Source organism: Pseudomonas sp. GW821-FHT02C04 (genome assembly GCF_059421845.1).
The window spans coordinates 325,044-440,386 of the sequence record NZ_JBWKVT010000005.1; the positions used below are offsets into that span (position 1 = coordinate 325,044).

General features: G+C 60.6%; 98 protein-coding genes (1 of these 98 only partly in view). 52 read left to right on the forward strand and 46 right to left on the reverse strand.

Going from position 1 to position 115,343, the window contains the following annotated elements; translation table 11 throughout:
- Positions 1-407 precede the first annotated feature (407 nt).
- The 6 genes from tig to AC07VV_RS20195 all read left to right on the forward strand — a co-directional run bounded on the left by tig (position 408) and on the right by AC07VV_RS20195 (position 8,927).
- The gene (gene tig, locus AC07VV_RS20170) at positions 408-1,718 is read left to right on the forward strand and encodes a trigger factor (RefSeq protein WP_495037267.1); all 1,311 of its coding nucleotides are present in this window, start codon (positions 408-410) and stop codon (positions 1,716-1,718) included.
- A gap of 92 nt (positions 1,719-1,810) precedes the next feature.
- Positions 1,811-2,446, forward strand: a complete 636-nt coding sequence (gene clpP, locus AC07VV_RS20175; protein WP_007951559.1) for an ATP-dependent Clp endopeptidase proteolytic subunit ClpP — start codon at positions 1,811-1,813, stop codon at positions 2,444-2,446.
- Between the two features lie 112 nt (positions 2,447-2,558).
- A complete protein-coding gene (gene clpX, locus AC07VV_RS20180) occupies positions 2,559-3,842 on the forward strand; it encodes an ATP-dependent Clp protease ATP-binding subunit ClpX (protein WP_007951558.1) in 1,284 nt (427 codons plus the stop codon).
- A 162-nt stretch (positions 3,843-4,004) separates the two neighbouring features.
- Positions 4,005-6,401: an endopeptidase La gene (lon, locus tag AC07VV_RS20185; RefSeq protein WP_249487053.1), complete on the forward strand. Its 2,397-nt coding sequence runs from the start codon at positions 4,005-4,007 to the stop codon at positions 6,399-6,401.
- A 148-nt stretch (positions 6,402-6,549) separates the two neighbouring features.
- On the forward strand, positions 6,550-6,822 hold the full coding sequence (locus AC07VV_RS20190) for an HU family DNA-binding protein (RefSeq protein WP_096822334.1): 273 nt from the start codon (positions 6,550-6,552) through the stop codon (positions 6,820-6,822).
- A 233-nt stretch (positions 6,823-7,055) separates the two neighbouring features.
- Complete coding sequence (locus tag AC07VV_RS20195) at positions 7,056-8,927, forward strand: SurA N-terminal domain-containing protein (protein WP_495037268.1); 1,872 nt, start codon at positions 7,056-7,058, stop codon at positions 8,925-8,927.
- 59 nt (positions 8,928-8,986) lie between these two features.
- Here the strand turns inward: AC07VV_RS20195 and AC07VV_RS20200 are convergent, their stop codons facing one another.
- Entirely contained in the window at positions 8,987-10,192 is a 1,206-nt protein-coding gene (locus AC07VV_RS20200) for an MFS transporter (protein ID WP_495037269.1), read from the reverse strand.
- A 120-nt stretch (positions 10,193-10,312) separates the two neighbouring features.
- Between AC07VV_RS20200 and AC07VV_RS20205 the strand changes: the two genes are divergently transcribed.
- Positions 10,313-11,212, forward strand: a complete 900-nt coding sequence (locus AC07VV_RS20205) for a LysR family transcriptional regulator (protein WP_495037270.1) — start codon at positions 10,313-10,315, stop codon at positions 11,210-11,212.
- 92 nt (positions 11,213-11,304) lie between these two features.
- On the forward strand, positions 11,305-12,177 hold the full coding sequence (locus AC07VV_RS20210) for a DUF2242 domain-containing protein (protein ID WP_495037271.1): 873 nt from the start codon (positions 11,305-11,307) through the stop codon (positions 12,175-12,177).
- A gap of 327 nt (positions 12,178-12,504) precedes the next feature.
- Here the strand turns inward: AC07VV_RS20210 and AC07VV_RS20215 are convergent, their stop codons facing one another.
- Positions 12,505-13,545 carry an AraC family transcriptional regulator gene (locus AC07VV_RS20215; protein WP_495037272.1) on the reverse strand — a complete coding sequence of 347 codons (1,041 nt, stop codon included), beginning with the start codon at positions 13,543-13,545 and terminating at the stop codon, positions 12,505-12,507.
- Positions 13,546-13,548: 3 nt separating this feature from the next.
- Positions 13,549-14,679 (reverse strand): nitrilase-related carbon-nitrogen hydrolase, encoded by a 1,131-nt coding sequence (locus AC07VV_RS20220; RefSeq protein ID WP_495037273.1) that lies wholly within the window; start codon positions 14,677-14,679, stop codon positions 13,549-13,551.
- Between the two features lie 205 nt (positions 14,680-14,884).
- Between AC07VV_RS20220 and AC07VV_RS20225 the strand changes: the two genes are divergently transcribed.
- The gene (locus tag AC07VV_RS20225) at positions 14,885-16,921 is read left to right on the forward strand and encodes a 2,4-dienoyl-CoA reductase FMN-binding domain-containing protein (RefSeq protein ID WP_495037274.1); all 2,037 of its coding nucleotides are present in this window, start codon (positions 14,885-14,887) and stop codon (positions 16,919-16,921) included.
- Between the two features lie 41 nt (positions 16,922-16,962).
- Complete coding sequence (locus AC07VV_RS20230) at positions 16,963-17,871, forward strand: 1-aminocyclopropane-1-carboxylate deaminase/D-cysteine desulfhydrase (RefSeq protein ID WP_495037275.1); 909 nt, start codon at positions 16,963-16,965, stop codon at positions 17,869-17,871.
- Here AC07VV_RS20230 and AC07VV_RS20235 read toward each other — a convergent pair.
- The 3 genes from AC07VV_RS20235 to AC07VV_RS20245 form a co-directional block, all read right to left on the reverse strand.
- Complete coding sequence (locus AC07VV_RS20235) at positions 17,868-18,422, reverse strand: cytochrome b (protein WP_096822327.1); 555 nt, start codon at positions 18,420-18,422, stop codon at positions 17,868-17,870. The two genes, AC07VV_RS20230 and AC07VV_RS20235, sit on opposite strands and share 4 nt — an antisense overlap.
- Positions 18,423-18,612: 190 nt before the next feature.
- On the reverse strand, positions 18,613-19,440 hold the full coding sequence (phnX, locus tag AC07VV_RS20240; RefSeq protein WP_495037276.1) for a phosphonoacetaldehyde hydrolase: 828 nt from the start codon (positions 19,438-19,440) through the stop codon (positions 18,613-18,615).
- A 57-nt stretch (positions 19,441-19,497) separates the two neighbouring features.
- Positions 19,498-20,607: a 2-aminoethylphosphonate--pyruvate transaminase gene (locus AC07VV_RS20245; protein WP_495037277.1), complete on the reverse strand. Its 1,110-nt coding sequence runs from the start codon at positions 20,605-20,607 to the stop codon at positions 19,498-19,500.
- Between the two features lie 113 nt (positions 20,608-20,720).
- Between AC07VV_RS20245 and AC07VV_RS20250 the strand changes: the two genes are divergently transcribed.
- Positions 20,721-21,581 (forward strand): LysR substrate-binding domain-containing protein, encoded by an 861-nt coding sequence (locus AC07VV_RS20250; RefSeq protein ID WP_495037278.1) that lies wholly within the window; start codon positions 20,721-20,723, stop codon positions 21,579-21,581.
- Between the two features lie 84 nt (positions 21,582-21,665).
- On the opposite strand, the gene AC07VV_RS20255 is transcribed toward AC07VV_RS20250, so the two are convergent.
- Positions 21,666-22,538, reverse strand: coding sequence for a LysR family transcriptional regulator (locus AC07VV_RS20255; RefSeq protein WP_495037279.1), 873 nt, complete (start codon positions 22,536-22,538; stop codon positions 21,666-21,668).
- Positions 22,539-22,827: 289 nt separating this feature from the next.
- On the opposite strand from AC07VV_RS20255, the gene AC07VV_RS20260 reads away from it, so the two are divergent.
- Together AC07VV_RS20260 and AC07VV_RS20265 are read left to right on the forward strand one after the other, a co-directional pair.
- Positions 22,828-24,153, forward strand: coding sequence for an MFS transporter (locus tag AC07VV_RS20260; RefSeq protein WP_495037280.1), 1,326 nt, complete (start codon positions 22,828-22,830; stop codon positions 24,151-24,153).
- Positions 24,154-24,219: 66 nt separating this feature from the next.
- Complete coding sequence (locus tag AC07VV_RS20265; RefSeq protein WP_495037336.1) at positions 24,220-25,617, forward strand: FAD-dependent oxidoreductase; 1,398 nt, start codon at positions 24,220-24,222, stop codon at positions 25,615-25,617.
- A 3-nt stretch (positions 25,618-25,620) separates the two neighbouring features.
- Here the strand turns inward: AC07VV_RS20265 and AC07VV_RS20270 are convergent, their stop codons facing one another.
- A complete protein-coding gene (locus AC07VV_RS20270) occupies positions 25,621-27,027 on the reverse strand; it encodes a type VI secretion system Vgr family protein (RefSeq protein ID WP_495037281.1) in 1,407 nt (468 codons plus the stop codon).
- Positions 27,028-27,246: 219 nt separating this feature from the next.
- Between AC07VV_RS20270 and AC07VV_RS20275 the strand changes: the two genes are divergently transcribed.
- Positions 27,247-27,951 carry a YebC/PmpR family DNA-binding transcriptional regulator gene (locus AC07VV_RS20275; protein ID WP_007951538.1) on the forward strand — a complete coding sequence of 235 codons (705 nt, stop codon included), beginning with the start codon at positions 27,247-27,249 and terminating at the stop codon, positions 27,949-27,951.
- A gap of 56 nt (positions 27,952-28,007) precedes the next feature.
- Here AC07VV_RS20275 and AC07VV_RS20280 read toward each other — a convergent pair whose 3' ends face one another.
- Together AC07VV_RS20280 and zapE are read right to left on the reverse strand one after the other, a co-directional pair.
- A complete protein-coding gene (locus AC07VV_RS20280; RefSeq protein ID WP_495037282.1) occupies positions 28,008-29,321 on the reverse strand; it encodes a protein kinase in 1,314 nt (437 codons plus the stop codon).
- Between the two features lie 63 nt (positions 29,322-29,384).
- Positions 29,385-30,515, reverse strand: coding sequence for a cell division protein ZapE (gene zapE / locus AC07VV_RS20285; protein WP_495037283.1), 1,131 nt, complete (start codon positions 30,513-30,515; stop codon positions 29,385-29,387).
- Positions 30,516-30,812: 297 nt separating this feature from the next.
- Between zapE and AC07VV_RS20290 the strand changes: the two genes are divergently transcribed.
- The 7 genes from AC07VV_RS20290 (at position 30,813) to AC07VV_RS20320 (ending at position 37,243) form a co-directional block, all read left to right on the forward strand.
- Positions 30,813-31,322 carry a Csu type fimbrial protein gene (locus AC07VV_RS20290; protein ID WP_493065207.1) on the forward strand — a complete coding sequence of 170 codons (510 nt, stop codon included), beginning with the start codon at positions 30,813-30,815 and terminating at the stop codon, positions 31,320-31,322.
- 86 nt (positions 31,323-31,408) lie between these two features.
- Positions 31,409-31,942, forward strand: coding sequence for a Csu type fimbrial protein (locus AC07VV_RS20295; RefSeq protein ID WP_102621734.1), 534 nt, complete (start codon positions 31,409-31,411; stop codon positions 31,940-31,942).
- Between the two features lie 19 nt (positions 31,943-31,961).
- On the forward strand, positions 31,962-32,498 hold the full coding sequence (locus AC07VV_RS20300) for a Csu type fimbrial protein (RefSeq protein WP_495037284.1): 537 nt from the start codon (positions 31,962-31,964) through the stop codon (positions 32,496-32,498).
- Between the two features lie 4 nt (positions 32,499-32,502).
- Positions 32,503-33,003, forward strand: coding sequence for a Csu type fimbrial protein (locus AC07VV_RS20305; protein WP_495037285.1), 501 nt, complete (start codon positions 32,503-32,505; stop codon positions 33,001-33,003).
- Positions 33,004-33,026: 23 nt separating this feature from the next.
- Positions 33,027-33,809, forward strand: a complete 783-nt coding sequence (locus tag AC07VV_RS20310) for a fimbrial biogenesis chaperone (protein ID WP_495037286.1) — start codon at positions 33,027-33,029, stop codon at positions 33,807-33,809.
- 108 nt (positions 33,810-33,917) lie between these two features.
- Positions 33,918-36,275 (forward strand): fimbria/pilus outer membrane usher protein, encoded by a 2,358-nt coding sequence (locus AC07VV_RS20315; RefSeq protein ID WP_495037287.1) that lies wholly within the window; start codon positions 33,918-33,920, stop codon positions 36,273-36,275.
- Complete coding sequence (locus AC07VV_RS20320) at positions 36,272-37,243, forward strand: Csu type fimbrial protein (protein WP_495037288.1); 972 nt, start codon at positions 36,272-36,274, stop codon at positions 37,241-37,243. Before AC07VV_RS20315 ends, AC07VV_RS20320 begins: the two co-directional genes overlap by 4 nt.
- Before the next feature lie 5 nt (positions 37,244-37,248).
- On the opposite strand, the gene AC07VV_RS20325 is transcribed toward AC07VV_RS20320, so the two are convergent.
- The gene (locus AC07VV_RS20325) at positions 37,249-38,001 is read right to left on the reverse strand and encodes an anti-sigma factor family protein (protein ID WP_495037289.1); all 753 of its coding nucleotides are present in this window, start codon (positions 37,999-38,001) and stop codon (positions 37,249-37,251) included.
- Positions 37,998-38,504, reverse strand: coding sequence for an RNA polymerase sigma factor (locus AC07VV_RS20330; RefSeq protein ID WP_495037290.1), 507 nt, complete (start codon positions 38,502-38,504; stop codon positions 37,998-38,000). The genes AC07VV_RS20325 and AC07VV_RS20330 overlap by 4 nt, the downstream gene beginning before the upstream one ends.
- A gap of 257 nt (positions 38,505-38,761) precedes the next feature.
- On the opposite strand from AC07VV_RS20330, the gene AC07VV_RS20335 reads away from it, so the two are divergent.
- The 5 genes from AC07VV_RS20335 (at position 38,762) to AC07VV_RS20355 (ending at position 44,239) form a co-directional block, all read left to right on the forward strand.
- The gene (locus AC07VV_RS20335; RefSeq protein ID WP_495037291.1) at positions 38,762-40,339 is read left to right on the forward strand and encodes an amino acid adenylation domain-containing protein; all 1,578 of its coding nucleotides are present in this window, start codon (positions 38,762-38,764) and stop codon (positions 40,337-40,339) included.
- Positions 40,336-41,670 carry a hypothetical protein gene (locus AC07VV_RS20340; RefSeq protein ID WP_495037292.1) on the forward strand — a complete coding sequence of 445 codons (1,335 nt, stop codon included), beginning with the start codon at positions 40,336-40,338 and terminating at the stop codon, positions 41,668-41,670. The genes AC07VV_RS20335 and AC07VV_RS20340 overlap by 4 nt, the downstream gene beginning before the upstream one ends.
- Before the next feature lie 46 nt (positions 41,671-41,716).
- On the forward strand, positions 41,717-42,481 hold the full coding sequence (locus tag AC07VV_RS20345; protein ID WP_495037293.1) for an enoyl-CoA hydratase-related protein: 765 nt from the start codon (positions 41,717-41,719) through the stop codon (positions 42,479-42,481).
- 121 nt (positions 42,482-42,602) lie between these two features.
- Positions 42,603-43,697 carry a catalase family peroxidase gene (locus AC07VV_RS20350; RefSeq protein WP_495037294.1) on the forward strand — a complete coding sequence of 365 codons (1,095 nt, stop codon included), beginning with the start codon at positions 42,603-42,605 and terminating at the stop codon, positions 43,695-43,697.
- On the forward strand, positions 43,694-44,239 hold the full coding sequence (locus AC07VV_RS20355) for a cytochrome b (RefSeq protein WP_495037295.1): 546 nt from the start codon (positions 43,694-43,696) through the stop codon (positions 44,237-44,239). The genes AC07VV_RS20350 and AC07VV_RS20355 overlap by 4 nt, the downstream gene beginning before the upstream one ends.
- Before the next feature lie 9 nt (positions 44,240-44,248).
- Here the strand turns inward: AC07VV_RS20355 and AC07VV_RS20360 are convergent, their stop codons facing one another.
- From AC07VV_RS20360 to AC07VV_RS20370, 3 genes are all read right to left on the reverse strand, one after another.
- On the reverse strand, positions 44,249-45,457 hold the full coding sequence (locus tag AC07VV_RS20360; RefSeq protein WP_495037296.1) for an MFS transporter: 1,209 nt from the start codon (positions 45,455-45,457) through the stop codon (positions 44,249-44,251).
- Between the two features lie 149 nt (positions 45,458-45,606).
- The gene (locus tag AC07VV_RS20365; RefSeq protein WP_495037297.1) at positions 45,607-46,758 is read right to left on the reverse strand and encodes a M14 family metallopeptidase; all 1,152 of its coding nucleotides are present in this window, start codon (positions 46,756-46,758) and stop codon (positions 45,607-45,609) included.
- A gap of 467 nt (positions 46,759-47,225) precedes the next feature.
- On the reverse strand, positions 47,226-47,564 hold the full coding sequence (locus AC07VV_RS20370) for a DUF6124 family protein (RefSeq protein ID WP_495037298.1): 339 nt from the start codon (positions 47,562-47,564) through the stop codon (positions 47,226-47,228).
- A 129-nt stretch (positions 47,565-47,693) separates the two neighbouring features.
- Here AC07VV_RS20370 and AC07VV_RS20375 point away from each other — a divergent pair, with 129 nt between their 5' ends.
- Positions 47,694-48,350: a LexA family protein gene (locus tag AC07VV_RS20375; protein WP_495037299.1), complete on the forward strand. Its 657-nt coding sequence runs from the start codon at positions 47,694-47,696 to the stop codon at positions 48,348-48,350.
- A gap of 39 nt (positions 48,351-48,389) precedes the next feature.
- Here AC07VV_RS20375 and AC07VV_RS20380 read toward each other — a convergent pair whose 3' ends face one another.
- From AC07VV_RS20380 to AC07VV_RS20395, 4 genes are read right to left on the reverse strand one after another with little or no spacing between them, the layout of a single operon-like run.
- Positions 48,390-50,339 carry an acetyl/propionyl/methylcrotonyl-CoA carboxylase subunit alpha gene (locus AC07VV_RS20380; RefSeq protein ID WP_495037300.1) on the reverse strand — a complete coding sequence of 650 codons (1,950 nt, stop codon included), beginning with the start codon at positions 50,337-50,339 and terminating at the stop codon, positions 48,390-48,392.
- A complete protein-coding gene (locus tag AC07VV_RS20385) occupies positions 50,339-51,154 on the reverse strand; it encodes a gamma-carboxygeranoyl-CoA hydratase (protein WP_495037301.1) in 816 nt (271 codons plus the stop codon). Before AC07VV_RS20385 ends, AC07VV_RS20380 begins: the two co-directional genes overlap by 1 nt.
- 13 nt (positions 51,155-51,167) lie before the next feature.
- Complete coding sequence (locus AC07VV_RS20390) at positions 51,168-52,775, reverse strand: carboxyl transferase domain-containing protein (RefSeq protein ID WP_007951515.1); 1,608 nt, start codon at positions 52,773-52,775, stop codon at positions 51,168-51,170.
- A 12-nt stretch (positions 52,776-52,787) separates the two neighbouring features.
- A complete protein-coding gene (locus AC07VV_RS20395) occupies positions 52,788-53,951 on the reverse strand; it encodes an isovaleryl-CoA dehydrogenase (protein WP_495037302.1) in 1,164 nt (387 codons plus the stop codon).
- A gap of 201 nt (positions 53,952-54,152) precedes the next feature.
- Between AC07VV_RS20395 and AC07VV_RS20400 the strand changes: the two genes are divergently transcribed.
- Complete coding sequence (locus AC07VV_RS20400; protein ID WP_495037303.1) at positions 54,153-55,850, forward strand: AMP-binding protein; 1,698 nt, start codon at positions 54,153-54,155, stop codon at positions 55,848-55,850.
- Positions 55,851-55,922: 72 nt separating this feature from the next.
- Here AC07VV_RS20400 and AC07VV_RS20405 read toward each other — a convergent pair whose 3' ends face one another.
- The 5 genes from AC07VV_RS20405 to AC07VV_RS20425 all read right to left on the reverse strand — a co-directional run bounded on the left by AC07VV_RS20405 (position 55,923) and on the right by AC07VV_RS20425 (position 60,140).
- Positions 55,923-56,282, reverse strand: a complete 360-nt coding sequence (locus tag AC07VV_RS20405) for a DUF6124 family protein (protein WP_085712433.1) — start codon at positions 56,280-56,282, stop codon at positions 55,923-55,925.
- Between the two features lie 88 nt (positions 56,283-56,370).
- Positions 56,371-56,736, reverse strand: coding sequence for a DUF6124 family protein (locus AC07VV_RS20410; RefSeq protein WP_179694406.1), 366 nt, complete (start codon positions 56,734-56,736; stop codon positions 56,371-56,373).
- A gap of 1,073 nt (positions 56,737-57,809) precedes the next feature.
- Entirely contained in the window at positions 57,810-58,709 is a 900-nt protein-coding gene (locus tag AC07VV_RS20415; protein ID WP_495037304.1) for a hydroxymethylglutaryl-CoA lyase, read from the reverse strand.
- 29 nt (positions 58,710-58,738) lie between these two features.
- Complete coding sequence (locus AC07VV_RS20420; protein ID WP_007951507.1) at positions 58,739-59,140, reverse strand: MerR family transcriptional regulator; 402 nt, start codon at positions 59,138-59,140, stop codon at positions 58,739-58,741.
- A 55-nt stretch (positions 59,141-59,195) separates the two neighbouring features.
- The gene (locus AC07VV_RS20425; protein WP_011334997.1) at positions 59,196-60,140 is read right to left on the reverse strand and encodes a LysR family transcriptional regulator; all 945 of its coding nucleotides are present in this window, start codon (positions 60,138-60,140) and stop codon (positions 59,196-59,198) included.
- Positions 60,141-60,306: 166 nt separating this feature from the next.
- On the opposite strand from AC07VV_RS20425, the gene AC07VV_RS20430 reads away from it, so the two are divergent.
- Positions 60,307-61,536 carry an acyl-CoA dehydrogenase gene (locus AC07VV_RS20430; RefSeq protein WP_102621748.1) on the forward strand — a complete coding sequence of 410 codons (1,230 nt, stop codon included), beginning with the start codon at positions 60,307-60,309 and terminating at the stop codon, positions 61,534-61,536.
- Positions 61,537-61,696: 160 nt separating this feature from the next.
- Here AC07VV_RS20430 and AC07VV_RS20435 read toward each other — a convergent pair whose 3' ends face one another.
- Together AC07VV_RS20435 and xthA are read right to left on the reverse strand one after the other, a co-directional pair.
- On the reverse strand, positions 61,697-63,031 hold the full coding sequence (locus AC07VV_RS20435) for a substrate-binding domain-containing protein (protein WP_495037337.1): 1,335 nt from the start codon (positions 63,029-63,031) through the stop codon (positions 61,697-61,699).
- A gap of 115 nt (positions 63,032-63,146) precedes the next feature.
- Positions 63,147-63,959 carry an exodeoxyribonuclease III gene (gene xthA / locus AC07VV_RS20440; RefSeq protein ID WP_249486990.1) on the reverse strand — a complete coding sequence of 271 codons (813 nt, stop codon included), beginning with the start codon at positions 63,957-63,959 and terminating at the stop codon, positions 63,147-63,149.
- Positions 63,960-64,133: 174 nt separating this feature from the next.
- On the opposite strand from xthA, the gene AC07VV_RS20445 reads away from it, so the two are divergent.
- From AC07VV_RS20445 to AC07VV_RS20480, 8 genes are all read left to right on the forward strand, one after another.
- Positions 64,134-64,784, forward strand: coding sequence for a GNAT family N-acetyltransferase (locus AC07VV_RS20445; RefSeq protein ID WP_085732178.1), 651 nt, complete (start codon positions 64,134-64,136; stop codon positions 64,782-64,784).
- A gap of 66 nt (positions 64,785-64,850) precedes the next feature.
- Positions 64,851-66,578, forward strand: a complete 1,728-nt coding sequence (locus tag AC07VV_RS20450) for an autotransporter assembly complex protein TamA (protein ID WP_495037305.1) — start codon at positions 64,851-64,853, stop codon at positions 66,576-66,578.
- Complete coding sequence (locus AC07VV_RS20455) at positions 66,575-70,249, forward strand: translocation/assembly module TamB domain-containing protein (RefSeq protein WP_495037306.1); 3,675 nt, start codon at positions 66,575-66,577, stop codon at positions 70,247-70,249. The genes AC07VV_RS20450 and AC07VV_RS20455 overlap by 4 nt, the downstream gene beginning before the upstream one ends.
- 118 nt (positions 70,250-70,367) lie before the next feature.
- The gene (locus AC07VV_RS20460) at positions 70,368-71,690 is read left to right on the forward strand and encodes a hypothetical protein (RefSeq protein ID WP_495037307.1); all 1,323 of its coding nucleotides are present in this window, start codon (positions 70,368-70,370) and stop codon (positions 71,688-71,690) included.
- A 155-nt stretch (positions 71,691-71,845) separates the two neighbouring features.
- The gene (locus AC07VV_RS20465; RefSeq protein ID WP_096822290.1) at positions 71,846-72,328 is read left to right on the forward strand and encodes a MarR family winged helix-turn-helix transcriptional regulator; all 483 of its coding nucleotides are present in this window, start codon (positions 71,846-71,848) and stop codon (positions 72,326-72,328) included.
- Complete coding sequence (locus tag AC07VV_RS20470) at positions 72,318-73,787, forward strand: efflux transporter outer membrane subunit (RefSeq protein ID WP_495037308.1); 1,470 nt, start codon at positions 72,318-72,320, stop codon at positions 73,785-73,787. Before AC07VV_RS20465 ends, AC07VV_RS20470 begins: the two co-directional genes overlap by 11 nt.
- A gap of 15 nt (positions 73,788-73,802) precedes the next feature.
- Complete coding sequence (locus AC07VV_RS20475) at positions 73,803-75,005, forward strand: HlyD family secretion protein (protein WP_493155840.1); 1,203 nt, start codon at positions 73,803-73,805, stop codon at positions 75,003-75,005.
- A gap of 81 nt (positions 75,006-75,086) precedes the next feature.
- Positions 75,087-76,616 carry a DHA2 family efflux MFS transporter permease subunit gene (locus AC07VV_RS20480; protein ID WP_495037309.1) on the forward strand — a complete coding sequence of 510 codons (1,530 nt, stop codon included), beginning with the start codon at positions 75,087-75,089 and terminating at the stop codon, positions 76,614-76,616.
- 120 nt (positions 76,617-76,736) lie between these two features.
- On the opposite strand, the gene lpxH is transcribed toward AC07VV_RS20480, so the two are convergent.
- Together lpxH and AC07VV_RS20490 are read right to left on the reverse strand one after the other, a co-directional pair.
- A complete protein-coding gene (lpxH, locus tag AC07VV_RS20485; protein WP_495037310.1) occupies positions 76,737-77,492 on the reverse strand; it encodes a UDP-2,3-diacylglucosamine diphosphatase in 756 nt (251 codons plus the stop codon).
- Positions 77,489-77,995, reverse strand: coding sequence for a peptidylprolyl isomerase (locus AC07VV_RS20490; RefSeq protein WP_096822285.1), 507 nt, complete (start codon positions 77,993-77,995; stop codon positions 77,489-77,491). The genes lpxH and AC07VV_RS20490 overlap by 4 nt, the downstream gene beginning before the upstream one ends.
- 252 nt (positions 77,996-78,247) lie before the next feature.
- Here AC07VV_RS20490 and AC07VV_RS20495 point away from each other — a divergent pair, with 252 nt between their 5' ends.
- From AC07VV_RS20495 to AC07VV_RS20505, 3 genes are all read left to right on the forward strand, one after another.
- Positions 78,248-79,948: a glutamine--tRNA ligase/YqeY domain fusion protein gene (locus AC07VV_RS20495; RefSeq protein WP_096822284.1), complete on the forward strand. Its 1,701-nt coding sequence runs from the start codon at positions 78,248-78,250 to the stop codon at positions 79,946-79,948.
- 20 nt (positions 79,949-79,968) lie between these two features.
- A complete protein-coding gene (cysS, locus tag AC07VV_RS20500) occupies positions 79,969-81,351 on the forward strand; it encodes a cysteine--tRNA ligase (protein WP_114884053.1) in 1,383 nt (460 codons plus the stop codon).
- 172 nt (positions 81,352-81,523) lie between these two features.
- Positions 81,524-82,732: an MFS transporter gene (locus AC07VV_RS20505; RefSeq protein WP_495037311.1), complete on the forward strand. Its 1,209-nt coding sequence runs from the start codon at positions 81,524-81,526 to the stop codon at positions 82,730-82,732.
- A 67-nt stretch (positions 82,733-82,799) separates the two neighbouring features.
- Here AC07VV_RS20505 and AC07VV_RS20510 read toward each other — a convergent pair whose 3' ends face one another.
- Together AC07VV_RS20510 and AC07VV_RS20515 are read right to left on the reverse strand one after the other, a co-directional pair.
- Entirely contained in the window at positions 82,800-83,672 is an 873-nt protein-coding gene (locus tag AC07VV_RS20510; RefSeq protein WP_495037312.1) for an undecaprenyl-diphosphate phosphatase, read from the reverse strand.
- Positions 83,673-83,915: 243 nt separating this feature from the next.
- The gene (locus AC07VV_RS20515) at positions 83,916-85,763 is read right to left on the reverse strand and encodes a sigma-54-dependent Fis family transcriptional regulator (RefSeq protein ID WP_495037313.1); all 1,848 of its coding nucleotides are present in this window, start codon (positions 85,761-85,763) and stop codon (positions 83,916-83,918) included.
- 249 nt (positions 85,764-86,012) lie between these two features.
- Between AC07VV_RS20515 and AC07VV_RS20520 the strand changes: the two genes are divergently transcribed.
- Genes AC07VV_RS20520 through AC07VV_RS20545 form a run of 6 tightly spaced genes read left to right on the forward strand, consistent with a single transcriptional unit; the run spans position 86,013 to position 91,962 of the window.
- Entirely contained in the window at positions 86,013-87,107 is a 1,095-nt protein-coding gene (locus AC07VV_RS20520; RefSeq protein ID WP_007951489.1) for an ABC transporter ATP-binding protein, read from the forward strand.
- On the forward strand, positions 87,107-88,216 hold the full coding sequence (locus AC07VV_RS20525) for an ABC transporter ATP-binding protein (RefSeq protein WP_102622487.1): 1,110 nt from the start codon (positions 87,107-87,109) through the stop codon (positions 88,214-88,216). Before AC07VV_RS20520 ends, AC07VV_RS20525 begins: the two co-directional genes overlap by 1 nt.
- Positions 88,213-89,079 (forward strand): carbohydrate ABC transporter permease, encoded by an 867-nt coding sequence (locus AC07VV_RS20530; protein WP_007981247.1) that lies wholly within the window; start codon positions 88,213-88,215, stop codon positions 89,077-89,079. The genes AC07VV_RS20525 and AC07VV_RS20530 overlap by 4 nt, the downstream gene beginning before the upstream one ends.
- 9 nt (positions 89,080-89,088) lie before the next feature.
- Positions 89,089-89,889 (forward strand): carbohydrate ABC transporter permease, encoded by an 801-nt coding sequence (locus AC07VV_RS20535; RefSeq protein WP_249486970.1) that lies wholly within the window; start codon positions 89,089-89,091, stop codon positions 89,887-89,889.
- 10 nt (positions 89,890-89,899) lie between these two features.
- Positions 89,900-90,172 (forward strand): DUF2160 domain-containing protein, encoded by a 273-nt coding sequence (locus tag AC07VV_RS20540; protein ID WP_039767461.1) that lies wholly within the window; start codon positions 89,900-89,902, stop codon positions 90,170-90,172.
- 47 nt (positions 90,173-90,219) lie between these two features.
- On the forward strand, positions 90,220-91,962 hold the full coding sequence (locus AC07VV_RS20545) for an ABC transporter substrate-binding protein (protein WP_192558413.1): 1,743 nt from the start codon (positions 90,220-90,222) through the stop codon (positions 91,960-91,962).
- Between the two features lie 43 nt (positions 91,963-92,005).
- On the opposite strand, the gene AC07VV_RS20550 is transcribed toward AC07VV_RS20545, so the two are convergent.
- From AC07VV_RS20550 to AC07VV_RS20560, 3 genes are all read right to left on the reverse strand, one after another.
- The gene (locus AC07VV_RS20550) at positions 92,006-92,884 is read right to left on the reverse strand and encodes an alpha/beta fold hydrolase (RefSeq protein ID WP_495037314.1); all 879 of its coding nucleotides are present in this window, start codon (positions 92,882-92,884) and stop codon (positions 92,006-92,008) included.
- A 456-nt stretch (positions 92,885-93,340) separates the two neighbouring features.
- Entirely contained in the window at positions 93,341-94,747 is a 1,407-nt protein-coding gene (locus AC07VV_RS20555; protein ID WP_495037315.1) for a heavy metal sensor histidine kinase, read from the reverse strand.
- Positions 94,744-95,418 (reverse strand): heavy metal response regulator transcription factor, encoded by a 675-nt coding sequence (locus AC07VV_RS20560; protein WP_096822275.1) that lies wholly within the window; start codon positions 95,416-95,418, stop codon positions 94,744-94,746. Before AC07VV_RS20560 ends, AC07VV_RS20555 begins: the two co-directional genes overlap by 4 nt.
- Positions 95,419-95,827: 409 nt before the next feature.
- Here AC07VV_RS20560 and AC07VV_RS20565 point away from each other — a divergent pair, with 409 nt between their 5' ends.
- The 5 genes from AC07VV_RS20565 (at position 95,828) to AC07VV_RS20585 (ending at position 102,233) form a co-directional block, all read left to right on the forward strand.
- Complete coding sequence (locus AC07VV_RS20565) at positions 95,828-97,075, forward strand: TolC family protein (RefSeq protein ID WP_495037316.1); 1,248 nt, start codon at positions 95,828-95,830, stop codon at positions 97,073-97,075.
- Between the two features lie 49 nt (positions 97,076-97,124).
- Positions 97,125-98,318: an efflux RND transporter periplasmic adaptor subunit gene (locus AC07VV_RS20570; protein ID WP_495037317.1), complete on the forward strand. Its 1,194-nt coding sequence runs from the start codon at positions 97,125-97,127 to the stop codon at positions 98,316-98,318.
- Positions 98,319-98,333: 15 nt separating this feature from the next.
- Entirely contained in the window at positions 98,334-101,486 is a 3,153-nt protein-coding gene (locus AC07VV_RS20575) for an efflux RND transporter permease subunit (RefSeq protein WP_495037318.1), read from the forward strand.
- 134 nt (positions 101,487-101,620) lie between these two features.
- Positions 101,621-101,821, forward strand: coding sequence for a co-regulatory protein PtrA N-terminal domain-containing protein (locus AC07VV_RS20580; RefSeq protein WP_495037319.1), 201 nt, complete (start codon positions 101,621-101,623; stop codon positions 101,819-101,821).
- A 79-nt stretch (positions 101,822-101,900) separates the two neighbouring features.
- Entirely contained in the window at positions 101,901-102,233 is a 333-nt protein-coding gene (locus AC07VV_RS20585) for a DUF2790 domain-containing protein (RefSeq protein ID WP_495037320.1), read from the forward strand.
- Between the two features lie 149 nt (positions 102,234-102,382).
- Here AC07VV_RS20585 and AC07VV_RS20590 read toward each other — a convergent pair whose 3' ends face one another.
- From AC07VV_RS20590 to AC07VV_RS20600, 3 genes are all read right to left on the reverse strand, one after another.
- Positions 102,383-103,708, reverse strand: a complete 1,326-nt coding sequence (locus AC07VV_RS20590) for an OprD family porin (protein ID WP_495037321.1) — start codon at positions 103,706-103,708, stop codon at positions 102,383-102,385.
- A 160-nt stretch (positions 103,709-103,868) separates the two neighbouring features.
- A complete protein-coding gene (locus AC07VV_RS20595) occupies positions 103,869-104,183 on the reverse strand; it encodes a helix-turn-helix domain-containing protein (protein ID WP_007951468.1) in 315 nt (104 codons plus the stop codon).
- On the reverse strand, positions 104,180-104,524 hold the full coding sequence (locus AC07VV_RS20600) for a toxin (RefSeq protein WP_096822369.1): 345 nt from the start codon (positions 104,522-104,524) through the stop codon (positions 104,180-104,182). The genes AC07VV_RS20595 and AC07VV_RS20600 overlap by 4 nt, the downstream gene beginning before the upstream one ends.
- A 369-nt stretch (positions 104,525-104,893) precedes the next feature.
- Here AC07VV_RS20600 and AC07VV_RS20605 point away from each other — a divergent pair, with 369 nt between their 5' ends.
- The gene (locus AC07VV_RS20605; protein ID WP_495037338.1) at positions 104,894-105,358 is read left to right on the forward strand and encodes a GNAT family N-acetyltransferase; all 465 of its coding nucleotides are present in this window, start codon (positions 104,894-104,896) and stop codon (positions 105,356-105,358) included.
- 79 nt (positions 105,359-105,437) lie between these two features.
- On the opposite strand, the gene AC07VV_RS20610 is transcribed toward AC07VV_RS20605, so the two are convergent.
- From AC07VV_RS20610 to nuoG, 10 genes are all read right to left on the reverse strand, one after another.
- Positions 105,438-105,815 carry a type II toxin-antitoxin system VapC family toxin gene (locus AC07VV_RS20610; protein WP_495037322.1) on the reverse strand — a complete coding sequence of 126 codons (378 nt, stop codon included), beginning with the start codon at positions 105,813-105,815 and terminating at the stop codon, positions 105,438-105,440.
- Positions 105,812-106,243 (reverse strand): type II toxin-antitoxin system Phd/YefM family antitoxin, encoded by a 432-nt coding sequence (locus AC07VV_RS20615; protein WP_495037323.1) that lies wholly within the window; start codon positions 106,241-106,243, stop codon positions 105,812-105,814. Before AC07VV_RS20615 ends, AC07VV_RS20610 begins: the two co-directional genes overlap by 4 nt.
- A 205-nt stretch (positions 106,244-106,448) precedes the next feature.
- Positions 106,449-107,912, reverse strand: coding sequence for an NADH-quinone oxidoreductase subunit NuoN (gene nuoN / locus AC07VV_RS20620; RefSeq protein ID WP_249486945.1), 1,464 nt, complete (start codon positions 107,910-107,912; stop codon positions 106,449-106,451).
- A 7-nt stretch (positions 107,913-107,919) separates the two neighbouring features.
- Complete coding sequence (gene nuoM / locus AC07VV_RS20625; protein WP_249486943.1) at positions 107,920-109,452, reverse strand: NADH-quinone oxidoreductase subunit M; 1,533 nt, start codon at positions 109,450-109,452, stop codon at positions 107,920-107,922.
- 39 nt (positions 109,453-109,491) lie between these two features.
- Positions 109,492-111,345 (reverse strand): NADH-quinone oxidoreductase subunit L, encoded by a 1,854-nt coding sequence (nuoL, locus tag AC07VV_RS20630; RefSeq protein ID WP_495037324.1) that lies wholly within the window; start codon positions 111,343-111,345, stop codon positions 109,492-109,494.
- Positions 111,342-111,650, reverse strand: a complete 309-nt coding sequence (nuoK, locus tag AC07VV_RS20635; protein WP_003180046.1) for an NADH-quinone oxidoreductase subunit NuoK — start codon at positions 111,648-111,650, stop codon at positions 111,342-111,344. Before nuoK ends, nuoL begins: the two co-directional genes overlap by 4 nt.
- 3 nt (positions 111,651-111,653) lie before the next feature.
- Positions 111,654-112,154: an NADH-quinone oxidoreductase subunit J gene (gene nuoJ / locus AC07VV_RS20640; RefSeq protein WP_322844037.1), complete on the reverse strand. Its 501-nt coding sequence runs from the start codon at positions 112,152-112,154 to the stop codon at positions 111,654-111,656.
- Positions 112,155-112,163: 9 nt separating this feature from the next.
- Complete coding sequence (nuoI, locus tag AC07VV_RS20645) at positions 112,164-112,712, reverse strand: NADH-quinone oxidoreductase subunit NuoI (RefSeq protein WP_085712394.1); 549 nt, start codon at positions 112,710-112,712, stop codon at positions 112,164-112,166.
- Positions 112,713-112,723: 11 nt separating this feature from the next.
- Positions 112,724-113,731: an NADH-quinone oxidoreductase subunit NuoH gene (gene nuoH, locus AC07VV_RS20650; RefSeq protein ID WP_007951460.1), complete on the reverse strand. Its 1,008-nt coding sequence runs from the start codon at positions 113,729-113,731 to the stop codon at positions 112,724-112,726.
- Positions 113,728-115,343: the 3' portion of an NADH-quinone oxidoreductase subunit NuoG gene (nuoG, locus tag AC07VV_RS20655; RefSeq protein WP_495037325.1), read on the reverse strand. It continues 1,099 nt past the right edge of the window; only the last 1,616 of its 2,715 coding nucleotides appear in the window; its start codon lies off the right edge, out of view; the stop codon is at positions 113,728-113,730. Before nuoG ends, nuoH begins: the two co-directional genes overlap by 4 nt.

The following is a 115,343-nucleotide window of genomic DNA, read 5'->3' on the forward strand; positions in this document are numbered from 1 at the left end:
CACCCCATATTTCGAAAGGCGCCAGATTTAACAGTCTGGCGCCTTTTTTGTTTTAGGAATTCGAGTTTCTGGCGACTGCCGGTTTCGGGTCGCAGGGCAGGGGGCTTCGTCGTATTAATGTTGCTCGATGATGCTGCGCTGCCCGCCGACCTTGCTTGCGAGGTTGGCTGTCAGGGAGATGATTCAACCGCCTCTATATATAGAAGAGGTTGGCGCAGAGCCCTGGCTTGATTGGCTGTATTTGCTAACAGGGCGAGGCGCAACCGTTTGTCCCCGCCTTCAAATTGCCTGCTGTTTTTTTACCCGTTTTCAGTAGGGTGACTTCTTGAGTTTGACCCACTAGAATGCATGCCCTTGATTCTTGGGTCGGAAACGGCCGGCTAACGTCTGTGCAACGAGGAATATCCATGCAAGTTTCTGTTGAAAATACTACTGCTCTTGAGCGCCGCATGAGCATCACCGTGCCGGCTGAGCGCATCGAGACTCAGGTCAACAAGCGTCTGCAGCAGACTGCCCAAAAGGCCAAGATTGCTGGCTTCCGTCCAGGCAAAGTGCCAATGAGCGAAATCAAGCGCCGTTTCGGTGCTGATGCGCGCCAGGAAGCGATCGGCGACGTGATCCAGTCCTCCTTCTATGAAGCTGTGGTTGAGCAGAAGCTGAACCCGGCCGGTTCGCCGTCGATCGAGCCTAAGTCGCTCGAAGCTGGCAAGGACCTGGAATACGTAGCCGTATTCGAAGTGTTCCCAGAGTTCACCGTTGCCGGCTTCGAAGGCATCGCCGTTGAGCGTCTGAGCGCTGACGTGGCTGACGCCGATCTGGACAAGATGCTGGACATCCTGCGCAAGCAGAATACCCGTTTCGAAGTGGCCGATCGCGCTGCCCAGAACGAAGACCAACTGAACATCGATTTCGTTGGCAAGGTTGACGGCGAAGTGTTCGCTGGCGGTTCCGCCAAGGGCACTCAGCTGGTGCTGGGCTCCGGCCGCATGATCCCAGGCTTCGAAGAAGGCCTGGTCGGCGCTAAAGCCGGCGAAGAGCGCGTTCTGAACCTGACCTTCCCAGAGGACTATCAGAACCTGGACCTGGCTGGCAAAACCGCCGAGTTCACCGTGACCGTCAACACCGTTTCCGAGCCAAAACTGCCAGAGCTGAACGAAGAGTTCTTCGCCCAGTTCGGTATCAAGGAAAGCGGCATCGACGGCTTCCGCACCGAAGTTCGCAAGAACATGGAGCGTGAGCTGCGTCAGGCGATCAAATCCAAGGTCAAGAATCAGGTAATGGACGGTCTGCTGGCCACCAACCCGATCGAAGTGCCAAAGGCTCTGCTGTCCAACGAAGTTGATCGTCTGCGCGTGCAGGCTGTTCAGCAGTTCGGCGGCAACATCAAGCCTGACCAACTGCCGGCCGAGCTGTTCGAAGAACAAGCCAAACGCCGCGTTGTCCTGGGTCTGATCGTGGCTGAAGTGGTCAAGCAATTCGACCTGAAGCCAGACGAAGCCCGCGTTCGTGAAATGATTCAGGAAATGGCTTCGGCTTACCAAGAGCCTGAGCAGGTTGTGTCCTGGTACTACAAGAACGAGCAGCAACTGAACGAAGTCCGTTCGGTTGTGCTGGAAGAACAAGTTGTGGATACTGTTCTGCAGAAAGCCAGTGTGACCGACAAATCGGTCTCTTACGAAGAAGCAGTCAAGCCGGTAGAAGCTCCAAAAGCCGACTGATTGTTTTTGCGTTAGAAGCACACACCATAAGCCAGCTTTCGAGCTGGCTTATGCGTATTCAAGACATAACTATTTGGGAGTGACTGCAGAGCATGTTCCGAAATTCGTATATTCAGCAGAACTCTGATATCCAGGCCGCCGGCGGCCTGGTCCCGATGGTTGTCGAGCAGTCCGCTCGTGGCGAGCGCGCCTATGACATCTACTCGCGTCTTCTGAAGGAGCGAGTGATCTTTCTGGTAGGTCCGGTAGAGGACTACATGGCCAACCTGATCTGTGCGCAATTGCTGTTCCTTGAAGCGGAAAACCCGGACAAGGACATCCATCTTTATATCAACTCCCCGGGCGGTTCGGTGACAGCGGGCATGTCGATCTACGACACCATGCAGTTCATCAAGCCAAACGTGTCGACCACCTGCATCGGTCAGGCGTGCAGCATGGGCGCATTCCTGCTGACCGCAGGTGCTCCAGGCAAGCGCTTCTGCCTGCCGAACTCGCGTGTGATGATTCACCAGCCACTGGGCGGTTTCCAGGGCCAGGCGTCGGATATCGAAATCCACGCCAAGGAAATCCTCTTCATCCGCGAGCGCCTCAACACGCTGATGGCCAAGCACAGCGGTCGCACTCTGGAAGAAATCGAGCGCGATACCAACCGCGACAACTTCATGAGTGCAGAAGCTGCGAAGGAATATGGCTTGATCGACGAAGTGATCAACCAGCGTCCAGCTTAAAATAAGCAGCTCGAAATAGGCCTGGTCGGCTGGTCCGATCAGCGGCGGGCTTGAAAAAGCCCGCAATAGCCTTCATCTTGTGTTGCAAGCCTATCGGATTTGGATCGAACGAATGACTGACACCCGCAACGGCGAGGACAACGGCAAGCTGCTCTATTGCTCCTTCTGTGGCAAAAGCCAGCATGAAGTGCGCAAATTGATTGCCGGCCCCTCGGTCTTTATCTGCGACGAGTGCGTCGACCTGTGCAATGACATCATCCGTGAGGAGGTGCAGGAAGCACAGGCCGAAAGCAGCGCGCATAAATTGCCTTCGCCTAAAGAAATCAGCGGCATCCTTGACCAGTACGTAATCGGTCAGGAGCGTGCAAAGAAGGTTCTGGCGGTAGCGGTGTACAACCACTACAAGCGTCTGAATCAACGTGACAAAAAGGCTGACGACGTCGAACTCGGCAAGAGCAACATCCTGCTGATCGGCCCGACAGGCTCCGGTAAAACCCTGCTGGCCGAAACTTTGGCCCGCTTGCTGAACGTTCCGTTCACCATCGCCGACGCAACCACCCTCACCGAGGCGGGTTATGTGGGTGAAGACGTCGAGAACATCATTCAGAAGCTGCTGCAGAAGTGTGATTACGACGTGGAAAAGGCCCAGATGGGCATTGTCTACATCGATGAAATCGACAAGATTTCGCGCAAGTCCGACAACCCGTCGATCACCCGGGACGTTTCCGGTGAAGGCGTGCAGCAGGCCTTGCTCAAGTTGATCGAAGGCACGGTCGCTTCCGTTCCGCCGCAAGGTGGTCGCAAGCATCCGCAGCAGGAATTCCTGCAGGTCGACACCCGTAACATCCTGTTCATCTGCGGTGGTGCGTTCTCCGGTCTGGAGAAAGTGATTCAAAACCGTTCCACCAAAGGTGGCATCGGTTTCAACGCAGAAGTGCGCAGCAAGGAAGAAGGCAAGAAAGTCGGTGAATCCCTGCGTGAAGTCGAGCCTGACGATCTGGTCAAGTTCGGTCTGATCCCGGAATTCGTCGGTCGTCTGCCGGTCCTCGCGACGCTGGACGAGCTGGATGAGGCTGCTTTGATGCAGATTCTCACCGAGCCGAAAAATGCCCTGACCAAACAGTACGCCAAGCTGTTCGAGATGGAAGGCGTGGATCTGGAATTCCGTTCCGACGCACTGAAATCGGTCGCCAAACGTGCCCTGGAACGTAAAACCGGTGCCCGTGGCCTGCGTTCGATTCTCGAAGGTGTGCTGCTCGACACGATGTATGAAATCCCCTCGCAGTCCGAGGTGAGCAAAGTCGTGATCGATGAAAGCGTGATCGAAGGCAAGTCCAAGCCACTGTATATCTACGAAAACAGTGAGCCGGCTGCCAAGGCAGCGCCGGACGCCTAAGCGTCCAGTCTGCTGGAATAAAGAAGGGGCCTTCGGGCCTCTTTTTTTTTAAGAAATTTTAACGTCCTCATAGCGCTTGTTTTTTTTGGAAGCAGCCCCCATCTTGGTTTCAAGCTTAATTCCATCTGATTACGGCCATATGGCCGCCGTAGAGGCGAAATCATGAAGACCACCATCGAATTGCCTCTCCTGCCATTGCGTGATGTCGTTGTGTATCCGCACATGGTTATCCCGCTGTTCGTGGGGCGCGAGAAATCCATCGAAGCCCTCGAGGCCGCGATGACGGGCGACAAGCAGATCCTGCTGCTGGCCCAAAGAAACCCGGCTGACGACGATCCCGGAGAAGACGCTCTGTATCGCGTTGGTACCATTGCCACCGTTCTGCAGCTGCTCAAGCTGCCTGACGGCACCGTCAAGGTTCTGGTTGAGGGCGAGCAGCGTGGCGCTGTCGAGCGTTTCAGCGAAGTCGACGGCCACTGCCGTGCCGAAGTGTCGTTGATCGATGAAGTCGACGCTGCCGAGCGCGAGTCCGAAGTCTTCGTGCGCACGCTGCTGTCGCAGTTCGAACAATATGTTCAGTTGGGCAAGAAAGTCCCGGCTGAAGTCCTGTCGTCGCTCAACAGCATTGATGAGCCTGGCCGTCTGGTAGACACCATGGCCGCGCACATGGCGCTGAAAATCGAGCAGAAGCAGGAAATCCTCGAAATCATCGACTTGCCGGCCCGCGTCGAGCACGTCCTGGCGTTGCTGGACGCTGAAATCGATCTGCTGCAGGTCGAAAAACGCATCCGTGGTCGCGTCAAGAAGCAAATGGAGCGCAGTCAGCGCGAGTACTACCTGAATGAGCAGATGAAGGCCATTCAGAAAGAGCTCGGCGACAGCGACGAAGGCCACAACGAAATCGAAGACCTGAAAAAGCGAATCGATGCCGCTGGCCTGCCGAAAGACGCCCTGGCCAAAGCCACTGCCGAGCTGAACAAACTCAAGCAGATGTCGCCGATGTCGGCTGAAGCCACCGTCGTGCGTTCCTACATCGACTGGCTGGTGCAGGTGCCTTGGAAGGCTCAGAGCAAGGTGCGTCTGGACCTGGCCCGTGCCGAAGACATTCTCGACGCCGATCACTACGGCCTCGAAGAGGTCAAGGAACGCATCCTTGAATACCTCGCCGTGCAGAAGCGCGTGAAGAAGATTCGTGGCCCGGTGTTGTGCCTGGTCGGTCCTCCGGGCGTGGGTAAAACCTCGCTGGCGGAGTCGATTGCCCACGCCACCAACCGTAAATTCGTGCGCATGGCCCTCGGCGGCGTGCGTGACGAAGCGGAGATCCGTGGTCACCGTCGGACTTACATCGGTTCGATGCCAGGAAGATTGATTCAAAAGATGACAAAGGTGGGCGTCCGCAACCCGCTGTTCCTGCTCGATGAAATCGACAAAATGGGCAGCGACATGCGTGGCGATCCGGCGTCGGCGTTGCTGGAAGTGCTCGATCCGGAGCAGAACCACAACTTCAACGATCACTATCTGGAAGTCGATTACGACCTGTCGGATGTGATGTTCCTGTGCACCTCGAACTCGATGAACATTCCGCCGGCGCTGCTCGACCGGATGGAAGTGATCCGTCTGCCGGGCTACACCGAAGACGAAAAGATCAACATCGCCGTCAAATACCTGTCGCCAAAGCAGATTGCCGCCAACGGCCTGAAGAAAGGCGAGCTGGAATTCGACGAAGAAGCGATCCGCGACATCATCCGTTACTACACCCGTGAAGCCGGTGTGCGTGGCCTCGAGCGGCAGATTGCCAAGGTCTGCCGCAAGGCGGTCAAAGAGCATGCACTGGAAAAACGCTTCTCGGTGAAAGTGACAGCTGATCTGCTGGAACACTTCCTCGGTGTCCGCAAATTCCGCTACGGTCTGGCCGAGCAACAGGATCAGATCGGTCAGGTGACCGGCCTGGCGTGGACTCAGGTCGGCGGTGAATTGCTCACCATCGAAGCGGCTGTAGTGCCGGGCAAAGGGCAACTGATCAAGACCGGTTCGCTGGGTGACGTAATGGTCGAATCGATCACTGCGGCCCTGACCGTGGTGCGCAGCCGTGCCAAGAGCCTGGGCATTCCCCTGGACTTCCACGAGAAGCGCGACACCCACATCCACATGCCGGAAGGTGCTACGCCGAAAGACGGCCCAAGCGCCGGTGTAGGCATGTGTACTGCGCTGGTGTCGGCTTTGACGGGTATTCCTGTGCGTGCCGATGTCGCCATGACCGGCGAGATCACCCTGCGTGGTCAAGTCCTCGCCATTGGCGGTCTGAAGGAAAAACTGCTGGCCGCTCACCGTGGCGGAATCAAGACAGTGATTATTCCGGAAGAGAACGTGCGCGATCTGAAGGAGATTCCTGACAATATCAAGCAGGATCTGCAGATCAAACCGGTTAAATGGATTGACGAGGTCCTGCAAATTGCGCTGCAATACGCGCCGGAGCCCTTGCCGGATGTGGCTCCGGAGATAGTTGCCAAGGACGAAAAACGTGAGTCTGACTCTAAGGAAAGAATTAGCACGCATTAATACGCTTTTGCCTGGGGGGCTTCCTTGACAGCTTTTTAGAGCCCTTGTTATAAAGCGGCTCTTAAGTGTCTGTAGGCCATTCAGCACTCGTTTTTGCTTTCACCAAAAAACTTAGAATCATACTCAAATAGATATAAGGGGACTTAGAGTGAACAAGTCGGAACTGATTGATGCTATCGCTGCATCCGCTGATATCCCGAAAGCTGCTGCTGGCCGTGCGCTGGACGCTGTAATCGAATCCGTCACTGGCGCTCTCAAGGCTGGCGACTCCGTAGTTCTGGTTGGTTTCGGTACTTTCTCCGTAACTGATCGTCCAGCTCGCGTTGGTCGTAACCCACAGACCGGTAAGACTCTGGAAATCGCTGCTGCCAAAAAGCCAGGTTTCAAAGCCGGTAAAGCCCTGAAAGAAGCCGTCAACTAAGTTTGATTCAGGTTTTTACCCATCCGGGTCGGGGTCATGCCTGACCTGGCAGCGGAGCGGTAGAGCAGGCGGTTTGGAATAATTGCCTGCTACACCGGGATCGAGGGTTCGAGCCCTGTCCGCTCCGCCAGTTACGAGAAGGCGCATCCTCGGATGCGCCTTTCTTCTATCCGGATTCTACCCACGCTCCACGGTTGCCTAATTTTTGAAGTTCAACCGTTTCTGGGGGACGCATGCTGCAGAATATCAGGGACAATTCACAAGGCTGGATTGCCAAGACCATTATCGGGGTCATCGTTGCACTGATGGCTCTGACCGGTTTCGACGCCATTTTCAAGGCCACGACTCATACCAACGAGGCGGCCAAGGTCAATGGTGAAGAAATCAGCCAGAACGAGCTGAGCCAGGCCGTTGATATGCAACGCCGTCAGGTGATGCAACAGCTGGGCAAGGACTTCGATGCTTCCTTGCTCGACGAAAAAATGCTGCGCGAATCGGCCCTCAAGGGTCTGATCGATCGCAAGCTGCTGCTGCAAGGCGCAGAAAAATCGAAGTTCGCTTTCTCCGAAGCGGCGCTGGACCAAGTGATCCTGCAAACACCTGAATTCCAGGTTGACGGCAAGTTCAGTTCCGACCGTTTCGACCAAGTGATCCGTCAACTGGGCTACAGCCGCATGCAATTCCGCCAGATGCTGGCTCAGGAAATGCTGATCGGCCAACTGCGCGCCGGTGTGGCGGGCAGCGGTTTCGTGACTGACGCTCAAGTGCTGGCCTTCGCCCGTCTGGAAAAACAGACCCGTGACTTCGCCTCGCTGAGCATCAAGGCTGACCCGGCCGCCGTGAAGCTGACCGACGATGAGGTCAAGGCTTACTACGACGAGCACGCCAAGGAATTCATGACCCCGGATCAGGTGGTTATCGATTACCTCGAGCTGAAGAAGGCTTCGTTCTTCGATCAGGTCGCCGTCAAGGACGAAGACCTGCAGGCGGCGTATCAGAAAGAGATTGCCAACCTGTCGGAACAGCGTCGTGCGGCGCACATTCTGATCGAAGTGAACGACAAGACCACCGAGGCCCAGGCCAAGGCGAAGATCGAAGACGTTCAGGCCCGTCTGGCCAAGGGCGAGAAGTTCGAAGCGCTGGCCAAGGAGTTCTCGCAGGATCCGGGTTCGGCCAACAATGGCGGCGACCTGGGTTATGCCGGTCCTGGCGTCTACGACCCAGCCTTCGAGAAGGCCCTGTACTCGTTGAACAAGGATCAAGTGTCCGAGCCGGTTCGCACCGACTTCGGTTTCCACCTGATCAAGCTGCTGGGCGTCGAAGCACCGGAAGTTCCGACCTTCGCCAGCCTGAAAGACAAGCTGACCCGCGAGCTGAAAACCCAGCAGGTCGAGCAGCGTTTCGTCGAGGCGACCAAGCAACTGGAAGACTCTTCTTTCGAATCGTCTGACCTGGCTCAGCCGGCGCAGGATCTGAAACTGACCGTGCACACCTCCAAGCCGTTCGGCCGTGAAGGTGGCGAAGGTGTTGCAGCCAACCGCGCCGTGGTGACTGCCGCGTTCAGCACCGAAGTGCTGGAAGAGGGTGCCAACAGCACCGCCATCGAGCTGGATCCGGAAACCGTGATCGTGCTGCGCGCCAAGGAGCACCTGAAGCCTGCGCAACTGCCGCTGGAAGCCGTGGCCACCGCCATTCGCACTCAGTTGGCCAAAGAGCACGCCAGCGCTGCTGCCAAGACCAAGGCCGAGCAACTGATCGCCAGCCTGCGTGATGGCAAGACTCCGCTGGACAAAGCCATCGACGGTCAGAACTGGAAAGCCACCCAGGCGGCCACCCGCGCCCAGGAAGGTGTTGATCCAGCCGTGCTGCAAGCTCTGTTCCGCATGCCGAAACCGGCAGGCAAGGACAAGCCGACTTTCAGCAGCGTGACACTGCCTGATGGCAGCCTGACCATCGTGCGCCTGAACGCTGTGAACGAAGCCGCTGCGCCGACCGACGAAGAGAAAGCGCAATACCGTCGCTTCCTCGCCTCGCGTGAAGGCCAGCAGGACTTCGCGGCGTACCGCAAGCAGCTGGAAAGCGAAGCGGACATCAAGCGTTTCTGATGTTTGACTGAGCGATAAAAACGAGCCCCGGATGAAAGTCCGGGGCTTTTTTTTGCCCGCTATTCAGTGCGTGGAAAGCCGTGGTGCCGGGCGTTCACGGTCGCCCAGAAGGTCATAATCAACAAGCCCGCCACGATCCAGGGAAAGGCACTGACGCCCGGATTCGCCAACAACAGGCCACCCGCCAGCCCGCCACCGGCAATGCCGACATTCCATAAGGTCACCAGCATCGATTGCGCAGTGTCGGCAGCGTCCTTCGCGGTTTTCGCCGAGGCCGTCTGTAACAGTGACGGCATTGCCCCGAAAGCGAGGCCCCACACGGCAGTGGCGGCGTAGACCACGCCCGGCGACTCGCGCCACAGGGCCAGGGTGATTGCTGAAAGCATGAACAATGCAGTGCTGATCAACACCAGCTGACGCAACCAGCGATCGATCAGACTGCCGACGATCCACAGGCTCACGACGGAGGCAAGACCGAACACCAGCAATACCCGATCGATCTCGCCGCCCAGTCCGGACGGCTCCAGAAACGGTGCGATGTAGGTGTACAGAAGGTTGTGAGCGACCACGTAGGACAGCGTCACGAACAGCACCGATCGCACGCCAGGCAAGGTAAACACCTGACGCAGTGGCAGGCGTTTTCCGGCGCGTTCACCGGCAAAGTCCGGCACCTGCCAGCGTACCCAGATCACCAGCAGCAAGGTCATTGCGGTCATGATTGCGAAGCTAAGCCGCCAGCCGACCACCGTGCCCAGCAGCGTGCCGGCCGGTATGCCGAGCGACAACGCGAGAGGGGCGCCGAGCATGGCCACGGTAATGGCGCGGCCCTGCAGATGCGGTGCGACCATGCGGCTCGCATACCCCGCCAGCAACGCCCAGAGCAGCCCGGCAAACACGCCGGCAATAAAACGTGCAATCAAGGTCAGCCAGTACAACTCTGACAACGCGGTGATGCTGTTGGCGATGGCAAAGCCGCCAATCGCCGATAACAGCAGCGGTCGGCGACGCCAGCCTCGGGTGGCGATGGTGAGCGGAATGGCCGCCAGCATCGATCCTACGGCGTACAGCGTGACCAATTGCCCGATCAGTGCTTGAGAGACGTCCAGACCTGCGCTCATCTGCGGTAACAAACCGGCGGGCATGGCTTCGGTCAGTACGGTAATGAACCCGGCGGTGGCCAGTGCGAGCAAGGCACCCAAGGGTAATCGTTCTGCGGGTTCTTCTGCATTGGCAAGCGTTGCAGAAGTGAGTTGCGCATCGTTCATGAGCCTGCATCCATTTTGCCGAGAGAGATGAAGACCACAGGGTAGGGCGCTGCGCATTCGGGAAAAACAGGTTAGGGTTCCGAACATCTCGGACAAGAATGTCGTGAATCGGGGGGGGGAATGGACAGCCTGGGCAGTATTTCGATGTTCGTGCAGGTGGCGGAAACCCGCAGCTTTACCGAGGCGGGCCGCTTGCAGGGCGTGTCATCGTCGGCGGTGGGCAAGAGCATCGCGCGTCTGGAAGCACGGCTAGGGGTGAGGTTGTTCCATCGCACGACCCGCAGCATCACGCTGACCAGCGAAGGAGCGCTGTTTCTCGACCGTTGTCGCAAGATTCTCGCCGAGGTCGAAGCGGCTGAGTTCGAGTTGTGCGACGCCGCTGCGGCGCCTCATGGCAAGCTGAGGGTCAGCTTGCCCCAGGTTCATGAACTGGTGATGCCGGTCATGAACGAATTCATGGCGCTGTACCCGCAGATCGAGTTGGATCTGGATCTGACCGATCGCATGGTCGACGTGGTTGAAGAAGGTTTCGATGCCGTCATCCGCACGGGCAAACCTCGGGACTCCCGACTCATGGCCCGGCCGCTGGGGGAGTTTCACATGGTGCTGGTGGCGAGCCCCGCGTATCTGCGCGAGCGAGGTGTGCCGCTGATCCCTGCCGATCTGACGGAGCACGCCTGTTTGCGCCATACGTTTCACGCCACGGGCAAACTGGAGCCCTGGCCGCTTAAGCGCGAGGAGGGGGTTCCCGAGCCGACCTTGCCGACCCGGCTGGTCAGCACGTCGATAGAAGCCGTGAGCCATGCAGCACTGGCCGGCATGGGCATCGCTTGCCTGCCAGACTTCATGACCCATGAGGCGCAAAGGCAGGGGTGCCTGCAACGGGTGCTGGATGAACATCTGGAGCATGTCGGGCAATTCTGGGTGCTGTGGCCATCAAGTCGCCATGCAACCGCCAAATTGCGGGTGTTCGTCGATCATTTGTCGACGCGACTTTTTCCTGTCGCCGATGGTCAGTAGAGTTGTAACTGTTTTAAGACACTAATCCGTACGCCGCGGGGCAGCGATATGTTGCACAATACGCCCCGGACCGTTTTCCCTCAGGATGTTTAATGTTGAATTCTATTCCCGTGCGTTTCATCGGGTTGGCGTTGTTGCTGACCGCCGCTGCCGGCTGCTCCAAGGACAAGCCTATCTACGAGCATGAGAACTTCGACGACTCCGGCACCTTTTCGCGCAATTACCCGGTCACCGACACCGCCAGTTGCGAAGCGGCTCGCCGGGCGTTGCTCAGCCAGGGCTACATCATCACCAGCAGCGACCCGAAACTGGTCAGCGGACACAAGAGTTTCCAGCAGACCGGTGAAACCCACCTGGAGATCAGCTTCAACGTCGTGTGTGCCGATGACGGTAGCGCTGGCCACCACGCCACGGTATTCGCCAACGCCTTGCAGGACCGCTACGCGCTGAAGAAGACCAACAACTCGGCCAGCCTTGGGGTTGGCGTGTTGGGCTCGGTGTCGATGCCGATCGGCTCCTCTGACGACTCGATGGTCAAGGTGGCCAGCGAAACCGTGTCCTCGCAGAAGTTCTACGAGCGCTTCTTCACCCTGGTGGAGCTGTTCCTGCCGGCGGATGCGAAGAAGGCTGCGCACATCACCGAGAAGCCGAAAGCCGATCTGGGCGTGCCGGAACCCAAGGCCGCGCCGGCCCCATTGGCGCCGACGCCAGCGGCTGAACCTGCGCCGACCCCGGCTCCAGCTCCAGCCGCTGCACCTGCTGCAACCCCGGCCCCCGCAGAGCCGGCTCCGGTCAGTTCAGAGCCGGTCGTTCCACCGGCTGAAGCAGCACCGATCACCCCGGCACCAGGTTCGGAGCTGGTTCCAGCAGCAGCGCCGGGAACGGAAGTCATCACGCCACCGGCCAATCCGACGGATCTGCCGCCTCCGTCCGAGCCGATCCCGGCAATGCCAACCGGGCATTGACCGGTTGCGGGAGCGACGCAACGTCGCTCCCGCTTCGATTTCTGTGTGAACTGAAATGTCGCTTCACACATTCTGAAAATATCCCCGCGATAAATCCCCGACCGCCTGCTACGTTTATTTCATGAAGGCCGCGTTTCATTTTTCCTTCATACGGGCACTTTATGCTCGAGGCACTGGTCATTTGCTCCAGGCCATTTCAGCAAAGCAGGTAGGGGGATTGCACGATGGATGACTATCAAGAAGAACTGCTCGAATTCCAGGCCTACGAACTGGATTCACCGGAGCCTGCGGAAGACGCCACCGAGCTCTGAGGCTTCTGCTGCAACCTCAGCCGGTCTTGCGGTGACTGCGGCGGAACTCGCCCGGTGTCTGGCCATTCCAGCGCTTAAAGGCACGCTGGAAAGCTTCGGCCGAGGCAAAACCCAGCAGGTAGGCGATTTCACCGAACGCCAGTTCAGTGTCGCGGATGTAGGTCATCGCCAGATCACGGCGAGTGTCGTTGAGGATTGCGCGAAACTGTGTGCCTTCTTCGGCCAGTTTTCGCCGCAACGTCCAGGTCGGCAGCTTCAGGCGCGCCGCCACTTCTTCAAGGTCGGGTTCGCGACCACCATTGAGCAACGGCCCGAGCAATTGCGTGATGCGTTCACGCAGGCTGCGGGTTCGCGTCAATTGTTCCAGCTCCCGTTCACACAGTTGCAGCAGATGCTTCCAGGTGCTGGGGCAATGCTCCGGGTTGCGTGCTGCCAGGCTGGTGAGGCTCAGGCGCAGTTGATTGTGTTCGGCGCCAAACTGGATCGGGCAGTCGCCGAGTACGGCGTAGGCGTCGCGATAATCCGGGGTGTCGAATTCGATCTCGATCCGTTCGGCGCGCAGCGGTTCGGGGCTGACGCTGGACAACTGATGCAGCCAGCCAGCGATGATCGAATCCACCACAAAGCGGTTGTAGGCGTTGTACGGGCTGATTGAATAGAAGCGCAGCCAGGCTCCGCTGGCGTCCTCGTGGAAACTCGACTGGCCGCGATAATTGGAACCGTACAAGGGTTCGAAGCGAGTCAGGCAGCGGGCGGCTTCGCGCACGGTCGGCGCTTGGGCGGCGGTGACGCCGGCCAATCCCGCCTGGCTCAGACGACTGAGCTGGCCCATGCGCAAACCGAGTGCCGGATCGCCGGTCAATTGAATTGCGCCGTGACCCAGGCGCATGTAGCGCGGGATCGACAGGCGTGCCCCGGCCTCGGCCAGACGCGCATTGTCGAGTCCATATTGTTCGAGCAACGGCTGCGGATCGGCGTCATGGCTGCGCACGGCATCGGCGAGGCTATGGACGAAGCCTACTGACAGATCCCCGAGGCGCATCGGCAGCGGCTTCATGGTTTACAACCAGAGGTTCAGCAAGCGCGCGCCACGGGCTTCACCGTCGGCGAACTGCTGGCCGTTGCTGCTGAGGAAGCTCTGCCCGGAGCTCGGCTTGTCCCAGAACTGCCCGCGCAGGAACACGCTCATGCCGGCAATCGCCCGGCTGCCCGGTGGTTGTGCCGTCAGGGTCAAGCGGTGCCAGGCCTGGCCTTCGCTGACCTCTCCCGGTTTGAGGCTGACCGAATCTGGCACGTTCAAACCTCTGTAGCCCTGCCAAGGCAGATCCCACACGCCATGACCGATGACGAACGCGGGCACCGCAATCAGTTGCGCGCCTTGCTCGTCGAGTCTGCGATAGTTGTCCGGATACCAGCTGTCGTTGCCGATCAGCACGCCGAGGCGCCCGGCCGGGGTTTCGATCACATTGATCCGGGAGACATCGTTGGATGGCGTCGTGTCATCCTGATCGAAGATCGGGCGCATCTGCCGCTGTGGCTGACCGAGCGGGGCGCCGTCACGACCGAACACCACGCTGGTGTTGTACAGCGCGCCACTGCCGACCTTGAGCCGACCGTCGATGATGTTCGGTTCCGGCAGCACGATTGAGCCGGCGACCAGGGTGATGTGGAATTCCCTGGCCAGACCGCCGAACAGCAACTGATAGTCCTTGGCCATGTCTCGGGATTTCATCCGCAAGTGGGCGTCATCCAGACGGCTGCTGCCCTTGGCGGTGAGCCAGGCGCGGGCGAATTGCAACGGGTTGCTGGCGGCCAGCCAGTTCATCGCTTCGGCGAGGGTGGGGGCCTGGTACAGCTCGTCTTTCTCGCCGCTGATCATCAGCCACGTGCCGACATGCTCGGGCAACACCACGATGGTTTTTTCATTGAGCAAACCCTGATCCTGCGCCTGCTGCAAATAAGCGGCGAGCTTGCGGTGCAGGCGTTCGGAGCTTTGGTAGTCGGTGGGGAACAGTTCCGGCTGAATCCCCAGCAGGTTGCCACGGTCGGCTCGGGTGCCTTGATCGACCGCCAGTTTGATCCGCAGGTCCGACAGGTAATGACCGGCCGGGCGGTCAGCCGCCCACATGGCGTAAAAGGTGAGCGCGGCGACCAGCGCCATGGAAAAGGTCAGGTACAGAAGTTTGCGCATGAAATCCAACAACAGCCGGGTACAGGGTGTGCGACTAGGGTAGGGCCCATGCCTGCGCTTGCCAAGGGGCACTGCGCATTTGGATCAATAACTTGTCAGTTACGGTCATTGAGTGACAGCGATGCGACTCTTAGTCTGTCGAACATGACTGACGGGGGACGCAGAGCTCCCGCATTTTCCGTGATCGCTCGCTGTGGAGTTACCGATGACCGCCACTTACCCGCACCTGCTGGCCCCGCTGGACCTGGGATTCACCACGTTGCGCAACCGCACCCTGATGGGTTCGATGCACACCGGTCTTGAAGAGAAGCCAGGTGGCTTCGAGCGGATGGCGGCGTACTTCGCCGAACGCGCCCGTGGCGGCGTTGGCCTGATGGTGACCGGCGGTATCGGTCCGAACGACGAGGGCGGCGTGTATTCCGGCGCGGCCAAGCTGACCACCGAAGAAGAAGCGCTCAAGCACCGCATCGTGACGCGTGCCGTGCACGAAGCGGGCGGCAAGATTTGCATGCAGATCCTCCACGCCGGCCGTTATGCCTACAGCCCGAAACAGGTCGCACCGAGTGCAATCCAGGCACCGATCAACCCGTTCAAGCCCAAAGAACTGGACGAGGAAGGCATCGAGAAACAGATCAGCGATTTCGTCACCTGCTCGGTACTGGCCCAGACCGCCGAATACGACGGCGTGGAAATCATGGGTTCCGAAGGCTACTTCATCAACCAGTTCCTCGCGGCCCACACCAACCACCGTACCGACCGCTGGGGCGGCAGCTACGAAAACCGCATGCGCCTGCCGGTGGAAATCGTTCGCCGGGTGCGTGAAGCGGTGGGTCCAAACTTCATCATCATCTTCCGCCTGTCGATGCTCGACCTGGTGGAAGGCGGCAGCACCTGGGAAGAAATCGTCACCCTGGCCAAAGCCATCGAGCAGGCCGGCGCGACCATCATCAACACCGGCATCGGCTGGCACGAAGCGCGGATCCCGACCATCGCCACCAAAGTGCCGCGTGCGGCGTTCAGCAAGGTCACGGCCAAGCTGCGTGGCTCGGTTAATATTCCGCTGATCACCACCAACCGCATCAACACCCCGGAAGTCGCCGAGCAGATCCTCGCCGAAGGCGATGCTGACATGGTGTCGATGGCGCGGCCGTTCCTCGCCGACCCGGATTTCGTCAACAAGGCCGCTGAAGGCCGCGCCGACGAAATCAACACCTGCATCGGCTGCAACCAGGCCTGCCTCGATCATACCTTCGGCGGCAAGCTCACCAGTTGCCTGGTCAACCCGCGTGCCTGCCACGAGACCGAGCTCAACTACCTGCCGGTCAAGCAGATCAAGAAGATCGCCGTGGTCGGTGCCGGCCCTGCCGGTCTGTCCGCCGCCACTGTTGCCGCTGAGCGCGGACATCAGGTGACGCTGTTCGATTCGGCCAGCGAAATCGGTGGCCAGTTCAACGTCGCCAAACGTGTGCCGGGCAAGGAAGAGTTCTACGAAACCCTGCGCTACTTCAAACGCAAATTGCAGACCACCAACGTCGAGGTGTGCTTGAACACCCGTGTCGACGTGGCGAAACTGGTAGAAGGCGGTTACGACGAAGTCATCCTGGCGACCGGTATTGCACCGCGTCTGCCGGCGATTCCGGGTGTCGAGAATGCCAAAGTGCTGAGCTATCTGGATGTGCTGCTCGAGCGCAAACCGGTCGGCAAGCGGGTGGCGGTGATCGGCGCGGGCGGTATCGGTTTCGACGTCTCGGAATTCCTCGTCCATGAAGGTGTGGCCACCAGTCAGGATCGCGCTGCATTCTGGAAAGAGTGGGGCATCGACACAAACCTTGAAGCCCGTGGTGGCGTGGCCGGGATCAAGGCTGCGCCGCATGCGCCGGCCCGTGACGTGTTCCTGCTGCAACGCAAGAAGTCCAAGGTCGGCGACGGTCTGGGCAAGACCACCGGCTGGATTCACCGCACCGGTCTGAAGAACAAGCAGGTGCAGATGCTCAACAGCGTCGAGTACCTGAAGATCGACGACGAAGGCCTGCACATCCGCATCGGCGAAACCGGCGAACCGCAAGTGCTGCCGGTGGACAACATCGTCATCTGCGCCGGCCAGGATCCGCTGCGTGAGCTGCAAGAAGGGCTGGTGGCAGCCGGGCAGAACGTGCACCTGATCGGCGGCGCCGATGTGGCGGCCGAGCTGGATGCCAAACGCGCGATCAATCAGGGTTCGCGTCTGGCCGCCGAGCTCTGATCCACCCTAGAATGCCGGCTCTTTGCACAGAGCCGGCCTTCATGTTTCTGCCTCCCACCGACTGGCTGGCCCCAGCCCCCCTCGACCCCCTTCATCTGGACTGGCTCACTGCCGCCGGCATTGAAGTCGCGATTCTGCGTCTCGACCGGATCGATCCGCTGATCAGCGGCAACAAGTGGTTCAAACTCGTCGAACATCTCAAAGCCGCCGACCGTGCGGGTGCCGAAGGCATCATCAGCCTGGGCGGTGCGCACTCCAATCATCTGCATGCACTGGCTGCTGCGGGCAAACGCCTGGGATTCACAACGGTCGGCCTGCTGCGCGGGCATCCGCAGGACACGCCGACGGTCAGGGATCTGCAGGACTTCGGCATGCAACTGCACTGGCTCGGTTTTGGTGGCTACCGGGCGCGGCATGAGCCGGGGTTCTGGCAGCCGTGGCTGGCGCAATATCCGACGCTGCATCCGGTGCCCGAAGGTGGCGGGGGATTACCGGGCGCACAGGGTTGCGCATCACTCAAGGATCAGGTCAGTTCGCAACTGGGCAAGTTCGGCTGGGACGACCATGACGGTTGGTGGCTGGCGTGCGGCACTGGCACCACGCTCGCGGGATTGGTGTTGGCGGAGGCCGGTGAACATCTGGTGTATGGCGCGATGGCCGTGCCCGACGATCACGGCGTCGCGGCCAACGTCGAAGCGATTGTCGGTGACATCGCAGGCTACGAGCTGATCGACGCCAGCCGTGGCGGTTTCGCCAAAGTCGATGCGACGTTGCTTGAGTTCATCGCACAGGCTGAACAGGCCAGCGGCATTCCCCTCGAACCGCTGTACACCGGCAAGGCCTTGCTGGCGCTCAAACAGCAGATCGAGGCGGGCCGCTTTGCCCGTGGAACGCGACTGATCTTCGTCCACACCGGCGGCTTGCAGGGCCGGCGTGGATTCGACGGCTAAACCTGGTTGCGCTTGGGCATCATCCGCAGCAGTGTGTTGTCGCCCACCACGTAATGGTGATACAGCCCTGCCAGCGCGTGCAGGCCGATCAGCCAGTAGCCGATGTTGCCGATCAACACGTGCCAGTGTTCAACCTGCTTGGCGAAGGCTTTGTCCTCTTGCACCAGCAACGGCAGGTCGAAACCGTAGAACATCACTTGATGACCTTCGGCGCTGGTGATCAGCCAGCCGAGGATCGGCATGCTGATCATGAACAGGTACAGCGCCCAGTGCATCAGTCGGGCCAGTGCGGTCTGCCATTGCGGTGAAGCCGGGAAGATCTTCGGTGCCGGGCCGATGCTGCGGGCCAGCAGGCGAAACCACACCAGCACGAACACGGTCAGGCCGAGCATGTAATGCGCTTCACGGATCAGCGAGCGGCCACCACTGCCCTTGGGAAAGATGCCTCGCAATTCCATGCTGGCATACACCAGCACCAACAACACCAGCATCAACCAGTGCAACAGGACTGACACGGTGCTGTAGCGTGATTCGGAACTTGTCCACGGCATACGGTATTTCCTCACGGATCAGGGTCGAAACGTGCCGTTCTTGAGCGACGGCATGCTTTAACTGTAATCCGCTTTGGCCGATTTGCGCGTGTCTAAAAACTCTTTCATTGCGCGAAATCAGGGGTTTGCCCATAAAAAAACGCCAGTGTCGCGCAGACACTGGCGTTTCTGTTTGCCGCAGGCTGCGTTATCAGCTGCTTTGCGGCATTTCACCGTTGGCCAGACGCTTGTTGATGTCGGCGATCACTTCCGGCAGATCGGTGATGGTGTCGATCATGTAGTGCGGACGCGAACCTTCGAACAGCGCGTGAATGCGCTTGCGTTCGCTGGCCAGCGCGTCGCTGCCCAGTGCGCGGTAACCTTCGTAATCCAGGCCCAAAGCGTTGCCGGAGCAGATCAGCGCCACGGTCCACATCCCGGCGCGACGACCTTCAAGAATCCCCGGCACGGTGTCGTCGATTTTCACGCAGGCGGCGACATCGTCGATGCCCAGCGCAATCACGTTGGCCAGGGCCTGGGCCGGCCATGGGCGGCCGTTCGGCACTTCGTCGGTGGCCACGACGTGGTCGGCGATGTAGCCGTTGATGGCGGCCAGCTCCACGACCTTGTCCATCACTTGCTTCGGATAACCGGAGCAGGAACCGATCTTGATCCCTTGCTGACGCAGGTTGGCGATGGTCTCCAGTGCGCCGGGAATCAGCGCCGAGTGCTCGGCGATTTTCTCGATCTGCAGCGGCATGAAACGATTGTAGATCGCGGTGACGTCGTCATCGGTCGGGGTGCGGCCGAACGCCTTGCGATAGCGCTCGGCAACCTGCGGCTGGTCGCACAGGGTGCGGATGTGATCCCACTTGCCCATGCCCATCGGGCCCCGGGCTTCTTCAATGGAAACCTGGACATCGAATTCGGCGAAGGCTTCGACAAAGATCTGGGTCGGGGCGAAAGAACCGAAGTCGACGACGGTACCGGCCCAGTCGAGGATGGCGGCTTGCAGCTTGCTTGGGTTGTTGTAGTTCATGCTGGTCAGAATCCTGTGTTGGCAATGCAATTCAAATGAGGGAGCGGGCCGGGTGAATCAGATGTCGAGCACTTCCATCTCGCGTAGCACTTCGCCCACCGCCGCGACGGCTTCGCGCATCTGCGCCGGGGTGACGTGGCCGATACAGCCAACGCGGAAGGTTTCGACCTGGGTCAGCTTGCCGGGGTAGAGGATGTAACCCTTGGCCTTGACCCGTTCATAGAAGTCCTTGAACTGGTAGCGCGGATCTTTCGGTGCGTGGAAGGTTGCGATGATCGGTGCCTGGATGGCGGCGGGCAGGAAGCTGCGCAGGCCGAGTTTGCCCATCTCTTCCATCAGTGCCTGGCAGTTGGCGGCGTAACGCGCGTGCCGTGCCGGCAAGCCACCTTCCTCGTTGTATTGCAGCAGGGCTTCGTGCAGCGCCGCGACCACGTGGGTCGGCGGGGTGAAGCGCCATTGGCCGGTCTTCTGCATGTAGCTGTGCTGGTCGAACAGGTCCATCGCCAGTGAATGGGAGTTGCCGGCGGCTGCGGCCAGGGATTCCTTGCGGGCAAACACGAAGCCCATGCCCGGCACGCCTTCCAGGCATTTGCCGGAGGCGGCGATCAGGGCATCGAACGGGACTTTTTGCGCATCCACCGGGAGCGCGCCGAAAGAGCTCATGGCATCGATGATCAGGCGTTTGCCGTGTTGCTCGACGACCTGGGCGATTTCCGGCAGTGGATTGAGGATGCCGGTGCTGGTTTCGCAGTGGATCAGCGCGACGTGGGTAATGCCGCTGTCGGCGCGCAGCAGGCGGTCGACGTCGGCGGCGGTGGTGGGTTCATCTTCAGCGGTTTCAAAGGTGCTGAACGAGCGGCCCAGCACTTCGCAGATTTTCGCCAGACGCTTGCCGTAGGCGCCGTTGATCAGCACCAGCACCTTGCCGTCGCGGGGGACGAGGGTGCCGATGGCGGCTTCGACAGCGAAGGTGCCGCTGCCCTGCAAAGGTACGCAGTGGTGGCTGTCGGCGCCGTTGAGGATGGCCAGCAGTTGCTCGCACAGGCTGGCGGTCAATTGATTGAAGCGGTCATCCCATGAACCCCAGTCGACCATCATCGCCTGGCGGGTGCGGGCCGAGGTGGTCAACGGGCCGGGAGTGAGCAGGATGGGGGCGGCAGTACTCATTCGTGTGTCCTCGCGATAGCGCTGTGGGATGAAGCTACGGGGCATACGTTGCAATTCGGCGGATCATCAATCAAATTGTTTGTTGTTATGCCAGCCATCAGTGAGGGTTATTCATGAACCTGTTCCAGCTCCGCGCCTTCGACGCCGTGGCCCGGGAAGGCAGCTTCACCCGTGCCGCCGCACGCCTGTTCATCAGCCAGCCAGCGGTCACCGGGCACATCAAGGCGCTGGAGGAGCATTACCAGATCACGCTGTTGCGACGGACGGCGCGCAGAGTCGAGCTGACGGAGGAGGGCACCAAACTGGCGGCGATCACCCGGGCGATGTTCGGCATGGCCGAAGAGGCCCAGGCGCTGCTCGAAGCCAATCGGCAGTTGCTGACCGGACGTCTTGAGGTGGCGGCGGACGGCCCGCACATGGTCATGCCGATGCTTGCGAGCTTGCGGGCGAGGTATCCGGGGATCACGGTGAATTTGCGGTTGGGCAATGCCCAAGAGACTCTGGCGGCGTTGTTGTCCGAGCATGCCGACGTGGCGGTGCTGACCGAAGTCGAGCCGCGCAAGGGCCTGCACCTGCAAGCGCTGAGCGAATCGCGGATCTGCGCACTGGTGCCGGCCGCGCATCCGTGGGCGACTCGCAGCGGCGAAGTCAGGCTCAAGGAGCTGGACCAGGTGATCATGGTCTTGCGAGAGCCGAGTTCGATTACCCGGCGCACCTTCGATCAGGCCTGTGCACAGGCGTCGGTCAGTCCACGGGTGTTGCTGGAACTGGACAGCCGTGAGGCGGTGACGGAAGCGGTGGCGGCTGAGTTGGGGGTTGGGGTGGTGTCATCGGTGGAGGTCAGCCATGACCCCCGTGTCGTCGCGATTCCCATTGCCGGAGACGGGCTGGTGAACCGGCACATGATCGGCTGTGTGGAGCGGCGGCGGGAGTTGCGCTTGATTCAGGCGTTTTTCGGATTGGCCCCCACCTGATCGCTCCCCCAATGATCGTTCCCGCGCTCTGCGTGGGAATGCAGCCCGGGACGCTCCGCGTCCCACGCGGAGCGTGGGAACGATCTAGGCGAGGCTTTCGCGCACCATCTCGAGAAACGTCGCCACCACCCGACGCGAACTCTGCTCCCGCAGGCACACCAATGTCTCGGTCAAACGGCGGGTGCAATCAGTGATCGGCAGCGCGCAGACCCGTGAGTCCGCACCAAACTCCGCCGCCGACACCACCCCCACGCCAATTCCCACGACCACCGCTTCCCGCGCGGCTTCCCGGCCTTCGACTTGAATCGCCGGGCGGATGCGGAAACCGGCGCGGGCCATTTCTTCTTCCAGGGTCTGGCGGGTCACCGAGCCGTGTTCGCGCAGCACCAGCGGCGTGTCGTCGAGATCTTCCAGGCAGATCGACTCGCGCTCGGCCCACGGATGATGGCGCGAGACGAACGCCACCATCGGATCGTTGCGCAGCGGCACGCACAACAGGCGTTCATCGCTGACATCGCGCCCGAGCAACGCCAGATCGGCTTGATAGTTGAACAGGCGAAACAGCGATTCATCGGTGTTGCCGGTTTCGATCTTCACGCTGATCCCCGGATAGCGCTCACAAAACCGGGCAATCTGCGGCAGCACGTGCACGGGCGCATCCACCGCGAGAATCAGGCTGCCGGTCTGCAAGGCCTGGGATTCCTGCAGCAACTCCTGGGCTTCAGCCTCGACCACGAACAGGCGCTGAGTGATCGCCAGCAAGCGTTCGCCCAGATCCGTCAAACGCACCGAGCGCTTGTTGCGATGGAACAGCAACACGCCGAAGCGTTCTTCGAGTTTGCGCACCTGATCGGAAATCGCCGGTTGCGTCAGATAAAGCCGCTCGGCGGCTCTGGTGAAGCTTCCGTGTACGGCCACGGCGTGAAAGGCTTTGAGCTGTGCGTGGGAAACAGACATCGCTGGCTCCTTATTTACAGGCGGAGTTTAGTAACAAGCTGAGCTTATGTGTGAAATACGATAAATCGATTTTATTTATTAAACAGTAATTGCTTTGATCCGCTCACGCCAACGCTGACTGCCCGGTCGGGCAGCGACGCTGGCCATGAGCCTGTGCGTGCAACACCAGGACTCATCTGACCGATATCACCATAGGGACGGGGTGATATCGCAGTGCTCAACAATAAAAAACACAGGCGTTTACTCATCGATTCTGCCGGCACACTCACACCCTGAGGTCAGAACCACAATGAACAAGCACATCGGCACCATTGCGCGTTGGCGCATGCAGATCTTCGCTGTCACCTGGCTCGCTTACGCCGCGTTCTATTTCACCCGCAAAGCCTTTTCGGTGGCCAAACTGGGCATCGCCGAAGACCCCACCTTCATGCTCGACAAAATGGCCATGGCCAACCTCGACGCGATTTATCTGGCGGCCTACGCCATCGGCCAGTTCACCTGGGGCATGCTCGCCGACCGCTTCGGCCCAAGGGTCGTGGTCCTCGGCGGCTTGTTGATTTCCGCCGCTGCGGCATTGGTGATGGGCAGTTTCGCGACCCTGCCGATCTTCGCCACCTGCATGCTGATTCAGGGGCTGGCGCAGTCCACCGGATGGTCGGGGTTGTGCAAGAACCTCGGCAGTTTCTTCCCCTCCGAACAGCGCGGGCGAGTGCTCGGGTTATGGAGTTCCTGCTACGCCTTCGGCGGATTGGTGGCATCACCGTTCGCGGGTTGGTGGGCGTACACGCTGGTCGGCACCTGGCACGCGGCGTTCATTTCCAGTGCGGCGGTGGTCGCGGCGGTGGCGGTGTTGTTCTTCATCTTTCAGCGCAACAAACCGGAGGATGTCGGCCTGCCGGCGGTGGAACCGGAGCCGGTCATCAGTGCCGAGGAAGCCGAAGCCAACAGCAAACTCAGCGTCTGGGAACCGCTCAAGGAAATCCTCCGTAACCGCACGGTGCTGGTGCTGGGGCTGGCGTACTTTCTGCTGAAACCCGCGCGCTACGCGATTCTGTTGTGGGGCCCGGTGATCGTCTTCGAGCAGATGCCCACCGTGGGCAAGGTCGGTGCGGCGATCATTCCGACCTCGTTTGAACTGGCAGGTCTTTTAGGCCCGATCATGATCGGCATGGCGTCGGACAAACTGTTCGGCGCCCGACGCATGCCGGCCTGCGTACTGAGTCTGCTGGCGCTGACCGTAACCTTGGCGCTGTTCATGGGCGCCTTGCACACCGGCAGCGTGATGCTGGTGGTGGCGCTGCTGTTCGTGATGGGCCTGACCCTGTACGGCCCGGACTCGATGATCAGCGGTGCGGCCGCCATCGACTTCGGCAAGGCCAAGGCCGGCGCCACGGCGGCCGGATTCGTCAACGGCTGCGGCTCGGTCGGTGCGGTGCTCGGTGGTTTGCTGCCGGGCTACTTCGACTCGGTGACGGTGTTCATCGTGTTCGCCGGTTGTGCGCTGTTCTCGGCGCTGGTGCTGATTCCACACTGGAACAGTCGCCCTGTCGGCGTCATGGAACCTCGTGCCTCTGTGCCCAATCGCGCCCTGACCATCAAACCCCTGCGTAACTGAAAACCTTTGCCACGCGGCCTGCTGCGGCATTCGCGGCAGGCTGTGCCGTGGCCGACTGACTGGAGAATTTTCATGAGACCGTTTTGGCTGGAGCAGGCTTTGCAACTCGAATCGTCCGAACCGTGCCCGCCGCTGCAAGGCGAAGTGCGCACCGACGTGTGCATCGTCGGTGGCGGTTACACCGGGTTGTGGACAGCGATCATGCTCAAGCAACAGAACCCCGAACTCGATGTGCTGCTGATCGAGGCCGACATCTGCGGTGCCGGTGCCAGTGGGCGCAATGGCGGGTGTGCGTTGTCGTGGTCGGCGAAGTATTTCACCCTTGAGCGGCTGTTCGGCGTCGAGGAAGCGGTGCGGCTGGTCAAGGAATCCGAACGCAGCATTCACGCCATCGGCGAGTTCTGCGAGCAGTACGGCGTCGATGCCGATTACCGGTTGGACGGCACGCTTTACACCGCCACCAATCGTGCGCAATGCGGTTCGACCGATGCGGTGATTGCGGCGCTTGAGCGCAACGGCATCAACTCGTTCACCCAGCGTCCCGTCGCCGATGTTCAGCGTATGGCTGGTTCCGACAAGCATCTGGAAGGCTGGTTTTCGCCGGCCGCCGCCAGTGTGCAGCCGGGCAAACTGGTGCGTGGGTTGCGTCGGGTCGCGTTGCAACTGGGGGTGAACATCCACGAAAACACCGCGATGACCGGGCTGGAGGAGGGCTGTCCGGCTCGTATCCAGACGGCCAGCGGCAGCGTGGTCGCTGACCGCGTGGTGCTGGCGATGAATGCCTGGATGGCGCGGGCTTTTCCGCAGTTCGAACGCAGCGTGGCGATTGTCTCCAGTGACATGCTGATCACCGAGCCGCGCCCGGAGCTGTTGCAGGAAATCGGCTTGACCAGCGGCGTGACCGTGCTGGATTCGCGGATTTTCGTGCACTACTACCACAACACCCCGGACGGCCGGATCATGCTCGGCAAGGGCGGCAATACCTTCGCTTACGGCGGGCGGATGCTGCCGGTGTTCGACCAGCCTTCGCCTTACGCCGGGTTGCTCAAGCGCAGCCTCGACGATTTTTTCCCGGCCTTCGCCGATGTAAAGGTCGATGCAACGTGGAATGGCCCGTCGGATCGCTCGGTCACCGGCCTGCCGTTTTTCGGCCAGATGAGTGCCAGCGGCAATGCGTTCTACGGGTTCGGATACTCCGGCAGCGGCGTCGGGCCGTGCCACATGGGCGGGCAGATTCTCGCCTCGCTGGTGCAAGGCCTCGACAACCCTTGGACACGCTCGCCGCTGGTCAACGGGCCACTGGGTTACTTTCCGCCGGAACCGATCCGCTATCTCGGTTCACTGATGGTGCGCAACGCCATTCGCCGCAAGGAGCGCGCCGAAGATCACGGTCGGCGACCTCGGCACCTCGATGTACGCCTGGCGAAATTCGCCGCCGCTGCCGGCAAGGCTGACAAGGGTTGAATATCAGGGCGAAGGCGGGGTGCGGTTGAGCAGCCAGTCGAGCAGCAGGCCGTTGTCGGGCAGTTCCGGTTTTTTGCGCGCTGGGCGGGGTTGGCTGACGTCCAGGCACAGGATCGGTCGATCCGGATCGCTGTCGAGAAAACTCACCCACACTTCGCTGCCGGCACGCGGCAGCGCTTCCCTGGCGATCCGGCCGCCTGCACAGATCATGGCAATCGCCAGCCATAACCCCTCACCATCGGCGTTTTGTACCAACCCGGGCCATAACCGGACGGCGATTCGGCCCACGTCGTCCAGCTGCGGCGGTTGCCCGGGCGAGCCCAGCACTTGCGCCGGGTGATAGCCCGGAATGCTCGGGCGTGGTTGCCGCAGCGGCGGGCGATACTCCGTCGACCAGGGCTGTGCGGTGAAGTCGTTGTGATAACGGCGGGGCGTGGACATCGGGTCGAGAATCGACGGCTGTTGCCCCTGATGGCGCAATTCGGTGATCAACCACTGTTCGTTGAACGCACTCACCGGATGATCCGTGACCTGCAACAGATGGCCACTGAGCAATTGCGTGCAATCGCTGCGACCCTGAATGCAACGGTATTGGCAGCGCTGGCGTTCCAGTTGTCGACGGCTGCGTTGATCGGCGTGGCGTTGCCCGGAGGGCGGGAATCCTCGCAGGGGGTTGACGCCTGTCACCGCGTGATTGGCCGCTTCATCGTCGTTGCTCGGTTGCCCACGCTCACGGACGGTGGGTGACACCTGCGCCGTGACGGCGTCGTGACGCAGGAACAGCGTGCTGAGGGCGGGGGATCGAGCATCGTTCTCTGGATTGAAGGGCACAGGTATCGGGGGCTGCGGCAGGTTCAGGCTGTCGTCGGCGAACACCATGACATGGCCATCCGGCCGGTGTTCGAAGTGATAGTGAATGCCTTCTTCCTCGCACAGTCGATGCAACAGCGCCAGGTCGGACTCGTCGTACTGGATGCAAAACGGACGCGGCGGATAGTGTCCCACCGTCAGGTCGAGCCGGTAACCGTGTGCGGGCAGGCGATGTTCGGTGAGCAGTCGTTCGAGAATGTCCGGCACGCTCAAACGGGTGAACACCCGGCGCCTGGGCTGCTGCTCCAACCTCTGCAGGTGCGGCACCAGCACCACTTGGTAACCGATCCGATGGGCACCGCGATGTTCGCAACTGGCACTGTGAAGGGTGCCGTGAAGGCCATGACCTTCACTCAACTGCAGGAAGGCCGACCGATGCAACAGGGTGGCGGGGGCGAGGGCCGGGGCCAGGCCAACGACTTCTATCTCGAAACGATAGGGCCGGTTCAGGCCTTCGTGGCCGCTGAAGCACAGTACCGGCAGGCACAGGCCACCCTCGATGAGGGTCAGCGTGAAGGGACTTTCCTTGTCATTGAGCATTCGGACGGGCTCTGTCGGGTCATACGGGCCACAGAGGGTACGAAACCGCAGTGTGAAATGGTCATGACAAACCGGTTTTTCAGAATCGCCCTACAAGGTCTGTAGAAGATGTCGACGCGCGACGGAATTTTTGGTCGATTGCCGACTTTAGGCCGTATAAACTTGCCGCCACGCGTCGGCCAATAGATGTCACGGCGCCACAGATCAAGAGAGTGAGTAATGGGCGCACAGTGGAAGGTTAAACACAAAGAAGCGGCAGCCAACGCCAAGGGCAAGATCTTCGGCAAACTGGTGAAAGAAATCACCATCGCTGCCCGCAACGGTGCCGATACCGCCACCAACGCACACCTGCGTCTGGTGGTCGAACAGGCCAAGAAAGCCTCGATGCCCAAGGAAACCCTGGATCGCGCCATCAAGAAAGGCGCGGGCCTGCTGGGTGAGACCGTTCAGTACCATCGCGTGACTTACGAAGGTTTCGCTCCGCACCAGGTTCCGTTGATCGTCGAGTGCGTCACCGACAACATCAACCGCACCGTGGCGGAAATCCGCGTGGCGTTCCGCAAGGGCCAACTGGGCGCTTCCGGCTCGGTAGCGTGGGACTTCAACCACGTCGGCATGATCGAAGCCTCGCCGGACACCCCGGACGCCGATCCGGAAATGGCCGCGATCGAAGCCGGTGCCCAGGACTTCGAGCCGGGCGAAGAGGGCGCGACCCTGTTCCTGACCGACCCGACCGACCTGGACTCGGTGCAGAAAGCCCTGCCTGAGCAAGGTTTCACCGTGCTGTCGGCCAAGCTGGGCTACCAGCCGAAGAACCCGGTCAGCGGCCTGAGCGACGAGCAGATGGCTGAAGTCGAAGCGTTCCTCGAAGGCCTCGACAACCACGACGACGTGCAGGACATGTTTGTCGGCCTGGCCGGCTGATCCGCTGCGTCAATGATGCCGCCATCGCGAGTTCGCTCGCGATGGCGGTGTAGCGTTTACAACGCTTCCAGCTGCTGCACAACCTCGCTGAACCCCGGCCGCGCCAGAACATCCGGCTGACAGCAGCGCTGTTCCAGCGCCTCCAGCACCTCACGCCGATCCGCACTCAGACCCGAGTCGATGCGCGCCAGCAATTCCCCCAGCAAAATCCCGAACGCGCGCACTTCGATGCGTTGCAGTGCGCGGGTTTCCGGGTTGTCCGTGGTGGCATGGAACGACGCCGCGCCAAAGTCCCCCAACAGACAGTCGCCCTGATCGTTCAACAAGATGTTGTGCCCATAGAGATCGCCATGGGTGATGCCTTGTTCATGCAGATGCTCGGCGACCGAAGCGATGCCCCGGCCGATGCGCAAGGCGACATCGGCACTGAACCGGCAGTCATCGGTGTAGATATCCCGCGAACAGGACGCCAGGCTCGGCAACGCGGCGAGGTTGCGATAGCTCGGATCGATCAGTTGCATCACCAGTCCTTGCTGGCCATCGGGGTGATTGCCGATGCGGCCCTCGACCCGGATCAGGTTCGGGTGCAGCCCGGCCGTGATGCAGGCGTTCATTTCGTGCAACGGTGAGCCGTCGCTGGTCATCTCGCCCTTGTAGAGTTTTACCGCCACCGAACGCTCAGGCTGGCCGACCGGCTGCCACATCGCACGGGAAATGACCCCGGACGCGCCTTCGCCCAGCCGTTGCTCCAGACGCAAGGTAGACCAGTCGATCAGCGGCGTGGCTTCCAGTGCGGCGGCGTCGGCCTCGGTTTCCAGCGGGTTGCCGGCGTAGGCCAGCCAGGTCAGGCTCGGCAGGGTCAACAGCCATTGCGGCAATTCTGTCAGCTGGTTGGCGGCGATGCGGATCAGCTCCAGTCGATGGCACTGGCTCAACGATGGCGGCAGCGCGCGCAGACGGTTACCGGCGAGCATGAGTTTTTGCAGGAACGGGCGCTCGCCCAGTTCGGCGGGCAGGGTTTCGATGAGGTTGTCGGTCAGGATCAGCCAGCGCAAACGCGGTGGCAGGGCGGTGCCGGAGACCCGGACAATCCGGTTGGCCTTGAAACCGATCATTGTCAGTGCCTGACATTGGCCCATGCATTCAGGCAGTTCGGTGAACTGGTTATCGGAGCAGAACAGCACGCGCAGATGGCGCAGGCGATGCAAGTCGTCCGGCAGGCTGCTCAGCGCGTTGCCGCTGAGGTTGAGCACCTCCAGCGTGTCGGCCAGGTCGAAGATCTCGGGTGGGAACTCGGTCAAGCCTTCGACCAGGTCCAGCCGGGTGATGCCCGACAGTTCGCCGGCGCGCAATTGAGCAAGGGTGTGCATGTAATGGGTCGCTATCAAAGAGGGCGCAGTGACGCCGGGAATGGGCGGCATGATAACGGCAAATCAGGCCGGTTCACGCACTTCCGGTAATTGCCCCAGTCGGCTGCGGGTGCGGGCCAGGTCAATGGCGTTGCCGGCCAGGCTTTCGTGCAGAGGCAACTGCCCGAGCAGCGTCAGGTGTTTGTCCTGATCGTAGAGCACGTCGATCAGGTTGATGAAGCGCTGCTGGACGGCAATCGAGCATTCGTCCAGTTCCGGCAGTTCATCGATGATCCACTGGTCGAAGCGCCGGCACAGCTCCAGATAATCCATCACGGCCGTGGGCTGCTCGCAAAGGTCATTGAAGGTAAAGGCGACGCGGCGGCCTGTGCACAGACGCGCCTGTAAAACCCGGTTGCCGACCGCTAACGGCTGCGGCGCGGTATCGCGTGGCGGCAAGTCCAGCGCCAGGCGTTGTGCCGGCGTGGCTGGCCAAACGTAATGGCCCTGGGTGAACAGCTGATGCGCGTGGTTGCGCGCCTGGCTGCGGTAGTCGTGGGGGCCGCCGACTTCCATGACCTGCATGCGGGCATTGATCAGATCGATCACCGGTTTGAACCGCGCGTGGTACAGCGGGTTGGGCAACAGTCCTTCCGGCGGATAGTTGGAGGTGACCAACAGCAGGATGCCGCGCTGGAACAGAGCTTTGTACAAGCGGGTGATGAGCATCGCGTCACCGATGTCATGCACATGGAACTCGTCGAAACACAGCACCCGGCAGTCCTGTAGCAACTCGTCGAGGGTGGCGCCGAGGGCGTCGTCCTGCTCGCGATGACGGAACATGCCCTGGTGCAGGCGGGCGAAGAACTCATGGAAGTGCAGGCGCTGTTTCTGCTGGATCGGCAACGCCTGGAAAAAACCGTCGAGCAACCAGCTCTTGCCACGCCCGACGGCACCGTGCAGGTAAAGACTGGGCGGGGTTTGCGCCGAAGGGCCGAACAACAGGCCGGCTTGCTGAGCCATGCAGTCGATCACCCGCTGCTGGCTGTGACTGAGGGTGTAACCCTGGCCATGGGCCTTGAGCCGGAAGTAATCGCGGATTGACTGGGCGCTGGCGCAATGGCCAGCACTGGCCAGGTTTCGCTTGCCGAACAAGCGGCGTAATCCTGAAAGGCGTTGTGACAGACGCGAACGTTCGGGCGGTCGGGCGGGCACGGTGTGGTCACTCCGTCATCGTCAGGCCGGCTCCCCCCGAGCGCGGCGGCGTAGTGTAACCAGACGGATAGTTTTCCTTCCACTGCGCTTTATCGGCCGGCGACTTTTCTGGACAGCATTCTGCGGCACGTACAGGTTTTTTCAGCGTCCTGGCATGCCGGATCGCCAATCTTTCGAAACAAATCACGCCCGATCAATGGATCCAATCGACTGGCGCAATCGGCGTCCGTTGCTAACCTGAAACACTGTAACGACACAGACGCTGTCGCCATCAAGGAACGGGCAGTGAATGCAGGGATGGTCTGGGCATTGCTGGGCGGGTTCGCAACAACGGTGCAGGCCGCCGACCTGCAGGTTGAGGTGCGCGTCGATGTGCAGCGCGGTTGCCAGTTGATCGGCCAGCAGCGCGAAGCCGGTATCGAGCAACTGGGTGTGCTCGACTTCGGCAGCACGGCGCGCCTCGACGATCCGGCCGGGCCGCTCGGGGCGGCGCTGATCAATTCGCGATTGCCGCGCCTGGAATGCAACCCGGACACGCCGTATCAGTTGCGCGTCGATGGAGGCCTGCACGGCGGGACGGGCGAAGTGCGCTACATGGCAGGCGAGGCGGGTGGTAAAGCCATTCCTTACCGTTTGTATCAGGACGCCGCGCGGCGAGTGCCGCTGGTGGTGGACGTGCCGGTCACCGGGAGGGTGCCGGACAGCGGTTCGGTTGAGTTGCCGCTTTACGGGCGGATCGAGCGGATGGCCGAAGTCCCGCGTGTCAGCCGGTATTCGGATCTCGTCAAGGTAACGGTCACCTGGTGATCGAGCGGGATGCAACAGGAAATCGACGTTCAATGACGAACGCAGAGGTCGAGTGATGCTGAAGGATCAGAAGGAGTAGGGACGCAATGACAGGCAAGCACTGGCTGGTAGTCGCCACAGGCGCATTGCTGTTGCTCACCGAGGACGCGCAAGCCGCGATCAACGGGCAGATTCATGCGCGGCTGATTCTGATCGCCGGTTGCGAGGTGACCAATTCGTCCAGCATCGCCAGCCCGGTGGGCGATTTCGGCAAACTCGATTTCGGCCAGCAGGGCCCGACCTGGAATGCCCCCATCAAGGCCAGTCTGGCCAATGACAGCAGCGGCCGCCTCAACGTGGCCTGCAATCCTTCGGTGACCGGCTTCACCGTGACCATCGACGGTGGTGCCCATGGCGACGGTAGCACCCGACGCTTGAGCAACGGTCGTCAGACCATCCCCTATCAGCTGTTTCTCGATGCTTCGGGCAGCCAGAGCTACAGCATCGGCCAACAACACAATTTCGCTGTCACCAGCGGCGCGCAGATACCCATCCCGGTATTTGGCTCGGTGGTGGCGAACACCCGTGCGGTACCGGTGGGTGTCTATACCGACACCCTGACGGTGACGCTCGATTGGTAAACCGTAGAGGAAGGACACCATGCGTACGATTGCATCAAGGATAGGTTTGTCGTTGCTCGGCCTGACGCTGGCCTCCAGCGTCAATGCCGCTACCACGGTCACCGGGCAGATCACCTCCAGCCTGATCCTGACCAGCAGTTGCCAGGTCAACGGTTCCGGCGGTTCTACAGGTTTGAACTTCGGTGCCTTGAACTTCGGCACCGCCAACAGCCTGTTCACCACGGCCACCGGGCAAGTGTTGGGCGGCGGTGGCGGGGCGTTGTCGATTCTTTGCTCTGCCGGCACCACGCCGACGGTCAAGGTGCGGGCCGGTGCCCATGACGGGTTGTCGCCCGGCGGTACGCGCGCGCTGTACGACGGTGTCGCCAACTATGTGCCTTACGACTTGTACACCGATGCCGGGCACTCGCAATTGCTGGCCATCGACGGCGTGATCAACCTCGCCGCCAGCACCGGTGTGGCGCAGACCGTGAACATCTACGGTCAGGCGGTGGGCAAGGCCGGCCTGCCGGCGGGCACTTACACCGACACCATTTCCGTCGAACTGACGTTCTAGTGCCATGGGCCGGCATGGCTGTGCGGCGCTGCTGGTGCTGTGCGCGGGGGCTGTGCCGTTGCCGTTGGCGGCGGTGACCAGCCAGAGCTTTCAGGTCAGCGCGACGATCACACCGGGCTGCCTGGTGGTGGGGGGCGTTTCGAACTATGGCGGGCTGAATTTCGGCTCGAGTTCCGCCCTGGCCACCGGCACGGTGCAAGTGGCATTGACCGGTGGCGTGCAGTTGCAATGCACGCCGGGGGTGACGCTGAACATGACGGTGGATGGTGGCCAGTACAACAGCGGCGGGCGACGAATGCAGATCAGTGGCGGCAGTGCGAAGGTGGCGTATGCGCTGTTTCGCGATGCGGCCTACAGCCAGAGTCTGGGTATCGGGCAGAGTGTGGCGGTGGCCTATAGCGACGCCAATAACATCAGCCTGCCGATCTACGGTCAGGTGCAATTGCCGGGCAATCAGCCTGGGGGGACGTACAGCGACGTGTTGCAGGTGCAGCTGTCGTGGTGATGCAAGGCACAAGGAGCGGGTTTATGGGGTTTATCACGTCACGGCCATGGCTCGTGCGTTGCGCGATGTTGATGTGGGCTCTGCTCGCTGCGGTCAAGGCGCACGCGGCCAGTTCGGTGCTGATCTGGCCGATCGACCCGGTGCTCGAAGCCGATCAGCAGGCCAGTGCGCTGTGGCTCGAGAATCGTGGCAGCGAAACCGCCAATCTGCAGATCAGGGTGTTCGGCTGGAGCCAGAACGGTTTCCAGGAGCAATACCAGAACCAGCGTGACGTGATCGGCAGTCCACCGGTAGCGAAGATCGAGCCGGGGCAGAAGCAACTGGTGCGCCTGACCCGGACCAGAGAAGTCCCGCCTGGCCAGGAACTGGCCTACCGGATCATCATCGACGAAATTCCCTCGGCCCAGCCTCCCGCTGCCGACGCCGGAAAAACCGCCGCCGCGATCCGCTTCCAGATGCGCTATTCGGTCCCCCTGTTTGCTTACGGTGCGGGGCTGTGGAGCAAGGAAGACACGACCCGTCAGCGTGACCCCAAAGGCATCGGCCTGCCGCAATTGAGCTGGCGCACGGTGGCGGTGGATGGCCGGCCTTATGTGGAAGTGCGCAATCAGGGCGCGGTGCATGCGCGCTTGACCGATGTTGCGCTCAAGCAGGGCGGGCAGAGCAAACCGCTGGCGGAAGGCCTGTTGGGTTATGTGTTGCCCGGCGCGGTGATGCGCTGGCCGGCGCCGGGACCTGTGGCGGGGGAGCTGGCGGGACGGATCAATGGCGCCGCACAGGTGCAGAGCATCGCTCCGGCGAAGTAGCGATGGCGGTCTGCGGGCCGGGTAGTGCGGGGCCGCCGGGCAAGCGATTGGCTGGCGGGCAACAGCGGTTTCAGGAGGAACCAGTCCATTGACGGACGAAACACGCTAATGAGTCCGGGATGGGCTCGCCGTATTCAGCGTCCGTTGTGGCTTGTCACCGGCGCGTGTTGCCTGATGTTCATTCATCCATCCGGGGCCGGCGAACTGCCGCCGCCTCCCAGCGGCATGGAGGCCGTCAGCGATGCTCAGTTGTTTCTGGAACTGGTGGTCAACCAGATGAATACCGGTCGGGTGGTGGCGGTGGAACAGCGCGGCGGGCGGTTGTTCCTGCCGGCCAGTGTGTTGCGTGACACCGGTATGAAACTGCCCGAGAGTGCGGGGGCCGAAGTCGATCTCGACGGTCTGCCGGGGCTGCACAGCGACTACGACAGCGTCAGCCAGCGACTGCTGCTCGACGTGCCGCCGGACTGGCTGCCGGAGCAATTCATCGGTAACCGTCAGGTCTACCCGCGCACCCCGGCGCTAAGCAGTTTCGGCGCGTTGTTCAACTATGACCTTTACCTCAACGACACCGATGACGCCGGGACTTATCTGGCGGCATGGAACGAGGTGCGGGTGTTCGACAGTTGGGGCACGCTGTCCAACACCGGGCAGTACCGGCGCACCTTGTCGGGGGATTCGGTCAGCACGCTGAGCAACGGCTATCTGCGCTACGACACCACATGGCGCTTCTCCGATGATGAACGGATGCTGACCTACGAGGCGGGGGACGTGGTCAGCGGCGCTTTGCCGTGGAGCAGTTCGGTGCGTCTGGGCGGCGTGCAGTTCTCCCGGGATTTTGCGGTGCGCCCGGACCTGGTGACTTATCCGCTGCCGCAGTTCGCCGGTGAAGCGGCGGTGCCGTCCTCGGTGGACCTGTTCATCAACGGCTACAAGTCCAGCAGCACCGATTTGCAGCCGGGACCGTACACGCTGACCAACATTCCGTTCATCAACGGCGCGGGCGAAGCCGTGGTGGTGACCACCGATGCGCTGGGTCGACAGGTATCGACCACCGTGCCGTTCTATGTCACCAGCAGCCTGTTGCAAAAGGGCTTGAGCGATTTCTCGGTCAGCGCCGGTACGCTGCGCCGTGATTACGGGCTGAAGGATTTCAGCTACGGGCCGGGCGTGACGTCGGGCAGCCTGCGTTATGGCATCAGTGACAGCTTCACGCTGGAAAGCCACGCCGAAGCGGCCGACTCACTGACCCTTGGCGGGCTCGGCGGCAATCTGCGGCTGGGCAATTTCGGGGTCCTCAACAGTGCGATCAGCCAGAGCCGTTTCGACGGTGACGGTGGTCAGCAACTCAGTCTCGGTTATCAGTACAGCGCTCAACGTTTCAGCTTTTCCTGGCAACGGTTGCAACGCCGCGACCAGTACGCCGACCTCACGGTGGTCGACAGTCCTTACACCAGCCTCAGCAAGCGTAGCGAGCAGGCGACCCTGAGCCTGAACCTTGAGCGCTGGGGCAGTCTGGGTGTCGGCTACTTCGATATTCGGGCGGCGGACGAAACCCGCACGCGGTTGCTCAACCTGAGCTGGAGCAAGCCGTTATGGCACAACAGCAGTTTCTACCTGTCGGCCAACCGCGAAATCGGCGATGCCAACTGGGCGGTGCAGGCGCAACTGGTGATTCCGTTCGACCTGCGCGGCAGCCTGGCTATCAGCAGCGAGCGCAGCAAGACCGGGCAGACTCAACAACGCGTCAACTACAGTCGTGCCGTGCCATCCCAGGGCGGGGTGGGCTTCAATCTCGGTTATGCCAACGGCGACGGGCCTGATTACCGTCAGGCCGATGTGACCTGGCGTCTGCAATCGGTGCAATTGCAGGCCGGAGTCTACGGCACTTCGGATGCCGAAACCCGCTGGGCCGATGCCAGTGGTTCGCTGGTGTGGATGGATCACCAAGTGTTCGCGGCCAACCGCATCGACGATGCCTTCGTAGTGGTCAGCACCGATGGTTACGCGGATGTGCCGGTGCGTTACGAGAACCAGCAGGTCGGCCAGACCGATCGCAATGGCCACTTGCTGGTGCCGTGGAGCAGTGCCTACTACCGCGGCAAATACGAAATCGATCCGTTGAACCTGCCGGCCAACGTGCGCAGTCCGAATGTCGAACAGCGCATTGCCGTGCGACGTGGCAGCGGCTATCTGCTGGAATTTCCGCTGAGCCGGGTGATTGCCGCGAGCATCGTGCTGGTGGATGCGCAGCAGCAAGAACTGCCGCTGGGCAGCGGCGTTCTGCATGAGGAGAGTGGCACGCGCACGGTGGTGGGCTGGGACGGGCTGGTCTATCTGGAAAACCTGCAAGCACAGAACTCATTAAAGGTGACCCTGGCAGATGGCAAGACCTGCCAGGCGCAGTTCAATGTTGACCTGCAACAGGATCAGATCCCACTGATCGGGCCGCTGGTGTGCCAATGACGTGGGTTCGGCTCTGCCTGTGGCTGGTGCTGACGTTGCCGGGGGCGGCGCAGGCACTGTGTTCGGTGGTCACGACCACTCCGGCCGCGTTCGGCACGATCAGTTCGATTGCCGTCCGCACGACCTCGCAACCCAGTTCCACGCTGAACGGAGGTTTGAGCTGTACGGGCTCGCTACTGTCCTTGTTGAGCACCAGCGACCACTTCTGGGCCACGGTGACTTCGACCCAGAGTGGTTTGCTCGGGCCGACCGGCGACGTCATCGGCTACACGATCTACGCCAACAACAGCACCAGCTACCCGCTGACCCGGGGCACCGCCTATGACTTCGCCCGTAACGGCATCATCGATGCACTCGGACTGCTGGGCGGCACGGTGCCGAAAACCGTGCCGCTGTACCTCGGCACCACCATCGGCAGCAACGTAGCGGCCGGTGTCTACACCGAAACCCTGAGCATTTTCTGGAACTGGAACTACTGCTCCGGGATTGGTATCGGCTCGGTGTGTCTGGGGCGCGATATCGGTAGCGGCACCACGACACTGACGGTAAACCTGACCGTGGCCAACGATTGCACCATCACTGCGCCCAACATCGCGTTCGGCAGCGCCCCGGTGATCAGCGCGTTTACCCCGGTGACCGGGCAGACCATCAACCTGGCCTGCACCAAGGGCAGCGCCTATACCGTGGGTTTGAACGACGGGCAGAACGCGGTCAGTGTCGGCGGTCGACGACGAATGATTTCCGGCAGCAATTACCTGGCCTACGACATTTTCAAAAGCGCCGGCACCACCCGTTGGGGCAGCGTCGGGGCGGCGCGTCGGGCCAGCAGCGATGCCGAGGTCAATCCGGGCAATGGACTGGGTACCGGCAGCCAGATCTTCAACTACAACGCGAAAATCTACACCGACCAGACCACGCCGCCCGCCGGCACCTATCTGGACAACGTGGTGCTGGATGTCGGCTTCTGATCCGATCAGAAGCGCACGGTCTGCTTGAGCAACTGCGCTGCCGGGGTGTCGGTTGGGCTGACCATGGCGTAGTTGTAACCCTCGCCGGACCAGTACTCGGCTCGCAGATCCCCGTCGAGACGGCTACCGCGTGGCAGGAAGGTGTTTTTCGGCCCCGGCGGGCGCACGTAGAAACTCACCTTGTGCCCGGCGTGATCCTCATACATCACCATCGCCGCCGGGCCTTCTTCGGTGCTCAGCAGGCGTCCGCTGACTGGCCAAAAACCGGCCGCCGTCAGGTCCGGCAGGCGGTTGGCCTGGGTGAAGTAACGGTCGAGCCAGCGCTGCATGTCACCCTCATCTCCGACCTTGTAGTCCGCCGGCAGAATCCCTTGCTGGGCGGTCAAACGGTACGCCTGCAAGGCATCGGTCATGGGCGCAACCGTGCGTAAAAAGGTCATTTCCCGGGCTTGCCAGCCACTGACACCGCCGATGCTGACCGCTATCAGCAGCACGGCTGCGCTGGCCCATTGGCGGCGTGATCGATGCTTGAGCCGCTGGCGGATCAGCGCCGGATCGAGGTCTGGATTCGCCGGCTGTTGCAGGGCGCCACCGAGGGCGGCGCGCAGGTGCTGGGCGTCCTGTTGCCAGGCGCGGATCAATGTGGCGTCGTCGGGGTGGCTGGCCAGCCAGTTTTCCAGCACACGCCGGTCGGCGTCGCTGAGCTGGTGGTCGATGTAGGCGTGCAAATCACGCTCGCTGGGGGGCAGGCTGATCATTTGAGTATCCGCAAGGAAGGGCTGCTGATTTCGCCGTCGCTGAGCTGGCGCAAAGCCTGGCGGGCGCGGGACAGGCGCGACATCACGGTGCCGGTGGGGACGTCGAGGATCTCGGCGACCTCCTTATAGGTCAAGCCTTCCACCGACACCATCAACAGCAGGGCGCGTTGCTCGGTGGGCAGGCGATCGAAGGCTTGCAGGGTCGATTGGGCAATCACGGTGCGCTCCACCGAGGGTTCGGCGTCATCGCGGCCGGTGAAGAATTCGAGCATCCGCGCGTAGCGCCGAGAGCGTCGGTGCGCATCAAGGAACTGGCGATACAGGATCGAAAACAGCCACGCGCGCAGATCGCCCTCGGCGCGTTTGTCACCCCAACTGGACAGGGCTCGTTCCAGGCTGGCCTGCACCAGGTCATCGGCGCTGCTGCCGTTGCGCGTCAACGACACGGCAAAGCGCCGCAATCGGGGGATCACTTCGCGAAGTTGTTCGTCGAGTGTGTTCATGGCAAGGGCATGCTCAGGGTCAGAAGCGCGTTAGTAGTAAGAAAGACGCCTCTCGATACAGCTTATTCCATCCCGTGCGTTGAAAGATTTCATTACCCACTGCGTAGGAAAACTCACCGCATCTTGAAGTCCATGTAATGGATTCAAATTTCCCGGCTCAACCCGTCCGACAAGCGCAAACAGTCACCGAAGCAACCTGAAGGCCGCCGGTGGCTGATTTGGCTGGAACGATAACTTGAGCAATAGGGATGTTAGAGATGCATGCAATCGCAATGGATACCCAGTTCAGATCGTGTGTTGAACCAGACGCGTGGCGTCAGTTCGGTTGCGGTCCGGTGGTCGAGCCTGGATTCTCGTTGATCCATCGCGCAATCGAAGTGCAGGCGGCGGCTCATCCGCAGAGTCTGGCCGCGTGTTTTCAGGGGCAAACCCTGACGTACGGTGAACTGAACCGACAGGCCAACCGGCTGGCCACAGTGCTGAAGGCTCAGGGCGTGGTGCCTGGTGATCATGTCGCCCTGTTTGTCGAGCGTTCTATCCCGATGCTGGTGGGCATGCTTGCCGCGTTGAAGGTAGGGGCCGCCTATATTCCACAACATGTTGGCATAACGCCTGCGACTCAATTGCGCCACATCATGGAAGTCGCTTCGACGCGGGTGGTGCTGACGCTTTCAACGCTGGCGCATGCCATTCCCCTGACGGTGGGGCAGCACTGCATCCATCTGGACGCGTTCATCGATTCGCCAGGCTCGATCGCCGATGACTTGAACGTGGGGAATGCTGCATCGTCCGGGGATGCGCTGTGCTTTGTGTTGTTCACTTCCGGCACGACCGGGCAACCCAATGGCGTCAGGGTTACCCAACGCAATCTCTGCAATATTCTGCTAACCGCTCCGGGCAATCTTGGTATGCGGCCCGGGTTGAAAGTCGGGCAGATCCTCAACATCGCTTTCGACATGGCGGCCTGGGAGATTCTGGGTTGTCTGGCTCACGGTGCAACGCTGATGATTCGCGGCAAGGACATTGCCGAGACTGCCGAACAATGCGATGTGCTGATCGCAACACCGTCGATTCTCGCCACGCTGGATCCCGCGCGCTGCAGTCAGGTGAAGGTGGTAGCCCTTGCAGGCGAACCCTGCCCGCAGCCATTGGCAGATCGCTGGGCGTCCTTTTGCACCTTTTACAACGCCTGTGGCCCCACCGAAACCACCATCATCAACACCCTGCAGCATTACAAGGGTACGGGACGGTTGACGATCGGCAAACCGACGCCGAACAACACGGTGTATGTGCTGGATGAAACGGGGCAATTGTGCGGGCCGGGCGAACAGGGCGAGATGTGGGCCGGTGGCGACTGCGTGACGGCCGGCTATCTGGGCAACCCCGGGCTGACTGCCGAACGCTATCGTCTCGATCCGTTTCTGGGGCAGGGGCGCATGATGTTTCGCACTCGCGACCTGGGGCGTTGGACCGATGAGGGCGAGCTGGAACACCTCGGGCGTGTGGATGATCAGGTGAAAGTCAGGGGCTTTCGGGTCGAGCTGGATTCGGTGTCGGCCGCGCTGGAGTCGACACCGGGTTGTGAGCGCGCCGTCACATTGAAGTTCGATAACCGCAACCTGGTGGCTTTTGTCTATCCCGTTTCCACGGACATCGATGCGGCACGACGACATTGCGAAGAGCGCCTGGCTTATTACTGCGTTCCTTCGATGATTCTGCCGGTGGATGACATTCCGCTGACCTCCCGGGGCAAGGTCGACAAACGCCTGTTGCTCGAGCGAGCGCAGGCGCACAACACACAGCGTGCCGCCGCCGAACAGGAGGCGGGGCAATGAGTGGATTGGACACAGGCATCACTTTGCCTGCGCAGCGTACGTTATGGCGACGTCTGGGAACGTTGCCGCTGTTTTCTCATTACAACCGGCTGGTCGTACTGGTGTTGATCTGCAATTTCGTTGCGCTTGGGCATGGATTGACTGCCGGACAGTGGTGGTCAGCGTCGGGAAACGATCTGGAGGCGTTGTCGCAACTGGTGCTGATCAATCTGTCGATGGCGATCCTGGTTCGTCAGCAATACCTGATCAATGTGTTGTTCTGGCTGGCCACTCGTGCGCCCACGACCTGGCCTTTGGCGGTTCGTCGGTCACTGGCCAAGGTTTATCACTTTGGTGGCTTGCACAGTGGCGGGGCGATGGCGGCGATTGCCTGGTTTATCGCGTTGTTCGGCTCGCTGGTTTGGGAGCGGATCGAAGGTGTGGGTGGGGTTTCGCTGATGCTGTTGGCGATCAGCGGCATGTTGCTGGTGCTGTTGTTGCTGATGGTGATCATGGCGTTGCCGGGAATTCGCTCGCGTTTTCATAACGGTTTTGAACGCACGCACCGTTTTGCCGGTTGGGCTGCTCTGCTGTTGTTCTGGGCCATGACTCTGATATTTGCCCGGGACCGCAATCCGACGACGGATCTGGCGCAGGTGTTGCTGACGTCTGTGTCGTTCTGGATGTTGCCGGTGCTGACGCTCAGCATTGCGTTGCCCTGGCTGCGCCTTCGCAGGGTACCGGTGTCGATGGTCAAGCCCTCGTCACACGCAGTCATTGCCCGATTCGATCACCACACCCCGTTCGCTGGATCCTCCACCGCAATCAGTCGTAATCCGCTGTGGGAATGGCATTCCTTTGCCAATATCCCTGCACCGGGCGAGCGCGGTTTTCGCTTGATCATTTCCCGGGCAGGTGACTGGACAGGCGAGTTGATCGAGCAGCCGCCGACCCATGTCTGGGTCAAGGGCATCACCACCGCCGGGGTCGCCCGTATCGAAACCCTGTTCAAGTCGGTGGTTTATGTCGCCACTGGCAGCGGGATCGGCCCGGTGCTGCCGCATCTGTTGGCGGGGCAGGTGCCCATTCATCTGATCTGGTCGACCCGCAGTCCGCGAAAGACCTACGGCGACGCGTTGGTTGATGAAATTCTTCAAGCCCAACCCCAAGCACATATCTGGGACACCGATCTGCTGGGTAAGCCAGACCTGGTGATGCTGGCTTACTCAGCTGTTCAAAACCACGGCGCGGAGGCGGTGATTTGCATTTCCAACCAGACGTTGACGGAGCGTGTGGTCAAGGAAATGGAGGGGCGGGGCATTCCGGCCTACGGCGCGATCTGGGATTCCTGACGGGTGTATTCCCGTTTTCCTTCCCCTTGCATAGAAAGAGACTGCGATGAATTTATTGATCGAAAGACTGGGGCGCGTGGTGTTGATTCGCCTCAACCGGCCCCAGGCCCGTAATGCGCTCAGCGCACAATTGATGCGCGAGCTGCTGGAAACCCTGCAAGCCCTGGATGGTGATCCTGATGTCGGGTGTTTCCTGATCACCGGTACGAAGGATTACTTCGCGGCAGGCGCCGACATCAAGGAGATGTACGAAAAGTCTTGTATGGACATGATTCAGGAAGATTACTTTGCCGGATGGGACGCGTTTGCCGCGCTGCGCACGCCGAAGGTTGCGGCAGTGGCGGGATTTGCCTACGGCGGAGGGTGCGAGCTGGCAATGATGTGCGACGTGATCGTGGCGGCCGATTCCGCACAATTCGGTCTGCCTGAAATCACCCTGGGAGTGATGCCGGGCATGGGTGGCACGCAGCGTCTGACTCGTTTGATCGGTCGCGCAAAAGCCATGGACATGATTCTCACGGGCCGCTCGATGTCCGCTCGTGAGGCGGAGCAGTCGGGTCTGGTATCGCGGGTGATCGCCGCCGAGCATTTGCTCGAAGAGGCATTGTCGGTTGCTCGGCGAATTGGCGGTTTCCCTCGCACCGCGACACGGGCTGCGCGGGAGGCGGTGGACCGGGCCGATGAAACGGGGATGCGCGAAGGCCTTCTGTTCGAGCGACGTTCGTTTCACGGTTTGTTTGCGACGCCCGGCCAAAAGGAAGGCATGCAGGCATTTCTGGAAAAACGCGAGCCACGGTTTGATCTGATTTAAACGGCCCGCAAGTGGGCTCGCGCGTCACCGCGTGAAAGAAACTACAGTTCAAAGGGAATAAACCTACGAGGCGTGCGTCTCATAGCACCTTTCCCTATGGCCGATGGCCCTGGAGTCTTTCATGGTTGATCGCAGCTCACCGCCCGGCGGGCCACAACGCCCGCCATTGAGTGCCGCGAGCCTGGTGTTGCGTCTCGGCGGTATCGCCGTGGTGGTCGCAGCCGTGGCCGGGGCGTTTGCCTACGTTCATGGCTCGTTTGACCCACAACGCCTGACGCCAAAAGCGTTGGTCGATGTGCTGGAAAAGAACAACGGCGTGCATCCAGGGTTTCGCCGCAATCACGCCAAGGGCGTGTGTGTGATCGGACATTTTGAGAGCAGCGGTGAAGCGCGGCCGTTCTCCGTTGCGCAGGTGTTCAACGAGCCACGCACACCGGTGGTCGGGCGATTTGCGTTGCCGGCGGGCAGTCCTTATGCGCCGGACAGCGCCGTGCCGATTCGCAGCCTGGCGTTGCGTTTCACTCAGGCCAACGGCCAGCAGTGGCGCACCGGGATGAACAGCATGCCGGTGTTCCCGGTCGGCACGCCCGAGGCGTTCTATCAATTGCAGCAGGCGCAATCGCCGGATCCGGCGACCGGCAAACCGGACCCGACCAAGGTCCCGGCGTTCTTTGCCTCGCACCCGGAAGCCGTACCGTTCCTGACCTGGATAAAGGGCGCCAAGCCTTCGGCCAGCTATGTCACGGAAACCTACAACAGTGTCAACGCGTTCTATCTGGTCGATGCCAGCGGCAAGAAGCAAGCCGTGCGCTGGAGCATGACGCCATTGGCGCAGGATCCCGCCGGGGCCACGGCGCCGGAGGGCAGCGACTTTCTGGAGAAGGATCTGGTGCAACACCTGGCCGAAGGACCGCTGCGTTTTCAGTTGAACATCACCCTGGCCAACGCCGACGATCCGGTGAACGACGCGAGCAAGGCCTGGCCTGCCGGTCGCAAAGTGCTGAACGCCGGCACCTTGGTGCTGGAAAAGACGCAGCCACAACTCAGTGGCGAATGCCGCGACATCAACTATGACCCACTGGTCCTTCCTGCCGGGATTGAAGGTTCCGACGACCCTTTGCTCGCCGCTCGTTCAGCCGGTTACGCCGATTCCTACCTGCGTCGCACCAGCGAAGTCAGTCAATTGCCCACTGGCAAACAGGAGGCACGCCCATGAGAACGCCACCGACGCATTTCAATCCGCTGGCGCGGCTGCTGCACTGGCTGATGGCGCTGATGATCATTGCCATGCTGTTTATCGGGGCCGGCATGGTCACTTCGGTGTCGGCGCGGCATGAATGGCTGATCAACCTGCACAAACCGCTGGGTATCGCGATTCTGTTGCTGGTGATCGTGCGCATTCTGGTACGACTGGGTACTCGTCAGCCGCCATTGCCGACGGATCTTCCGGGCTGGCAGGTAATCGCGGCCAAGGCGTCGCACCTCTTGTTGTACGCGCTGATGCTGGTGTTGCCGCTGCTGGGTTGGGCGATGATCAGTGCGGCGGGGGATCCGGTGATGCTTGGCCATTCGTTGCAATTGCCGTCGATCCTGCCGGCAGATGCCCAGGTGTTTGCATTGTTGCGCAAGGCGCACGGTTATCTGGCGTATCTGTTGTTCCTGACCGTGTTGTTGCACCTGGCAGCGGCGTTGTTTCACGGTTGGGTGCGCCGTGACGAGGTGCTCGACAGCATGCTGCGGGGACGGAGTCGCGACTGAGCCCGGACGCTAATCCGACGTGGCGAGCGAGCAGCTCTGCTCGCCACGTTTTTGCGGTGCCAGCGTTCGCCACCAGTACAGCAATGCCACCATGTTGATTCCGGCACCCAACCAGCAGACACCCGGCCATCCTGCCCAGGCGTACATCGCGGTCGAGGCGATTGAGCCCACGGCGCTGCCAATCGAGTAAAACAGCATGTAGCCGGCGGTCAGTCGGCTCTGTGCCTGCGGGCGGACGCTGTAAATCATGCTCTGGCTGGTGACGTGCACGGCCTGCAAGCCCAGGTCCAGGGTGATCACGCCGAGCAACAGTGCCCATAACGAGGATTGGGTGAAGGCAATCGGCAGCCACGAGCCGAGCATCAGCAGCAAGGACAGGCCGCTGACCCATTGCCCGAGACCTCGATCCGCCAGGTGTCCGGCTCTCGCAGCCGCCAGTGCGCCAGCCGCGCCGGCCAGTCCGAACAATCCGATTTCGCTGTGGGAAAGCGACAGTGGCGGGGCGGCGAGTGGTAGAACCATTGGCGTCCACAGGACCATGGCACTGGCGAAAGTCAGCAACGCCAGAATCGCCCGCTGCCGCAGCACTGGTTCCTCTTGGAATAACCGGAACACCGAGGCGATCAGCGCTGTATAGGACGTTGCCGGTTGTGGGTTTTCATCCTTGGGCAGTACGCGGAACAGCAGCAATGCCATGACCAGTGTCAGCCCCGCCGACAACAGATAAATCGCCCGCCAACCGGCCAGATCCGCCATCCCGCCCGCCACGGTGCGCGCGAGCAAAATGCCGACCACGATGCCGCTGGTGATGACGCCGACGACGTGTCCGCGTTGCGCCGGGATGGCCAGGGTTGCGGCATAGGCCACCAGCACTTGAGTGACGACGGCGAGCAGACCGGTCAGGGTCATGCCGATCAGCAGCCAGGTGCTGCTGGTTGCCAGCGCGATCATCAGCAATGCCGCGGCGGACAACAGGGTTTGCGTGACAATCAAGCGCCGCCGGTTGAGCAGATCGCCGAGCGGCACGAGCAGTATCAGCCCGACGCCGTAGCCGACCTGGGTCAGCGTGATGACGATGCCGATACTGGCGGGCGACAGGTTGAACGCTTCAGCCATGGCATCCAGCAGCGGTTGAGCGTAATACACGTTTCCGACTGCCAGGCCGCAAGCGATGGCGAACAGCAACACCACGCTACTGCCGAGTGTTTGAGCTTTCATGTCCCGATTCCTTTTCAGGTTTTAAATTAAAACTAGATTGACGGTAAGTAATCCGGTTTTGTTTTGCAACCTGATTAGGAAAAAGTGCAGCGCAAAAAAAAGATCGCAGACAAGCTGCGATCTTTCATGCGGCGAAAAACAGGGGGGGATCAGCGCAGGGTGTCGACCATGTCGGCGATGGTGGTCAGCACGTCTTTGCCCAATTGTTTCGAGCGTTGGCCCGACCAACCGGTGAGCGGATTTGGCGCGTCATCGTGATCCTTGAACGGCATTTCCAGGGTCAGCGACAGACAATCGAACTTCTGCCCGACGCTGTTGCAGGCCAGGGTCATGTTGGCCTGGCCCGGTTCGTCGCGGGTGTAGCCGTACTTGGTCTGGAAGTCTTTGGTGGTGTGTTTCAGATGGCTGCGGAAGTGCTCTTCGAGTTTCTCGATCCGCGGAGTGTAGCCTGGGTTGCCTTCGCAGCCGGCGGTGAATACGTGGGGGATTTCTTCATCGCCGTGTACGTCGAGGAACAGATCGACGCCGTATTTTTCCATCTGCTGCTGTACGAAAAGGACTTCCGGGCTGACTTCCTGACTAGCGTTCTGCCAGGCGCGGTTCAGATCCTGGCCCATGGCGTTGGTGCGCAGGTGGCCGTGGAAGGCGCCGTCCGGATTCATGTTCGGCACCAGGTACAGATCGGCACTTTCCAGCAACTTGTTCAGCACTGGATCGTTGTGATGCTCAAGACGTTCGATCACGCCTTCCATGAACCACTCGGCCATGTGTTCGCCCGGATGCTGCTGGGCGATGATCCAGATCTTGCGTCGGCCTTCAGCGCCAGTGCCTTTGCGCAGCAGTTGAATGTCACGGCCTTCGACGCTTTTGCCGGTGGCCAACAGTTCGGTACCGGCCTTGGTCAGCGCTTGCTCGATCAACCATTCATGACGGCCACGGCTGTAGGGTTCGAAGTAGGCGAACCAGGCGTGAGTCTGCTCGGCTTCAAGGCAGAAACGCAGGCTGTCGCCTTCGAATTGGGTTGGAATGCGGAACCAGTTGACGTGGTCGTAGGAAGCGACGGCCTGATAGCCGGTCCAGGCTTTGTTGTAGGAGGACTGGCTGGCGTTGACCAGGCGAAACCAGTGTTCCTGATGAACATGCAGACCGCTGGCCTTGAAGTGGAACCACTGGAAGTGGGCGCTGCGGGTATCTGGCCGAATCGCCAGAACCGGGCTGAGCGGGTTGCTGATGTCGATGACTTGGATGTTGCCGCTGTCGAAGTTGGCGCTGATGTCGAACGAAGATTTGGCCACGGTCATAATCGGTTCCTGAATATGATTTTTATGGCGGCTACTTTACACGCAAGACAGGGGTGAAACCGAGGGAAATTGCGGGGTGTGGCGGGGGGCGTCCTCCATGACGCGGATGCAGCTTAGTAGCTGTGCGATTGATTCTCAAGTGCTAATTGGCATTACTTTTCCCTAACGCGGCCGGGGTTCGCTTGCCAAGCGATATTCTTTTGATATTATCCGCGCCATCGAATTTGCAGCACCCAAAGACTTCATTAGCCTGAAGCCACAAGCCAGAAAACTGGCAAAAAAAAGACCCGGCAAAAAGCCGGGTCAAAAACCGTGATTAGCCTGATGAGGAGATAGTCCAGAAGACCGACCTAAGGTCTCTGGTCCATCGACTGATCTCGCGACCAGCTGCTTGCAATAATAATCATTATCATTTGCAAGTCAAACGTTTTTATCTGCGCGATTGGAAAATTCTTTCCCGTCCGTCTTCAGCGAGCACCGCCATCGAGCGAGTGATCGACCATCGCTCGTGCCATGTCCACCATGTGCACTACCGAAAAAGCCAGATCCCGACTGACGCCCTGCAAGCCGTCTGCTGCCTTGAATGCTGTGGCTGCTGCACATCGCAGCAAATCCGAGGCGTGGACCAGGGATTCTTCGCCACTCAAGTTGCTGTTCACACCGAAAAAGCGCTCATCCACTTCCGGTTCTGACACAGCCGGTTTCAAGTAATAGTCCAGTGCCCGTTGCGCAGCGGCGCAACCTTGCGCAGACGTGAAGGTGGTGTCCATTTGCAGGTCGGGCAGGTCTTTGCTGGTGATGTTCATGGTGAAAGGTCACTCCTTGGTCGATTCAAATCCGTGATCCAAGAATAGTACCTAGAGTATTTGTGACCAGAATTTAAATACTACAATATGTGTTTTGATGGCCCGGGACGGGCACGTATGGTGCCGCACATGGATAAATGGATTGAGTTGGTCAAGGCCAAAATGAGTGAACTCAACGTCACTCAAGTCGAGCTCGGCGAGCGCGTCGGCATGTCTCAGGGCGGTATCGGCCATTGGCTGAACAAGCGCCGTGAGCCCGGCATCACGCAGATGAACCGCGTGCTGAAAGCGCTGGGCATGGAGTTTCTCGAAGTCGCGGTAGTGATCCGCGAACCGCAAGTCGACAAGGACGACGAAATGCCCCTGGCGCAGAAGTACAACCCTTACTTTCGCTATCCGGTCAGCGAGTGGAATGCGCCGGTCGAGGCCCGTGAAAGCCAGCCAGCGTATTCGAGTGCCAAGGACAAGCGGCGTTTTGAGCTGACGGATTATCACGCCCGTGGCCCGGCGTTCTGGCTCACGGTGATGGGGAATGCGATGACCGCGCCCACCGGGCAGAGCATCGGCGAGGGGATGCTGATCCTGGTGGACCCGGCACTGGAAGCCGAGCCCGGCAAACTGGTGATCGCCCAGTGGCCGGACAGTGACGAGGCGATTTTCCGCAAGCTGATCGAAGAGGGCGGCCAGCGCTACCTGATGCCGCTCAATCCGACCTGGCCGAAAGCCTTGTTTACCGACGAGTGCCGAATCATCGGTGTCGTGGTTCAGGCATCGGCCAAATACTAGTCAGATCGATCCTCGCCAGGCGTAGGATCGATCCACCTCTCAAGCCTCTTCCAGCTCGACCAGTGCGCTGCCTTCGCTGACCATTTCGCCTTCCTGGCAATACAGCGCCTTGATCACGCCGGCATGGGGTGCGCGGATGCTGTGTTCCATCTTCATTGCTTCCAGCACCACCAATTGAGCGCCGGCTTCAACCGATTGCCCGGCCTCCACTAGAACTCGCACGATGCTGCCGTTCATAGGCGCAGTCAGACCGCCCTGATGACTGTGGCTGGCTTCGACAGCGCTGATCGGGTCGTACGTTTCAACGCGCCGCAATTCGCCATCCCATTGCAGATACAGAACCTCTCCACGACGAATCGCACGCAGCTGACGACGCAAACCATCACGCTCGATCACCAGTTGCTCGCCGATCAGTTTTGCATTGCCGCCAGCACCGAGGGTCAGCGCTTGGTCCTGCCCCTCGCAGCTCAAATGCAGAGTGATTTCGCGTGGCAACCCGGCACGCAAACCGCTGTGCAGCGCCCAAGGCGAAGCCGGATCATCCGATCGAGCCGCCCCTGGCAAACTCTGCGCATAAGCCTGCGCCGCCGCATCCCAGAACTCATCGCTCAGCGCGACAGGCGCTGGCAGTAGCTGTTCCTGATAGCGAGGAATGAACCCGGTATCCAGCTCGGCGGATGCAAATGCTGGATGACCGATAATCCGCCGCAGGAAGTTGATGTTGGTCTTCAACCCACCAATCGCGAACTCATCAAGCATGCTCAGCAGCCGCAACCGCGCCTGTTCACGATCTTCGCCCCAGGCGATCAGCTTGCCGAGCATCGGGTCATAGAACGGCGAAATCTCATCGCCTTCCTCAACGCCCGCGTCAACGCGACGCCCTGGCCCTGCAATGGATTCGCGATACAGATCGAGGCGACCGGTAGCTGGCAGGAAATCATTCGATGGATCTTCCGCATACAACCGAACTTCAATTGCATGCCCGTTCAGCGGCACCTGATCCTGAGTGATCGGCAACGTTTCGCCACGGGCGACGCGAATCTGCCAGGCCACCAGATCAAGGCCGGTAATGGCCTCGGTGACGGGGTGTTCGACCTGCAACCGCGTGTTCATCTCCATGAAGAAGAACTCGCCGCGAGCGTCCAGCAGAAACTCCACTGTGCCGGCGCCGACATAGCCGATGGCCTGTGCCGAACGCACTGCCGCTTCGCCCATCGCTCGACGCAGTTCCGGACTAAGGCCCGGTGCCGGTGCCTCTTCGACGACCTTCTGGTGCCGGCGCTGAATTGAGCAGTCACGTTCATTCAGATACAGGCAATTGCCATGCTGATCGGCAAACACCTGGATTTCCACGTGACGCGGCTTGAGCAGGTACTTCTCCACCAGCATCCGCGAATCGCCGAACGACGACTGCGCTTCACGCTGAGCCGAGGCCAGTGCCTCAGCCAATTGGCTGACGTCCTCAACGACCTTCATGCCTTTACCGCCACCGCCAGCGGTGGCCTTGAGCAGCACCGGATAACCGATGCGTTCGCAAGCATCACGGAAGGTATCCAGATCCTGAGCTTCGCCGTGATAACCCGGCACCAGCGGCACACCAGCAGTTTCCATCAGGGCCTTGGCGGCGGATTTGCTGCCCATCGCGTCGATGGCCGAAGCGGGCGGGCCGAGGAAAATCAGGCCGGCCGCTTCGATGGCGCGGGCAAAACCAGCGTTTTCGGAAAGAAAGCCATAACCCGGATGAATTGCCTGAGCGCCGCTGGCCTTGGCCGCTGCGATCAGTTTGTCGATTTGCAGGTAGCTGTCGGCCGCTTTGCTGCCGCCCAGATCGACGCGGATATCCGCTTCACGGCTGTGCCGCGCTTCCCGGTCGGTCGCGCTATGCACGGCGACGGTGGTCAGGCCCAGCGACTTGGCGGTGCGCATGACCCGGCAAGCGATTTCGCCACGGTTGGCCACCAGCAGGGTGGTGAGAACAGGTGAGCTCATCAACGCGGCTCCTTGGTGGTGGTTGCGGCTTGCCAGCTCGGTGGACGTTTCTGCAGAAAGGCCCGCAGACCCTCCTGGCCTTCCGGGCTGACACGGATGCGGGCGATGGCGTTTTCGGTGTAACGGCGCAGGGCTGGGGTCAGCGCGCCGTTGCCGACTTCACGCAGCAGATCCTTGCTGGCACGCATGGCGGCGGGGCTGTTGAGCAGGAGGTTGTCGATCCATTGTTCGACTTTCTGCTCAAGCTCGGTCGCTGGATAGCTCTCGGACAACAAACCGATTTCCCGCGCCCGCTGCCCACCGAAACGCTCGGCCGTCAGCGCATAGCGCCGCGCCGCGCGCTCGCCGATGGCTTGCACCACGAACGGACTGATCACAGCTGGCGCCAGGCCAATGCGCACTTCCGACAGACAGAACTGCGCGTCGTCGGCGCCAATCGCCATGTCGCAGCAGCTGATCAGGCCCAGCGCGCCACCGAACGCCGCGCCTTGCACCACGGCCACGGTCGGGATTTTCAGCTTGGCGAGGTTGTACATCAGCTCCGCCAGTTCCCGGGCGTCGTCGAGGTTGGTGTGGTAATCGAGTTCGGCCGATTGCTGCATCCAGGCCAGATCCGCGCCGGCGCTGAAGTGTTTGCCGCGTCCGCGCACCAGCAGAAAACGCAGGCTGGCGTCGCTGGCGACCTTGTCCAAAGCCAGGATCAGTTCGCGGATCATCTCGGCGTTGAATGCGTTGTTCTTTTCTTCGCGGCTCAGCCACAGGGTCGCGAAACCCCGTGGATTGCTCTGCAATTCGAGGGTGTTGAAGTCGCTCATGAGGTTCTCCCGATCACATCCGGAACACGCCGAAGCGGCTCGGTTCGATAGGCGCGTTCAACGACGCGGACAAGGCCAGGGCCAGTACATCGCGGGTTTGTGCCGGGTCGATGACGCCGTCGTCCCACAGTCGTGCGCTGGAGTAGTAGGGGTGACCCTGCTCTTCGTACTGGTCGAGAATCGGTTGCTTGATCTCGCTTTCCTGCTCGGCGCTGAACGCCTGGCCGCTGCGTTCGGCCTGCTCGCGCTTGACCTGAACCAGCACGCCGGCCGCCTGTTCGGCGCCCATCACGCCGATCCGCGCGTTCGGCCACATCCACAGGAACCGCGGATCGTAGGCTCGCCCGCACATGCCGTAGTTACCGGCGCCGAAGCTGCCGCCGATGATCACGGTGAATTTCGGCACCTTGGCGCACGCCACGGCGGTCACCAGTTTCGCGCCGTGTTTGGCGATGCCGCCGGCCTCGTATTTCTGGCCGACCATGAAGCCTGTGATGTTCTGCAGGAACAACAGCGGGATGCCGCGCTGACAGGCGAGTTCGATGAAGTGCGCGCCTTTTTGCGCGGCTTCGGCGAACAGGATGCCGTTGTTGGCGAGGATCGCGATCGGGTAGCCGTGCAGATGGGCGAAACCGCATACCAGCGTGGTGCCGAACAAGGCTTTGAATTCATCGAACACCGAACCGTCGACCAGTCGCGCAATCACTTCGCGCACATCGAACGGCTGTTTGGCGTCCGCCGACACCACACCGTACAACTCGTCGCTGGCGTACAGCGGCGCAATCGGCGCGCGCTGCTGCACTTCGCCGAGCTTGCGCCAGTTGAGGTTGGCGACGCTGCGGCGGGCGAGGGCGAGGGCGTGCTCATCGCTTTCGGCGTAATGGTCGGCGACCCCGGAGATCTTGCAATGCACGTCGGCCCCGCCGAGGTCTTCGGCGCTGACCACTTCGCCGGTCGCGGCTTTCACCAATGGCGGGCCGGCGAGGAAAATTGTCGCCTGATTGCGCACCATGATCGCTTCGTCAGCCATGGCCGGCACATAAGCGCCGCCGGCGGTGCACGAGCCCATGACCACGGCAATCTGCGGAATGCCCATGGCGCTCATGTTGGCCTGGTTAAAGAAGATCCGCCCGAAGTGCTCGCGATCCGGGAACACTTCGTCCTGACGCGGCAGGTTGGCGCCACCCGAGTCCACCAGATAAATGCATGGCAGGCGATTTTGCTGGGCGATCGTCTGGGCGCGCAGGTGTTTCTTCACGGTCAGCGGGTAGTACGAACCACCTTTCACCGTTGCGTCGTTGGCGACGATCATGCACTCGACGCCTTCCACCCGGCCGATCCCGGCAATCACGCCAGCGGCCGGCACGTCTTCGCCATAAACGGCGTGGGCGGCCAACTGGCTGATTTCTAGAAACGGCGAGCCCGGATCGAGCAAGCGGTTGATCCGCTCACGCGGCAGCAGTTTGCCGCGTGAGGTGTGACGTTCCTGAGCTTTCGCGCCACCGCCCTGTGCCACTTGGGCGAGCAGGGTATGCAGGGCGTCGACCTGTTCGAGCATCGCCGCGCTGTTGGCGGCGAACTCCGCTGAACGGGGGTTGAGCTGGGTATGCAGGATAGCCATGGACAGCTCCGTTTAGCGGGTTTCGTTGAACAGTTCGCGACCGATCAGCATGCGACGGATCTCACTGGTGCCGGCGCCGATTTCGTACAGCTTGGCGTCACGCAGCAGACGGCCGGCCGGGAATTCGTTGATGTAACCGTTGCCGCCGAGAATCTGGATCGCGTCCAGAGCCATTTGCGTGGCGCGTTCGGCGGTGTAGAGGATCACGCCGGCGGCATCCTTGCGCGTGGTTTCGTTGCGCTCGCAGGCCTGGGCCACGGCGTAGAGGTAAGCGCGGCTGGCGTTGAGCTGGGTGTACATGTCGGCGACTTTGCCCTGGATCAGCTGGAATTCGCCGATGCTCTGGCCGAACTGCTTGCGGTCATGGATGTACGGCACGATCAGGTCCATGCACGACTGCATGATCCCGGTCGGGCCACCGGACAGCACGACGCGTTCGTAATCGAGGCCGCTCATCAGCACTTTCACGCCGCCGTTGAGCACGCCGAGGATGTTTTCTTCCGGCACTTCGACGTCATCGAAGAACAGCTCGCAGGTGTTGGAGCCGCGCATGCCGAGCTTGTCGAACTTGTTGCTGCGGCTGAAGCCTTTCCAGTCACGCTCGACGATGAATGCGGTGATGCCGTACGGGCCTTTTTCCAGGTCGGTCTTGGCGTAGATCACGTAGGTGTTGGCGTCGGGACCGTTGGTGATCCAGGTCTTGCTGCCGTTGAGGACGTAGCGGTCACCGCGTTTTTCGGCGCGCAGTTTCATCGAGACCACGTCGGAACCGGCGTTAGGCTCACTCATCGCGAGGGCGCCGACGTGTTCGCCGCTGATCAGCTTCGGCAGGTATTTGGTTTTCTGTTCGTGGTTGCCGTTGCGGTTGATTTGGTTCACGCAGAGGTTGGAGTGGGCGCCGTAGGACAAAGCCACCGAAGCGGAACCGCGGCTGATTTCTTCCATCGCCACGACGTGCGCCAGGTAACCCAGACCAGCGCCGCCGTATTCTTCCGGCACGGTGATGCCGAGCAGGCCCATGTCGCCGAACTTGCGCCACAGATCGGCGGGGAACAGGTTGTCGCTGTCGATCTGCGCGGCGCGCGGAGCGACCTCTTTGGCGACAAAGGACTGAACCTGATCGCGCAGCATGTCGATGGTTTCACCGAGGGCAAAGTTCAGGGATGGGTAGCTCATGGGTCACCTTTTGGCTTTTTTGTAGGGCGGGGAGAAGGGCGTTTCAGTTCTCACCTTTACGTTAACGTAAGCCTGTGACGAATGGCTGTCAATCACCCTTTACGTTAACGTCAACTTGAGCGAGAGTAGAGCCAGTTCTGAACGGTCGGAGCTCATATGGCTCCGGTCCAACACCCACTAATAAAGACAATAGGGGTCGTCATGGATCAACCCAGTGCAAACCCGCAGCGCAGCTACACCCGTGGTTCCCAGGACAAAGCCTTGCTGGCGATGACCATCGGGCAGAAGTTCGACGAGACCGTCGCGCAGTACCCGGACGGCGAGGCGCTGGTGGTGCGCCATCAGCAGCTGCGTTACACCTGGCGGCAACTGGCCGACGCAGTGGACGTGCATGCCAGAGCGCTGCTGGCGTTGGGTTTGCAGGCCGGTGACCGGCTCGGCATCTGGGCGCCGAACTGCGCGCAGTGGTGCATCACTCAATTCGCTACCGCGAAAATCGGCGTGATTCTGGTCAACATCAACCCGGCCTACCGCAGCTCCGAATTGGAGTACGTGCTCAAGCAATCCGGTTGCCAATGGCTGGTCTGCGCCGGCGCCTTCAAATCTTCGAACTATCACGGCATGTTGCAAGGCTTGCTGCCGGAGCTGGCCGAGCAATTCATCGGCGAACTGCGCAGCGAGCGCCTGCCGGAATTGCGCGGGTTGATCAGCCTTGATTCACAGCCGCCTTCGGGTTTTCTCCCGTGGTCGCAACTGGCAGATCTGGCCGCCAGTGTCTCTCCAGAACAATTGCGTGAGCGCAGCGACAGCGTGCACTTCGATCAGCCCGTCAACATTCAGTACACCTCCGGCACCACCGGTTTCCCCAAGGGCGCGACCCTCAGTCACTACAACATCCTCAACAATGGTTACATGGTCGGCGAAAGCCTTGGCCTGACGGCTGTTGATCGCCTGGTGATCCCGGTGCCGCTGTATCACTGCTTCGGCATGGTCATGGGCAACCTCGGCTGTATCACCCACGGCAGCACGATGATTTACCCCAACGATGCTTTCGATCCGCTGCTGACCCTGAGCACCGTCGCCGAAGAAAAGGCCACCGCGCTTTACGGCGTGCCGACCATGTTCATCGCCATGCTCGATCAGCCGCAACGCGCCGAGTTCGACCTGTCGACCCTGCGCACCGGGATCATGGCCGGCGCCACTTGCCCGATCGAGGTGATGCGCCGGGTCATCAGCGAAATGCACATGTGCGAAGTGCAGATCGCCTACGGCATGACCGAAACCAGCCCCGTATCGCTGCAGACCGGCCCATCCGACGAACTGGAACTGCGCGTCACCACTGTCGGCCGCACCCAGCCGCAACTCGAAAGCAAAATCATCGACGAGGCCGGCAATCCGGTTCCGCGTGGCACGATCGGCGAACTGTGCACCCGTGGCTACAGCGTGATGCTCGGCTACTGGAACAACCCGAATGCCACCGCCGAAGCCATCGATGCAGCGGGCTGGATGCACACCGGCGACCTGGCGAGCATGAACGACGAGGGTTACGTGTGCATCGCCGGCCGCAACAAGGACATGATCATCCGTGGCGGCGAAAACATTTACCCGCGTGAACTGGAAGAGTTCTTCTTCACCCACCCGGCGGTGGCGGACGTGCAGGTGATCGGCATTCCCTGCTCGCGTTACGGCGAGGAAATCGTCGCCTGGATCAAATTCCACCCCGGCCACAGTGCCACCGAACAAGAGCTGCAAGCGTGGTGCAAGGAACGCATCGCCCACTTCAAGACGCCGCGTCATTTCAAGTTTGTGGAGGAGTTTCCGATGACGGTGACGGGCAAGATCCAGAAATTCCGGATGCGCGAGATCAGTATCGAGGAGTTGCGCAGTAACGAGGGCTGACACAGTTTCAACTTTCTATATCGATCAGAGCCTTCGAAGCCAAGGCGCGGACCCTGGCTTCGAAAGCGGCGCTTATTGCTTTACTTCTACATTTTCCAACGCCTGATTCACCGCCAATTCCCCCAACATCACCACTTGCGCAATGCCCAGCAGGGTCTTGCGGTTCGGCCCTTCCAGCAGGCCGGCGAAGTCACCGAGCATGACCGTGGCTGACGCGAGGGATTCGCAGGCGTTGGCCAGCAAGGACTCCGTGTCGGTTTGCGGGTTGACCATGAACATGTCGTTTGGGGTGTAAGGCGTGGCCATGATCCGGGCTGCCGGGGTCAGGTAATAGTCGAGGGCGCGTTCGGCCGCGTCGTGGAGTTTTCTTGAATCGGGAAATTCGTACGGGGACACCGGATCTTCTAACGGTGGAATGACGGTCGTGGACATCAGCTAAAACTCCGCACAAGAGTCGCTTGAGGATTTGTGTAGACGGCTGCCAGGCAGCGAGGGGACAAGCCCCTCACCGAGGCGGCAACTACCGCGAGACGTGATGGTTATCCAGCACACGATTGACCAGCAGCTCACTCAGCATGATGACCTGCTGCAGAATCTGCATCGCCTTGCGCTGCGACGGGTCGACGGTGTCGCCAATATCCCGGGCCATGTCACTGGCCGACGACAGCGTTTCGCACGCTTCGACCAGCAGCGTTTCGTCATCCACCGTTGGATTGACCAGATAGATCCTGCCCGGCTTGCGTGATGGCTTGGACGTCTTCTGCGCCCCAGGATCGAGGTAATGATTGATCGCCCGCTCGGTGGCCGTTTTTATGTTTTCGGCTTCGAGTGCGGCGTCGTAGGGGATTGAGTCGGTTTCTGGTGGGTTTGGCGTGGCTTTGAACATACGTGTAACTCCTATCGCAGACTTCAAGGAGCCATCACCCACGCTACCAAACGATGGGTGGCGGCCATACGCGGGTTGGTAGACCGGCTGCAATAGGAACCCGGCGCTCACGAATGAGCCCCACGCATGACCACCATAAAGCAGAACCCCAAAAAAGGGACTGCATACGGTGTTGCCATACAGCTATTACAGACGGGCTACCAAACCCGATCACTGTTTTTCAGTGACAGGGAAACGATATAGCCCACCCCATAGCCGCGTAAGCCGGCGGATTCTGGCGTACGCGTAGGCAACGACGCAAGGTGTTGTAGCCCTTATGGCGTAACGGTTCGTGTACTTTAAACGCCGATGCGGCGTCGTGTTTACACACGGCGAAAGCCGTGAACCCTCCGTGTTTTTGTTGGGATTACTTGTATGTGGGGGGCTGGATGTTGAGGCACAAGATCAATTGCCCCACTGAGATCTTACCGAGTGAGCGCTTGTAGGAAGATCGAGATGGGCGAGGAGATTCGTCGCGGACAATTTCAGAACGCCAGACAGCACAAAGGGGAGCCGAAGCTCCCCTTTAATTTTGTCGTCGCGTGCTCTTTTTTATTATTGAGGGGCGGTCTGTTGTTGTTTTTGGCAACCGTGGCCCTTTACCGCTGTTTTTGGCGACCCCCATCCGGGGTCAAGAGCAAACGTATTTTTTTGAGCGCTGATCTGCTTTCTCGCTAGGCGATCCAACCGATTCGGGAGCTACCTGAAGGTAGTTTTATTGTTCTCTGCCCGGTTGCGGGTCATTCCGAGGAATACCCTGAAAAGCACACCTTCTCCAAAAAAATCTGTTAGCTGCGTCTCTGCCGTGTTGTTTTTGTTATGTCAGAGTCGGTACGTCTTATTTTTATTGGTTTGCTGCTTTTTATTCTTGTTATGCCATAGAGATAGCAGAAGCCGTGCCAACTTTTAAAAACCCTTGTAAATCAAGGGTTTGAGTTTTTTGAAGGATTTTTCCTTCAGTCAAAACCAGACAATTTGTTTCCGTGTTACTCGCCTATGCCCACGTTTCGGACACAGCGGTAACACCTTCGCCCTCACTGTGCGCTGCGAGCCTTGGCCACGCGCGAACCGGTCGGGCGACCCAGCACGGCACTGATCTGCTGGCCGGCGGCAATCAAGGCGTCGAGGTCGATACCGGTCTCGATGCCCAGGCCGTTGAGCAGGTACACCACGTCTTCGGTGGCGACGTTACCGCTGGCGCCTTTGGCATACGGGCAGCCGCCGAGGCCGGCGATCGAGCTGTCGAACACCGCGATGCCTTCCAGCAGGCTGGCGTAGATGTTGGCCATGGCCTGGCCGTAGGTGTCGTGGAAGTGGCCGGCGAGTTTCTCGCGGGGCACCTGTTTCGAGACCACTTCGAACAGCCGGCGAGTGGCGCCCGCGGTGCCGGTGCCGATGGTGTCACCCAGCGAGACTTCGTAGCAGCCCATCGCGTACAGCTCGCGGGACACCATCGCCACTTGTTCCGGGGCGACCTCGCCTTCATAAGGGCAACCCAGCACGCAGGAAACGTAACCGCGCACGGTAACGCCGTGCTGTTTCGCCGACTCCATGATCGGCGCGAACCGCGCCAGGCTTTCGCTGATCGAGCAATTGATGTTGCGCTGCGAAAAGGCTTCGGACGCTGCGGCAAACACCGCGACTTCCTTGACCCCTGCCGCCAGTGCATCTTCGAAGCCGCGCAGGTTCGGCGCCAGTGCGCCATAGGTCACGCCGGGCTTGCGCTGGATCTGCGCGAACACCTCGGCGGAACCGGCCATCTGTGGCACCCACTTGGGCGAAACGAAACTGCCGACTTCTATATAGCCGAGGCCGGCAGCGCTCAACGCGTCGACCAGTTGCACCTTGTCGGCAACGCTGATGGGCTGGGCTTCGTTCTGCAGGCCGTCACGCGGGCCGACTTCGATCAGGCGTACTTGGGAGGGGAGGGACATGGCGTTGACCTGTTGTAATTGTCGGGAGGCTACTGCGCGACTTGCTGACTCTTGAGCGTCTGCTCCAGCGCCTGCACGCAGCGTTCTTCGGCGGTGTCGAGTTCCAGCTTCATCTGTTCGATGTCCAGCAATTGCTGCTCGAGCTGTTCCCGGCGCTCGCTGATTTTCGCCAGCATGCTGTTGAGTTGTTTGGTGTTACCGCTGGAAGGGTCGTAGAGCTCGATCAGCTCGCGGCACTCGGCCAGGGAAAAACCGATGCGCTTGCCCCGCAGGATCAGCTTCAGGCTGACCTTGTCGCGCGGCGAATAGATGCGTTCCTGGCCTCGGCGCTCGGGGCTGAGCAGGCCTTGTTCTTCATAGAAGCGGATCGCCCGGGTGGTGATGTCCAGCTCGCGGGCGAGGTCGGAAATGCTGTAGGTCTGGCTGCTCATGAAAGCGCTCGAAATAAGGTCTTGGCGCTAAGCTAATGGCAGGTTGACGTTTACGTCAAGTGGCGGGCGCCTGCAGCTTGTCGAGCTTCTTCTCGTGCGCTGTCACTTGCTGGCACAGCTCGATCATCTGCTCGCGCATCCAGCGGTTGGCCGGATCCTGATCGGTGCTTTCGTGCCAGTACAAATGGGTTTCCACCGGAGGTACATCGTTAACCGGCAGATTGAACGCATGCAGGTCATGGCGACGGGCGAAACGCTCCGGCACGGTCATTACCATGTCGGTCTGCTGCAACACCTGGGACGCCATCAGATAGTGCTGCGAGCGCAGGGCGATCTTGCGCTGGATGCCCATTTTGCCCAGCGCCAGATCGACGTGGCCCAGGCCACTGCGGCGGCTGGAAATATGAATGTGGGTCAGCGACAGGTAATCGTCGAGGGTGAATTTTTCCTTGGTCGCCAGCGGATGGCCCTTGCGCATCGCGCAGACATAGCGGTCTTCCATCAGCTTGACGTGGCGCACCTGCGGGTCGGTGTTGAGCGGCGCGTCGACCGCGAAGTCGAGACGCCCGGCGGCCAGTTCCTTGGTGGTTTCCCGGCGTTTGGACAGGAAGCTTTCGATGATCACCGTCGGCGCCAGGCGACGCAGACGCTGGAACAGTGGCGGCAGAATCACCGCTTCGGTCAGGTCGGTCATGCTGATGCGGTAAGTCTTGACCGCTTGCGATGGGTTGAAAATCCGGCTTTCCTGAACCGATACCCGCAGCAGCGACAGCGCATTGCGCACCGGGCCGATGATGTTCTGCGCCATGGGCGTTGGCACCATGCCCTGGGCCGTGCGTACGAAGAGCGGGTCGTTGAAGGTCTCGCGCAACCGCGCCAGGGCGTTGGACACCGCCGGCTGAGTGATACCGACAATCTGCCCGGCGCGGGTCAGGTTGGCTTCGGTATAGATCGCGTCAAAGACGATGAAGAGGTTGAGGTCGACCTTGCTCAGATTCATGACGCACTTCTCTTGTTATGGGGGTGGATAGGGCGGCTGACGATCAGTGGATCATATATCGGTGATGAATGTTTATACACGCCGAGAATAGGCTAGGTAAATTATCAACGCTGTTCTAGCATCGATTGCATGACTTAAACAACCTGCCGAAAAAAGGTAATTGCTCATGGATTTCGCTTATTCGCCCAAGGTGCAAGAACTGCGTGAGCGCGTGACCGCGTTCATGGACACTTACGTTTACCCGGCCGAAGCCGTGTTCGAACGGCAGGTTGCCGAGGGCGACCGCTGGCAGCCGACCGCGATCATGGAAGAACTCAAACTCAAGGCCAAGGCTGAAGGACTGTGGAATTTGTTTCTGCCTGAGTCGGAGCTCGGCGCCGGCCTGACCAACCTCGAATACGCGCCCTTGGCGGAAATCATGGGCCGTTCGCTGCTGGGCCCCGAGCCGTTCAACTGCTCGGCACCGGACACCGGCAACATGGAAGTGCTGGTGCGTTACGCCAACGAAGAGCAGAAACAGCGCTGGCTCGAACCGCTGCTGCGCGGCGAGATTCGCTCGGCGTTTGCGATGACCGAACCGGACGTCGCATCCTCCGACGCCACCAACATGGCTGCTCGTGCCGTGCGTGATGGCGATGAGTGGGTGATCAACGGCAAGAAATGGTGGACCTCCGGCGCCTGCGATCCGCGCTGCAAGATCCTGATCTTCATGGGCCTGAGCAACCCCGACGCCCCGCGCCACGCCCAGCACTCGATGATTCTGGTGCCGGTCGACACCCCCGGCGTGAAGATCGTCCGTCCGCTGCCGGTGTTCGGTTACGACGATGCACCGCACGGTCACGCCGAAGTGCTGTTCGACAACGTACGAGTGCCGTACGAAAACGTCCTGCTCGGTGAAGGACGCGGCTTTGAAATCGCTCAAGGTCGCCTTGGCCCAGGCCGGATTCACCACTGCATGCGTTCGATCGGCATGGCCGAGCGCGCACTGGAACTGATGTGCAAACGTTCGGTGAGCCGTACTGCATTCGGCAAACCGCTGGCGCGTCTGGGCGGTAACGTCGACAAGATCGCCGACTCGCGGATGGAAATCGACATGGCGCGCCTGCTGACCCTGAAAGCGGCGTACATGATGGACACCGTCGGTAACAAGGTCGCCAAGAGCGAGATCGCGCAGATCAAGGTCGTCGCACCGAACGTCGCGTTGCGGGTGATCGACCGGGCGATCCAGATCCATGGCGGGGCAGGGGTGTCGAACGACTTCCCGCTGGCCTACATGTACGCCATGCAACGCACCCTGCGCCTGGCCGACGGCCCGGACGAAGTGCACCGCGCGGCGATCGGCAAGTTCGAGATCGGCAAGTACGTGCCGAAGGAAATGCTGCGTAGCGAGCGCTGATCAGCATTAGTCCCCCTGATCGTTCCCACGCTCTGCGTGGGAATGCATACCGTGACGCTCCGCGTCACAGTGGACGCAGAGCGTCCATGGCTGCGTTACCACGCAGAGCGTGGGAACGATCACCGTTTCGGCGTGTTTGCGTGGGAACGATCGAGGAGGTTCAGTAAACCCAAACCTCAACCCGCCGATTCTTGATCCTGCCCTCATCCCCGCTGTTGGTCGCCACCGGCATCAGCGCGCCAAACCCGCGCACCTCGCGCAACACCACGCCGTTCTTCACCAGCTCCCGCCGTACCGCCATCGCCCGCAGCTTCGACAGCAAATCCGCCCGCGCCGGATCGTCCTTGGCATCGCCGAATCCCACCAGTGTTACCGCACGGTCAGTCTTCTCGTGGTGCTTTATATAGTCGAACACCCGGGCCAGATCCTGGCGGGCCTTGTTGTCGAGGCTGGCGCTGCCTTCTTCAAAACGGAAGTTCACGGTCAGACGCTGGGCGTGCCGGCTGAGGGATTGATAACCCTCGGGCATCAGCGCATTCGGCGTGACCGAGATGGCGTGCACGGTCTGGGCGATAAAACCGTTGGCCGCGACAATCGCCTGGCCCTGACGGCTCTGCGCAAAGTCCACCAGCGCCCGGGCCCAAGGATTCTGGCTATCGGGCGGCAAATAGAAAAACAAACGCCGGGACAGTGGATAGTCTTCGGTGGCGATCAGGCTGGCCAGCGGCAACATCGCCAGGGATTGCCCGTCGACAATCGCCACGGCTTTGGCCTGGCGCACATAGGGCAGGCCGATGAAACCAATGCCCTGCGGATCGGCGCTGACTGCATCGGACAATTGCTCGCTCGACTCGAAACGTTTCGCCGAATTATTCAGGGTTTTCCCACGACGGCTGAGGACAAGTTCCTTGAAGGTGTCGTAGGTGCCGGACTGATCATCCCGCGCATACAGATGAATCGTCCCACCCTTGCCGCCGAGTTCTTCCCACGTCTTCGCCTCGCCGCTGAAGATCCGCGCCAGTTGTTCGGTGTTCAATTGGTTCAGCGGATTGACGGGGTGAAGGATGATCGCCAGGCCATCGATGGCAATGACTTGCTCGGCGCCGGGGCTTTTCAGGTCGCCGAGGGGTTGCAGGCTGGCGAGTTCGCTGTCCTTGATCGGACGAGAAGACGCGGCCAGATCGGCGCTGTTGCTTTTGAGTGCCGTGAAACCGGTGCTGGAGCCATGGGCGGCGATTTCCACCACCACGCGTTTACCTTGGGCCGTCAGACCGACGACCCGTTGTTCGTTGGCGGTGTCCGGGGTTTCGCTGTGGACTTTCGACAGTCCCTGTTCTTTGAGCAGGCCTTCCACCAGTGCCGGGCCGAGGGCCGCGCCAATGGTGTTGGAACCCTGGATGCGCAGGACCGGGCCGTTCTCGGGAATGGGCAATGCAGCGGCCGAAACCTGCAGCCAGGCACTCAGGAGAAAGACGAACAGAACGCGCAGGGTCATGCCGGCACCGAATGCAGCCAAGGGGATTGCCGGGGAGATTAAGTCAGTGAGGTTTCTGAAAGATGACAAGGCAGAAGATCACAACCGCTGGCTGTGATCTTCTGCTTCAGGCTGGTCAGCTCAATTCAAGCCAGATCGGCGCATGGTCCGAAGGTTTTTCCATCCCGCGCAGTTCATAGTCGACACCGGCCGCTTTCACCCGTGGCAGCAAGCCATGGGACGCCAGAATCACATCGATGCGCAGACCACGCTTCGGCTCGTCTTCAAAGCCACGGCTGCGGTAGTCGAACCAGCTGAACGTGTCGGCCACGTCTGGGTTCAGGTGACGGAAACTGTCGGTCAGGCCCCAGTTTTTCAGGCGGGCCATCCACTCGCGCTCTTCCGGCAGGAAGCTGCATTTGCCGGTTTTCAGCCAGCGCTTCATGTTGTCCGGGCCGATGCCGATGTCGCAGTCTTCCGGGGAAATGTTCACGTCGCCCATCACCACCAGCGGTTGCTCATTGTTGAACTGGCTTTCCAGCAGCGCTTGCAGATCGCTGTAGAAACGCTGCTTGGCGGGGAATTTGGTCGGATGGTCGCGGCTTTCACCCTGTGGGAAATAGCCGTTCATGATCGTCACCGGCACGCCGTTGGCGTCGGCGAAAGTGCCCCAGATAAAGCGTCGCTGAGCGTCTTCTTCATCGGTGGCGAAGCCTTTGTGCACGGCAATCGGCTCCTGGCGCGAGAGCAGGGCAACGCCGTAATGGCCTTTCTGGCCGTGGAAATACACGTGATAACCCAGGGCCCGCACTTCTTCCAGCGGGAACTGGTCGTCGTGGACCTTGGTTTCCTGCAGGCCGATGACGTCCGGCTGATGCTTTTCGATCAGCGCCGCCAGCTGATGCGGGCGGGCCCGCAGTCCGTTGATGTTGAAGGAAACGATCTTCATGGTCGGCAGTCCTGGCAAAAAGGCGATGCTAGCTGACATGTAGGATCTGGGCCAGCGTGGCGGTAGTCCATATGCGCTGCTAATGTCTTTCGGGTGTGGGAACGATCCCTTCAGCCCAAGGCTCGTATAACAAGAACGGGGCCTGTTGAGTCCCGTCCAGGGAGAATCACCGTCATGCCTGAAACCTCGACCGCCATCGCCGACATCCACATGCTCGACCGCGGCTATTCCCGTGAAGCGCGATCCCTTCTATATCAGGCCTATCGTCACGAGCCGACCTTCGCTTATCTGTTCGAGGCCGAACGCCCGGGCTACGAACAACGGGTGCGTGCCACGGTGCGGGAACTGGTCAAACAGCATTTCCTGCAGGATTTGCCGGCCATCGGCCTGTTGGTCAATGATCGCTTGATCGGCATCGCCCTGATCGCACCGCCGCAACGACGTCTGGGTGTCACCGAGAGTTGGGCCTGGCGTCTGCGCATGGTGCTGAGCACCGGTTTTCGCTGCACCCGGCGTTATCTGGAATATCACGCCGCCGTTGAAGCCTGCGTGCCGACCGACTCGGTGCACATGCTGCCGCTGCTGGGTGTGCATCCGCAATTTCAGGGCAAACACTTCGGCGAACAATTGTTGCAAGCGGTGCACAACTGGTGCGCGGTGGATGAGAGCTCCCAAGGGGTGATCCTCGACACCGGCAACCCGCGCTACCTGGAGTTTTACAAGCGTCAAGGCTATGAGGAAATCGGCGAAGTCGCCGTCGGACCGGTGCGCGAGCACGTTTTTTTTCACGCCAACCCGCAGGTGTTACAAACTGCAACGGGATAACCGTCGAACTTTTTGGGAAATTTCCTGTTCTATCACGCTCCCAAGCCCGTGATAGCATCCGCGCCTATGAACTTTCCAGGAAGATTTACCAGTGGCGTGCTCATGCTGTTAACCAGCTGCGCAGCGCTGGCGCAAAGTGAATTGGATGTGCGGATCAAACCGTCCAACGATGAACTCAAGGCCAATATAGAAGGCTATATCGGCAGCCTCGGCGATCGTGACGAAGAAGCCTTGCAGCGCTTCAGTCGCGGCGCCGAAGAGCAGGCGCGCAAGGCCGCCCAGGCCTTGGGCTACTACCAGCCGCACATCGAGAGTGACGTGAAGGGCGGCGAAAAACCGCGCCTGGTGCTGAACATCGATCCCGGCGAGCCGATTCGCCTGCGCAATGTCACCGTGCGGGTCGACGGACCCGCTGCCGCCCTCAAAGCCTTTCGCGTACCGAAAAGCGACGTGCTCAAGCCCGGCGCCGTGCTCAACCATGGTCGCTATGAGGACGCCAAGCGCTTGATCCAGAATCAGGCCTCGCGCTACGGCTTCTTCAGCGGTCGTTTCACCAGCCAGAAATTGATGGTCGATCCCCGCGCCGGGGTCGCCGATGTTGAATTGATCTACGAAAGCGGCCCGCGTTATGCGCTGGGCAAAGTCAGTTTCGAAGGCGATACGCCGTTCGACGAAGACCTGCTGCAACGCATGGTGCCGTTCAAGGCCGGCGAACCGTATGACTCCGAGCTGATCGCCGAACTCAATCGTGACCTGCAATCGAGCGGTTATTTCGAAGGCGTGCGGGTCGATGCCGCACCGACCGCCGCGAAAAACGATGTGATCCCGGTGGACGTCAAACTCGAAACTCGCAAGCCGCGCACCATGGGCCTCGGCCTCGGTTATTCCACCGACGTCGGCCCGCGAATCAAGGCCAACTGGACCCGCCATTGGGTCAACCCGCAAGGCGACAGCTACGGCTGGGAAGCCGAACTCTCGGCGCCACGGCAGAACGTCGGCCTGTTCTATGACATTCCGCTGGACCCGCCGCTGACCGACAAACTGCGCTGGGCCGGTGGTTATCAGTACGAAAATATCGACGGCTCCGACACCCTGAGCAAACTGCTGACCTTCGGCCCTGAGTGGCACAGCAAATTGCCCAGTGGCTGGCAGCGGGTGATTTCGCTGAAATGGCAGCGTGAGGAATATCAACTGGGCGACGACTCCGGTCTCAGCAACCTGTTGATGCCCGGCGTCAGCTATTCCTACCTCAAGAGCGACAACCGCATCGACCCGCACAATGGTTATCGCCTGACGTTTGAATCCAAGGTGGCCAAGGAAGGTCTGGCTTCGGACACCAACCTCTTATATGGCACCGCATTGATCAAAGGCCTGACCACGGTATTCGACAATCACCGTTTCCTCGGTCGGGTGCAGGTCGGCGGCAGCGCCACCAACGGTTACAAATCGGTGCCGCCGTCGCTGCGCTTCTTCGCCGGTGGCGATCAGAGCGTGCGCGGTTACGACTATCAGAGCCTGTCCCCGGAAAACGCCGAGGGCGACCGCATCGGCGGGCGCTACATGATTGCCGGCAGCGTCGAGTACCAATACTCGATCGCTGAAAAATGGCGGATCGCGACCTTCGTCGACCAGGGCAACTCCTTCAACAAACTCGAACTGCCGAACCTCAAGACCGGGGTCGGTATCGGTGTGCGCTGGGTTTCGCCGGTGGGGCCGATCCGCCTCGACCTGGCCCACGCGCTGGACGACGATGGCGGCATCCGGCTGCACTTTTCCATGGGGCCTGAGCTGTGAAGCGTGGTTTGAAAATTTCGGCGTTGGCGCTGTTGTCGCTGGTGCTGCTGATTGTATTGAGCGTTACCGCTGTGCTCGGAACGCAGGCCGGCAGCCGTTGGGTGCTGGGGCTGGTTCCGGGTTTGAGTGTCGACAACTTTCAGGGTCGCCTGGGAGGGCGGTGGAGCGCCGATCATTTGCTCTGGCAGCAGGACGGCAGCCGCGTCGAGCTGAGCAAGCCGATCTTCGAATGGTCGCCGCTGTGCCTGACACGCATGACGCTGTGCATCGAACAGCTCAAGGCCGATCAGGTCAGCCTGCAATTCCCGCCCGGCGAAGAAACCAGCGACAGCGGCCCGATCAAGTTGCCGGATCTGCAATTGCCCGTGGCCATCGAACTGGGCGACGTGCAAGTCGGCAGCCTGTTGTTCAACGGCAGCGAACAGCTCAAAGGCCTGCAACTCGCGGCGCACTGGACCGCCAAAGGCCTGCAGATCGACAGCGTTAAACTGCAACGTGACGACCTGAGCCTGAACCTCTCCGGCCTGTTGCAACCCACCGGCAACTGGCCGCTGAACATCGCCGGCGATCTGACCCTGCCGTCTCCGGGCACCGGCCCATGGACGCTGGCACTCAAAGTCGACGGCGATCTGCTCAAGACCCTGAATCTGCACGCCGACAGCCGTGGCTACCTCGACGGCCAGTTGAGCGGCGAGTTGCAACCGCTGGCAGAAAACCTGCCGGCCAAGGTGCGTATCACTTCGGAGGCGTTCAAACCGAGCGCCGACCTGCCGGACACCCTGCAACTCAATCAACTGGTATTGACCGGCGAAGGCGACCTGAAAAATGGTTACCAATTGCTCGGCAATGCGACGCTGCCTGCCGATAAAGGCCCGGTGGCGCTGCTGCTCAAGGGCAAGGTCGACGCCAAGGGCGCACAGATTGCCGGCCTCGACCTGACGGCCAATGACAAACAAAGCCTCAAACTCACCGGTAATGTCGACTGGAGCAAAGGCCTCAGCGCCCAGGCCAACATCAACTGGCAGGATTTTCCGTGGCATCGGCTCTATTCCGAGATCGACGAGCCGCAAGTCGCTCTGCGCACGTTCAACGGCGAAGTCTCCTACACCGACGGCCAATACCTCGGCAATTTCGCCGCCGCGCTGGATGGCCCGGCGGGGGCGTTCAGCCTGAGCAGTCCGTTCAGCGGCAACCTCAAGCAGATCTTCCTGCCGCAATTCAAACTCGAAGCGGGGCAGGGCAAGGCCGAAGGGCATGTGAACGTGCAGTTCGCCGACGGTGTTGCGTGGGATACGGCGCTGGAACTGTCCGCGCTCAACCCGGCGTACTGGATGGCGGAATTGCCGGGCACATTGGCGGGGCCATTGAAAAGCACAGGCGAAATGAAGAACGAGCGCCTGAGCCTCAACGCTGACCTCGACCTCAAAGGCAAACTGCGTGGGCAACCGGCGGTGCTGCAAGCCAAGGCTGACGGCGCGGGCGAGCAGTGGAATCTGAATGCCCTGCAAATCCGCCTCGGCGACAACAGCATCAATGGCAAGGGCAGCCTGCAACAGAAGCTCACCGGGCAGATCGACATCAAGCTGCCGCGTCTGGCCCAGCTCTGGCCGCAGCTGCGCGGGCAGATCAACGGTCGGGTCGATGTCGCCGGCACGTTGAAAGCACCGCAAGGCAAGCTCGATTTGCAAGGCTCGCAACTGGTGTTCCAGGACAATCGCCTGCAAAGCCTCAACCTCGACGCCACGCTCGACAGCGCGCAACGGGCGAAAATCGATCTCAAGGGCAGCGGCATTCAGGCCGGCGACACGTCGCTGGGCACCCTGACCGCCAGCGCTCAGGGCGATATCAAAAATCAGAAGCTCACTCTCGACCTGCTCGGACCGAAGCTGAAACTCGCGCTGGGCCTGGACGGCAATCTGGACAAAGGCAACTGGCGCGGGCGTCTGGCCAGCGGCGACATTCAGGCCGGCGGTCAGGACTGGAAGCTGCAAAACCCGGCCAAACTCGAACGTCTGGCCGACGGCAAGATCAACTTCGGCGCCCATTGCTGGATGTCCGGCAATGCCAGCCTGTGCGGCGAAGACCAGCGGTTGATGCCGGAGCCGAAGCTGCGTTACCACCTCAAGCAGTTCCCGATCGAAAGCCTGGCGCAGTGGCTGCCCAAGGATTTCGCCTGGCAGGGCAAGCTCAATGCCGACCTGCAACTGGACCTGCCGGCCAGCGGTCCGAACGGCCAGATCAGCGTCGATGCCAGCGGCGGCACCTTGCGCATGAAGGAAAAGGATCAGTGGCTGGACTTCCCGTACCAGACCCTCAAGCTCACCAGCAAACTCACGCCGAAACGCATCGACACCGACCTCAACTTCGTCGGCGGCAAGCTCGGTGAACTGATGGTGCAGGCGCAGCTCAATCCGCTGCCGAAGAACAAACCGCTGAATGGCTCGTTCCGCCTCAGCGGGCTGGACCTGTCGGTGGCGCGGCCGTTTGTGCCGATGGTCGAGAAACTCACCGGACGCCTGAACGGCAGCGGCACGATTTCCGGCGGATTGCTTGCGCCGCTGGTCAACGGCACTGTGCAACTCAGTGACGGCGAAGTGTCCGGCCCGGAACTGCCGCTGGAATTGCAGGCACTGCAACTGCAAGCGGTGATCGCCGGGGAAACCGTGCAATTGAACGGCGGCTGGAAAAGCGGCAAGGCCGGGCAGGGCAGCCTCAGCGGCAACGTCGCCTGGGGTCAGGCGCTGGTGGTGGATCTGGCGCTCAAGGGCACACAATTGCCGGTCACCGTCGAGCCCTACGCCAAGCTTGAAGTGGCGCCGGACTTGAAGATTTCCATGGCTGGCGATGAGCTGGCGATTGCCGGCAAGGTGCTGGTGCCCAGAGGCGAAATCACCGTGCGCGAATTGCCGCCATCGACGGTGAAAGTCTCCGATGACACGATCATCGTTGGCGCGCAGACCGAAGAGGGCAAACCGCCGCTGGCCATGAAGATGGACATCGACGTGGTGGTCGGTGAGGACAAGCTGAGCTTTGCCGGATTCGGCCTGACCGCCAACCTGCAAGGTCATGTGCACATCGGCGACAACCTGGACACCCGTGGCGAGCTGTGGCTCAACGACGGTAAATACCGCGCCTACGGCCAGCGCCTGACAGTGCGCCGCGCGCGTCTGCTGTTTGCCGGGCCGATCGATCAGCCGTATCTGGACATCGAAGCGATCCGCCAGACCGACGACGTGATCGCCGGTATTCGCCTGAGCGGCAGCGCCGAGCAGCCGACCACGCAGATCTTCTCCGAGCCGGCGATGAGCCAGGAGCAGGCGTTGTCCTATCTGGTGCTGGGGCGCCCGCTGAGTACCACCGGCGAGGACAACAACATGCTCGCGCAAGCGGCGCTCGGTCTGGGCCTGATGGGCAGTTCCGGGGTCACCAGCGGTCTGGCCAAGGACCTGGGGATTCAGGATTTCCAGCTCGACACCCAGGGCAGCGGCAACACCACCAGCGTGGTGGCCAGCGGCAATATCTCCGAGAAGCTCAGCTTGCGTTACGGCGTCGGCGTGTTCGAACCGGCCAACACCATCGCCTTGCGCTACAAGCTGAGCAAAAAGGTCTACCTGGAAGCCGCCAGCGGCGTGGCCAGTTCGCTGGATATCTTCTACAAGCGGGACTTCTAGACCGCATTCCTACAGAGCCGGTTCGTGTCACCACGATCCGGCTCTTTTTTGATGTATTAGACTGATCTCAGCTTGATGGCTGCAAAGTGCGGCTGCCCGAAACGCCCCGGGGGCGCCTATGGTCCGTTTGAGTATGGTCTTGCTCGGTAACGACTTTGTCCGCCGGCGCTGGTCAGCACTGGCGCTGACCGGCGTTGTCTGGGGCGCGGCCGGCGTGGCCATTTTCATCGATGCGCTGGACGGCGTTCTGTATTTCCCGCTGCATGTGTTCGGCTATCTGTTGTTGCTCGAAGCCCTGATCATTCTGCTGGTGCCGGCCCCGCAAGCTGGCACCGCGGCGGTTTTGCGCAGGGCGCGGGGCCTGGCTTTTCTGCTGCTGGGGCTGCTGATCGTCGACCGGCAACATGTCGCCGGGGTGATTCTCGCGGTGCTGTTCGGTGTGGCTTTCCTGCTCGACGGCGGTTTTCGCCTGGCGGCTGCGGTGGTGGTGCGCTTTGTCGGTTGGCAGGTGTCACTGCTGGTGGCGCTGTTCGAGATTGGCTTCGCGTTGTTCCTCCTCGAACCGTACCCGACGCTTTACAAGGGGACAGTGCCGTTCTGCATTGGCATGAGCATCTTTCTCTCGGGTTGTGCCTTGTTGCAGCAGGCATTGCGGTTCAAGAACGGGCATACGCCGGTGACGCCGTCCCCGGTGTGCAAACCGACCTACGGTGACGCGTTGGTCATCCATGTCTGGACCCCCAGCGGCACCGTTGACGACACCCTGGTGCGCAACCGGCTGCTCAACCGTTATATCGCCGCAGTCGACATCAACGGCGTCATCTCCGCCGGCCACGCGGCACTGGAGTGTGGGCCGGACCTCTACATCAGCCATTACCCGCTGGACGACATCGATCGTTCGGCGGGGGATTTCGTGCGGTTGCTGCGGGCCACGCCGAACAATGACGTGGCCGGGCGGTTTCTGCCGGACTACGCGAGCGAAGTGGCCGACTGGTGCCCGTCGTCGGTTCAGGTCAGTTTCGTGCATTACGATGCCGCACGGCTTCATGCGTTCTGGGCGGATTATCGGCAGAACACCACCTACAACCTCACCAGCCGCAACTGTTCGAGTGCCGTCGCGCATAGCCTGGAAGCGGCGCTGGAAGGCGCGATGAACCGGGGCCATTCGAGCATGCTGGATTTTGCCCGGGTCATCATCAGTCCTGAATTCTGGGTCGCGGCACAGGTGCGCAAGCGCGCCGAGGCCATGGCCTGGACGCCGGGGTTGCTGCTCGATTATGTGTGGGCGCTGCATGCCGCCATCGAGCCGACGCCGCCGGGCTGGCACAGCATTTATGCGGTAGCCAAACGCGCCTGTGGTTATGCGGCAACTGCTTTGCGTGGGCGGGAAGTCCATCCCCTTCACCCGCCATCGATGAATCATCCCTCTGACAAATCCTGAGCGTGATCCGCGCGCAATGCGCCCTTGTTCAGCCACGCTAGCCCAGCCATTTATCCGCCAATTACAAAGCAACCTAACTATTACGTTGACATTCGCTGCCTAGGCAGTAATATCTCGACATACATTCACTGCCTAGGCAGTTATTAGGTGAGCACATGAAGCATTTCACCCCCGACGAATTCAAGCATTGCCATCTCGGCCTGTTGCTCGGCCGTGCGGCCTTGCTCAAGGACAAGATCATCGACACCCACATGGAACCCCACGGCATCACTGCCGCGCAGTTCAAGGTGTTGATCATCATGGCTCAGTTCGGCGTCGATACCCCGGCCGAGCTGTGCCGGCACCTGTCGCTGGACAGCGGTTCGATGACCCGAATGCTCGACCGCCTGGAGCAGAAAGGTTTCCTGATTCGCCAACGCAGCGAAGGCGATCGCCGTCAGGTGCAACTGAAACTCACCGAACAAGGCCAGCAACTGGCCGATCGCCTGCCGCACATCGGTGCCGACGCCATGAACGAACTGGCCGGCGCCGTGACCCCGGACGAGTTGAAAACCCTGGAATACATCCTCAAGAAAATTTTGCTGGCGGCCGGTGACCCGATCACCATCCAGCGGTTAGGTGAACACAATGAGCGGTAAAACCTTGCGCAGCAGCCTGACACTGGTGTTGTCGGCGATGATCCTCGCCGGTTGCGCCAACTACAGTGGCCTCGATACCCAAGGCGCCAGCCTCGACGCGAAAACCCTGAAGACCGGGCAATCGCTCAATGGCGTCACTCTGTCCCAGGCCGCTTGGCCGAAGAGCGACTGGTGGACCAGCCTCGGCGATTCGCAGCTTGACGGTCTGATTCGCGAAGCCCTGCACGACAGCCCGGACATGCAGATCGCCGACGCCCGCGCCCATCAGGCCAGCGCCGCCGCGTATGCCGCCGATGCCGAGCGTTACCCGACCCTCGACGCCAGCGCCGGCATTACGCGCTCGCGCCTGGCCAAGGATCAGGATCCGCGAGGGCAGGGCGATGCCTACGCCACTACGCGCAATATCAGCGCCGGCTTCAATTACAACTTCGACCTCTGGGGCGGTCAGCGTGACGCCTGGGAAGCCGCACTTGGCCAGGCCCGCGCCGCTGAAGTCGACCGTCAGGCCGCGCAATTGACCCTGGCCGCCGACGTGGCCCGGGCCTACAGCGATCTGGGGCAGGCGCACATCGTTTATGACCTGGCGACCGAAGATCTCAAGCGCACCAAGCAGATGCTCGACCTGAGCCAGCGTCGCCTGAGTTCCGGGATCGACAGTCAGTACCAGTTCCAGCAGACCCAAAGCCTGGAAGCCAGCTCAGAAGCCAGCCTGATCGACGCCGAAAAGCGCCTGAACAGCGCGAAAATCGCCCTGGCCGTATTGCTCGGCAAAGGCCCGGATCGCGGCAACGAAATCGCCCGACCGAAAGTCCTGCAGGCCAGCGCCGTAGCGCTGCCGTCTGTTCTGCCGGCGGAACTGCTGGGCCGTCGCCCGGATCTGGTCGCCGCACGCTGGCGTGTCGAGGCCGCGAGCAAGGACATCGACTCGGCCAAGACCCGCTTCTATCCCAACCTGAACCTTACGGCGTCCGCCGGTGCCGAATCGTTATTGGGTGACGCGATGTTCGGGTCCGCCAGCCGTTTCTTCAACATCGCCCCGACCATTTCGCTGCCGATCTTCGACGGTGGACGCTTGCGCGCCAACCTCGATGCACGCGACGCCGACTACGACCTGGCCGTGGCGCAGTACAACAAAAGCCTGGTGAAAGCCTTGGGCGATGTCAGCGACACGATCAATCAGTTGCGTGACATCGGCCGGCAGATCGGCGCCCAGCAGCACGCGACCGACATTGCCCAGGATTCTTACAACACCGTGGTCCAGCGTTACGGTTCCGGCATCGGCAACTACCTGGACGTGCTCAGCATCGAGCAGCAATTGCTGCAGGCCCAGCGTCAGCTGGCCAACCTGAATGCCGAGCAGATCGACCTGTCGATTCAACTGATGCAAGCGCTGGGTGGCGGCTTTCAGGGGCAAACCCTGACCACTGCCAACGCCAGCCCAGCCACCACGCACAACTAATTCAAGGTATTTGTCATGGCCACTGCCGAAAACACTCAAGCTCAAGACAACACCCCCGACACCGGCAATCCGCGCAAACGCAAAGTGATGCTGGTGGTGCTGGCCGTTGTGGTTGCCCTCGCCGGTGCCGGCGTCTGGGCGTATCACGAATTCGTCGGGCGCTGGAACGAAAGCACCGATGACGCCTACGTCAACGGCAACGTCGTGGAAATCACCCCGCTGGTCACCGGCACCGTGGTCAGCATCGGCGCCGACGATGGCGATCTGGTTCACGAAGGTCAGGTGCTGGTCAATTTCGACCCGAACGACGCCGAAGTCGGTCTGCAAAGTGCCCAGGCCAAACTGGCGCGTACCGTGCGTCAGGTTCGCGGTCTGTACAGCAACGTTGACGGCATGAAAGCCCAGGTCAATGCGCAACAGGCTAACGTGCAGAAAGCCCAGGACAACTTCAATCGCCGGAAAAACCTCGCCGCTGGCGGCGCGATTTCCCAGGAAGAGCTGTCCCACGCTCGCGACGACCTGACCTCGGCGCAAAACGCCCTGGCCAACGCTCAGCAGCAACTGAAAACCACCAGCGCGCTGGTCGATGACACTGTGGTCTCGTCGCATCCGGACGTGATGTCGGCCGCGGCCGATCTGCGTCAGGCCTACCTGACCAACGCTCGCAGCACCCTGATCGCGCCGGTTACCGGTTACGTTGCCAAACGCACCGTGCAACTCGGCCAGCGCGTGCAGCCGGGCACCGCGCTGATGGCAGTGATTCCGCTGGATCAGCTGTGGATCGACGCCAACTTCAAGGAAACCCAGCTGCGTGACATGCGCATCGGCCAGCCGGTGGACATTGAATCCGACATCTACGGTAGCGACGTGAAATTCAGCGGCACCGTCGACAGCCTCGGTGCGGGCACCGGCAGCGCCTTCGCACTGTTGCCGGCGCAGAACGCCACCGGTAACTGGATCAAGATCGTGCAACGTGTACCGGTGCGGATTCACGTCAATGCCGAAGAACTGGCCAAGCACCCGCTGCGCGTCGGTCTGTCGACCAATGTCGAGGTCAACCTGCACGACCAGAGCGGCCCGGTACTGGCCCAGCAGCCGCCGCAACAGGCCTCGTTCAGCACCAGCGTCTACGACCGCCAACTGGGTGAAGCCGACGCGATGATCGCCCAACTGATCCACGACAACAGCGCTGCGGTCAGCAAGACCGCGCAACGCTGATTCGCCAATCCCTTCGCCGCGCCCCGTAACGGGCGCGGCGCCCGTCCCCGCTCCAAAAAATTCGGCTCCAAAGGATTCGCGATGAGCAATAACGCCTCTTTTTCGCCGCCCAGCCTGTTGCTCAGCACCATCGGCCTGTCGCTGGCGACCTTCATGCAAGTGCTCGACACCACCATCGCCAACGTGGCGCTGCCGACCATTTCCGGCAACCTCGGCGTGAGTTCGGAGCAGGGCACCTGGGTCATCACCTCGTTTGCCGTGAGCAACGCCATCGCGCTGCCGCTTACCGGCTGGCTGAGCCGGCGTTTCGGCGAGGTGAAGCTGTTTCTCTGGGCCACCATGCTGTTCGTGCTGGCCTCGTTTCTCTGCGGTATTTCCACCTCGATGCCCGAACTGATTGGCTTCCGTGTCCTGCAAGGGCTGGTGGCCGGGCCGCTTTATCCGATGACCCAGACGCTGCTGATCGCGGTGTATCCACCCGCCAGGCGCGGCATGGCCCTGGCGTTACTGGCGATGGTCACGGTAGTGGCGCCGATTGCCGGTCCGATTCTCGGCGGCTGGATCACTGACAGTTACAGCTGGCCGTGGATCTTCTTCATCAACGTGCCGATTGGCGTGTTCGCGGTGATGGTGGTGCGTTCGCAATTGGCGAAACGCCCCGTGGTCACCAGCCGTCAACCGATGGACTACGTCGGGCTGATCACGCTGATCATCGGCGTGGGTGCCTTGCAGGTGATCCTCGATAAGGGCAACGACCTGGACTGGTTCGAATCGAACTTCATCATCATCGGCGCGGCCATTTCGGTGATTGCCCTGGCGGTGTTCGTGATCTGGGAAATGACCGACCAGCATCCGGTGGTCAATCTGCGTCTGTTCGCCCACCGCAACTTCCGCATCGGCACACTGGTGCTGGTGTTGGGTTACGCCGGGTTCTTCGGCATCAACCTGATCCTGCCGCAATGGTTGCAGACCCAGATGGGCTACACCGCGACCTGGGCCGGTCTGGCGGTGGCGCCGATCGGTATTCTGCCGGTGGTGTTGTCACCGTTTGTCGGCAAGTACGCGCACAAGTTCGACCTGCGACTGTTGGCCGGGCTGGCGTTCCTGGCGATCGGCCTGAGCTGCTTCATGCGTGCCGGGTTCACCAACGAGGTGGACTTCCAGCACATCGCCTTGGTGCAGTTGTTCATGGGTATCGGCGTGGCGCTGTTCTTCATGCCGACCCTGAGCATCCTGATGTCGGACCTGCCGCCGAGCCAGATTGCCGACGGCGCCGGTCTGGCGACATTCCTGCGGACATTGGGCGGCAGCTTTGCGGCGTCCTTGACTACGTGGATCTGGATTCGCCGGGCGGATCAGCATCATGCGTACATGAGTGAGAGCATCAGCACTTATGAGCCGGCGACCCGTGAAGCACTGAACAATCTGGGTGGGGCGGGTAATCCGGCGTATGCGCAGCTTGATCATGTGCTGACTAGTCAGGCGTACATGCTCTCCACCGTGGATTACTTCACGCTGCTGGGGTGGGGGTTCATGGGGTTGATTCTGATTGTGTGGCTGGCTAAGCCGCCGTTTGCCGCAAAAGCAGGCCCTGCCGCCAGCGGTCACTGAGTCGGCGAGATCGTTCCCACGCTCTGCGTGGGAATGCAGCCCGGGACGCTCCGCGTCCCATGCCGAAGCGGACGCGGAGCGTCCATTGAGGCATTCCCACGCAGAGCGTGGGAACGATCATCAAACGGTGGCAGGGGCGGGCAGTGAAGGCGGCGGTGCAAAATCAAACGGCGCCAACGCAAACCCGTTCTCATCCACCTGTAACGCCCAGCCCTGTCGATCCCAATCCCCCAGCACAATCCGTTTCGCCGCTTGATCGCCGATCTGCAACTTGTGGATGGCCGGTCGGTGGGTATGCCCGTGAATCAGGGTTTTCACCCCGTATTCCTGCATGATCCGCGGAATTTCCTCCGGCGTGACATCGACGATGTCGTTAGCCTTCATCCGCGTTTGCGCCCGGCTTTCACTGCGCAGCTTGCGCGCCAGTTTGTGGCGGGTGCGCAAGGGCAGGTTGCGCAGGATGAACAGGCTCAGCGGATTGCGCAGGTAGCGGCGCAGCTTCATATAGGCTTCGTCGCGGGTGCACAGGCTGTCGCCGTGCATCAGCAGCACCGGCTCGCCGTAAAACTGCACGACACTTGGATCCTTCAACAGCGTACAGCCGGCCTGTTTGCAGAAGGCCTTGCCGAGCATGAAGTCGCGATTGCCGTGCATCAGAAAAATGGCCGTGCCGCTGTCGCTGAGTTCGCGCAGGGCCTGGCAGATGGAGCGCTGGAAGGGTGTCATGGCATCGTCGCCAATCCACGCCTCGAAAAAGTCGCCCAGAATGTACAGCGCACTCGCCGAGCGGGCGCGTCCGACGAGCAAATCCAGAAACGCCCGGGTAATGTCCGGGCGCTCCTCTTCCAGATGCAAGTCTGAAATCAGCAATATCACGCTTCGATGATCTCGGCTTTCTCGATGATCACGTCGTCGCTTGGTACGTCCTGGTGGCCAGCTTTGGAACCGGTCGAGACTTTCTTGATGCTGTCGACAACATCAGTACCGGCGGTCACTTTACCGAACACCGCGTAGCCCCAGCCTTGAACGTTCTTGCCGCTGTGGTTCAGGAAGCTGTTATCGGCCACGTTGATGAAGAACTGCGCGGAGGCCGAATGCGGCTCCATGGTGCGGGCCATGGCGATGGTGTACTTGTCGTTGGAAAGACCGTTGTCGGCTTCGTTCTGGATGCTTGGACGCTTGTCTTTCTTTTCCTTCATGCCTGGCTCGAAACCGCCGCCCTGGATCATGAAGTTACCGATGACACGGTGGAAAACGGTGTTTTCGTAGTGACCGGCTTTGACGTACTCGATGAAGTTGGCCACGGTGATCGGGGCTTTTTCAGCGTTCAGTTCGATGACGATGTCACCGTGGTTGGTGGTCAGTTTGACTTGAGTCATGGTCAGTACTCTTTATAAGGAATTCGTGGTTTTGGAGCCTCAGGCCCCGCAACCGGTTCAGCCTGCTTCGGCCAAGGTGCGCAGTTTAGCGTGACAGGCGCGAATTTCGAGGCTGTTTTTCAAATCCCTGCGATTAAATGCGCTCCTTTATAAGGCCTGCTCTGTCAGCCCCTTGACAGCATCGGCTATGATAGCGGCTTTGTTTTGTCTGGCCCCTCTTTGCGGCCGCGCACATGTAAGTCAAGGATCCTAATGAGCAAGCCCACTGTCGACCCTACCTCGAATGCCAAGTCCGGCCCTGCCGTGCCGGTCAACTTCCTGCGGCCGATCATCCAGGCAGACCTGGACTCGGGCAAGCACACGCAGATCGTTACCCGTTTTCCGCCTGAGCCCAACGGCTACCTGCACATCGGCCACGCCAAGTCGATCTGCGTGAACTTCGGCCTGGCCCAGGAGTTCGGCGGCGTCACGCACCTGCGTTTCGACGACACCAACCCGGCCAAGGAAGACCAGGAATACATCGACGCGATCGAAAGCGACGTCAAATGGCTGGGCTTCGAATGGTCCGGCGAAGTGCGCTACGCCTCGCAATACTTCGACCAGTTGCACGACTGGGCCGTTGAACTGATCAAGGCCGGCAAGGCCTACGTCGACGACCTGACGCCTGAACAGGCCAAGGAATACCGCGGCAGCCTGACCGAGCCGGGCAAGAACAGCCCGTTCCGCGACCGTTCGGTGGAAGAGAACCTGGACTGGTTCGCCCGCATGCGCGCCGGTGAGTTCCCGGACGGTGCCCGCGTACTGCGCGCCAAGATCGACATGGCCTCGCCGAACATGAACCTGCGCGACCCGATCATGTACCGCATCCGCCACGCTCATCACCATCAGACCGGTGACAAGTGGTGCATCTACCCGAACTACGACTTCACCCACGGTCAGTCGGACGCCATCGAAGGCATCACCCACTCGATCTGCACCCTGGAGTTCGAAAGCCATCGTCCGCTGTACGAGTGGTTCCTCGACGCACTGCCAGTGCCGGCGCACCCGCGTCAGTACGAATTCAGCCGTCTGAACCTGAACTACACCATCACCAGCAAGCGCAAGCTCAAGCAACTGGTCGATGAAAAGCACGTCAACGGCTGGGACGATCCGCGCATGTCGACGCTGTCGGGCTTCCGCCGCCGTGGCTACACCCCGGCGTCGATCCGCAGCTTCTGCGACATGATCGGCACCAACCGTTCCGACGGTGTGGTCGACTTCGGCATGCTCGAATTCAGCATCCGTCAGGACCTGGACGCAAACGCCCCGCGTGCCATGTGCGTGCTGCGTCCGTTGAAAGTCGTGATCACCAACTACCCGGAAGACCAGGTCGACAACCTCGAACTGCCGCGTCATCCGCAGAAAGAAGAACTCGGCGTGCGCAAGCTGCCGTTCGCCCGTGAAATCTACATCGACCGCGATGACTTCATGGAAGAGCCGCCAAAGGGCTACAAGCGTCTGGAGCCGAACGGCGAAGTGCGTCTGCGCGGCAGCTACGTGATCCGTGCCGACGAAGCGATCAAGGACGCCGACGGCAACATCGTCGAACTGCGTTGCTCGTACGATCCGGACACCCTGGGCAAGAACCCTGAAGGCCGCAAGGTCAAGGGCGTGATCCACTGGGTGCCGGCCGCTGCCAGCATCGAGTGCGAAGTGCGTCTGTACGATCGCCTGTTCCGTTCTCCGAACCCGGAGAAGGCCGAGGACAGCGCGAGTTTCCTGGACAACATCAACCCTGATTCACTGCAAGTGCTGACCGGTTGTCGTGCCGAGCCTTCGCTGGGCAACGCACAGCCGGAAGACCGTTTTCAGTTCGAGCGCGAAGGCTACTTCGTCGCGGATATCAAGGACTCGAAACCAGGTCAGCCGGTATTCAACCGTACCGTGACCCTGCGTGATTCGTGGGGCCAGTGATCAAGTCTTAAGGAACCATCGTGCTTTCGATCTACAACACGCTCACCAAGAGCAAAGAAGTCTTCAAGCCGCTGGATGGCAACAAGGTGCGCATGTACGTCTGCGGGATGACCGTGTACGACTACTGCCACCTGGGCCATGGCCGCAGCATGGTCGCGTTCGACCTGGTGACCCGCTGGTTGCGGTTCAGCGGTTATGACCTGACCTACGTGCGCAACATCACCGACATCGACGACAAGATCATCAACCGGGCCAACGAGAACGGCGAGTCGTTCGAAGCTTTGACCGAGCGCATGATCGCGGCGATGCACGAAGACGAAGCGCGCCTGAACATCAAGAAGCCGGACATGGAGCCGCGCGCCACGGATCACATCCCTGGCATGCACGCGATGATCCAGACCCTGATCGACAAGGGTTACGCCTACGCCCCGGGCAATGGCGACGTGTACTACCGCGTCGGCAAGTTCATGGGCTATGGCAAGCTCTCGCGCAAGAAGATCGAAGACCTGCGCATCGGTGCGCGGATCGAGGTCGACGAAGCGAAGGAAGATCCGCTGGACTTCGTGCTGTGGAAAGGCGTCAAGCCGGGCGAGCCGAGCTGGGAATCGCCGTGGGGCGCCGGGCGTCCGGGCTGGCACATCGAGTGCTCGGTGATGTCCACCTGCTGCCTGGGCGAGACCTTCGACATTCATGGCGGCGGCAGCGATCTCGAGTTCCCGCACCACGAAAACGAAATCGCCCAGAGCGAAGCGGCCACCGGCAAGACCTACGCCAACGCGTGGATGCATTGCGGCATGATCCGTATCAATGGCGAGAAGATGTCCAAGTCCTTGAACAACTTCTTCACCATTCGCGACGTGCTCGACAAGTACCACCCGGAAGTCGTGCGTTACCTGCTGGTGTCGAGCCACTACCGCAGCGCGATCAACTACTCGGAAGACAACCTCAAGGACGCCAAGGGCGCACTGGAGCGTTTCTACCACGCGTTGAAAGGCCTGCCGAGCGTTGCTCCGGCTGGCGGCGAAGCGTTCGTCGAGCGTTTCACCACGGTGATGAACGACGACTTCGGCACGCCGGAAGCCTGCGCGGTGCTGTTCGAGATGGTGCGTGAGATCAACCGTCTGCGCGAGAGCGATCTCGATGCGGCGGCCGGTCTGGCGGCGCGCCTGAAAGAACTGGCCAGCGTGCTGGGTGTGTTGCAGCTCGAAGCCGATGACTTCCTGCAGGCCGGCGCCGAAGGGCGCGTGGATGCGGCTGAAGTCGACGCGCTGATCGCTGCACGTCTGGCGGCTCGGGCCGGTAAAGACTGGGCCGAATCCGACCGCATCCGCGACCAGCTCACCGCCATGGGCGTGGTGCTGGAAGACGGCAAGGGCGGCACGACCTGGCGTCTGGCTGACTGATCGCTGTAATTGCTACAAACAAAACCCGCCTTGTGCGGGTTTTTGTTTTTCTGCTGTTCAGGCGGTGGTTGCTTTTGCTCTGCGCGTAGGTCTTGATGTCTGACGCGGCCAACATGGGCTGCAGCCCTTGCAGCGGGATGCTGGTCGGCGACGTTTATGGAATGGAGACATCATGGCAAACCACTATCGCGAACTCCTGACAACCCCCGGCGCAACGGGGTTGGTGCTCGCGAGCTCTATTGCACGATTGCCGCAGGCGATGATCGGCATTGGCATCATTACCATGCTGGTGGAGCAAACCGGTGTCTACTGGCTGGCCGGTGCTGTCGCCGGTACGTTTACCCTCGCCAATGCACTGATCGGCCCGTACATCTCGAAACTCGTCGATCAGCGTGGCCAAAGCCGTGTGCTGCCTGTCGTGACGACTTTCAGCATCGGCATGTTGCTGGCCCTGATCTTCGCCGTCTACATGAGGGCGCCGGCGGCATTGTTTTTTGTTCTGGCTGCATTGGCGGGCACCATGCCGAGCATGCCGTCAATGATCAGGGCACGCTGGACGCAATTGTTCCGGGGCAAGCCGCAGCTGCACACGGCGTTCTCTCTGGATACGGTGCTGACTGAACTCGCTTACATCGTCGGCCCACCCTTGGCGATCGGTTTGAGCGTGAGCTTGTTTGCCGAAGCCGGGCCGCTTGTCGCGGTCGGGCTGCTGGCCGTCGGGGTGACGGCGTTTCTCCTGCAGCGTCAGACCGAACCCAAGGTTGTTGTGGGCCATACGCGGCATACGGGGTCGACCCTGCTGATTCCCGGCGTTCCCACCATCGTGCTGGCGCTGTTGGCGATGGGCGCAATCGGGGGCTCGATCGATGTCGCTGTTGTCGCCTTTGCCAATGCGCAAGGCTGGCCTGCCTCTGCGACCTTCATCCTCGCCGCCTATGCGTTCGGTTCGCTAGTGGCGGGCCTGACGTTCGGTGCCTTGAGGGTTTCCCTGCCGATAGAAAAGCAGTTCTTTATCGGGATATTGGTCACGGCAATCACGGGCGTATTGCCTTTGTTTGCACCGGACGTTTATGTCCTCTCGGCGATGCTGTTTATCGCCGGCATATCGTTTGCGCCAACGATGGTCGTGGTCATGAAGCTGGGGACGATCATCATCCCGCCGTCGAGGATCACCGAAGGGCTGACATGGATGACCACCGGCATCAGCATCGGCGTCGCTCTGGGTGGCTTGCTCTCGGGGCTGATCATTGATGCTTATGGCGCTCGGGCCGGTTTCGGCGTCGCCATTTTCGCGGGGCTGGCGATGCTGATCGTGGTGCTGCTCGGGTTGCGAACATTGGGTGCCGTATCAACCACGAGTGCTGAACCGACCTGCCGGTAACGTGTGTTGTACGAAGGTACAAAAAACAAAACCCGCACCAGGCGGGTTTTGTTTTTTGTGGCGGGCCTTAGCTCAACAGCCCGGTGCTGACCGCAACGATCAGGAAAATCCCGAGCACTGCGCGGTAAATCACGAATGGCCAGGTGGAGAACTTCTCCAGAAAGCGCATCAGGCCCCAGATCGCGAAGAACGCCGAGATACTGGCAACCACCAGACCGAAAATCAGATGCGCCCAGGCTTGCGCCGGCAGTTGCGCATGGAACAGCACCCACAACTCCTTCAAACCCGCCAGCGCGATGGCCGGCAGCCCGAGCAGGAAGGAGAAGCGCGCGGCTTCTTCACGTTTGAAATTGAGGAACAACGCCGCCGTCAGCGTCGACCCGGAGCGCGAAACCCCAGGAATCAGCGCACCGATTTGCGCAATGCCAACGATCAGCGCATCACGTAAACGCATTTCGCCAACGGTGCGGCGATGGCGGCACGTGAGCTCGGCGATGGCCAGCAACACCGCCATCACCACGCAGGAAATCCCGATCACCATCAAACCGCGCAACGGCGAGTTGCAGGCGTTGAGCGTCGAGGACAAGGCCAGGCCCGCGATGCCGATGGGAATGGTCGCCAGTACGATAGCCACCGCCAGGATGAACCACTGATTGTTGAAATCGCGCTGCCGCACAGCCTCGACACTGCCGGTGACCACCTGGCTCACGTCACGCCAGAAGTAACTGATGACTGCCGCCAGTGCAGCCATCTGCATGGCGGCGGAAAAGGCAGAACCGGGATCCGGCCAGCCAAGCAGGGCCGGGACGATGCGCATGTGGGCGGTGGAGGAAACGGGCAATAACTCGGTGATGCCTTGAATGATGCCGAGGATGCCGATTTGCAGGTAATCGAGAGAGGCAAAGCCGGTATCAAGGCCGGTGGTGCAGATGTTGGTCAAAGAGCTTGTCCTGTGAGGGGCAGGAGGAGGGAGGTGTCTGGATCAAAGGTATGCAGCGATAAGCTGAAACATTTCGTCACAGTCTAGTCGGTGTGGTCAATGGGTGGGCTGGATGGTTTTTGATGGCCGCACTGGCGTCAACGCGGGCAGGCTCACTCTCACGGGGGATTCGTGTCGTGGACGAAACCGCAGATGACGAAAATTTAATGTGGGAGCGACGATTTGACGTGCCTCGGCCCACGATCACTCAGCCTGACGCAAGCGCTTGTAGAGCGTATTACGACTGACCCCCAACCGCCGCGCCAGATGGGAAATATTGCCCCCGGCCGCCTGCAACTCCCGACTCAACGCCTCGCTGTCATTCAGATCGATCCCCAAGGGCTCTGGCGTATCCAGCGGCTCCATCTCCAGATCGACAAAAAAATCATCCGGCAAATGCTCAGGCCTTACCGGTTGCTCTTCGGCCATGGCCAGCGCCACCTGCATCACGCTGCTGACTTGACGCAGGTTGCCCGGCCACGGGTGACGGTCGAACAGCTCCAGCACCTCTCGGCTCAATCCAGCCCATTGCGTCGGCTCGCGATGCTGTTCCCACAAACGTTTGAACAGCGCCTGCTTGTCACTGCGTTCGCGCAGCGGCGGCAGTTCCAGGGTCAGGCCGCCGATGCGGTAGTACAAATCTTCGCGAAACCGCCCCAGTTGCACCTGCTCGCGCAACGAGCGGTTGGTGGCGGAAATGATCCGCAGATCCACCGGGAACAATTCGCTGCTGCCCACCGGTTGCACGCAACGCTCCTGCAACACCCGCAGCAGGCGGGCCTGGGTTGGCAGCGGCATGTCGCCGATTTCGTCGAGGAACAGCGTGCCTTTGTCAGCCTTGCGGATCAGGCCGATGCTGCCTTTCTGGTTGGCACCGGTGAAGGCGCCTTTCTCGTAGCCGAACAGCTCGGACTCCACCAGTTCGGCGGGAATCGCTGCGCAGTTCACGGCGATGAATGCCTGTTTGCTGCGAGAACTGGCCTGGTGCAGGGCTTTGACGAACACTTCCTTGCCGACCCCGGTTTCACCGTGAATCAACAGCGGAATATCTTTCTCCAGCAGGCGTTCGGCCTGACGCACGGCTTTCTCCACACGGCTGTCGCCGAAGTGCAGGGTGCTCAGGCTGATGGCCGTGGGGGCGGCGACTGTCGGTTCGGTGGCTTTGGCTTCAGCGAACACCCGCGCCTGAATCGGTGCCTGTTTAGGCCGTTTCAACAGGCACTGGAATCGGTTGCGGCCCGACGTCTGCAAGGAAAACGGCAAGCCGTCAGGCTGATTGAGCAATTCCAGCAACGACACCTTGAACAGGCTCTCGACACTCACCCGCGACAAGCGCACACCCAACAGATTGTCGGCCCGGCGGTTGGCCGACAACACCTGACCACTTTCATCGAAAATCAGCAGACCCGCCCATTGGCTGTCGAGGTTGTTCAACCCGGTGTTGAAGGTCAGTTGAAAGTGCTGGCCGTGGAACAGGTTGAGGATCAGCCGGTTCTCCACGGTCTGGCTCATCATCTTGACCATGCCGAGGGTGTGCGAGGGCGGCAGGTAGCTGTCGCTGGACACATCGAGCACGGCGATGACTTTGCGCTCGGCATTGAAGATCGGCGCGGCGGAACCGGTCATGAAGCGGTTGGCCTTGAGGAAGTGCTCGTCGTGCTCGATGTGCACCGCCTGCTCGCAGGCCAGCGCCGTGCCGATCGCATTGGTGCCGCTTGAGCGCTCCATCCAGCTCGCGCCGGCCTGAAACCCTCGCGCCAGGTTCGGCTCGATAAAGCGCTGGGTGCCCCAGGACGTCAGGACCTGGCCCTGATTGTCGGCCAGCATGATCAGGCAGTTGGAATTGCTCAGGATGTTCTCGTAGTACGGCAGCACTTCCTGGTGGGTGGTCTGCACCAGCGAATGGTGACTGTCGAGCAACCGGGCGATGCTGGTGGAGGGCAACTGATCGAACGCCGGGACGCTTTGATGCTTGAGGCCGAAGGCGCGGCAACGGGACCAGGAGTCCTGAACGATGGCCTCGTGGGAAAGCGGCGGGACAGGTGCGGCCATGACAGTCAGCCTCTGAAAGCAGCGTTTTTATTATTGTTATGAGGCCCCTTGGGACCTGAAAAGCATCGATAGAGTGTTGTTCACTATTGTTCATTGTCAATCGTTGAACTGTTCAAATGTGTTCAGCAATGAAGGTGGTTTGCCCGCGTTTTCGGCGATTTTCGCGGCGAATCAACGGCTTGGGATTTCTGGCACGAATGTCGCTCTACTGCACACGTCGCTTGACTCCAATAATAAAAAGGCCGAGCCATGTCACTCACCCTGGAGCACGTCAGCCGCACCGTCGAGGGCCAGACCTGGATCGACGATGCGAGCCTGAAATTCGAACCTGGATCCTTCAATGTCCTGCTCGGACGCACGCTGTCCGGCAAGACCAGCCTGATGCGGCTGATGGCCGGTCTGGACAAGCCCGACAGCGGTCGCATCCTGATGAACGGCGTCGACGTTACCCAGCGTCCGGTGCGTCTGCGCAACGTGTCGATGGTCTATCAGCAGTTCATCAACTACCCGACCATGACGGTGTTCGAGAACATCGCGTCGCCGCTGCGCCAGGCCGGGATCTCCAATGAGCAGATCCAGAGCAAGGTGCAGGAAACCGCGAAGATGCTGCGCATCGAGAAGTTCCTGAAGCGCTATCCGCTGGAGCTCTCCGGCGGCCAGCAACAGCGCACGGCCATGGCCCGGGCGCTGGTCAAGGATGCCGAGCTGATTCTGTTCGATGAACCGCTGGTCAACCTCGACTACAAACTGCGCGAAGAACTGCGCCAGGAAATGCGCGAGCTGTTCAAGGCGCGCCACACCATCGCCATCTACGCCACCACCGAGCCCAACGAAGCGCTGGCGCTGGGCGGCACCACCACCATTCTTCACGAAGGCCGGGTGATCCAGAGCGGCCCGTCGACCGAGGTCTATCACCAGCCACAAACGGTGCTGGCCGCCGAATTGTTTTCCGAACCGCCGATCAACCTGATGCCGGGGCGCATCGCCGGCAACGAAGTGAGTTTCGCCAACTTCGTGCACTTCCCGTTGAACGTCGATCTGCGCCCGGTGGGCGAAGGCGAGTTTCGTTTCGGCGTACGCCCGAGCCATATCTCGCTGGTGCCGAGCAACGACGACGACCTGGAACTGGCGGTGACCGTCGAGGTAGCGGAAATCAGCGGTTCGGAAACCTTCCTGCACGTGCGCAACGAGCATTTCCTGCTGGTGCTGCACTTGCCGGGCGTTCACGAATACGACGTCGATGCGCCGATCCGCATCTATATCCCGACCCATAAACTGTTTGTGTTCGATGCGCAGGGCCGTCTGGTGCAGGCACCGGGCCGGCGCGTCGCGAGGGTTGCCTGATGGCCGAAATCCGTTTGCAACACCTCGCCCACAGTTACACCAGTACTCCCGCCGGGCCAGAGGACTATGCGATCCGCGAGATGGATCACATCTGGGAGCAGGGCGGCGCCTATGCCTTGCTCGGGCCGTCGGGTTGCGGCAAGTCGACGTTGCTCAACATCATTTCCGGCCTGCTCAGCCCGTCTCAGGGCCACGTGCTGTTCGACGGCAAAGCGGTCAACGACCTGACCCCGGAGAAGCGCAACATCGCGCAGGTTTTCCAGTTTCCGGTGGTCTACGACACCATGACCGTGTTCGACAACCTGGCCTTCCCGCTGCGCAACCAGGGCATGGCCGAGGCCAAAGTCCACAGCAAGGTGCAGGAAATCGCCGAAGTTCTCGACCTGCAGAACCTGCTGAGCAAAAAGGCGCGCAACCTCACCGCCGACGAAAAACAGAAAGTCTCCATGGGCCGTGGTCTGGTGCGCGACGACGTCTCGGCGATCCTCTTCGATGAACCGCTGACGGTGATCGACCCGCACCTGAAATGGAAACTGCGGCGCAAGCTCAAGCAGATCCACGAGCAGTTCAACATCACCATGGTCTACGTCACCCACGACCAACTGGAGGCCTCGACCTTCGCCGACAAGATCGCGGTGATGTACGGCGGCCAGATCGTCCAGTTCGGCACACCCCGGGAATTGTTCGAGCGGCCGAGCCACACCTTTGTCGGCTACTTCATCGGCAGCCCCGGGATGAACCTGATCGAGGTGCAGCCGCAACCGGGGGGCGTCGGTTTCAACTCGACCCATCTGCCGCTGTCCGACGCGCTGCAACGGCATATCGAACACGGCCAATGGAAAAATCTGAAGGTCGGCATCCGTCCCGAGTTCATCCATGTGTGGGACGAGCCATTCGATGACGCAATGCAGGCACGGGTCGTACACGTCGAAGACCTCGGCACCTACAAGATCATGACCCTGGATCTGGACGGTGCACCGCTGAAAGTGCGTCTGGCCGAAGACAAACCGGTGCCGCAGGGCACGGCGTATATCAGTTTCCCGGCGCAGTGGCTGATGGTCTATGCCGATGAGTTCCTGCTCGAAGCCAGCGAAGAGGTACAGCCATGAACAAGGTGCAGAACAACAAGGCCTGGTGGCTGGTGCTGCCGGTGTTCCTGCTGGTGGCCTTCAGTGCGGTGATCCCGATGATGACCGTGGTCAATTACTCGGTGCAGGACATCTTCGACCAGTCCAGCCGCTACTTCGTCGGCGCTGACTGGTACAAGCAAGTGCTGCTTGATCCGCGTCTGCACGACTCGTTGCTGCGCCAGTTCATCTACTCGGCGTGCGTGCTGCTGATCGAAATCCCCCTCGGAATCGCCATCGCCCTGACGATGCCGACCAAGGGCCGCTGGTCGTCGGTGGTGCTGATCGTGCTGGCGATTCCGTTGCTGATTCCATGGAACGTGGTCGGCACCATCTGGCAGATCTTCGGTCGTGCGGACATCGGCCTGTTGGGTTCGAGCCTCAACGCCATGGGTATCAGCTACAACTACGCGGCCAACACCATGGACGCCTGGGTCACGGTGTTGGTGATGGACGTGTGGCACTGGACCTCGCTGGTGGCGCTGCTGTGTTTCTCCGGGCTGCGGGCGATTCCTGATGTGTATTACCAGGCGGCGCGGATCGACCGGGCTTCGGCCTGGGCGGTGTTCCGCCACATCCAGTTGCCCAAGTTGAAGAGCGTGCTGCTGATCGCGGTGATGCTGCGTTTCATGGACAGCTTCATGATCTACACCGAGCCGTTCGTGCTCACCGGCGGCGGGCCGGGCAATGCCACGACCTTCTTGAGTCAGACGTTGACCCAGATGGCTGTAGGCCAATTCGACCTGGGGCCAGCGGCAGCCTTTTCGCTGGTGTACTTCCTGATCATCCTGCTGGTGTCCTGGCTGTTCTATACCGCCATGACCCACAGCGACGCCAACCGCTGAGGCCCGGCCATGAGCAAAAGAAAGCTTATTCCACTGCTGCTCTACATCCTGTTCCTGCTGGTGCCGATCTACTGGCTGCTGAACATGTCGTTCAAGAGCAACACCGAAATCCTCGGCGGCCTGACGCTGTTTCCCCAGGATTTCACCTTCCACAACTACAAGGTGATCTTCACCGATCCGAGCTGGTACACCGGTTACCTCAACTCGCTGTACTACGTGAGCCTGAACACGGTGATTTCCCTGAGCGTGGCGTTGCCAGCGGCTTATGCGTTTTCCCGGTATCGCTTTCTCGGCGACAAGCACCTGTTCTTCTGGCTGCTGACCAACCGCATGGCGCCGCCGGCGGTGTTTCTGCTGCCGTTTTTCCAGCTGTATTCGTCGATTGGTCTGTTCGACACTCACATCGCGGTGGCACTGGCGCACTGCCTGTTCAACGTGCCGTTGGCGGTGTGGATTCTCGAAGGGTTCATGTCCGGCGTGCCCAAGGAAATCGACGAAACCGCCTACATCGATGGCTATAGCTTTCCCAAGTTCTTCGTGAAGATCTTCATCCCGCTGATCGGCTCCGGGATCGGGGTGACGGCGTTTTTCTGCTTCATGTTTTCCTGGGTCGAACTGCTGCTGGCGCGCACGCTGACCTCGGTGAACGCCAAGCCGATCGCAGCGGTGATGACGCGCACGGTGTCGGCGTCCGGTATCGACTGGGGCGTGCTGGCGGCGGCGGGGGTGCTCACCATCCTGCCGGGCATGCTGGTGATCTGGTTTGTTCGCAACCACGTGGCCAAGGGCTTTGCCCTGGGCCGGGTCTGAGGAGCTGATGATGGAATGGATGAGCTGGACCGTCCCGACGGCGGCATTTTTCATCGTGATTGGCTTGATCCTGGTGGGCATGACCACCTGGGAACTGCGCTCGCCGAGCATCCTGCGGCGAGGGTTTCTGCCGATTGCCACCACCCGTGGCGATCGCTTGTTCATCGGTCTTCTCGGCAGCGCCTACCTGCACCTGCTGGTAATCGGCGTGACCGACTGGAGCATCTGGGTAGCGTCCGCGTTGTCCCTGGTGTGGCTGTTGGCTGTGATGCGTTGGGGCTAGTCGAATCGCTCGGCAATCGTGCTCCAGAACTTAAACAGGAGGTCTCTATGTTCGACAAAAACAATAAGCTGCGACATAGCATTTCATTGGCAGCCATGCTGGCACTCAGCGGTTTGAGCGCAACCGCCTGGGCTGATGCGTACGAAGACGCGGCAAAAAAATGGATCGGCAGCGAGTTCAAGCCGTCGACCCTGACGGCCGATCAGCAGCTCGAAGAACTGAAGTGGTTCATCAAGGCCGCCGAGCCGTTTCGCGGGATGGAAATCAAGGTCGTTTCCGAAACCCTGACCACCCACGAATATGAATCGAAGGTGCTGGCCAAGGCCTTCACCGAAATCACCGGGATCAAGCTGACCCACGACCTGCTGCAAGAAGGCGACGTCGTGGAAAAAATGCAGACCGTGATGCAGTCGGACAAGAACATCTACGACGGCTGGGTCAACGACTCGGACCTGATCGGTACGCACTTTCGCTACGGCAAGACCGAGTCGATCACCGACCTGATGGCCAACGAAGGCAAGAACTTCACCTCGCCGACCCTCGACATCAAGGACTTCATCGGCATCTCTTTCACCACTGCGCCGGATGGCAAGATCTATCAATTGCCCGACCAGCAGTTTGCCAACCTGTACTGGTTCCGTGCCGACTGGTTCGAACGCGCCGACCTGAAGGCCAAGTTCAAGGAAAAGTACGGCTATGAACTGGGCGTGCCGGTGAACTGGTCCGCCTATGAAGACATCGCCAAGTTCTTCAGCGAAGACGTCAAGGAAATCGACGGCAAACGCATCTACGGGCATATGGACTACGGCAAGAAGGACCCGTCGCTGGGCTGGCGTTTCACCGATGCCTGGTTCTCCATGGCCGGTGGTGGCGACAAGGGCCTGCCCAACGGCTTGCCGGTGGACGAGTGGGGCATTCGCGTCGAGGACTGCCATCCGGTGGGCTCCAGCGTGACCCGCGGCGGCGACACCAACGGCCCGGCGGCGGTGTTCGCCACGACCAAGTATGTGGACTGGCTCAAGGCTTACGCGCCACCGGAAGCGGCGGGCATGACCTTCTCCGAGTCTGGCCCCGTACCGTCCCAGGGCAACATCGCTCAGCAGATTTTCTGGTACACCGCGTTCACTGCCGACATGACCAAACCGGGCCTGCCGGTGGTCAACGCCGACGGCACACCGAAATGGCGGATGGCGCCGTCGCCACGCGGTCCTTATTGGGAAGAGGGCATGAAGCTGGGTTATCAGGACGTGGGTTCCTGGACCTTCATGAAGTCCACGCCTGAGAAACAGAAACTCGCGGCCTGGCTGTACGCGCAGTTCGTGACCTCGAAAACCGTGTCGCTGAAGAAAACCATCGTCGGCCTGACGCCAATCCGCGAGTCGGACATCAACTCGCAAGCCATGACCGACCTGGCACCGAAACTCGGTGGTCTGGTCGAGTTCTACCGCAGCCCGGCCCGCGTGCAATGGACGCCGACCGGCACCAACGTGCCGGACTATCCACGTCTGGCACAACTGTGGTGGAGCCACATCGCCGAAGCGGCCAGCGGCGACAAGACCCCGCAACAGGCGCTCGACGGTCTGGCCAAGGATCAGGACGCCATCATGACCCGTCTGGAACGCTCCAAGGCCCAAGCCACTTGCGCCCCGAAAATGAACCCCGAGCGCGACGCGCAATACTGGTTCGACCAACCCGGCGCACCAAAACCAAAACTGGCCAACGAGAAACCGAAAGGCGAAACCGTGAGCTACAACGAACTGCTCAAGTCGTGGGAGGCTGCACGCAAGTAAGCGTTTTTGGGGAACAGAACGGCACCTTCGGGTGCCGTTTTTTTCAGCCCTCGATTTCACGTTTCACCGCCCGGCGTACGGCTTTGAGGATGGCGCCTTCAAAGGCGTTGTGCCCGGCGTGCAGCAAACGACAGTGAATGTTCATGCGTTGCCTGAGCCAGCGCACGCTGGCCATGCCGAAGGTATCCCGAATGCCCTGGATCAGCAGGGTGTTGTCGTCGAGGGACAGATCCTGGTCCCCTGGCTGGAAGAAATAGCCTTGCAGGTGGTAATGCAGCTCCAGACGGATCGCGAGCACTGCTTCCTGATCGACGAAACGCTCCAGCGTGCCGGGGCAAACCGTCTGCCCCGTGCGGCGCAAAACCCCGTTCAACCATTCAATGGCGGCGACACGCTGTTGCAATGGGCAGCCTTCACCGAGTATCCGGTAGATGTCCCTGGCGCGATGGCCTGACGTCGCTTGAGGCGATTGTGCCAACCCGTCATTGAGTGCCTGATCGTACGCCCGGACATTGGCGGCGAAAGGTACGAACACCGAGACCAGTGTGGTTTTAAGCAGATGTTGCGGATAGCGCTGCTGGTACTGGATTGCCAGCCAGCTACCCCACGAAACGCCCAGCAGGCTGATTTTCTCGAACCCGAAGTGCTGGCGCAGGGTGTCGATGTCTTCGACACACAGTCCCGTTGTGTTGTCGCGCAGTTCGCCGTAAGGCGTCGAGCGCCCGCACCCGCGTTGGTCGAACAGGATGATGTCGAAACGGTGCAGGTCGAAGAAATCCAGATGATGACGGCTGCAGCGCCCGCCGGGTCCACCATGCAGGAAAAACACCGGTTCGCCCCCCGAAATGCCATGGCGTTCCCAGTAGAGTTGATGGCCATCGCCGGTCGGGTAATAGCCTCTGCCTTGCAGGGAAAAGGTCATGTTGAGTTGGCCGTCAGGCGATATCGGGTTTATGGATCGGGTTTGTGTTCATGCATCCAATGGCGCTCATGGTGTGTGCTTCCTGGTTGTCTGTTGAGTGAACGGTTTCAAGCGAGAGCCGAATCTAGAAGCACAGCGACGATGAGGTCAAAGATGACCAGAGGTTTCCAATCGCGTTTTTTGGGAGCGCCGAAGTACCTACTGACAAATTGTGAGTAGACACGCCACGATCGACGTAAAGGCTTGTTTTAGAGGGGGTGGACGGGGTGGTTGGAGACGAGCGAAGCGACGATGCATTAGCCCTCGACAACGTTTTGTTTCATGCCTTTGTCAGACGTTTCATCGCTAGGTCGACGAAAATTCGCACTGAAAGGTTTGCGAAGACTTATGGCGGATGTGTGCGGTGATTCTTCCGATGGAGATTGAGAAAACACCGCACAAATCTGTTTGAGGGTCTTAATGCTTTTCTGCGAACACGGGGAACACCAGACTGAAAACCGTCATCGCTCCCGGACGGCTCTGCACCTGCGCGGTGCCCGAATGCAGGCTCATGATCGAGCGCACGATGGCCAGCCCCAGACCGGTGCTGCCCTGCGAGCGAGTGCGGCTGCTGTCGACCCGGTAAAAACGGTCGAACAGATGCGGCAAGTGCTGCGCTTCGATGCCGGTGCCGGGATTGCTCACCCTCAGTGCCACCTGCGTTGGCGCCTGCTCGATGAACAGTGAAACGGTTTTGCCGGCGGGGCAGTGGCGCAGGGCATTGGACAGCAGGTTCGATATCGCCCGCTGGATCATCAGCCGGTCGCCCGAGACCTGCGCGCTGCCGACCACTTTCAGATGGATCTGCTTGTCCTGCGCCGACAGGGAAAACAGCTCGGCCACCCTGAGCGCTTCGTCTTCCAGCGCTATCGGTTCGAACGATGCGTGGGCCATCGGCTGGCTGGCCTGGGCCAGAAACAACATGTCCGAGACAATCCGCGCGATGCGTTCCAGTTCTTCGGTGCTCGACACCAGGACGTCGGTGTATTCCTCGACCGAGCGTTCCCGCGACAGCGTGACCTGAGCCTTGCCCATCAGGTTGTTGATCGGCGTGCGCAGTTCGTGGGCCAGATCATCGGAGAACTGCGACAACTGCTGCACGCCGCTGTCCAGTCGATCGAGCATCACGTTGATGCCTTGCGCCAGTTCACTCAGCTCCTGAGGCATGTTCACCACTGAAAGCCGATGGTCGAGGTCCTGGGTGGTCACCCTGGCCGCCACTTTGCGAAACTCGCGCAGCGGCGCCAGTCCGCGCTGCACCGCGCCCCAGGCGGTCAGGCCGATGAACACCAGCAGCAACGGCAAGGCAATCAGCGTCGAGCGCAGGTAGGCGCTGAGCAAGGCCTGGTCGTGGGCATTGTCCATCGACAACAGCACCGGCACGTTGCTGCCGTCCTTCAGGCGAATCAGTTTCGAGGCGGTGAGAAACTTCGCGCCTTCAGCATCGACGCTGTCGGTGTAGGTCAACTGATCGGTCGTCGCGCGTACTGCTTTCAATTCAATCCGTGGATCCGTCAACCCCGAGCCGGACTTGAGCAGCGGCGAGCGCAAATTGCCTCGGTCATAGATCGTCAGCGTCAGGTTGTCATGGCCCATGACCTGATCGAGCAGAATGTGCGGCTTGCCACTGACTTCATTGGCATCGACGTACAGCGACAGGCTGTGCTCCACCTGCGCCATCTTCTTTTCCAGGCTGTCACGGGACAACGCGTTCAGTTCATGGGTCAGGGCGAAATACGCGAGGATCGCCAGGAACACCACCAGCAGCGCACCGAGAGTACTGACTGTCAGACCCAGCCGCAGCGACAGGCTGACCGGCTTCATTCCCGTGCCTCCAGCACATAGCCGACACCGCGCAGGGTATGGATCAGTTTGCTGTCGAACGGGTCGTCGATCTTCGCCCGCAAGCGGCGGATCGAGACCTCGACCACGTTGGTGTCGCAGTCAAAATTCATGTCCCACACCAGTGAGATGATCTGGGTGCGGGTCAGCACTTCACCAGACTGGCGCATCAGTAGATGCAGCAGGGCAAACTCCTTGGTGGTCAGGTCGATGCGTTGCTGGCCACGAAACGCCCGGTGACGGCCCGGATCGAGCTCCAGATCGGCGACCTTGAGCACCTGCGGCACCGGGATGTTTTCGCTGCGGCGCATCAGGGTGCGCACCCGGGCCAGCAGTTCCGGAAACTCGAACGGCTTGACCAGATAGTCGTCGGCGCCCAGGTCCAGCCCCCGGATCTTGTCCGCCAGCCGCCCGCGCGCGGTGAGCATCATCACCCGGGTGGAGTGGGTGCGGCGCAGTTGTTCCAGTACGCCCCAGCCGTCGAGTTCCGGCAGGTTCACATCCAGAATGATCAGGTCATAAACCTGTTGTTGCGCCAGGTGCAAACCATCAGCGCCGTTAACAGCGTGGTCAACGATATATCCACTTTCGGTCAGGCCCTGATGCAAGTATTCGGCAGCTTTAAGCTCGTCCTCGACGACAAGGATTCGCATGATTTATCACCACTTTTATTCAATGGATAATTAATTAAGGTGGCCGGGAAAGTTGTTGTTTTTGTAGGGGCTTCCGGACGCTTTCAATAACTCAATGGCGTGCACGGTAAAGGCTGTAGTGGCTACAGAGTCAACGCCTGAGGCCTTTAAGTCGGCCATCCGCGACAGCCTGTCGCAGCAGAAAAGCGAATTTCTCATGACTTCGATTTCGGCAAGTGCTGTTCGGCGGATAACTAACGTTCATTTGTTTCCGTGTATTGCAACAAAGCCATTCGAACTTCAAATCCTAGAGCAAAAAAACTTCGATAAACCCTGGATAACGGATTTGTAATGTTCACGTCACCTTGTCGATAAGTTCAAAACTCTACCGTGGCGTCATCAACGATTCTTTATTGAAGGAAGCCTTCCATTGCCCGGTTTAATAGAACGGACGGCGCGATCACGCCTGAGAAAAACCGCCAGCGGCCTCTTGTTGTTGGCCTGTACAAGCCTTGCCGGTGCTTCGACCCTGACCCTGGATCAGGCCCTGCAAACCGCCTTCGCCGGCAACCCGGATCTGGCCGCTGCACAGTGGGAAATCGGCATTGCCGAAGGTGACCGCAAGCAGGCCGGGCTGATTCCCAACCCCGAGGTTTCGTGGGAGGCCGAGGACACCCGGCGCCAGTCGCGCACCACCACGGTGATGCTCAGCCAGCCGATCGAGCTGGGCGGCAAGCGTGGCGCGCGGATTGATGTGGCGAGTCGTGCGCAGGATGCCGCCGGCATCGAACTGGAGCGCAAGCGCAACGCACTGCGTGCCGACGTGCTTCAAGCGTTCAACGGTGCGCAGACCGCGCAGCAACGTTTGCAACTGGCCCGGCAGTCGCAGCAACTCGCCGAGCACGGTTTGCGTGTGGCGCAGGGGAGGATCGAGGCGGGCAAGTCGTCGCCGGTGGAAGGCACGCGCGCCCAGGTGCAGCTCTCGGAAGTGCGCCTGGAGCTGAGCCGTGCCGAGCGCGATCAGGCCAATGCGTATCAGCAATTGGCGCAGGTCATGGGCGCACCGTTGCCGACCTCGACCACGGTGCAAGCCGCGAATCAAAGCCTGCCCAACGTCCCTCCACCCACCCGTTTGCTTGAGCGCCTGAACGAAACAGCGGAGCTGCGCCTGGCCAGGTTGCAGATTGACCAGCGCGAGGCGTCGCTGGGGCTGGAAAAGTCCCAGCGGATACCCGATCTCACCGTCAGCATCGGCAGCCAGTACAGCGAAACCGAGCGCGAGCGGGTCAATGTGGTCGGGCTGTCGATGCCGATTCCGTTGTTCAACCGCAATCAGGGCAATGTGCTGGCGGCGGCGCGGCGTACCGATCAGGCACGGGATCTACGCAACGCCACCGAGTTGCGATTGCGCACGGAAATCCAGACCACGCTGGAGCAGTGGCAGACCGCCAACGGCGAAATCAAGGCGTTCGACCAGACCATCCTGCCCGCCGCGCAAAGTGCGGTGGACAGCGCCACTCGCGGTTTCGAAATGGGCAAGTTCGGCTTCCTCGACGTGCTTGACGCCCAGCGCACGCTGATCAGCGCTCGCACCCAATACATCCAGGCGGTGAGCGAGGCAACCGACGCCCGGGTCCGCATCGAACGCATCTTCGGCGACCTCAGCGTCAGCCCTTGAATTTCAATTTTCTGATCACTGCGCGACGGCACGGCGCAGAGGAGTTTCCATGGATAAAAAACTGATCGTGGTCGCTGCGGCGACCTTGGCGTTGGGCATTGGTATCGGCTCGATGTGGGCGGGCAACTCAGGCATCGACGCGCATGCCGATGAAGCCTCTGAACATGCGGATCACGCCGAAGAAGGCGCCGCCGCTGAAGGCGAACATGGCGAAGAAGGGCACATCGAACTGACGGCCGAACAGATCACGGCGGCGGGGATTCAACTGGCCGAAGTGCGAGCGCAGCGCATCAGTCTCGGCCTGCCGTTCCCCGGTGAAGTGCGCTTCGACGAGGACCGCACCGCGCATGTGGTACCGCGCGTACCGGGGGTGGTCGAGTCGGTGTCGGTCAATCTCGGGCAGTCGGTGAAGAAAGGTCAGTTGCTGGCCGTGATCGCCAGTCAGCAGATTTCCGATCAGCGCAGCGAACAGGCGGCCGCGCAACGCCGTCTGGCCTTGGCCCGGACGACGTTCGAACGCGAGAAGAAACTGTGGCAGGACAAGATCTCCGCCGAGCAGGATTTCCTCCAGGCGCGTCAAGCTCTGGAAGAAGCCGAAATCGCCCTGAACAACGCCCGGCAAAAGATCAGTGTGCTCAGTGGCAGCGTGGTCGCCACCGGCGGCAATCGCTATGAACTGCGTGCGCCGTTCGATGGTGTGGTGGTGGAAAAACACCTGACGCCTGGGGAGGTGGTCGATGAAACCACGGCAGCGTTCACGCTTTCGGATCTGTCGCGGGTGTGGGTCACGTTCGGCGTGTCACCGAAGGACCTGAACAAGGTGCAAGTGGGCAAACCCGTCACCGTCAGCGCGGCGGAATTGAACGCTGAAGTGACCGGCACCGTGGCTTACGTTGGCAGCCTGCTCGGCGAACAGACCCGTACCGCGACCGTGCGCGTTACCCTGGAAAACCCGCAAGGCTCATGGCGTCCCGGCCTGTTTGTCACCGCGCTGGTCGCCACGGACAGCCGCCAGGCCAAGGTCGCCGTACCGGAAACCGCGATCCAGACCGTCGAGGACAAACCCACGGTGTTCATCCGCACCGACGACGGCTTCAAGGCCCAAGCGGTGGAGCTAGGCAGTCGCGCGGCGGGTCAGGTGGAAGTCACCGCCGGGCTGGAACCGGGCGTGCAAGTCGCCAGCGCCGGCAGCTTCGTCCTCAAATCGGAGCTGGGCAAAGCCTCGGCCGAGCACAGTCATTAATCGCGGAAGACTCCCATGTTTGAACGCCTGATCCAGTTTGCCATCGAGCAGCGCATCATCGTGCTGCTCGCCGTTCTGCTCATGGCCGGCCTCGGCATCGCCAGTTACCAGAAACTGCCGATCGATGCTGTGCCCGATATCACCAACGTCCAGGTGCAGATCAACACCGGTGCGGCCGGGTTCTCGCCGCTGGAAACCGAACAGCGCATTACGTTCCCGATTGAAACCGCGATGGCCGGCCTGCCGGCGCTGGAGCAGACCCGTTCGCTGTCGCGTTCGGGGTTGTCCCAGGTCACGGTGATCTTCAAGGACGGCACCGATCTGTTCTTCGCCCGGCAATTGGTCAACGAGCGATTGCAGTCGGCCAAGGAGCAGTTGCCCGAGGGCGTGGAGGCGGTGATGGGGCCGATCTCCACCGGGCTTGGCGAGATATTTCTGTGGACGGTCGAGACCAAGGAAGGCGCGCTGAAGGACGACGGCACGCCTTACACGCCGACCGATCTGCGTGTTATCCAGGACTGGATCATCAAACCGCAATTGCGCAACGTCCCCGGCGTGGCCGAGATCAACACCATCGGCGGCTTTGCCAAGGAGTACCAGATCGCCCCCGATCCGAAAAAACTCGCGGCCTACAAACTGACCCTCACCGATCTGGTGACGGCGCTGGAGCGCAACAACGCCAACGTCGGCGCCGGGTACATCGAGCGCAGCGGCGAGCAATTGCTGATTCGCGCACCCGGGCAAGTGGCGAGCACCGAAGACATCGCCAACATCGTCATGGCCAATGTCGACGGCACGCCGATCCGCATCAAGAACGTCGCCACCGTAGATATCGGCCGCGAACTGCGTAGCGGCGCCGCCACGGAAAATGGCCGCGAAGTGGTGCTGGGTACGGTGTTCATGTTGATCGGCGAAAACAGTCGCACGGTCTCTCAGGCAGTCGCCGCCAAGCTCGATCAGATCAACAAATCCTTGCCCGACGGCGTGGTCGCGGTGCCGGTTTATGACCGCACGCATCTGGTCGATAAAGCGATCGCCACGGTGAAGAAGAACCTCGTCGAAGGCGCGATTCTGGTCATCGCGATTCTGTTTCTGTTCCTCGGCAACATCCGCGCTGCGCTGATCACGGCGATGGTGATTCCACTGTCGATGCTTTTCACCTTCACCGGCATGTTCAGCAACAAGGTCAGCGCCAACCTGATGAGTCTCGGCGCGCTCGACTTCGGCATCATCGTCGATGGCGCGGTGGTGATCGTCGAAAATACGCTGCGACGGCTGGCTCATGCGCAGCTGCATCACGGACGACTGCTGACGCGATCCGAGCGTTTCCATGAAGTGTTTGCGGCAGCGAAAGAGGCGCGGCGACCGCTGATTTTCGGCCAGTTGATCATCATGGTCGTGTACCTGCCGATCTTCGCCCTGAGCGGCGTCGAGGGGAAAATGTTCCACCCGATGGCGTTTACTGTGGTCATCGCGTTGCTCGGTGCGATGCTCTTGTCCGTGACCTTTGTGCCGGCGGCGATTGCGCTGTTCGTGACCGGCAAGGTCAAGGAAGAAGAGGGTGTGGTGATGCGCGGTGCGCGTCGCGTCTATGCACCGGCGCTGGCCTGGGTCATGTCCCATCGGGCGATGGCGGTCGGTGCGGCGTTGGGCGTGATCGTGCTCAGTGGCGTGGTCACCAGCCGCATGGGCAGCGAGTTTGTGCCGAGTCTCAGTGAAGGCGATTTTGCCTTGCAGGCGTTGCGCGTACCGGGCACCAGCCTGACGCAATCGGTGGACATGCAGCAGCGACTGGAAACGTTGATTCTCAATAAAGTGCCGGAAGTCGAGCGCGTGTTCGCCCGTACCGGCACCGCGGAAATCGCTTCCGACCCGATGCCGCCGAACATTTCCGACAGCTACGTGATGCTCAAACCGAAAGACCAGAGGCCGGACCCGGGCAAGTCCCGCGAAACCCTGATGGCCGAACTGCAACAAGCTGCCGCGACGTTGCCGGGCAGCAACTATGAACTGTCGCAGCCGATCCAGTTGCGCTTCAACGAGCTGATTTCCGGTGTGCGCAGCGACGTGGCGGTCAAGGTATTTGGGGATGACATGGACGTGCTCAACGCCACGGCGGCGAAGATTGCCGCCGCGATGCAGAAGGTGAATGGCGCGTCCGAGGTCAAGGTCGAGCAAACCACCGGCCTGCCGGTGCTGACCATCAACATCGATCGCGACAAGGCTGCGCGTTACGGGCTCAACGTCGGCGATGTGCAGGACACCATTGCGGTGGCCGTCGGTGGGCAAAAGGCCGGGACGCTGTATGAAGGCGACCGTCGATTCGACATGGTGGTGCGGTTGTCCGACGCCATGCGCAAGGACATCGACGGGTTGTCGGCGCTGTTGATTCCGGTGCCGGCGGCTGGCGGTGAGGCGGCCAGTCAGATCGGTTTCATTGCGCTGAAGGACGTCGCCAGCCTCGATCTGGTGCTGGGGCCGAATCAGGTCAGCCGCGAGAACGGCAAACGCCTGGTGATCGTCAGCGCCAACGTGCGTGGGCGGGATATCGGCTCTTTCGTCGCCGAGGCGGGCGAGGTGATCGAGCGCGACGTGCAGGTGCCGGCGGGTTACTGGACCACCTGGGGCGGTCAGTTCGAGCAACTGCAATCGGCGGCCAAACGCTTGCAGATCGTGGTGCCGGTGGCGTTGCTGCTGGTGTTCGGGCTGCTGTTCATGATGTTCAACAACCTCAAGGACGGCTTGCTGGTGTTCACCGGGATTCCGTTTGCGTTGACCGGCGGGGTCATGGCGTTGTGGTTGCGGGACATTCCGTTGTCGATTTCGGTGGGCGTCGGTTTTATCGCGTTGTCCGGTGTGGCGGTGCTCAACGGACTGGTGATGATCGCGTTCATACGCAATTTGCGCGAGGAGGGGCGTTCGCTTTCCGAGGCGATTCACGAAGGCGCGCTGACGCGATTGCGGCCGGTGCTGATGACCGCGCTGGTGGCGTCCCTGGGCTTCATTCCGATGGCTCTTGCGACCGGCACCGGGGCCGAGGTGCAGCGACCGCTGGCGACGGTGGTGATTGGCGGGATCCTGTCCTCGACCATCCTCACGTTGTTGATATTGCCGGCGCTGTATCAGCTTGCGCATCGCCGGGATGAGGAATCGCCCGCTGCGGCCTAGTCACTTCCTGGCTTAACAACAGGCCCGCCATTGCGGGCCTTTCTACATAACGGATATGTAATTTCGGCGCCACCGTCACGAAAGGTTCGGATTGTTACCTTGATCCCGTCAGTTACTTAAATGAGGAATCAAAGATGAAAGTTGCACAGATTGGCGCGTTTGCCGTGGCCCTGATGATGTCTTCGCTGGTGTTGGCCGAAGGTGGCGGTGACCGCACTTTCGACCGAATGATGACCGCCAACGACCGCTCCGTGGAGCTGTTTGTGGCCAAGGAAAAGGCCCGCGACCCTGTCGTCGTAAATGACAAAAAGGACGACAAGACCCAAGACCTGTAAGCGTGCTGCCATTGAATGAGCCCGTCATCGCGCATCGATGGTGGGCTTTTTTATGAGTCGTGTTTTGAAGGAGATGAATATGAAAATTCTGAAGCTGTTGGCGTTCACCAGTGTCATGGCAATGTCTTTGAATGCGTTGGCCGAAGGGGGCGGAGACAAGACGTTCGACCGGGCGCTCAGCGCCAATGCCCAAGCCATGGAGCAGTACGCGGCCGCCCAGGGCAAAGCGGCACCAGTGATCAAGGAATACGAGTACGGGATGAAGCTGGACGTGAAGAAAGTGGTGAGCGTTGTCCGACCGAAGAATGAATGTGCAGTTGTACCAGCCGCGATGACTTATGAAGATTCCAAAGGGCAGCTCAACACGGTCACGTACAGCGTAATGGGCACCTGCCGTCAGCAGGGTGGATAGCGCCGATAGCGGCTCAAACGCCCGGTTCATGTTCAGTGAGTCGGGCTTTTTTTCAGGCATAAAAAAGGCGTCCCGAAGGACGCCAAAGATTCACCTCTTACCAAAGGAGCAAGGAGCTTCTAAAGGTGAATGGGCATTGCTCGTGAAACTCAGAGAATCGCCAGCGGGTATTCGACAATCACACGTACTTCATCCAGATCGGACTCGAATGCCGTGGCACGGGTGGTGGCCTGGCGCAGACGCAGCGACAGATCTTTCATCGAACCGCTTTGCACCACGTATTTGACTTCGATGTCACGCTCCCAGCGCTTCTGGTCGGTCAGCGGATTGCCGTCGGCATCGCGGCGCATGTACACGGCGTTGGCGTTGGAGTAATCGGCGTCGGTGCCGCGGGCATAACGGGTCATGAACGACAGGCCCGGCACGCCGTAATTGGTCATGTCGAGGTCGTAGCGCACCATCCATGAACGCTCTTTCGGCGAGTTGAAGTCGCTGTACTGGATGGAGTTGTCGAGGAAGATTGAGTCGGACTGACGCAGGTAATCGAAGTCGTCGTTGCCGTTGTTGCGCTGGTGGGAGAGGGCGACGGAATGCGCGCCGAGTTTCACGCCGACCCGGCCGCTCCATATGTTGTTGTCGAATTTGCCGAGTAACTGTTTGCCTTCGTCGACGGCCTTGTAATAGTTCAGGCCGCCGAACAGCGACAGGTCATCGGACAGCGGATACGTCCAGGCGGTGCCGGCGTAGTACTGGTTCCAGGCATCTTTCAGGCGACTGGAGTACAGGCTGAAACTCAGGTTTTTGTTCAGCGCATAATCGCCGCCACCGTAGGCGATCCACGGTGAGTTGACCGGGCCGGCATAGAATGTCGCGAAGTTTTCGCGCATGTCGCTGGACACCGGCTGACTCATCGCATGCAGCCGGCCGCCCTGAATCGACAAACCTTCGATGCTGGTGTTGGTCGCCGTCACGCCGCGAAAGCTTTCCGGCAGCAGTCGCGAATCACCTGCTGCAACCACTGGGTTGGCCGGGAACACATCGCCGACTTTCACCACCGTATCGAAGGCCCGCACTTTGGCGGCACCGCCGACCTTGGTGTATTCGTCCCGCGCTTTGCCTTCGCTGTCGACCGGCAATACATCGAACGAACTGCGGCCACCGTTGCGCCCATCACCGGTGTCGAGTTTCAGACCAATCATGGCAAACGCATCGACACCGACCCCAACGGTGCCTTGGGTGAAGCCGGATTCGAACTTGCTGATGACCGCATGGGCCCAGGCTTCGGAATAGCCATTGCCGGTAGGACTGGACTGGCCGTTGCGGTGATCACGATTGAAATAGAAGTTGCGGTTGAGCACCGTCAGGCTGCTGCCTTCGATAAACCCTTCGGGTTTTTCTTCTGCAAATACGGTGGACGGCCCGGCGCCGACAACCACTGCTAAAGCGGCCATCGACATTTTTGTATGGTTAACCATCAATCACTCCTTGGGTTCGGCAGAACGGGAACGTGCGTCGGCGTGGGTTTTATTGTTCGACGGGCAAGGGCCCGCCGGGAGAGTCGCCGGGTGACATCGTTGCAGGCTGCGGATAACGCCAAGGTGATCGGGGAATTACAATTTCGTTAGGTCCCGGAAGTCAGGTCAGAGCTGCAAGGTGGTCGATCGTTTGTGGAAAACGCTCGACCAGTCGAATGAGTGTCGTCGCTTGGGCATTTGGCGTTGCTCGCCCTTGTTCCCAGTTTTCGAGGGTTCGAGTGTTGGTTCGCAGGTACATGGCGAACACTGACCGGGAGAGGTTGAGTTGTTGGCGGATCGCAACAACTTCCTCGGCAGTGATAGGCAACAGCTTTGGTAACTGGACTTTGTGGGTGCGAAGGGTGACCTTGCCTTGGCGCTCGTCGGCCAAAGCCTCAAGGCCCTCCATCAATTCGGAAAAAATGTCACGTTTCATATTTGGGTTCTCGTGTTGATTTCTGTATCCAGCGCCTGTTTGAAGACTCTTTTCTGGGAAGGCAACAGATCGTCTTGCTCGTTTTTGCTGTACACGGTGAACAGCCAGAATTGGTCAAAACCAGACCACCAGTAATAAATCACTCGCAATCCGCTGCGCTTGCCTTTACCGCGTCGTTGGTCGCAGAAGCGAATTTTACGCAGCCCGCCCGTGCCTTCGATAAGATCGCCCGCTTCAGGATTTTTCAGCAGCTCCAACTGAAAGCTGCGGAACAGATCATCATCCAGGTAATCGTCCCGGTGCTTCTGGAACGCGGGTAATTCGATAAAAAGAGCATCCATGTTCTGTACGTTACCTGCGTATAGTTTTGTCCCGATGATCGAATTGGTCAAGGCCTCCAGGCCATCCTTTTCGCCCCCTTTTCAGCGGTAGTCACCGATCGTAAAAACGCCTGTAGGACGAATCGACCAGTGTGGTGGGAGCATTCGACTGAATAGGGAGGAACCTTGCAATTGACGTGACCGAACAATCCGCAGCACTATCCAGCCATGACTGCCCAACATCGAATGACCATGATGTGCTCCTCTATGACCGCTTCCGGCGGGCCATAAGGTCATGCATGTCTGGTAGATGACGTGTTACCCAAAGCCCCGCCAGAAATGGACGGGGCTTTTTCATTGCCCGTCCGCACATGGCTCAAGGAGAGAGAAATGTTCGAAATGAAAAGAGCCACCCCGAACGATGCCGGGATAGCGTTCGAGATTCGGCGACTGGCGATCCGGCATCAATGCATCGGTGTCTACAGCGAGCAGCAAATGCTCGACTGGACAAAGGGCTCGGCGGCAGACGGTTACGACACGCTCATGCAAAAGCATTTCTATCTGGGTTACTTTGAGGGTGAGCCCGTGGCAACCGGCATGCTCGATTTTGAGCACCGCGAAATCGGCGCAATCTTCATCCATCCGGATTTCATGCAGCGCGGTCTGGGCAAGCGAGTGCTGCACTTTCTTGAAGCGCTGGCACGGGATCTGGGGCTGGCAGAGGTTTGTCTGGATGCGACCTTGAATGCCGCCGGTTTCTACAGGCGCTGCGGTTACGTCGGGGAGGGGAGTGCGGTTTATCAATCGCCTTCAGGTCTTCAACTGGCTTGCGTGCCTATGGTGAAGAAATTGTGATGGCATAAACGCAAAAACGGCACCCGAAGGTGCCGTTTTTTATTGCGCTAGCAACGCTTCAACGCGACTGTCGCGAGGGCTAGATCAAAATGGCCAATGAAGTGTATTTGGCAACGATGGGATCTGCAGTGAGAAGCTTCATGGGCTCAGTCATGGCAGTTGCCACAATAAGGCGGTCGAACGGGTCTCGGTGGTGAGACTCCAGATCCTTCACCGCAATCGCGTGTTCTGATGAAACAGGTAACTCAATGAACCCGCTTTCGACGCAATATCGCCGAATCTCCTCCAGATCAACGCTCAGTTTTCCCAAGCCGACCTTGATCGCCATTTCCCAGAACGTCGCGGCACTGACGTAGATTTCAGCTGCATTATTGATGAGTTGTCTGGCTTTACCGGATAGCTTCTGATCATCGGCGAGTACCCAGAGCAACACATGGGTATCGAGTAACACCCTCATGCTTTCTGGCCTTCAAAGGCCTCCAGCAGATCGTCCGGCAGGGCTGCATCGAAGTCGTCGGTCACGACAAGTTTGCCCTTCATCGCGCCAATTCGCTGTCCGCGTGGCCGTTCCACTGGAACCAGACGAGCAAGTGGCCGGCCATGCTTGGCGATAGTGATGATTTGCCCGGCGGCTGCGTCATCGACCAGTTTGGATAAATTGTTTTTGGCTTCGGCCAACGGAACAATGATCATGGTTCGTCCCTCGTATTCTGGACAAATATAGCCAGAACTCCGTGGGGCTGCAAAGTTGAACGAAGCTTCAGTGCAGATGAATGACGCAAGGGGAGGTTTTTCGTTGTAGCGCGCAGGCGGGACTTCGTTCTGGCATCCACCCGCAAAAGCGCCATAACCATCGACCAACTCGTAAAAGGTCTCGCGTTTCATTATCTGTTTTGCCTCGATTGATGTTTTCCGCAGGCACTCAGGATAGAGGCACACCCTCAATTCTGGCTGTAGGACGGACCTGACAGTCTTGCGCGAGTTTTCGGGAAATTCAGCAAGAGAACAAAGCAGCGGTAACAAATCCCACAAAAACAAAAACGGCACCCGAAGGTGCCGTTTCTGTTTGTAGCCCATTCCAGCAGAGCAATCAGCCCGCCAGACCCGCCTGCTGAACCAGGGTCAGCAACGGTTGTGGGTAGACGCCGAGGAAGAACGCAACCAGGGCGATTGCCAGCAGCATCACGCCGCCTGCTTTCTGTTCCCAGTGCAGTTGGGCGTCATGGCGGCGCAGGTTCGGTTCGATCAGGTACAGGGTGACCATCACGCGCAGGTAGTAGAACACGCCGATGGCGCTGCCCAGAACCAGCGAACCGACCAGCCACCATTGGTGCGATTCGACACCGGTAGCGATGATGTAGAACTTGCCGATGAAGCCTGCGGTCAGCGGGATACCGGCCAGGGACAGCATCATCACGGTCAGTACGGCGGTCAGGTACGGACGGCGCCAGAACAGGCCGCGGTATTCGTACAGCGCATCTGCGTCGCGACCGTTGTACGGCGAGGACATCAGGGTGATCACGCCAAACGCACCGAGGCTGGTGATCACGTAGGTGACCAGGTACACGCCGATGGCTTCCACCGCCAGACCCTTGCTCGCCACCAGTGCGATCAGCAGGTAGCCGAAGTGCGCGATGGAGGAGTAACCGAGCAGACGCTTGAGGTTGCTCTGAGTCAGGGCCAGCAGGTTACCGAACAGGATCGAGGCGATGGCGATGATGGTCAGTACGTTGCTCAGTACGCCACTGCTTGCGGCAGGGGAGATCTGGAACAGACGAACCATTACCGCGAACACAGCCACTTTCGAAGCGGTGGCGAGGAACGCGGCCACCGGTGCCGGAGCACCTTCGTACACGTCCGGCGTCCACAGGTGGAACGGTACCAGCGACAGTTTGAACGCCAGGCCGATCAGCATCATGCCCAGGCCCAGTTGTGCCAGCGAGCTAGGCAGGCCGGTTGCGGCCAGTGCCTGACCGATACCGACGAAGCTCAGAGAGCCCGAGTCTGCGTACAGCAGTGCCATACCGAACAGCAGGAACGCCGAACCGGCGGCCGATAGCACCATGTACTTGATGCCGGCTTCCAGCGAACGCTTGTTGAAGAAGGCGTAGGCCACCAGACCGTAGACCGGCACCGACAGCAGTTCCAGACCGATGAACAACCCGGCCAGGTGCTGCGCGCTGACCAGAACCAGACCACCGGCGGCGGCCATCAGGATCAGCAGGTACAGTTCTTCACGGTTGCCCGGGTAACCCGAACCGCCATCGCCGAGGTAGGCGTGGGCGAGGGTTACGCAGGCGAGGGTGGCGACCAGGATCAGCGCCATGTACAGGCAGGCAAAGGTGTCGATCTGCAGCAATGGGGTCACGGCCAGAGGCGCGACTTTCAGTGCCGGCAGGATCGACAGCAAGGCCAGGTTCAGACCTGCCACCGAAATCAGGAAGGTCTGCGAGTGGTTGCGGCGCCAGGCGATTGCCAGCATCACCACGATAATGGTGAGGCTGGTGATCAACAGTGGCGCAAGCGCAATAAAGTGTTGAATCGTGAATTCCATAGCGCTCTTACCGGGCCGAAGCGAGTTGAGTGAAGGCGGTGCCGAGCCACTGCTGCACGCCATGCATCGTGGCGGCAGAGGTGTCGAGGAACGGTTGCGGGTAGACGCCGAGGTAAATCAGCAGTGCCGCAAGGCCAAGCACCATGATCAGTTCGCGACCGTCCATGCCGTGCAGGATCGAATCCGATTTGGCCGGACCGAAGTAAGCGCGGTGGATCATGATCAGCGAGTAGACCGAACCGAACACCAGACCGGACGTGGCAATCGCGGTGATCCAAGGAGCACTGGCGAAGGTACCGATCAGGATCAGGAACTCGCCGACGAAGTTACCGGTGCCCGGCAGACCCAGGGAGGCGGCTGCGAAGAACAGGCTGATCGCCGGCAGGTAAGCGATACGCGACCACAGACCGCCCATCTCACGCATGTCACGAGTGTGCAGGCGCTCGTACAACTGACCGCTGAGGATAAACAGTGCCGCTGCCGACAGACCGTGTGCCAGCATCTGGATCACTGCACCTTGCAGCGCCAGTTGGCTGCCGGAGTAGATGCCGATCAGTACGAAACCCATGTGGGAAACGGACGAGAAGGCGATCAGACGCTTGATGTCGGTTTGGGCGAACGCCAGGAACGCACCGTAGAAGATCCCGACCAGGCCCAGGGCCATGGCGAACGGCGCGAACTCGGCCGACGCGTTCGGGAACAGCGGCAGGGCGAAACGCAGCAGACCGTAGGCCGCGGTTTTCAGCAAGATACCGGCGAGGTCGACGGAACCTGCAGTCGGCGCCTGGGCGTGAGCGTCAGGCAGCCAGGAGTGGAACGGAACCACTGGCAGCTTGACCGCGAAGGCGATGAAGAAGCCGAGCATCAGGATGTACTCGGTGGTCATCGACATCTTGGTCTTCAACAGATCGGCGTAGTTGAAGGTGATCACGCCGGTGCTGTTGTAGTTGACCAGTACCAGACCCAGGATCGCCACCAGCATGATCAGGCCGGAAGCCTGAGTGAAGATGAAGAACTTGGTCGCCGCGTAGATACGGGTTTTCTTGCCGTCCGAAGAACTGTGACCCCAGAGCGCGATGAGGAAGTACATCGGCACCAGCATCATTTCCCAGAAGAAGAAGAACATGAACAGGTCGAGGGCGAGGAACACGCCGACAACGCCGCCCAGGATCCACATCAGGTTCAGGTGGAAGAAGCCAACGTGACGTTGAATCTCTTTCCATGAGCAGAGTACCGACAGGATACCCAGCAGACCGGTCAGCAGGATCATCAGCAGCGACAGGCCATCGAGGGCCAGGTGCACGTTGATGCCGAAGCGCTGGATCCAGACGTGCTTGAACTCAAGCGCCCAGGTCGGATCGGCGCCAGGCGCCGGAGCAAATGAATAGTCACCGTGGGCCCACAGCCAGAGGCCGAGGGCGAGTTCCAGGGTCATGGTCAACAGCGCAATCCAGCGGGGGAGGGTAGCGCCGAAGCGCTCACCCATCCAGCACAGCAGGCCGCCGATGAAGGGGATCAGGATTAGCCAAGGCAGAATCATGACGGGCTCGTTTCCTTTCGCAAATTCGCAAGGTTCATATCAGACCGCTACCAGCACGACAGCGCCGATTACCAACACGGCACCAGCAGCCATCGACGCAGCGTACCAACGCAGTTGACCGGTTTCGGTACGGCTCAGGGCAGTGTGACCACCCTTGGCCATACGCGGGATCAGACCGATGGTCTGGTCGAGCGGGTCTTTGCGCAGCATGTGGCTGATCGCAAGGTACGGCTTCACGAACAGTTTGTCGTAGATCCAGTCGAAGCCCCAGGCAGCGAACCACCAGGCCGAAAGGAAACGGCCGATGCCGCTGTTGGCGACCGCAGTCACGAAGCGACGCTTGCCGAGGAACAGCAGGGCCGCCAGCAGGATACCGGCCAGGGCGATGGCGCCCGACGCGATTTCCAGACTGTGCTTGGCTTCGCCACCGGCATGGCCAACGCTCTCAGGCAGTACGCCGTGCAGCGGTGGAACGATCATGGCGCCGACGAAGGTCGACAGCACGATCAGCACCGACAGTGGCAGCCAGTGAGCGATGCCGTGACCGGCGTGAGCTTCGGTCTTGGCTTCGCCGTGGAACGTGATGAAGATCAGGCGGAAGGTGTACAGCGAAGTCATGAATGCGCCGACCAGACCTGCGTAGAGCAGACCGTGGTTGCCGCTGGCGAACGCTTCCCAGAGGATTTCGTCCTTGGAGTAGAAGCCTGCGGTGACCAGTGGCAGAGCAGCCAGGGCGGCACCACCGACGATGAAGCTGGCGTAGGCCAGTGGCAGCTTTTTCCACAGACCGCCCATCTTGAAGATGTTCTGCTCGTGGTGGCAGGCAACGATCACCGCACCGGAAGCAAGGAACAGCAGGGCCTTGAAGAAGGCGTGGGTCATCAGGTGGAAAATCGCGCCATCCCAGGCGCCAACGCCCAGCGCCAGGAACATGTAGCCGATCTGGCTCATGGTCGAGTAGGCGAGGATACGTTTGATGTCGGTTTGCACCAGCGCGGCGAAACCGGCCAGTACCAGGGTCACACCACCAACGATGCCGACCAGGTGCAGGATTTCCGGCGCCAGGGTGAACAGGCCGTGGGTACGGGCGATCAGGTAGACACCGGCGGTGACCATGGTCGCGGCGTGGATCAGTGCCGAAACCGGGGTAGGGCCGGCCATCGCGTCCGCCAGCCAGGTTTGCAGCGGCAGTTGAGCCGATTTACCGACCGCACCACCCAGCAGCATCAGGGTTGCCAGGGTGATCCAGAAGTCGCCGACCTGGAATTTCTGCGGTGCCAGCACCAGCAGTTCCTGGATGTTCAACGTGCCCACTTGCTGGAACAGGATGAACAGGCCGATGGCCATGAACACGTCGCCGATCCGGGTCACGATGAAAGCCTTGAGTGCGGCGTTACCGTTGTTGCGGTTGCTGTAGTAGAAACCGATCAACAGGTACGAGCACAGACCCACGCCTTCCCAGCCGAAGTACAGGAACAACAGGTTATCGCCGAGCACCAGAAACAGCATGCTGGCGATAAACAGGTTGGTGTACGAGAAGAAGCGCGAGTAACCCGCTTCGCCGCGCATGTACCAGGACGCGAACAGGTGGATCAGGAAGCCCACGCCCACCACCACGCCGAGCATGGTGATCGACAGGCCGTCGACGTAGAGGGCGAAGTTCGGCTTGAAGCCTTCCACCGCCATCCACTGCCAAAGCACCAGGGTGTAGTGACCGCCTTCGGGGGGCGCGACGTTGAATTGCCAGATGACGTAGGCGGCGACAATCGCCGACAAGCCAATGGAACCCACGCCGATCAGCGCAGAGAGGTTTTCCGACCAGCGTCCACGGGAGAACGACAGCAGCAGGAAACCGATCAGAGGGAATACGAAAGTCAGAAAGATCAGGTTCATCCGCGCATCTCACTGGCAGCGTCGATATCGAGCGTGTGGAAGCGGCGATACAGTTGCAGCAGGATCGCCAGGCCAATACTGGCTTCGGCGGCTGCAAGGCTGATCACCAGGATGAACATGATTTGTCCATCCGGTTGCGCCCAGCGGGCGCCCGCAACGATGAAGGCCAGTGCAGAGGCGTTCATCATCACTTCCAGACTCATCAACACGAACAAAATGTTGCGGCGGACCATCAGGCCGACCAGACCAAGGCAGAACAGGATGCCGGCAACGGCTAAACCATGTTCGAGAGGGATAGCAGGCATGTCTTACTCCTTCGCCTCGTTACGGCCCAAATGGAACGCCGTGACGGCTGCAGCGAGCAGCAGCATCGAGGCGAGTTCGACCACCAGCAGATACGGACCGAACAGGCTGATGCCCACGGCTTTTGCGTCCACGGTGGTGTGGCCGATGGCCTGACCGCTCTGGTGAGCGAACAGCACATACAGCAGTTCGGCCAGCAGCAGGGCGGCGAGAATCACCGGACCTGCCCAGATGCCGGGCCTTAGCCATGTGCGTTCCTGCTGAACCGAGGCGGGGCCCAGGTTCAGCATCATCACCACGAACACGAACAGCACCATGATGGCGCCAGCGTAGGCGATCACTTCCAGCACGCCGGCGAATGGAGCGCCGAGTGCGAAGAAGGTCATGGCCACGGCGATCAGCGAAATGATCAGGTAGAGCAGGGCGTGCACAGGATTGGTGTTGGTGACCACACGCAATGTGGACACAACAGCGATACCCGATGCGAAATAGAAAGCGAATTCCATCGTTCTTCCTTAAGGCAGCAAGCTCTTCACGTTGATCGGCTCGGCTTCGTTTTGTGCGGCGCCTTTCGGCTTACCGGCAACGGCCATACCTGCAACACGATAGAAGTTGTAATCAGGGTTTTTGCCGGGGCCGGAGATCAAAAGATCTTCTTTCTCGTACACCAGGTCCTGACGTTTGAACTCGGCCATCTCGAAATCCGGGGTCAGCTGGATCGCGGTGGTCGGGCAGGCTTCCTCGCAGAGACCGCAGAAAATGCAGCGCGAGAAGTTGATACGGAAGAAGTCCGGGTACCAGCGACCGTCTTCGGTTTCAGCTTTCTGCAGCGAGATGCAACCCACCGGGCAAGCCACGGCGCACAGGTTGCAGGCTACGCAGCGTTCTTCGCCATCGGGGTCGCGGGTCAGGACGATGCGGCCACGGTAGCGTGGCGGCAGGTAGACCGGCTCTTCCGGGTATTGCAGGGTGTCGCGCTTGCGAAAGCCATGACCGAAGATCATGACCAGGCTGCGCAACTGGGTACCGGTACCCTTAATGATGTCGCCAATATATTTGAACATGGGTCAAATCCTCACTGAACCGCAACTGCAGGCGTGTTCCACAACACGATTGCAGCGGTCACCAGCAAATTGATCAGGGTCAGTGGCAGGCAGAATTTCCAGCTGAAGTCCATCACCTGGTCATAACGCGGACGCGGGATCGAAGCGCGCAGCAGGATGAACAGCATGATGAAGAACGCGGTCTTCAGTGCGAACCAGACGAAGGACAGTTGCGGCAGGATGCCGAACGGACCGTGCCAGCCACCGAAGAACAGGGTGACCAACAGCGCCGAGATCAGGATGATGCCGATGTACTCACCGACGAAGAACATGCCCCATTTCATACCGGCGTATTCAATGTGGTAACCGTCGGCCAGTTCCTGTTCCGCTTCCGGCTGGTCGAACGGGTGACGGTGAGTCACGGCCACGCCAGCGATGAAGAAGGTACAGAAGCCGAAGAACTGCGGAATGATGAACCACAGGTTCTGCGCCTGGTACTCGACGATATCGCGCATGTTGAACGAGCCGACCTGCACCACGATGCCCATCAGGGCCAGGCCCATGAACACTTCGTAGGACACGGTCTGCGCCGAGGCACGCAAGCTGCCGAGGAGGGCGAACTTGTTGTTACTCGACCAGCCGGCGAACAGCACCGCGTAGACCGACAGACCGGCCATGGCGAAGAAGAACAGCAGGCCGATGTTCAGATCCGCCACGCCCCAGGTCGGGGTGATCGGGATGATCGCGAAGGCGATCAGCAGGGCGGACATGGCCACCACCGGTGCCAGGGTGAAGATCACCTTGTCGGCAAACGGCGGGGTCCAGTCTTCCTTGAAGAACATCTTCAGCATGTCGGCAGCGATCTGGAACATGCCGAACGGGCCAACGCGGTTCGGACCGTAACGGTCCTGCCACCAGCCCAGCAGGCGACGTTCGACAAAGCTGAGCAACGCACCCGCGACCACCACGGCCAGCAGGATGACGATGGCTTTGATGACCGTCAGGATCACATCGATCACTTCAGGGGTGAACCAGGTCATTGCGCTGCCTCCTGCAGACCATCAACGGTTTGGCCGAAAATCGCCGGCGGAATGCCTGCCAGACCGGCCGGCAGTGCAACCAGGCCAGCGCCCAGCTCTTCATTGATGCGCAGCGGCAGACGCAGGGTCTGGCCGGCAACATTGAGGCTCAGCAGAGCACCGTCGTTGACGCCCAGGCGATCCGCTTCGGATTTCGCCAGGCCAACGTAGGCGGCCGGGATGCGTTCCTGGACCGGAGCGGCTTTCGACGAGTTCTCGTCGCTGCCGAACAAGTGGTAGAACGGCACGGCTTGCCAGGTGCCCTGGGCCGGGTTGAACGCGCGCGGAACACTGGCGAACCAGTTCAGCGAATCACCGGTGCTTTCGATCAGGCGGGTGCCCGGATCGCCAGCACGCAGGTGACCACCGACTTCGTCCTGGAACTTGTTCCAGGCTTGCGGCGAGTTCCAGCCCGGCGACCAGGCGAAAGGAACCTGCTGACGCGGTTCGACGGAGCCCGAGTAACCTTCCATCGAGAAGGCGAACGCGGTGTCCTTGTCTTGCGGGGTGCGTGGTTCGTGAACACTGATATCGGCGCGCATCGCGGTGCGACCGGAATAACGCAGCGGCTCACGGGCCAGTTTCAGACCCTTGATGCGGAACGAGGCGGACGGTGCGGCGTCGACGATACGCGCCAGTTGCGTGGTGCTCGAAGCAACGGCAGCGGTGACGTGGTCGAGTTGCGTCCAGTCGATCGGCTGGTTCAGCAGGGTGGCGCGCAGGGCGTGCAGCCAGCGCCAGCCTTCGTGGACCAGAATGCTCGAGTCCATGTATTGCGGATCGAAAACCTGGAAGAAGCGCTGGGCGCGGCCTTCCTGGCTGACCAGCGTACCGTCGCCTTCAGCGAAGCTGGCGGCTGGCAGAACCAGATGCGCGCGGTCGCTGGTCGCAGTCTTCTGGTGGTCGGCAACGATCACTACTTTCGCAGCGTTCAGTGCCGCATCGACCTTGGCTTTGGCGGTGCGGGTGTACAGATCGTTTTCAAGCACGACGATGGCGTCGGCCTTGCCGTCGATGACCGCTTGCAGCGCGGCATCAACCGATTCGCCACCGAGCATGGCCAGACCGAGGCTGTTGGCTTCCGGCACGATCAGGCTGATCGAACCGTTCTTCTCGCGCAGCTTCAGGGCTTTGGCGATGTTCGCAGCGGCTTCGATCAAGGCTTTGGAGCCCAGCGAAGTACCGGCGATGATCAGCGGACGCTTGGCCGCGAGCAGGGCATCAGCGATGCGCTTGGCCAGTTCCTGGGCTTCGGCGTCCAGACCTTCGACGGCCGGTGCGCTGGCGTCCAGGGCGTGAGCCACGGCGAAACCGATGCGGGCCAGATCGTCGGGAGCGGCGTGTACACACTCTTCGGCGATGTCGTCGAGCTTGGTTTCAGCCAGGCTGGCGATGAACAGCGGGTTCAGCTCGTGCTGACCGATGTTCTTCACGGCGGCGTCGAGCCAAGGCTGAACGCGCATGGCTTCGGCCATGTCTTCGGCCTTGCCTTTTACCGACTGACGCAGGGCCAGGGCCATACGGGCAGCGGTCTGGGTCAGGTCTTCACCGAGGACGAACACGGCGTCGTGGT

Bases quoted from the DNA above. Each gene is read 5' to 3' on its own strand.
- lon (WP_249487053.1), top strand. From the start codon at position 4,005: ATGAAGACCACCATCGAATTGCCTCTCCTGCCATTGCGTGATGTCGTT.
- AC07VV_RS20375 (WP_495037299.1), top strand. From the start codon at position 47,694: ATGGATAAATGGATTGAGTTGGTCAAGGCCAAAATGAGTGAACTCAAC.
- AC07VV_RS20360 (WP_495037296.1), bottom strand. From the start codon at position 45,457: ATGAAAGCTCAAACACTCGGCAGTAGCGTGGTGTTGCTGTTCGCCATC.
- AC07VV_RS20385 (WP_495037301.1), bottom strand. From the start codon at position 51,154: ATGAGCGACTTCAACACCCTCGAATTGCAGAGCAATCCACGGGGTTTC.
- AC07VV_RS20460 (WP_495037307.1), top strand. From the start codon at position 70,368: ATGGTCCGTTTGAGTATGGTCTTGCTCGGTAACGACTTTGTCCGCCGG.
- nuoI (WP_085712394.1), bottom strand. From the start codon at position 112,712: ATGTTCAAATATATTGGCGACATCATTAAGGGTACCGGTACCCAGTTG.
- AC07VV_RS20550 (WP_495037314.1), bottom strand. From the start codon at position 92,884: ATGACCTTTTCCCTGCAAGGCAGAGGCTATTACCCGACCGGCGATGGC.
- AC07VV_RS20325 (WP_495037289.1), bottom strand. From the start codon at position 38,001: ATGATCAGCCTGCCCCCCAGCGAGCGTGATTTGCACGCCTACATCGAC.
- AC07VV_RS20595 (WP_007951468.1), bottom strand. From the start codon at position 104,183: ATGAAACGTGACATTTTTTCCGAATTGATGGAGGGCCTTGAGGCTTTG.
- AC07VV_RS20420 (WP_007951507.1), bottom strand. From the start codon at position 59,140: ATGAGCAGCCAGACCTACAGCATTTCCGACCTCGCCCGCGAGCTGGAC.
- AC07VV_RS20210 (WP_495037271.1), top strand. From the start codon at position 11,305: ATGTTGAATTCTATTCCCGTGCGTTTCATCGGGTTGGCGTTGTTGCTG.
- AC07VV_RS20505 (WP_495037311.1), top strand. From the start codon at position 81,524: ATGGCAAACCACTATCGCGAACTCCTGACAACCCCCGGCGCAACGGGG.
- AC07VV_RS20220 (WP_495037273.1), bottom strand. From the start codon at position 14,679: ATGCGCAAACTTCTGTACCTGACCTTTTCCATGGCGCTGGTCGCCGCG.
- AC07VV_RS20270 (WP_495037281.1), bottom strand. From the start codon at position 27,027: ATGCTCAATGACAAGGAAAGTCCCTTCACGCTGACCCTCATCGAGGGT.
- AC07VV_RS20235 (WP_096822327.1), bottom strand. From the start codon at position 18,422: ATGCCGTGGACAAGTTCCGAATCACGCTACAGCACCGTGTCAGTCCTG.
- AC07VV_RS20280 (WP_495037282.1), bottom strand. From the start codon at position 29,321: ATGCACACCCTTGCTCAATTGCGCGCCGGCGAACTGTCGGGCATCACC.
- AC07VV_RS20400 (WP_495037303.1), top strand. From the start codon at position 54,153: ATGGATCAACCCAGTGCAAACCCGCAGCGCAGCTACACCCGTGGTTCC.
- clpP (WP_007951559.1), top strand. From the start codon at position 1,811: ATGTTCCGAAATTCGTATATTCAGCAGAACTCTGATATCCAGGCCGCC.
- AC07VV_RS20495 (WP_096822284.1), top strand. From the start codon at position 78,248: ATGAGCAAGCCCACTGTCGACCCTACCTCGAATGCCAAGTCCGGCCCT.
- AC07VV_RS20540 (WP_039767461.1), top strand. From the start codon at position 89,900: ATGGAATGGATGAGCTGGACCGTCCCGACGGCGGCATTTTTCATCGTG.
- AC07VV_RS20300 (WP_495037284.1), top strand. From the start codon at position 31,962: ATGCGTACGATTGCATCAAGGATAGGTTTGTCGTTGCTCGGCCTGACG.
- AC07VV_RS20200 (WP_495037269.1), bottom strand. From the start codon at position 10,192: ATGAACGATGCGCAACTCACTTCTGCAACGCTTGCCAATGCAGAAGAA.
- AC07VV_RS20600 (WP_096822369.1), bottom strand. From the start codon at position 104,524: ATGGATGCTCTTTTTATCGAATTACCCGCGTTCCAGAAGCACCGGGAC.
- AC07VV_RS20410 (WP_179694406.1), bottom strand. From the start codon at position 56,736: ATGTTCAAAGCCACGCCAAACCCACCAGAAACCGACTCAATCCCCTAC.
- tig (WP_495037267.1), top strand. From the start codon at position 408: ATGCAAGTTTCTGTTGAAAATACTACTGCTCTTGAGCGCCGCATGAGC.
- AC07VV_RS20255 (WP_495037279.1), bottom strand. From the start codon at position 22,538: ATGTCTGTTTCCCACGCACAGCTCAAAGCCTTTCACGCCGTGGCCGTA.
- AC07VV_RS20465 (WP_096822290.1), top strand. From the start codon at position 71,846: ATGAAGCATTTCACCCCCGACGAATTCAAGCATTGCCATCTCGGCCTG.
- AC07VV_RS20430 (WP_102621748.1), top strand. From the start codon at position 60,307: ATGGATTTCGCTTATTCGCCCAAGGTGCAAGAACTGCGTGAGCGCGTG.
- xthA (WP_249486990.1), bottom strand. From the start codon at position 63,959: ATGAAGATCGTTTCCTTCAACATCAACGGACTGCGGGCCCGCCCGCAT.
- AC07VV_RS20450 (WP_495037305.1), top strand. From the start codon at position 64,851: ATGAACTTTCCAGGAAGATTTACCAGTGGCGTGCTCATGCTGTTAACC.
- AC07VV_RS20365 (WP_495037297.1), bottom strand. From the start codon at position 46,758: ATGACCGTGGCCAAATCTTCGTTCGACATCAGCGCCAACTTCGACAGC.
- AC07VV_RS20570 (WP_495037317.1), top strand. From the start codon at position 97,125: ATGGATAAAAAACTGATCGTGGTCGCTGCGGCGACCTTGGCGTTGGGC.
- AC07VV_RS20335 (WP_495037291.1), top strand. From the start codon at position 38,762: ATGCATGCAATCGCAATGGATACCCAGTTCAGATCGTGTGTTGAACCA.
- AC07VV_RS20590 (WP_495037321.1), bottom strand. From the start codon at position 103,708: ATGGTTAACCATACAAAAATGTCGATGGCCGCTTTAGCAGTGGTTGTC.
- AC07VV_RS20555 (WP_495037315.1), bottom strand. From the start codon at position 94,747: ATGAAGCCGGTCAGCCTGTCGCTGCGGCTGGGTCTGACAGTCAGTACT.
- AC07VV_RS20320 (WP_495037288.1), top strand. From the start codon at position 36,272: ATGACGTGGGTTCGGCTCTGCCTGTGGCTGGTGCTGACGTTGCCGGGG.
- AC07VV_RS20330 (WP_495037290.1), bottom strand. From the start codon at position 38,504: ATGAACACACTCGACGAACAACTTCGCGAAGTGATCCCCCGATTGCGG.
- AC07VV_RS20250 (WP_495037278.1), top strand. From the start codon at position 20,721: ATGAACCTGTTCCAGCTCCGCGCCTTCGACGCCGTGGCCCGGGAAGGC.
- AC07VV_RS20225 (WP_495037274.1), top strand. From the start codon at position 14,885: ATGACCGCCACTTACCCGCACCTGCTGGCCCCGCTGGACCTGGGATTC.
- AC07VV_RS20475 (WP_493155840.1), top strand. From the start codon at position 73,803: ATGGCCACTGCCGAAAACACTCAAGCTCAAGACAACACCCCCGACACC.
- AC07VV_RS20580 (WP_495037319.1), top strand. From the start codon at position 101,621: ATGAAAGTTGCACAGATTGGCGCGTTTGCCGTGGCCCTGATGATGTCT.
- AC07VV_RS20425 (WP_011334997.1), bottom strand. From the start codon at position 60,140: ATGAATCTGAGCAAGGTCGACCTCAACCTCTTCATCGTCTTTGACGCG.
- AC07VV_RS20230 (WP_495037275.1), top strand. From the start codon at position 16,963: ATGTTTCTGCCTCCCACCGACTGGCTGGCCCCAGCCCCCCTCGACCCC.
- nuoJ (WP_322844037.1), bottom strand. From the start codon at position 112,154: ATGGAATTCGCTTTCTATTTCGCATCGGGTATCGCTGTTGTGTCCACA.
- AC07VV_RS20605 (WP_495037338.1), top strand. From the start codon at position 104,894: ATGTTCGAAATGAAAAGAGCCACCCCGAACGATGCCGGGATAGCGTTC.
- AC07VV_RS20575 (WP_495037318.1), top strand. From the start codon at position 98,334: ATGTTTGAACGCCTGATCCAGTTTGCCATCGAGCAGCGCATCATCGTG.
- AC07VV_RS20610 (WP_495037322.1), bottom strand. From the start codon at position 105,815: ATGAGGGTGTTACTCGATACCCATGTGTTGCTCTGGGTACTCGCCGAT.
- AC07VV_RS20530 (WP_007981247.1), top strand. From the start codon at position 88,213: ATGAACAAGGTGCAGAACAACAAGGCCTGGTGGCTGGTGCTGCCGGTG.
- AC07VV_RS20390 (WP_007951515.1), bottom strand. From the start codon at position 52,775: ATGGCTATCCTGCATACCCAGCTCAACCCCCGTTCAGCGGAGTTCGCC.
- AC07VV_RS20535 (WP_249486970.1), top strand. From the start codon at position 89,089: ATGAGCAAAAGAAAGCTTATTCCACTGCTGCTCTACATCCTGTTCCTG.
- AC07VV_RS20470 (WP_495037308.1), top strand. From the start codon at position 72,318: ATGAGCGGTAAAACCTTGCGCAGCAGCCTGACACTGGTGTTGTCGGCG.
- clpX (WP_007951558.1), top strand. From the start codon at position 2,559: ATGACTGACACCCGCAACGGCGAGGACAACGGCAAGCTGCTCTATTGC.
- AC07VV_RS20395 (WP_495037302.1), bottom strand. From the start codon at position 53,951: ATGAGCTACCCATCCCTGAACTTTGCCCTCGGTGAAACCATCGACATG.
- AC07VV_RS20345 (WP_495037293.1), top strand. From the start codon at position 41,717: ATGAATTTATTGATCGAAAGACTGGGGCGCGTGGTGTTGATTCGCCTC.
- AC07VV_RS20275 (WP_007951538.1), top strand. From the start codon at position 27,247: ATGGGCGCACAGTGGAAGGTTAAACACAAAGAAGCGGCAGCCAACGCC.
- AC07VV_RS20545 (WP_192558413.1), top strand. From the start codon at position 90,220: ATGTTCGACAAAAACAATAAGCTGCGACATAGCATTTCATTGGCAGCC.
- AC07VV_RS20585 (WP_495037320.1), top strand. From the start codon at position 101,901: ATGAAAATTCTGAAGCTGTTGGCGTTCACCAGTGTCATGGCAATGTCT.
- AC07VV_RS20305 (WP_495037285.1), top strand. From the start codon at position 32,503: ATGGGCCGGCATGGCTGTGCGGCGCTGCTGGTGCTGTGCGCGGGGGCT.
- nuoL (WP_495037324.1), bottom strand. From the start codon at position 111,345: ATGAACCTGATCTTTCTGACTTTCGTATTCCCTCTGATCGGTTTCCTG.
- AC07VV_RS20205 (WP_495037270.1), top strand. From the start codon at position 10,313: ATGGACAGCCTGGGCAGTATTTCGATGTTCGTGCAGGTGGCGGAAACC.
- AC07VV_RS20560 (WP_096822275.1), bottom strand. From the start codon at position 95,418: ATGCGAATCCTTGTCGTCGAGGACGAGCTTAAAGCTGCCGAATACTTG.
- AC07VV_RS20215 (WP_495037272.1), bottom strand. From the start codon at position 13,545: ATGAAGCCGCTGCCGATGCGCCTCGGGGATCTGTCAGTAGGCTTCGTC.
- nuoH (WP_007951460.1), bottom strand. From the start codon at position 113,731: ATGACCTGGTTCACCCCTGAAGTGATCGATGTGATCCTGACGGTCATC.
- AC07VV_RS20295 (WP_102621734.1), top strand. From the start codon at position 31,409: ATGACAGGCAAGCACTGGCTGGTAGTCGCCACAGGCGCATTGCTGTTG.
- AC07VV_RS20290 (WP_493065207.1), top strand. From the start codon at position 30,813: ATGGTCTGGGCATTGCTGGGCGGGTTCGCAACAACGGTGCAGGCCGCC.
- AC07VV_RS20415 (WP_495037304.1), bottom strand. From the start codon at position 58,709: ATGTCCCTCCCCTCCCAAGTACGCCTGATCGAAGTCGGCCCGCGTGAC.
- AC07VV_RS20315 (WP_495037287.1), top strand. From the start codon at position 33,918: ATGAGTCCGGGATGGGCTCGCCGTATTCAGCGTCCGTTGTGGCTTGTC.
- AC07VV_RS20340 (WP_495037292.1), top strand. From the start codon at position 40,336: ATGAGTGGATTGGACACAGGCATCACTTTGCCTGCGCAGCGTACGTTA.
- AC07VV_RS20260 (WP_495037280.1), top strand. From the start codon at position 22,828: ATGAACAAGCACATCGGCACCATTGCGCGTTGGCGCATGCAGATCTTC.
- AC07VV_RS20525 (WP_102622487.1), top strand. From the start codon at position 87,107: ATGGCCGAAATCCGTTTGCAACACCTCGCCCACAGTTACACCAGTACT.
- AC07VV_RS20520 (WP_007951489.1), top strand. From the start codon at position 86,013: ATGTCACTCACCCTGGAGCACGTCAGCCGCACCGTCGAGGGCCAGACC.
- nuoN (WP_249486945.1), bottom strand. From the start codon at position 107,912: ATGGAATTCACGATTCAACACTTTATTGCGCTTGCGCCACTGTTGATC.
- nuoK (WP_003180046.1), bottom strand. From the start codon at position 111,650: ATGCCTGCTATCCCTCTCGAACATGGTTTAGCCGTTGCCGGCATCCTG.
- AC07VV_RS20380 (WP_495037300.1), bottom strand. From the start codon at position 50,339: ATGAGCTCACCTGTTCTCACCACCCTGCTGGTGGCCAACCGTGGCGAA.
- AC07VV_RS20515 (WP_495037313.1), bottom strand. From the start codon at position 85,763: ATGGCCGCACCTGTCCCGCCGCTTTCCCACGAGGCCATCGTTCAGGAC.
- AC07VV_RS20195 (WP_495037268.1), top strand. From the start codon at position 7,056: ATGCTGCAGAATATCAGGGACAATTCACAAGGCTGGATTGCCAAGACC.
- AC07VV_RS20445 (WP_085732178.1), top strand. From the start codon at position 64,134: ATGCCTGAAACCTCGACCGCCATCGCCGACATCCACATGCTCGACCGC.
- AC07VV_RS20615 (WP_495037323.1), bottom strand. From the start codon at position 106,243: ATGAAACGCGAGACCTTTTACGAGTTGGTCGATGGTTATGGCGCTTTT.
- AC07VV_RS20355 (WP_495037295.1), top strand. From the start codon at position 43,694: ATGAGAACGCCACCGACGCATTTCAATCCGCTGGCGCGGCTGCTGCAC.
- AC07VV_RS20490 (WP_096822285.1), bottom strand. From the start codon at position 77,995: ATGACTCAAGTCAAACTGACCACCAACCACGGTGACATCGTCATCGAA.
- AC07VV_RS20245 (WP_495037277.1), bottom strand. From the start codon at position 20,607: ATGAGTACTGCCGCCCCCATCCTGCTCACTCCCGGCCCGTTGACCACC.
- AC07VV_RS20405 (WP_085712433.1), bottom strand. From the start codon at position 56,282: ATGTCCACGACCGTCATTCCACCGTTAGAAGATCCGGTGTCCCCGTAC.
- phnX (WP_495037276.1), bottom strand. From the start codon at position 19,440: ATGAACTACAACAACCCAAGCAAGCTGCAAGCCGCCATCCTCGACTGG.
- AC07VV_RS20350 (WP_495037294.1), top strand. From the start codon at position 42,603: ATGGTTGATCGCAGCTCACCGCCCGGCGGGCCACAACGCCCGCCATTG.
- AC07VV_RS20370 (WP_495037298.1), bottom strand. From the start codon at position 47,564: ATGAACATCACCAGCAAAGACCTGCCCGACCTGCAAATGGACACCACC.
- AC07VV_RS20480 (WP_495037309.1), top strand. From the start codon at position 75,087: ATGAGCAATAACGCCTCTTTTTCGCCGCCCAGCCTGTTGCTCAGCACC.
- AC07VV_RS20435 (WP_495037337.1), bottom strand. From the start codon at position 63,031: ATGACCCTGCGCGTTCTGTTCGTCTTTCTCCTGAGTGCCTGGCTGCAG.
- nuoM (WP_249486943.1), bottom strand. From the start codon at position 109,452: ATGATTCTGCCTTGGCTAATCCTGATCCCCTTCATCGGCGGCCTGCTG.
- AC07VV_RS20310 (WP_495037286.1), top strand. From the start codon at position 33,027: ATGGGGTTTATCACGTCACGGCCATGGCTCGTGCGTTGCGCGATGTTG.